Annotated in this window: 97 protein-coding genes and 1 other RNA gene (1 of these 98 running past the window's edge); 46 read left to right on the forward strand and 52 right to left on the reverse strand. The window is 55.6% G+C overall.

The features are described from left to right. Positions 1 to 121: 121 nt before the first annotated feature. The 6 genes from queF to CSC3H3_RS14285 form a co-directional block, all read right to left on the reverse strand. Positions 122 to 589, reverse strand: coding sequence for a preQ(1) synthase (queF, locus tag CSC3H3_RS14260; RefSeq protein WP_101264735.1), 468 nt, complete (start codon positions 587 to 589; stop codon positions 122 to 124). Positions 590 to 614: 25 nt separating this feature from the next. Next, positions 615 to 1,757 carry a tRNA guanosine(34) transglycosylase Tgt gene (gene tgt, locus CSC3H3_RS14265; protein ID WP_101264736.1) on the reverse strand — a complete coding sequence of 381 codons (1,143 nt, stop codon included), beginning with the start codon at positions 1,755 to 1,757 and terminating at the stop codon, positions 615 to 617. Continuing rightward, entirely contained in the window at positions 1,754 to 2,812 is a 1,059-nt protein-coding gene (gene queA / locus CSC3H3_RS14270) for a tRNA preQ1(34) S-adenosylmethionine ribosyltransferase-isomerase QueA (RefSeq protein ID WP_101285247.1), read from the reverse strand. Before queA ends, tgt begins: the two co-directional genes overlap by 4 nt. 48 nt (positions 2,813 to 2,860) lie before the next feature. Continuing rightward, on the reverse strand, positions 2,861 to 3,421 hold the full coding sequence (locus tag CSC3H3_RS14275; protein ID WP_101285248.1) for a queuosine precursor transporter: 561 nt from the start codon (positions 3,419 to 3,421) through the stop codon (positions 2,861 to 2,863). A 233-nt stretch (positions 3,422 to 3,654) separates the two neighbouring features. Then, a complete protein-coding gene (locus CSC3H3_RS14280) occupies positions 3,655 to 5,193 on the reverse strand; it encodes an inorganic phosphate transporter (RefSeq protein WP_101286248.1) in 1,539 nt (512 codons plus the stop codon). Between the two features lie 186 nt (positions 5,194 to 5,379). Then, entirely contained in the window at positions 5,380 to 8,934 is a 3,555-nt protein-coding gene (locus tag CSC3H3_RS14285; protein ID WP_101285249.1) for an AsmA family protein, read from the reverse strand. Between the two features lie 406 nt (positions 8,935 to 9,340). Between CSC3H3_RS14285 and CSC3H3_RS14290 the strand changes: the two genes are divergently transcribed. Next, entirely contained in the window at positions 9,341 to 10,207 is an 867-nt protein-coding gene (locus tag CSC3H3_RS14290) for a DUF2189 domain-containing protein (protein ID WP_101285250.1), read from the forward strand. Between the two features lie 211 nt (positions 10,208 to 10,418). Here CSC3H3_RS14290 and CSC3H3_RS14295 read toward each other — a convergent pair whose 3' ends face one another. After that, complete coding sequence (locus CSC3H3_RS14295; protein WP_101285251.1) at positions 10,419 to 11,150, reverse strand: SDR family NAD(P)-dependent oxidoreductase; 732 nt, start codon at positions 11,148 to 11,150, stop codon at positions 10,419 to 10,421. A gap of 102 nt (positions 11,151 to 11,252) precedes the next feature. On the opposite strand from CSC3H3_RS14295, the gene CSC3H3_RS14300 reads away from it, so the two are divergent. From CSC3H3_RS14300 to CSC3H3_RS14310, 3 genes are all read left to right on the forward strand, one after another. After that, entirely contained in the window at positions 11,253 to 11,633 is a 381-nt protein-coding gene (locus tag CSC3H3_RS14300) for a winged helix-turn-helix transcriptional regulator (protein ID WP_101285252.1), read from the forward strand. A 122-nt stretch (positions 11,634 to 11,755) separates the two neighbouring features. Then, on the forward strand, positions 11,756 to 12,418 hold the full coding sequence (locus CSC3H3_RS14305) for an HAD-IA family hydrolase (RefSeq protein WP_101286249.1): 663 nt from the start codon (positions 11,756 to 11,758) through the stop codon (positions 12,416 to 12,418). A 60-nt stretch (positions 12,419 to 12,478) separates the two neighbouring features. Then, positions 12,479 to 13,435, forward strand: a complete 957-nt coding sequence (locus tag CSC3H3_RS14310; protein ID WP_101285253.1) for an agmatinase — start codon at positions 12,479 to 12,481, stop codon at positions 13,433 to 13,435. A gap of 69 nt (positions 13,436 to 13,504) precedes the next feature. Here CSC3H3_RS14310 and CSC3H3_RS14315 read toward each other — a convergent pair whose 3' ends face one another. Next, positions 13,505 to 14,404, reverse strand: a complete 900-nt coding sequence (locus CSC3H3_RS14315; protein ID WP_172963428.1) for a DMT family transporter — start codon at positions 14,402 to 14,404, stop codon at positions 13,505 to 13,507. A 248-nt stretch (positions 14,405 to 14,652) separates the two neighbouring features. Here CSC3H3_RS14315 and CSC3H3_RS14320 point away from each other — a divergent pair, with 248 nt between their 5' ends. From CSC3H3_RS14320 to CSC3H3_RS24850, 4 genes are all read left to right on the forward strand, one after another. Next, the gene (locus tag CSC3H3_RS14320) at positions 14,653 to 15,573 is read left to right on the forward strand and encodes a LysR family transcriptional regulator (RefSeq protein ID WP_101285255.1); all 921 of its coding nucleotides are present in this window, start codon (positions 14,653 to 14,655) and stop codon (positions 15,571 to 15,573) included. Beyond that, complete coding sequence (locus CSC3H3_RS14325; RefSeq protein WP_101285256.1) at positions 15,557 to 16,654, forward strand: lipid A deacylase LpxR family protein; 1,098 nt, start codon at positions 15,557 to 15,559, stop codon at positions 16,652 to 16,654. The genes CSC3H3_RS14320 and CSC3H3_RS14325 overlap by 17 nt, the downstream gene beginning before the upstream one ends. Before the next feature lie 92 nt (positions 16,655 to 16,746). After that, positions 16,747 to 17,298 (forward strand): MerR family transcriptional regulator, encoded by a 552-nt coding sequence (locus tag CSC3H3_RS14330; RefSeq protein WP_215907508.1) that lies wholly within the window; start codon positions 16,747 to 16,749, stop codon positions 17,296 to 17,298. A 40-nt stretch (positions 17,299 to 17,338) separates the two neighbouring features. Further along, positions 17,339 to 17,647: a carboxymuconolactone decarboxylase family protein gene (locus tag CSC3H3_RS24850; protein ID WP_281262545.1), complete on the forward strand. Its 309-nt coding sequence runs from the start codon at positions 17,339 to 17,341 to the stop codon at positions 17,645 to 17,647. Positions 17,648 to 17,746: 99 nt separating this feature from the next. On the opposite strand, the gene CSC3H3_RS24425 is transcribed toward CSC3H3_RS24850, so the two are convergent. From CSC3H3_RS24425 to betC, 5 genes are all read right to left on the reverse strand, one after another. Beyond that, positions 17,747 to 18,742, reverse strand: coding sequence for a hypothetical protein (locus tag CSC3H3_RS24425; RefSeq protein ID WP_157831902.1), 996 nt, complete (start codon positions 18,740 to 18,742; stop codon positions 17,747 to 17,749). Positions 18,743 to 19,096: 354 nt separating this feature from the next. After that, positions 19,097 to 19,882 (reverse strand): hypothetical protein, encoded by a 786-nt coding sequence (locus tag CSC3H3_RS14345; RefSeq protein WP_133125775.1) that lies wholly within the window; start codon positions 19,880 to 19,882, stop codon positions 19,097 to 19,099. Between the two features lie 47 nt (positions 19,883 to 19,929). Further along, positions 19,930 to 20,190 (reverse strand): hypothetical protein, encoded by a 261-nt coding sequence (locus tag CSC3H3_RS24855; RefSeq protein ID WP_157831903.1) that lies wholly within the window; start codon positions 20,188 to 20,190, stop codon positions 19,930 to 19,932. Between the two features lie 476 nt (positions 20,191 to 20,666). Beyond that, positions 20,667 to 22,070, reverse strand: a complete 1,404-nt coding sequence (locus tag CSC3H3_RS14350; RefSeq protein ID WP_101264749.1) for an FAD-binding oxidoreductase — start codon at positions 22,068 to 22,070, stop codon at positions 20,667 to 20,669. A gap of 193 nt (positions 22,071 to 22,263) precedes the next feature. After that, positions 22,264 to 23,814 carry a choline-sulfatase gene (betC, locus tag CSC3H3_RS14355; protein ID WP_101265004.1) on the reverse strand — a complete coding sequence of 517 codons (1,551 nt, stop codon included), beginning with the start codon at positions 23,812 to 23,814 and terminating at the stop codon, positions 22,264 to 22,266. Between the two features lie 168 nt (positions 23,815 to 23,982). On the opposite strand from betC, the gene CSC3H3_RS14360 reads away from it, so the two are divergent. After that, entirely contained in the window at positions 23,983 to 24,936 is a 954-nt protein-coding gene (locus CSC3H3_RS14360) for a LysR substrate-binding domain-containing protein (RefSeq protein WP_101285258.1), read from the forward strand. 107 nt (positions 24,937 to 25,043) lie between these two features. On the opposite strand, the gene CSC3H3_RS14365 is transcribed toward CSC3H3_RS14360, so the two are convergent. After that, a complete protein-coding gene (locus CSC3H3_RS14365; RefSeq protein ID WP_101285259.1) occupies positions 25,044 to 25,466 on the reverse strand; it encodes a VOC family protein in 423 nt (140 codons plus the stop codon). 72 nt (positions 25,467 to 25,538) lie between these two features. Here CSC3H3_RS14365 and CSC3H3_RS14370 point away from each other — a divergent pair, with 72 nt between their 5' ends. Further along, the gene (locus tag CSC3H3_RS14370) at positions 25,539 to 26,234 is read left to right on the forward strand and encodes a helix-turn-helix transcriptional regulator (RefSeq protein ID WP_101285260.1); all 696 of its coding nucleotides are present in this window, start codon (positions 25,539 to 25,541) and stop codon (positions 26,232 to 26,234) included. An 88-nt stretch (positions 26,235 to 26,322) separates the two neighbouring features. Here the strand turns inward: CSC3H3_RS14370 and CSC3H3_RS14375 are convergent, their stop codons facing one another. After that, positions 26,323 to 27,030: a TIGR00266 family protein gene (locus CSC3H3_RS14375; protein WP_101264753.1), complete on the reverse strand. Its 708-nt coding sequence runs from the start codon at positions 27,028 to 27,030 to the stop codon at positions 26,323 to 26,325. A 266-nt stretch (positions 27,031 to 27,296) separates the two neighbouring features. Between CSC3H3_RS14375 and CSC3H3_RS14380 the strand changes: the two genes are divergently transcribed. Continuing rightward, positions 27,297 to 28,706 carry a branched-chain amino acid ABC transporter permease gene (locus CSC3H3_RS14380; protein ID WP_157831904.1) on the forward strand — a complete coding sequence of 470 codons (1,410 nt, stop codon included), beginning with the start codon at positions 27,297 to 27,299 and terminating at the stop codon, positions 28,704 to 28,706. A gap of 92 nt (positions 28,707 to 28,798) precedes the next feature. Here CSC3H3_RS14380 and CSC3H3_RS14385 read toward each other — a convergent pair whose 3' ends face one another. The 9 genes from CSC3H3_RS14385 to CSC3H3_RS14425 form a co-directional block, all read right to left on the reverse strand. After that, complete coding sequence (locus tag CSC3H3_RS14385; RefSeq protein ID WP_215907509.1) at positions 28,799 to 30,460, reverse strand: FMN-binding glutamate synthase family protein; 1,662 nt, start codon at positions 30,458 to 30,460, stop codon at positions 28,799 to 28,801. Between the two features lie 209 nt (positions 30,461 to 30,669). Beyond that, positions 30,670 to 31,155, reverse strand: a complete 486-nt coding sequence (locus CSC3H3_RS14390) for a DUF2442 domain-containing protein (RefSeq protein WP_157831905.1) — start codon at positions 31,153 to 31,155, stop codon at positions 30,670 to 30,672. Between the two features lie 11 nt (positions 31,156 to 31,166). Further along, positions 31,167 to 31,394, reverse strand: coding sequence for a DUF4160 domain-containing protein (locus CSC3H3_RS14395; RefSeq protein WP_101285263.1), 228 nt, complete (start codon positions 31,392 to 31,394; stop codon positions 31,167 to 31,169). Between the two features lie 193 nt (positions 31,395 to 31,587). Then, positions 31,588 to 35,226 carry a hydantoinase B/oxoprolinase family protein gene (locus CSC3H3_RS14400; RefSeq protein ID WP_101285264.1) on the reverse strand — a complete coding sequence of 1,213 codons (3,639 nt, stop codon included), beginning with the start codon at positions 35,224 to 35,226 and terminating at the stop codon, positions 31,588 to 31,590. A gap of 74 nt (positions 35,227 to 35,300) precedes the next feature. After that, positions 35,301 to 36,599 (reverse strand): TRAP transporter large permease, encoded by a 1,299-nt coding sequence (locus CSC3H3_RS14405; RefSeq protein ID WP_101264758.1) that lies wholly within the window; start codon positions 36,597 to 36,599, stop codon positions 35,301 to 35,303. Between the two features lie 13 nt (positions 36,600 to 36,612). Further along, positions 36,613 to 37,125 carry a TRAP transporter small permease gene (locus CSC3H3_RS14410; RefSeq protein WP_101264759.1) on the reverse strand — a complete coding sequence of 171 codons (513 nt, stop codon included), beginning with the start codon at positions 37,123 to 37,125 and terminating at the stop codon, positions 36,613 to 36,615. A 121-nt stretch (positions 37,126 to 37,246) separates the two neighbouring features. Beyond that, positions 37,247 to 38,221 carry a TRAP transporter substrate-binding protein gene (locus tag CSC3H3_RS14415; protein WP_101264760.1) on the reverse strand — a complete coding sequence of 325 codons (975 nt, stop codon included), beginning with the start codon at positions 38,219 to 38,221 and terminating at the stop codon, positions 37,247 to 37,249. 348 nt (positions 38,222 to 38,569) lie between these two features. Further along, positions 38,570 to 39,079, reverse strand: coding sequence for a winged helix DNA-binding protein (locus CSC3H3_RS14420; protein WP_101264761.1), 510 nt, complete (start codon positions 39,077 to 39,079; stop codon positions 38,570 to 38,572). A 156-nt stretch (positions 39,080 to 39,235) separates the two neighbouring features. Next, the gene (locus CSC3H3_RS14425; RefSeq protein ID WP_101285265.1) at positions 39,236 to 41,200 is read right to left on the reverse strand and encodes a methyl-accepting chemotaxis protein; all 1,965 of its coding nucleotides are present in this window, start codon (positions 41,198 to 41,200) and stop codon (positions 39,236 to 39,238) included. Positions 41,201 to 41,421: 221 nt separating this feature from the next. Between CSC3H3_RS14425 and CSC3H3_RS14430 the strand changes: the two genes are divergently transcribed. The 4 genes from CSC3H3_RS14430 (at position 41,422) to CSC3H3_RS25140 (ending at position 46,401) form a co-directional block, all read left to right on the forward strand. Then, entirely contained in the window at positions 41,422 to 42,243 is an 822-nt protein-coding gene (locus CSC3H3_RS14430) for a TerB family tellurite resistance protein (RefSeq protein ID WP_101285266.1), read from the forward strand. Positions 42,244 to 42,482: 239 nt separating this feature from the next. Next, positions 42,483 to 44,321, forward strand: coding sequence for an ATP-binding cassette domain-containing protein (locus tag CSC3H3_RS14435; RefSeq protein ID WP_101285267.1), 1,839 nt, complete (start codon positions 42,483 to 42,485; stop codon positions 44,319 to 44,321). 302 nt (positions 44,322 to 44,623) lie between these two features. Beyond that, complete coding sequence (locus CSC3H3_RS14440) at positions 44,624 to 45,496, forward strand: DMT family transporter (protein WP_101285268.1); 873 nt, start codon at positions 44,624 to 44,626, stop codon at positions 45,494 to 45,496. Between the two features lie 5 nt (positions 45,497 to 45,501). Beyond that, on the forward strand, positions 45,502 to 46,401 hold the full coding sequence (locus CSC3H3_RS25140) for an N-acetylmuramoyl-L-alanine amidase (protein WP_101285269.1): 900 nt from the start codon (positions 45,502 to 45,504) through the stop codon (positions 46,399 to 46,401). A 17-nt stretch (positions 46,402 to 46,418) separates the two neighbouring features. Here CSC3H3_RS25140 and CSC3H3_RS14450 read toward each other — a convergent pair whose 3' ends face one another. After that, the gene (locus CSC3H3_RS14450) at positions 46,419 to 47,228 is read right to left on the reverse strand and encodes a substrate-binding periplasmic protein (RefSeq protein WP_157831906.1); all 810 of its coding nucleotides are present in this window, start codon (positions 47,226 to 47,228) and stop codon (positions 46,419 to 46,421) included. A gap of 197 nt (positions 47,229 to 47,425) precedes the next feature. On the opposite strand from CSC3H3_RS14450, the gene rnpB reads away from it, so the two are divergent. Beyond that, an RNA gene (gene rnpB, locus CSC3H3_RS14455) (RNase P RNA component class A) lies at positions 47,426 to 47,824 on the forward strand. Between the two features lie 223 nt (positions 47,825 to 48,047). Here rnpB and CSC3H3_RS14460 read toward each other — a convergent pair. Both CSC3H3_RS14460 and CSC3H3_RS14465 read right to left on the reverse strand, forming a co-directional pair. Then, a complete protein-coding gene (locus CSC3H3_RS14460; protein ID WP_101285271.1) occupies positions 48,048 to 48,671 on the reverse strand; it encodes a pyridoxamine 5'-phosphate oxidase family protein in 624 nt (207 codons plus the stop codon). 76 nt (positions 48,672 to 48,747) lie between these two features. Beyond that, positions 48,748 to 49,338, reverse strand: coding sequence for a cysteine hydrolase family protein (locus CSC3H3_RS14465; RefSeq protein WP_101285272.1), 591 nt, complete (start codon positions 49,336 to 49,338; stop codon positions 48,748 to 48,750). 187 nt (positions 49,339 to 49,525) lie between these two features. Here CSC3H3_RS14465 and CSC3H3_RS14470 point away from each other — a divergent pair, with 187 nt between their 5' ends. Further along, complete coding sequence (locus tag CSC3H3_RS14470; RefSeq protein ID WP_101286250.1) at positions 49,526 to 50,566, forward strand: GlxA family transcriptional regulator; 1,041 nt, start codon at positions 49,526 to 49,528, stop codon at positions 50,564 to 50,566. A 40-nt stretch (positions 50,567 to 50,606) separates the two neighbouring features. On the opposite strand, the gene corA is transcribed toward CSC3H3_RS14470, so the two are convergent. Further along, positions 50,607 to 51,776 (reverse strand): magnesium/cobalt transporter CorA, encoded by a 1,170-nt coding sequence (gene corA / locus CSC3H3_RS14475; RefSeq protein ID WP_101285273.1) that lies wholly within the window; start codon positions 51,774 to 51,776, stop codon positions 50,607 to 50,609. A 147-nt stretch (positions 51,777 to 51,923) separates the two neighbouring features. Next, complete coding sequence (locus CSC3H3_RS14480) at positions 51,924 to 52,796, reverse strand: EF-hand domain-containing protein (protein ID WP_101285274.1); 873 nt, start codon at positions 52,794 to 52,796, stop codon at positions 51,924 to 51,926. 403 nt (positions 52,797 to 53,199) lie between these two features. Here CSC3H3_RS14480 and CSC3H3_RS14490 point away from each other — a divergent pair, with 403 nt between their 5' ends. The 15 genes from CSC3H3_RS14490 (at position 53,200) to CSC3H3_RS14560 (ending at position 70,351) form a co-directional block, all read left to right on the forward strand. Beyond that, positions 53,200 to 53,718: a division/cell wall cluster transcriptional repressor MraZ gene (locus CSC3H3_RS14490; RefSeq protein WP_101285276.1), complete on the forward strand. Its 519-nt coding sequence runs from the start codon at positions 53,200 to 53,202 to the stop codon at positions 53,716 to 53,718. After that, positions 53,718 to 54,710, forward strand: coding sequence for a 16S rRNA (cytosine(1402)-N(4))-methyltransferase RsmH (gene rsmH, locus CSC3H3_RS14495; protein WP_101286251.1), 993 nt, complete (start codon positions 53,718 to 53,720; stop codon positions 54,708 to 54,710). Before CSC3H3_RS14490 ends, rsmH begins: the two co-directional genes overlap by 1 nt. Then, the gene (ftsL, locus tag CSC3H3_RS14500; RefSeq protein ID WP_101264775.1) at positions 54,707 to 55,150 is read left to right on the forward strand and encodes a cell division protein FtsL; all 444 of its coding nucleotides are present in this window, start codon (positions 54,707 to 54,709) and stop codon (positions 55,148 to 55,150) included. Before rsmH ends, ftsL begins: the two co-directional genes overlap by 4 nt. After that, complete coding sequence (locus CSC3H3_RS14505; RefSeq protein WP_101264776.1) at positions 55,147 to 56,865, forward strand: peptidoglycan D,D-transpeptidase FtsI family protein; 1,719 nt, start codon at positions 55,147 to 55,149, stop codon at positions 56,863 to 56,865. The genes ftsL and CSC3H3_RS14505 overlap by 4 nt, the downstream gene beginning before the upstream one ends. Beyond that, positions 56,852 to 58,312: a UDP-N-acetylmuramoyl-L-alanyl-D-glutamate--2,6-diaminopimelate ligase gene (locus CSC3H3_RS14510; protein WP_101285277.1), complete on the forward strand. Its 1,461-nt coding sequence runs from the start codon at positions 56,852 to 56,854 to the stop codon at positions 58,310 to 58,312. Before CSC3H3_RS14505 ends, CSC3H3_RS14510 begins: the two co-directional genes overlap by 14 nt. A gap of 108 nt (positions 58,313 to 58,420) precedes the next feature. Further along, complete coding sequence (locus CSC3H3_RS14515; RefSeq protein ID WP_101285278.1) at positions 58,421 to 59,857, forward strand: UDP-N-acetylmuramoyl-tripeptide--D-alanyl-D-alanine ligase; 1,437 nt, start codon at positions 58,421 to 58,423, stop codon at positions 59,855 to 59,857. A 22-nt stretch (positions 59,858 to 59,879) separates the two neighbouring features. Beyond that, entirely contained in the window at positions 59,880 to 60,968 is a 1,089-nt protein-coding gene (gene mraY, locus CSC3H3_RS14520; RefSeq protein ID WP_101285279.1) for a phospho-N-acetylmuramoyl-pentapeptide-transferase, read from the forward strand. Between the two features lie 27 nt (positions 60,969 to 60,995). After that, entirely contained in the window at positions 60,996 to 62,450 is a 1,455-nt protein-coding gene (gene murD / locus CSC3H3_RS14525; RefSeq protein ID WP_101285280.1) for a UDP-N-acetylmuramoyl-L-alanine--D-glutamate ligase, read from the forward strand. Further along, positions 62,450 to 63,592, forward strand: coding sequence for a putative lipid II flippase FtsW (ftsW, locus tag CSC3H3_RS14530; protein WP_101264781.1), 1,143 nt, complete (start codon positions 62,450 to 62,452; stop codon positions 63,590 to 63,592). Before murD ends, ftsW begins: the two co-directional genes overlap by 1 nt. Positions 63,593 to 63,696: 104 nt before the next feature. Beyond that, positions 63,697 to 64,893, forward strand: a complete 1,197-nt coding sequence (gene murG / locus CSC3H3_RS14535) for an undecaprenyldiphospho-muramoylpentapeptide beta-N-acetylglucosaminyltransferase (RefSeq protein ID WP_172963430.1) — start codon at positions 63,697 to 63,699, stop codon at positions 64,891 to 64,893. Next, positions 64,890 to 66,302, forward strand: coding sequence for a UDP-N-acetylmuramate--L-alanine ligase (gene murC, locus CSC3H3_RS14540; protein WP_101264783.1), 1,413 nt, complete (start codon positions 64,890 to 64,892; stop codon positions 66,300 to 66,302). Before murG ends, murC begins: the two co-directional genes overlap by 4 nt. Beyond that, positions 66,299 to 67,240, forward strand: coding sequence for a UDP-N-acetylmuramate dehydrogenase (gene murB, locus CSC3H3_RS14545; RefSeq protein ID WP_101285282.1), 942 nt, complete (start codon positions 66,299 to 66,301; stop codon positions 67,238 to 67,240). The genes murC and murB overlap by 4 nt, the downstream gene beginning before the upstream one ends. Further along, positions 67,237 to 68,151, forward strand: coding sequence for a D-alanine--D-alanine ligase (locus CSC3H3_RS14550; RefSeq protein WP_101285283.1), 915 nt, complete (start codon positions 67,237 to 67,239; stop codon positions 68,149 to 68,151). Before murB ends, CSC3H3_RS14550 begins: the two co-directional genes overlap by 4 nt. Beyond that, the gene (locus CSC3H3_RS14555) at positions 68,139 to 69,002 is read left to right on the forward strand and encodes a cell division protein FtsQ/DivIB (RefSeq protein WP_101264786.1); all 864 of its coding nucleotides are present in this window, start codon (positions 68,139 to 68,141) and stop codon (positions 69,000 to 69,002) included. The genes CSC3H3_RS14550 and CSC3H3_RS14555 overlap by 13 nt, the downstream gene beginning before the upstream one ends. 176 nt (positions 69,003 to 69,178) lie before the next feature. Further along, positions 69,179 to 70,351 carry an SGNH/GDSL hydrolase family protein gene (locus CSC3H3_RS14560; RefSeq protein WP_101285284.1) on the forward strand — a complete coding sequence of 391 codons (1,173 nt, stop codon included), beginning with the start codon at positions 69,179 to 69,181 and terminating at the stop codon, positions 70,349 to 70,351. A 57-nt stretch (positions 70,352 to 70,408) separates the two neighbouring features. Here the strand turns inward: CSC3H3_RS14560 and CSC3H3_RS14565 are convergent, their stop codons facing one another. The 5 genes from CSC3H3_RS14565 to CSC3H3_RS14585 all read right to left on the reverse strand — a co-directional run bounded on the left by CSC3H3_RS14565 (position 70,409) and on the right by CSC3H3_RS14585 (position 75,792). Next, positions 70,409 to 71,536 carry a LacI family transcriptional regulator gene (locus tag CSC3H3_RS14565; protein WP_215907510.1) on the reverse strand — a complete coding sequence of 376 codons (1,128 nt, stop codon included), beginning with the start codon at positions 71,534 to 71,536 and terminating at the stop codon, positions 70,409 to 70,411. 11 nt (positions 71,537 to 71,547) lie between these two features. Then, entirely contained in the window at positions 71,548 to 72,660 is a 1,113-nt protein-coding gene (locus CSC3H3_RS14570; RefSeq protein WP_101285286.1) for an ABC transporter ATP-binding protein, read from the reverse strand. Positions 72,661 to 72,692: 32 nt separating this feature from the next. After that, positions 72,693 to 73,574 (reverse strand): carbohydrate ABC transporter permease, encoded by an 882-nt coding sequence (locus CSC3H3_RS14575; RefSeq protein ID WP_101285287.1) that lies wholly within the window; start codon positions 73,572 to 73,574, stop codon positions 72,693 to 72,695. Further along, on the reverse strand, positions 73,574 to 74,467 hold the full coding sequence (locus CSC3H3_RS14580) for a carbohydrate ABC transporter permease (RefSeq protein ID WP_165791782.1): 894 nt from the start codon (positions 74,465 to 74,467) through the stop codon (positions 73,574 to 73,576). Before CSC3H3_RS14580 ends, CSC3H3_RS14575 begins: the two co-directional genes overlap by 1 nt. Positions 74,468 to 74,532: 65 nt before the next feature. Further along, positions 74,533 to 75,792, reverse strand: coding sequence for an ABC transporter substrate-binding protein (locus CSC3H3_RS14585; RefSeq protein WP_101264791.1), 1,260 nt, complete (start codon positions 75,790 to 75,792; stop codon positions 74,533 to 74,535). 304 nt (positions 75,793 to 76,096) lie between these two features. Here CSC3H3_RS14585 and ftsA point away from each other — a divergent pair, with 304 nt between their 5' ends. Further along, the gene (gene ftsA / locus CSC3H3_RS14590; RefSeq protein WP_101265008.1) at positions 76,097 to 77,347 is read left to right on the forward strand and encodes a cell division protein FtsA; all 1,251 of its coding nucleotides are present in this window, start codon (positions 76,097 to 76,099) and stop codon (positions 77,345 to 77,347) included. A gap of 42 nt (positions 77,348 to 77,389) precedes the next feature. Here the strand turns inward: ftsA and CSC3H3_RS14595 are convergent, their stop codons facing one another. Together CSC3H3_RS14595 and CSC3H3_RS14600 are read right to left on the reverse strand one after the other, a co-directional pair. Then, positions 77,390 to 78,352: an ornithine cyclodeaminase family protein gene (locus tag CSC3H3_RS14595; protein WP_101285288.1), complete on the reverse strand. Its 963-nt coding sequence runs from the start codon at positions 78,350 to 78,352 to the stop codon at positions 77,390 to 77,392. Between the two features lie 10 nt (positions 78,353 to 78,362). Further along, positions 78,363 to 79,520, reverse strand: coding sequence for a DSD1 family PLP-dependent enzyme (locus CSC3H3_RS14600; protein ID WP_101285289.1), 1,158 nt, complete (start codon positions 79,518 to 79,520; stop codon positions 78,363 to 78,365). A 113-nt stretch (positions 79,521 to 79,633) separates the two neighbouring features. On the opposite strand from CSC3H3_RS14600, the gene CSC3H3_RS14605 reads away from it, so the two are divergent. The 3 genes from CSC3H3_RS14605 (at position 79,634) to lpxC (ending at position 83,998) form a co-directional block, all read left to right on the forward strand. After that, positions 79,634 to 80,551, forward strand: a complete 918-nt coding sequence (locus CSC3H3_RS14605) for a LysR family transcriptional regulator (protein WP_101285290.1) — start codon at positions 79,634 to 79,636, stop codon at positions 80,549 to 80,551. 459 nt (positions 80,552 to 81,010) lie between these two features. Then, positions 81,011 to 82,726, forward strand: coding sequence for a cell division protein FtsZ (ftsZ, locus tag CSC3H3_RS14610; RefSeq protein ID WP_101264794.1), 1,716 nt, complete (start codon positions 81,011 to 81,013; stop codon positions 82,724 to 82,726). A 306-nt stretch (positions 82,727 to 83,032) separates the two neighbouring features. After that, positions 83,033 to 83,998, forward strand: coding sequence for a UDP-3-O-acyl-N-acetylglucosamine deacetylase (gene lpxC, locus CSC3H3_RS14615; RefSeq protein ID WP_101285291.1), 966 nt, complete (start codon positions 83,033 to 83,035; stop codon positions 83,996 to 83,998). A gap of 132 nt (positions 83,999 to 84,130) precedes the next feature. Here lpxC and CSC3H3_RS14620 read toward each other — a convergent pair whose 3' ends face one another. Then, a complete protein-coding gene (locus CSC3H3_RS14620; protein WP_101285292.1) occupies positions 84,131 to 85,306 on the reverse strand; it encodes an MFS transporter in 1,176 nt (391 codons plus the stop codon). Beyond that, positions 85,303 to 85,827, reverse strand: coding sequence for a TetR/AcrR family transcriptional regulator (locus CSC3H3_RS14625; RefSeq protein ID WP_101286252.1), 525 nt, complete (start codon positions 85,825 to 85,827; stop codon positions 85,303 to 85,305). The genes CSC3H3_RS14620 and CSC3H3_RS14625 overlap by 4 nt, the downstream gene beginning before the upstream one ends. A gap of 491 nt (positions 85,828 to 86,318) precedes the next feature. Here CSC3H3_RS14625 and CSC3H3_RS14630 point away from each other — a divergent pair, with 491 nt between their 5' ends. The 5 genes from CSC3H3_RS14630 to CSC3H3_RS14650 all read left to right on the forward strand — a co-directional run bounded on the left by CSC3H3_RS14630 (position 86,319) and on the right by CSC3H3_RS14650 (position 92,517). Then, positions 86,319 to 87,143: an outer membrane protein assembly factor BamD gene (locus CSC3H3_RS14630; protein ID WP_101285293.1), complete on the forward strand. Its 825-nt coding sequence runs from the start codon at positions 86,319 to 86,321 to the stop codon at positions 87,141 to 87,143. A gap of 162 nt (positions 87,144 to 87,305) precedes the next feature. Beyond that, positions 87,306 to 88,976 (forward strand): DNA repair protein RecN, encoded by a 1,671-nt coding sequence (gene recN / locus CSC3H3_RS14635; protein WP_101285294.1) that lies wholly within the window; start codon positions 87,306 to 87,308, stop codon positions 88,974 to 88,976. A 316-nt stretch (positions 88,977 to 89,292) separates the two neighbouring features. Beyond that, a complete protein-coding gene (gene ligA, locus CSC3H3_RS14640) occupies positions 89,293 to 91,362 on the forward strand; it encodes an NAD-dependent DNA ligase LigA (protein WP_425444983.1) in 2,070 nt (689 codons plus the stop codon). A gap of 41 nt (positions 91,363 to 91,403) precedes the next feature. Continuing rightward, positions 91,404 to 91,796 carry a hypothetical protein gene (locus CSC3H3_RS14645; RefSeq protein WP_101285295.1) on the forward strand — a complete coding sequence of 131 codons (393 nt, stop codon included), beginning with the start codon at positions 91,404 to 91,406 and terminating at the stop codon, positions 91,794 to 91,796. Positions 91,797 to 91,887: 91 nt separating this feature from the next. Then, the gene (locus CSC3H3_RS14650; RefSeq protein ID WP_245881132.1) at positions 91,888 to 92,517 is read left to right on the forward strand and encodes a thermonuclease family protein; all 630 of its coding nucleotides are present in this window, start codon (positions 91,888 to 91,890) and stop codon (positions 92,515 to 92,517) included. 118 nt (positions 92,518 to 92,635) lie between these two features. Here the strand turns inward: CSC3H3_RS14650 and CSC3H3_RS14655 are convergent, their stop codons facing one another. Beyond that, complete coding sequence (locus tag CSC3H3_RS14655; protein WP_101285296.1) at positions 92,636 to 93,715, reverse strand: DMT family transporter; 1,080 nt, start codon at positions 93,713 to 93,715, stop codon at positions 92,636 to 92,638. Positions 93,716 to 93,850: 135 nt separating this feature from the next. Between CSC3H3_RS14655 and CSC3H3_RS14660 the strand changes: the two genes are divergently transcribed. Beyond that, on the forward strand, positions 93,851 to 94,753 hold the full coding sequence (locus tag CSC3H3_RS14660) for a LysR family transcriptional regulator (protein ID WP_101285297.1): 903 nt from the start codon (positions 93,851 to 93,853) through the stop codon (positions 94,751 to 94,753). Between the two features lie 106 nt (positions 94,754 to 94,859). On the opposite strand, the gene mgrA is transcribed toward CSC3H3_RS14660, so the two are convergent. Next, positions 94,860 to 95,906 (reverse strand): L-glyceraldehyde 3-phosphate reductase, encoded by a 1,047-nt coding sequence (gene mgrA, locus CSC3H3_RS14665; protein WP_101285298.1) that lies wholly within the window; start codon positions 95,904 to 95,906, stop codon positions 94,860 to 94,862. A 308-nt stretch (positions 95,907 to 96,214) separates the two neighbouring features. Here mgrA and CSC3H3_RS14670 point away from each other — a divergent pair, with 308 nt between their 5' ends. Next, the gene (locus tag CSC3H3_RS14670; RefSeq protein ID WP_165791783.1) at positions 96,215 to 97,114 is read left to right on the forward strand and encodes a LysR family transcriptional regulator; all 900 of its coding nucleotides are present in this window, start codon (positions 96,215 to 96,217) and stop codon (positions 97,112 to 97,114) included. Positions 97,115 to 97,210: 96 nt separating this feature from the next. Here CSC3H3_RS14670 and CSC3H3_RS14675 read toward each other — a convergent pair whose 3' ends face one another. The 7 genes from CSC3H3_RS14675 to CSC3H3_RS14705 all read right to left on the reverse strand — a co-directional run bounded on the left by CSC3H3_RS14675 (position 97,211) and on the right by CSC3H3_RS14705 (position 105,245). Further along, the gene (locus CSC3H3_RS14675) at positions 97,211 to 98,230 is read right to left on the reverse strand and encodes a TRAP transporter substrate-binding protein (RefSeq protein WP_101264805.1); all 1,020 of its coding nucleotides are present in this window, start codon (positions 98,228 to 98,230) and stop codon (positions 97,211 to 97,213) included. Positions 98,231 to 98,294: 64 nt separating this feature from the next. Further along, the gene (locus tag CSC3H3_RS14680; protein ID WP_101264806.1) at positions 98,295 to 99,614 is read right to left on the reverse strand and encodes a TRAP transporter large permease; all 1,320 of its coding nucleotides are present in this window, start codon (positions 99,612 to 99,614) and stop codon (positions 98,295 to 98,297) included. Then, complete coding sequence (locus CSC3H3_RS14685) at positions 99,611 to 100,147, reverse strand: TRAP transporter small permease (RefSeq protein ID WP_101285300.1); 537 nt, start codon at positions 100,145 to 100,147, stop codon at positions 99,611 to 99,613. The genes CSC3H3_RS14680 and CSC3H3_RS14685 overlap by 4 nt, the downstream gene beginning before the upstream one ends. Positions 100,148 to 100,190: 43 nt before the next feature. After that, entirely contained in the window at positions 100,191 to 101,570 is a 1,380-nt protein-coding gene (locus CSC3H3_RS14690) for an MmgE/PrpD family protein (RefSeq protein ID WP_101285301.1), read from the reverse strand. A 22-nt stretch (positions 101,571 to 101,592) separates the two neighbouring features. Beyond that, positions 101,593 to 102,477 carry an amidohydrolase family protein gene (locus CSC3H3_RS14695; RefSeq protein WP_101285302.1) on the reverse strand — a complete coding sequence of 295 codons (885 nt, stop codon included), beginning with the start codon at positions 102,475 to 102,477 and terminating at the stop codon, positions 101,593 to 101,595. A gap of 518 nt (positions 102,478 to 102,995) precedes the next feature. Then, on the reverse strand, positions 102,996 to 104,240 hold the full coding sequence (locus CSC3H3_RS14700) for an MFS transporter (RefSeq protein ID WP_342751341.1): 1,245 nt from the start codon (positions 104,238 to 104,240) through the stop codon (positions 102,996 to 102,998). Positions 104,241 to 104,243: 3 nt separating this feature from the next. Then, on the reverse strand, positions 104,244 to 105,245 hold the full coding sequence (locus CSC3H3_RS14705; RefSeq protein WP_101285303.1) for an alpha/beta hydrolase: 1,002 nt from the start codon (positions 105,243 to 105,245) through the stop codon (positions 104,244 to 104,246). A 201-nt stretch (positions 105,246 to 105,446) separates the two neighbouring features. Between CSC3H3_RS14705 and CSC3H3_RS14710 the strand changes: the two genes are divergently transcribed. Further along, on the forward strand, positions 105,447 to 106,340 hold the full coding sequence (locus tag CSC3H3_RS14710) for a LysR family transcriptional regulator (RefSeq protein WP_101285304.1): 894 nt from the start codon (positions 105,447 to 105,449) through the stop codon (positions 106,338 to 106,340). A 118-nt stretch (positions 106,341 to 106,458) separates the two neighbouring features. On the opposite strand, the gene CSC3H3_RS14715 is transcribed toward CSC3H3_RS14710, so the two are convergent. Then, positions 106,459 to 108,474: an aminopeptidase P family protein gene (locus CSC3H3_RS14715; protein WP_101285305.1), complete on the reverse strand. Its 2,016-nt coding sequence runs from the start codon at positions 108,472 to 108,474 to the stop codon at positions 106,459 to 106,461. 259 nt (positions 108,475 to 108,733) lie between these two features. On the opposite strand from CSC3H3_RS14715, the gene CSC3H3_RS24435 reads away from it, so the two are divergent. After that, positions 108,734 to 108,931 carry a hypothetical protein gene (locus tag CSC3H3_RS24435; RefSeq protein ID WP_157831907.1) on the forward strand — a complete coding sequence of 66 codons (198 nt, stop codon included), beginning with the start codon at positions 108,734 to 108,736 and terminating at the stop codon, positions 108,929 to 108,931. A 296-nt stretch (positions 108,932 to 109,227) separates the two neighbouring features. Then, positions 109,228 to 109,974 (forward strand): SDR family oxidoreductase, encoded by a 747-nt coding sequence (locus tag CSC3H3_RS14725; protein WP_101264813.1) that lies wholly within the window; start codon positions 109,228 to 109,230, stop codon positions 109,972 to 109,974. Between the two features lie 88 nt (positions 109,975 to 110,062). Here CSC3H3_RS14725 and CSC3H3_RS14730 read toward each other — a convergent pair whose 3' ends face one another. From CSC3H3_RS14730 to CSC3H3_RS14745, 4 genes are all read right to left on the reverse strand, one after another. Further along, positions 110,063 to 110,944 (reverse strand): 50S ribosomal protein L11 methyltransferase, encoded by an 882-nt coding sequence (locus CSC3H3_RS14730; protein WP_101264814.1) that lies wholly within the window; start codon positions 110,942 to 110,944, stop codon positions 110,063 to 110,065. 90 nt (positions 110,945 to 111,034) lie between these two features. Next, complete coding sequence (locus CSC3H3_RS14735; protein ID WP_101286255.1) at positions 111,035 to 113,407, reverse strand: ATP-dependent helicase; 2,373 nt, start codon at positions 113,405 to 113,407, stop codon at positions 111,035 to 111,037. A 184-nt stretch (positions 113,408 to 113,591) separates the two neighbouring features. Further along, positions 113,592 to 114,575 carry a Csu type fimbrial protein gene (locus CSC3H3_RS14740; protein ID WP_172963431.1) on the reverse strand — a complete coding sequence of 328 codons (984 nt, stop codon included), beginning with the start codon at positions 114,573 to 114,575 and terminating at the stop codon, positions 113,592 to 113,594. An 8-nt stretch (positions 114,576 to 114,583) separates the two neighbouring features. Continuing rightward, positions 114,584 to 115,343: the end of a fimbria/pilus outer membrane usher protein gene (locus tag CSC3H3_RS14745; RefSeq protein ID WP_157831908.1), read on the reverse strand. The gene runs 1,721 nt beyond the window's last position; only the last 760 of its 2,481 coding nucleotides appear in the window; its start codon lies off the right edge, out of view; it ends in the stop codon at positions 114,584 to 114,586.

Below are 115,343 nucleotides of genomic sequence, written 5' to 3' on the forward strand. Positions count from 1 at the left end.
GACCGAAACCTTCCTGCTGTAGGGTTATTCAATTTTGTATCAGTCTGCGATCAAAAATGAATAATGGCCAAGGGCGTATTGCTGCGGATCAAACCGCGCAAAACGCCCTGCCTTTTCAAATTCAACCGCGCCCGCGATAGGGGGCGACACCCTGATCAGGGATCCAGACACCTTCGGGTGCCGGGCCGGTCTGGTAAAACACATCAATTGGAATGCCGCCGCGCGGATACCAGTAACCGCCAATACGCAGCCATTTCGGGTCCAGCGTTTCGACAATGCGTTTGCCAACCTTGATCGTGCAATCTTCATGGAATGACCCATGATTACGAAACGAGGTTAAAAACAGCTTCAGCGACTTGCTTTCGACCAGCCAGTCTGCCGGGACATAATCAATCACCAGATGGGCAAAGTCGGGTTGGCCTGTGATCGGGCACAGAGACGTAAATTCGGGTGCGACAAAGCGCACGCAATAATCGGTTCCGGCCTGCGGGTTTTGCACCCGTTCCAGTACGGCTTCTTCCGGGCTTGCGGGCTGCTTGGTATCGCCGCCCAGCATCGTCAGGTTCTGGTAAATGCTTTCATCAGCCATGATCAATTCCTTGTTAGGGCCTGGCTTAATCCTGGATCATCGGCACAGGATCAATATCCCCGCCTTCCTGACCGGCATAAAAATCCCTGGCAAACGCTTCCATCCGGCCTTCATCGATGGCATCGCGCATGCCCTTCATCAGGTCCTGGTAATATTGCAAATTATGCCAGGTCAGCAGCATTGCGCCCAAAATCTCGTTCGCCTTGATCAGATGATGCAGATAGGCGCGCGAATATTGCGAACAGGCCGGGCATGAACATTGATCATCAAGCGGGCGGTCATCATCGCGGTGACGGCCATTTTTAAGGTTCACCGTCCCCCGGCGGGTAAAGGCCTGGGCATTACGGCCCGAACGGGTGGGCAATACGCAATCAAACTGGTCAATCCCGCGCATGACAGCCCCGACCAGATCGGACGGTTTGCCAACGCCCATCAAATAACGCGGTTTGTTGGCGGGTAGCATATCAACGCAGAAATCCAGCGTTTCAAACATTACCTGCTGGCCTTCACCAACGGCAAGCCCGCCAACCGAATGGCCCGGAAGGTCCAGTTCGGCCAGCTTTTCGGAACTTTCACGGCGCAAATGTTCAAACACACTGCCCTGCTGAATGCCATAAAGGGCATAACCCTCACGTTCGACAAAGGCATCGCGCGACCGTTTGGCCCAGCGCATTGACATACGCATGCTTTCGGCCGCCACTTCCTCGGTTGCGGGGAAAGGCGTGCATTCATCAAAGGCCATGGTGATGGTCGACCCCAGCAAATGCTGAATTTCCATCGAACGTTCCGGCGAAAGCGAAAATTTGCGTCCGTCGATATGGCTTTTGAAGGTTACACCTTCTTCGGTGATTTTGCGCAAACCTGCCAGCGACATCACCTGATACCCGCCACTATCGGTCAGGATCGGTTTGTCCCAATTCATGAATTTGTGCAAACCGCCAAGGCGGGCAATGCGTTCGGCACCGGGGCGCAACATTAGATGATAGGTATTACCCAGCAAAATCTGTGCGCCAGTGGCCGCGACGCTTTCAGGCATCATGCCCTTGACGGTGGCAGCCGTCCCCACCGGCATAAAAGCCGGGGTTTCAATAACGCCATGCGCGGTGTGAATGCGCCCGCGCCGTGCCTTGCCATCCTGTGCCAGCAATTCGTATCGAAATTCGGTCATGACTTTTTCAGTGCTTCAACTTTGTTGGCGCATTCCAGAAGCGAACAGTCGCCATAGGAATAGAAACGGTATTTCTGCGCAATTGCATGGTCATAGGCCGCCTTCATGCGCTCAAACCCGGCAAAGGCCGATACCAGCATGAACAGGGTCGAACGCGGCAGATGAAAATTCGTCAGCAGCAGGTCAACACCGCGGAATTTGTAACCCGGCGTAATAAAGATACTGGTTTCGTTTTCAAACGGTTGAACAATACCATCTTCATTGGCCGCACTTTCCAGCAGGCGCAGCGACGTTGTGCCCACAGCCACAACACGCCCTCCTTTGGCCCGTGTTTCATTGACCAGTGCGGCAATTTCCGGCGAAATGCTGCCCCATTCGGCATGCATTTTATGATCATCCGTATCGTCAACCTTGACCGGCAAAAATGTGCCCGCCCCCACATGCAGTGTAATGGTCCGGCGGAGAACACCGCGCGCATCCAGATTTGCCAGCAATTCGGGGGTGAAATGCAAACCTGCGGTCGGCGCGGCAACGGCACCGTCATGCTGGGCAAAGATCGTCTGGTAATCGTGACGGTCCTTGTCATCGCCCCCGGCCTCACGGCGGATATAGGGCGGCAGGGGCATAACGCCGTATTTTTCCAGCGCGGCAATCAGGTCAGCACCGGCAACATTGAAGCGCAACAGCACTTCGCCGCCGTCTTTTTTGTCCATGACTTCGGCTCCGAAGCTGTCATTGACCTTGAATATCTCACCCACGCGCAGCTTTTTCGCCGGTTTGGCAAAGGCGCGCCATTGTGCCAGGCCTTCCTGTTTGTGCAGGGTGACTTCGATTTTGGCATCGCCGCGTTTGCCAAACAGGCGCGCGGGGATCACGCGGGTATCATTTGAAATCAGCAAATCGCCGGTGCGCAAAATATCGGGCAGTTCGCGCACGATACGGTCATTCATCTGACCGGCGCTAAGGTCCAGCATACGGGCGGAATCACGAGGGTCAGCCGGATGTTCGGCAATGCATTCACGGGGCAGTTCAAAATCGAACAGATCGACTTTCATTGTTTTTCCATCTTGGCAGTGTCAGGACACCACAATCAACAGGCGGGATCAGGCGTTGGCGGACTGGGCAGCCATGCCGCCATTGCGGCCCACCGGACGAATGACCGACATCAGCATGCGGAAAGGTGCAAGGCAGGTCATCGCCATAATCATCTTGGCCGAAAAATCACCCAGCGCCCATGTATGCCACGGCAGGCCGGTCCCGGCAAATGCGATCGAGAAAAACAGGGCGGTATCGAGCATCGAGCCCACGGTGGAGGAAACCAGCGGCGCCTTCCACCAGCTTGCCTGACGCAGGCGGTCAAACACGGTAACATCCATCAATTGCGCCACCAGAAATGCCGTGCCCGATGCCAGGGCAATGCGGGTATCGGCAAAAACCAGTGACAGCACAACCGCAATGGCAAAGCCCGACAAAACCACCATGCGTGCCGCCTTTGCGCCACGGGCACGGTTGGTAAGGTCCGTCACCAGAAAGGCGACAGGATAGGTAAAGGCGCCAAAGGTCAGCCAATCGGCCAGAACGCCGGGCAACGGATATTCGACCAGGATGTTCGAGGCGACAACCGTTGCGGCCATTGCCAGAATGCCTGCAATGATGGCTTTCATGTTTTTTGAACCTTTTGGTAAAACCCGCGCATAACAAATCTCGCGGTGCCGAAATTCGGAACGACGATGCGCAAAATGGGTCGCAAAAATAGTGCGCGCTGTTTACGCCCCGCACCCTGGCGGGTCAAGCGAAAAAACAATGGCCGGGGCATTCAAAGAATGCCCCGGCCATTGCCGCAGATCGCGCGTTTGCTCCGGGGATTATGGAGAAACGCTGCGAAAGGTAACGCTGATCACATCATCATGCCGCGAATGGTAAAGTACAGAAGTGCGCCCAGAAACGCCCCGGCAGGAACCGTCACCACCCAGGCGGTTGCAATCGTCAGGGCATAACGGCGACGCACCAAAAGGCGTTTGCGCAATTTGCGTTCTGCCCGCTCGGCCAGGCCGGGGTCAAGCTGGCGCAGGGCTTCGATATCCTGGCTTTGCGCATCCATGCCTTCAGTGCCCCCAATCAGCATGGGCGGCGGCGGTGCATCGTTAAGGCGGCGACGGTGGCTTAGGCTTTCACGCAGGAAGCCAACTCCAAAAACCGCGCCCACCGCAATGTGTGTGGAACTGACCGGAAGACCCAGTGCAGAGGCAACAATCACCGTAAGTGCTGCCGACAGCGCCACGGTATAGGCACGGATCGGGTCAAGCTTGGTGATTTTGCTGCCCACGGTTTTGATCAGCTTGGGACCAAACAGCAGCAAACCAGCCGAAATACCCAGCGCACCAATGATCATGACCCACATGGGAATGGGGGCGGAGGTAACAATTTCGCCCTTGTCCACGCCCGACACAATCGCGGCAAGCGGGCCAATGGCATTGGCCACATCATTGGAACCATGGGCAAAGGACAGAAGGGCTGCCGATACCACCAGCGGAATACGAAACAGCGAGGCAATTTCCTTGCGACGCCCGGTCATATCCATCGAGGCGCGATAAACCGCCTTGCGAACCGGCCACAGGGTAAGGGCAAAGGCGGCAATGCCGATCATGATGATGGTTACGGTATCGGCCTTCCAGACCTTTTTGATCCCCTTCATCATCAAATAAACCGTGAAGGCCGCGACCATGAAACTGACCAATAATGGCACCCATTTGCGCGCCGCGGCAACGCGGTCCTCGACAAACAGCACCTTGAATTTGATAAAGGCAAGGAAGCCTGCGGCAATAAGCCCGCCCAGAATTGGCGAAATCACCCAGCTTGCGGCAATGGCGCCCATATTGGACCAATGCACGGCATGGGTGCCAACAGCGGCCATCCCCGCCCCCATCACACCGCCCACAATGGAATGCGTGGTGGAAACCGGTGCGCCAAGATAGGTGGCAAGATTTAGCCACAGGGCGGCAGCCAGCAAAGCCGCCGTCATCACCCAGATAAAGGTTTGGGCATCGGGCATTTGCGACGGGTCGATAATACCGTTTTTAATGGTACTGACCACATCGCCCCCGGCCAGGATGGCCCCGGCAGCCTCGAAAATGGCGGCAACAAAAAGGGCGCCAACCATTGTCAGCGCCTTGGAGCCGACAGCCGGCCCGACATTGTTCGCCACGTCATTGGCGCCAATATTAAGGGCCATATAGCCCCCGATAACGGCAGCCGAAATCAGAAAGCCACTTCGCGGGAGCCCCCCCATGTGGAAAGCTACAAATGCGCTGCACGCCAGCAGGAAAACAAGCGACAGACCAAGTTTCGCACTTAGCGACGCCGTAGCACCTACACCGGCGTCCATCCGCCGCTGCCATTTCAGGTCCTTATCGAGCGCCGTTTTTTTCGCGACCATATCAACCATAACCTTTGCAGGGGAATCGACGGGCGGATCATGTCGAAGCAATCATGATTTGTTAAGGTTTTTTTGCAGATTTGTGTCAATCAGCTGTATTCCATGCCCTTTCAAACAAAAACGGCCCCGGAAAACCGGGACCGTTTGCAAGATCATCAAGACTGTGAACCCAGGATTTAACCGGATTTAGCGACCGAACTGGTTTAACAGCCCTTTAAGCACACCCTTTGCCGCATCCTTGGCCTTGTCGCCATCGGACTGGGGCTCGCTGCTGTCAGACGATTTACCGCCCAATGCTTTGCCCAGCAGGTTTTCCAGGGTCTTCACCGCGACCTTGTCCATACGGCCGCTAATGGCGGGATCATCGATTTTGCCTTTGGCGTAAACGCTAAAGGGTGGCAGATCGTTGATTTTTTCGGAAAAATCAAAATCGGCCTGGGTATCCATAATCCAGTTGGGAAGGTCGAGGGTCGCATCGGCATCAGCCGTACCCACGCGCGATGTGGCATCAACACGGGTGGTTTTTGCAACACCATTGGTAATCTGCAAATCGGCATCAAGGGTGCGCAGCAGGTCGTTATTGCCAACACCTTCAACCACCATCGCCGCTGGCCCCTGACGCAGCAGCGCCTGCAGGTCCAGTTTGGGGTCGGCGGAACGTTTATCAGCGTTGCTAAAGCGGATGTCTTTGAGGTTGAAGTTTGCCGTACCATTCAATGCCTTTACCAGCGCACGCGAGCTTTTGCCCGTGGCGGTAACGGTAAATTTAGTCCCGGCGATCCCGGTTACGTCATCATTGGCAACCCGGATCGGGAAGACCTTGGCAACATTGGCGTTATCAAGGTTACCGGTCAGGTCCAGCTTGGGAACATCCTTGCTGGCATCAAAGGTGCCCGAAACTTTAAGCGGGCCATCGCCAAGCTTGCCGGTCAAATGATCAATGGTAATAAGGCCCTTGTTCATTTTCACAGACAGGTCCGGGTTCACCAGCGAGAAATGGTCGTAATCAAGCTGGTCCATGACAATGGAAATGGTGCCATCGATCAGGCGCAGGGCCGAAACATCGATAACATTATCATCCCAGGGCGTGCCATCACGGGCATCAACACGGGTCAGCATGTCATTGTCAAAGGATGGCAGTGCCGCCCGGCGCATACCGGTGCGCGGCGTTTCAAGGGCGGCACGCTTGGCCGCAGGCAGGAACGGATCCACCCGGAGCTTGCCACCTTTAAGGTTAACATCAAGATTTGTCCGCTCGCCCGAGGCATCCATTTTAACAGCGCCTGCGGTTTCAAACGTACCTACCGCCAGTTTGGCAATGGTAATGGCAACGTTTTTGGCATTACCATCCACCTTGCCCTGCAGGGCAAAACGGCCAAGATCACCCGATGGCTCATAGGTCGGTGCGATCAGCGGCAGGGCACGGTTAAGACTACCGGCCTGGGCATTGATATCGCCCGTTAAGCCCGGCGCATCGCCCAGCAAGCCAGAAACCTTGCCTTTCAGGGAAACCTGCAGGGTGGAATTCGACAGGCTGGCATCAATATCCGGGCCGCTCATGGCGCCATTAAGGGCAACATCGGCCTTCATCGATTTATAATTGGTTGCCGGGGCTGGCAGGGTAATCCCCGTCAACTTCACCAGCGGTTCCAGGTTTTTCGCCGTGACACCCAGTTTCAGGTTTTTGAATTCGGGAACGTCCTTTTGGCCCAGAAACGCACCACTGCCCTGAACCGACATGCCCGCAGCATCGGCCACGGCAAGGTTTTTAAGGGTAATGTCACCGCCACGCAGGCTGCCTTCAACCGAAATACCGCGAATGGCCACACCCGATGAAATGACTTCATCAGCGCCAATGCGGTAATTCGCCGCAAGGCCATTTAACGGTGCCAACGCATCGTGAATGGTTTTAACCAGGTCTTTTTTGGCACCGTCTTTGGCAGCTGTGTCGGCTTTTGTTGCATCGGCCTTGGCCGCGTCACCACCTTTGGCGGCATCGCCACTGCTGGCAGCGGGTGCGGGCGATACATATTGATCAAGATTGATTTTATCGAGCTTCAAACCAATGCCAAGGGCAGGCAGGCCTTCGCTATCAAGGTTGGCAACAATGGCACCGCGAATGGCGGTATCATCCAGGCGCATGTCGACATTGTTGATATTGATCTGGTCAGCGCTACCTTTAAGCCCGCCCGTCAGCGAGAAACGGCGCAAACGGTCCGCGCGGACACCTTCAACATCCACACCCAGCCAGCGCATGACAGCACGGATATTTTCCGATGCAATTTCATAACGCAGATCGGCACTTGCCTGCGGCTTGGCCCCGGAAATGGAACCAAAAACCTGCAAATCCGTACCGCCGGGAAGGCCCGCAGAAACTTCGTTTAATGTGATTTTGCTATTCGCAATGCCTGCATTGATCCGTGCATTATGAACCGGCGTCTGATTATAGATCAGCGATTCAACTTCCAGATCAATTGATCCGGTCAGATCAGCGGGGATCAGTGGTGCATTGGCCGAGGCCGACGCATTTTTACGCCCTTGCGAGGGAATGGACTGTCCGCCTGATTTACCCTGTGCGTCCGCCGCCGGGGCATCCGCCGGTTTTGCTGCCGGTGCAGCACCGTCCTTATGCCCGCCCGATGCATTGGCCAGCGCCATGATGGCATCAAGGTCAAGCTGGTTGAAACGAAGGGCCAGATCGGCCTTCATTTTGGGTTCGGTATTGACCGAAAGCGCACCTGAACCACGGGTATCACCAAAACGAACGGCAAGGTCATTAACCGTTACCGCCTTGGCATTGGCAGCAAGTTTACCGGAAAGGTCAAATTCCTTGGCGGCAACATCGGGAATTTCGGCGTCATCGCCCGCAATACGCAGGGCCGCCTTGCGCAGATCCTCGAATTTGCCATTGATTTCGCCGTTGAAATCGGGCGCATCACCTGAAAGATCCACCTGCCCGCCAACATCAATGCCGCCATCGACCTCGTCAATACCAAGGCGAACCGAAACCGGGAAAGCGCGCGTCTGGCTGATTTCACCAACATTCAGCTTAAAAGTCAGCGGGATGCCGCGATAAAAAACATACCCTTCGCCGGTGGCCGGGCCATTCAGGCTGTCGGCTTCCACACTCAGGGTCAGGCCTTCAATGCGTTCTTCGGTACCGGGCGCACGGTAAATGATGGTGGCATTTTCGATCGACAGGCTATCCACCCGGACCGAGCTTGCAAGCGAGCTTTCGCCACCGTTATCCGCCGGGGCAGCCGCCTTGCCATCTGTGGCGGGGGCCGTTTGTGCCGGCTGGTCTTCGGGGTTGTTGATGGTGCCGGCATCGGGGCCGTGGCTTTTGGCATCGTTGGGATCAAACACCAGGTTATTGGTGCCATCCTCGAAACTTTCAATGGAAACAACCGGGTCGATCAGGCGGACCTGTGTGACCTGGATTTTGCCAGTCAGAAGCGGCATCAGGGCAACAGAAACCTGGACTTCCTTGACTGTGACCATATTTTCATCGGTTGCGTCTTCGACGTTGCCCAAAACGGCATCTTCAACCGACAGGGCCGGGAAAGGCAGCAATGAAAGGGACAGATCACCACGCAGTTCAAGATTGCGGCCGGTGGCTTCGCTTACGGCTGTTGTGACATCGGACTTGTAACTGTTCCAGTCAATCAGCGAGGGAATAACCAGCAGGGCAGCGATAATCACCACCACCAAAGCGCCAATTACAGCGAGTATCTTTTTCAAAGTTTCGGCTCCGCTTTCTTTTTGCGCGCAATCTGTTGGGACGGCCCAATCAGAAATTTTCCATAGAAACCATTATCATACAGGCCCTGATTTGCATTGCAGCAGAAAATGGCAATCTTTTGGTTGTAGGGCATCACTTTGCCCAATGCCCGCCGGACTGTGACGTGGGGCACACAAGCCCATATCAATCAAAACGTTCATTGCCCTTTTAAACGATCATCCCTGTTACGTGTTCCGCCTATCATTGGTTTATAATGATGCACTGGAAAAACCATCAATAGGTGCTAATATACCTGTTGAATAAAAAACAAAATACCCACCCGGGCCACCACCCGCATGGTCCGGCAGGACAATCAGGGTTGTATCTGCTGTCGCGTGAACCGCTTCGGCGCAGGGAGGATATATAATGACTGATACCACAGCTCCGAATGTAACGCCCCCGACCGACACCATCGGCGATGAAACCAGCCAGGCCCTGCATGGACAGCGTGGCATTTTCATTCGTGAAGTTACCAGTGACCAGTCCGGCAAATGGCTTGAGGCTGGCTGGCGCGATTTCAAACGCACACCTGCCATCGGCCTGACCTATGGGGCGTTTTGTGTATTGGCGGGCTATGTCATTTTGCTTAGCCTTTTTCAATCCGGTCAGCCGTATTTGACGCTGCCCCTTGGTGCGGGCTTTATGCTGATTGCACCGCTGATTGCCGTGGGCCTTTATGAAACCAGCCGCCGCCTTGAAATGGGCGAAAATGTTACGCTTTGGCACAGCCTGAACGGCTTTCGCCGCAATCCCGGCCAGCTAGGCGCGATTGGCGTGATTTTGATGCTGTTTTTCCTGTTATGGTCCCGGGTGGCGATGCTGTTATTCGCGCTGTTTTACAATGGCGATGTGCCCCCGCTTGATACCCTTATCTGGCAGACGTTTTTTTCACGGGATGCCATGGCATTTCTCATTACCGGGTCCATCATTGGCGGCGGATTTGCAATTGTCGTTTTCGCCATTTCGCTGATTTCCATTCCGCTGCTTGTTGATCGCGATATTGATGTCATCACGGCATTATCGCTTAGCGTAATGGCCTTTCGCCGTAACTGGCGGGTACTTACGGGCTGGGGGGCGGCCATTGCCGTGCTGGCGGCCTGCGGCATGTTTGTTCTGCTGCTGGGGCTGGCGGTTGTAATGCCGCTTTTGGGGCATGCAAGCTGGCATGCCTATCGCGGGCTGATCGACACATCCCAAGCCGATGCCCCGCGCCTGCGCCGCGCCGTTCCGTAATAAAAATCGAATAGCAAAAACCAAAACAGGCCGGGGCATTCACTGTCCCGGCCTGTTTGGTGCTGCTCAACGCGGCACGGCGCTGGTGCTAGGCTACCTGCCTGAACCCACGGCCTTTTATCCGACAAACGAATGCCCAAAACAGAGGGTTACAGGCAGGCAGCGATATGGTGCCTGTTGCGATCAGAACCGCATCGCCGGATATGGCGCGTCAGACCTGCGCCATACCGCCATCAATGCACAGCTCGGCCCCAACGACAAAGGTGGCTTCGTCACTGGCAAGGTACAGGGCCGCACTGGCGACTTCTTCCGGGCGGCCAAGGCGGCCAGCGGGGATCTGGGCGGTCAGGCTTTGGCGCATTTCATCGGAAACGGCATCAAACATGGCCGTATCAATGGGGCCCGGGCTGACGACATTGACGCGAATGCCTTTGGGGGCCAGTTCAGCCGCCCAACTGCGCGCAAAGGACCGGATCGCGGCCTTGCTGGCCCCATAGGTGCCATAACCCTTGATGCCGACCATCCCGGCGATGGAACCAATCAGCACAATTGATCCCCCCTGCGACATTAACGGCACCGCCGCCTGCGCGGCAAACACCGGTGCACGCACATTCAGGCCAAAGATGCTGTCAAAATGATCGGTATCAAGGCTTTCAAGCGCGCCATAGCCCGACATACCGGCATTGATGACAAGGATATCAAGGCGACCATGATCCTTTGCAACCATGCCCATCACGCCAGCAAAGGCTGCCGGGTCCGAGGCATCGGCCAGGATCGCGTGGCAGTTATCGCCAATAGCCCGGCAGGCATCATCCAGGCTTTGCTGTTTACGGCCGGTGATGATGACAGTGGCATCCTCGGCGGCAAAGCGTGTGGCAATTGCCAGGCCAATGCCGCTGGCTCCCCCAATGATCAGGGCGGTTTTTTGCGTCAGTCGTTTCATCGGAATAATCCTTATGCTGTGAATTTGACGCAAAGATATAATTTGTATATTTACGGTCAATAATGCACTTAATATAGCGTAGATATACAGGATGATATCGCCATGCCCGCCAATAGCGATGAAGCGCTGGTCAATGTTTATCAAACCCGACCGATTTTGGATCAGATCGCCAATAAATGGTCGATCCTGATTTTAACCGTGCTGTGCTATCGCCCGGCCCGTTTTAATGAATTGATGCGCCGCCTTGATGGCATCACACATAAAGCCCTGGCCGATGCGTTAAAAAGGCTGGAACGTAACGGCCTGGTAAACCGGCGTATTTTGGCAACCACCCCCATCGGGGTAGAATATTCCATTACGCCACTGGGCAATTCCCTGAAGGGGCCGTTTGAAGCCCTGTATGACTGGGCCACCACACATGGCCCCGCCCTGAGCGAAGCACAACGCCAATATGACGACGCCATCGAAGCCGTCAAAGAATAGGCAGGTCTGCGACGCACCAATTGCTTGTCACCTAGCCATCGGATAGTACTTGCAGGCAGGCATCGTGATGCAACCTGAACGGCCACAAGGTGCGGTCAGGACACATAAATTTGGGGAAAACCATGCGCGGGCAACGTTTTGCGGCCTTTCTGTTTGATATGGACGGCACCATTGTTAACAGCATCGAAATTGCCGAAAACGCCTGGGGTGACTGGGCACGCCGCCATGGCCTGAATGTTGCCGAGGTCACACATGCCATGCACGGCGTGCGGGCCGCAGAAACCATTGCCCGCTTTGCCCCGCCTGGCACCGATATTGACCAGGAGGTTGACCTTCTGACCGAGGCGGAATTTCAGGCGATTGATAAAATTCGCCAGATTGGCGATGCAGCGCGATTTTTATCATCCCTGCCCCGCGACCGCTGGGCCATTGTCACATCCGCCCCGCACCGCCTTGCCAGCCAGCGCATCACGGCCGCAGGCCTGCCCATGCCCGATATTCTGATCACTGCCGAAGACGTAACAGCAGGCAAACCGGCACCGGACTGCTTTTTAGCTGCGGCCAAACGTCTGGGTTTTGATGCCAGCGATTGCCTGGTGTGGGAAGATGCCCCGGCAGGCATTGCCGCCGGAAAAGCCGCAGGCGCAAAGGTGATGATTGTAACCGAAACCCACAAAGCACCAGCCGATGTGCCGGGCCAAAGCATTATCAATTACAGTAACCTTGCCTGCGACCAGGATGCAGATGGCAGCCTGATTTTACGCGACATGACCGTTTCGGGATAATCGCCACCACCATCACGAACCAGTCCCCACACGCCCACGCCCCACATGCAGGAACGCCCCATGTCCGAAGCCCCATCATCACATCACGCGCAAAATGCCCCGGCAGCCGCCCCCGGCCTGACCTTTTTGGGGCTGCCGGCACAATTGGCAAATAGCACAAAACCAAAGGCCGTTATTTTTGGTGCCGGGCATGGCAGCACCTATCCTGGCAAGGACAGCAGCGGTTATGCCAGCGCCGCCGATGCCATTCGTGTAGCCAGCCAGGAAGATGCAGCGCTGATCACGCATTGGGATTTTGATTTGGGCGGGCCGTTATTTAACGGCGGCGATGTTAGCTGCACCGATATTGGCAACCTTGCCACGGCAATGGGAAATAATGCGCAGAACCGGGATTTGGTAACCACCACCACCCGGAATATTCTGGCGCAATCGGCCGTTCCCATATTACTGGGCGGTGATGATTCCCTGCCGATCCCGTTTTTTGAAGGTTTTGCCAGCCACGGGCCGATCTGGATTGTACAGATTGATGCCCATATTGACTGGCGTGATGAATTGCACGGCGAAAAATATGGCTATTCCAGCCCCATGCGCCGTGCCAGCGAAATGCCCCACATTGCCGGCATGGTGCAAATTGGCCTGCGCAGTGTGGGCAGCGCCCGCCACGAAGAAATTTCTGCGGCACAAAATTTTGGCAGCCGGTTTGTTACCGCGCGCGATATTCACCACCACGGGATCGAGCCCGCACTTGCCCATATCCCCGAAGGTGCCAATGTCATTATTACGCTGGATTGTGACGGGCTGGACCCGGCCATCATGCCCGGCGTTGCTGCCCGCACACCGGGGGGATTAACCTATATGCAGGTGATCGACCTGATCGCAAGCATTGGCAAACGCGCCCGCATTGCCGGTTTTGACCTGGTGGAGTTTTATCCCCCCAACGATATCGATGGCATGTCGGCCCTGGTGGCATCGCGCCTGCTGGTCAATGCAATTGGCGCAATTGTGCGGCAGGATTAACAAGCTGCCCAAACCGGTTTACGGCATTGCAGGATTTCATCCGCAATGCCGTAAACATTTGATTGATAATTAGTCGGCTTTGGCAGATGCAAGTGCGGCCTTTTTCCCGCCGGGACGCACCAGAAATGTGCCCAGCACCACGCAGCCCAGTGTGACCAGCAATTCGGGGCGCAAAGTTTCACCAAACAGGGCAACCCCGCCCACCAGTGTCGTCAGCGCCATCAGATAGCCAATCTGGCTTAGATAAACCGGGCCAGCAACACGTTGCAGTTCAAAGTGGCACATATACATCAGGGCGGCGACCACCACCTGCAGGGCAATAATCGCCACCAGATAGGTGTGGTTAAAATCAGGCACCAGCAATTGGTCACGCCCCAGTTCAAAGAACAGGCAGTAAACCGCACTTGCCAGCAACATGCCCGCCGCCAGCGGTACCGGGCGTGCGCCCACCGGCCAATCTGCCGTGCGATAGACATTGCCAATGGCCAGACTGACCGGAATAACCGCCGCGGCCAGCAAATACCCCAGAATGGTGCTATCCGGTGCAGTTAATTGCGGCACATACAAAAACAGCACGCCAACAAACCCCGCCATCAAACCCAGCATCCGCGCCAGGCGGGCACGTTCCAGCCCAATGCACATCGACAGCAGATAGGTGATCAAGGGCGGCATCGCTGTAAAGATACCCGCAAGCGCGGCACCAAGATGGGGCACCATGAAATAGCCAACCCCCATCGGCAAAGCGAGACTCACCAGCCCCGCAATGAAGTAATAGCGCAAATATCGTGGCGCGAAGGACGGTACATCACCACGCAGTGCCGATATCACCAGCAAAACAAGCCCCGCACCCAGACATTGCCAGAACAGATAGGAAAGCGGTGTCATCCCCGCGCCCACCGCCAGCTTTGCCAGCAAAATGGATGTTCCGCCCAATATGCCGGCACCCAGCAGCAATAATAATGCTTTCATCTTCGCAACTTTCCAGCTTGTCAGAAGGCCGGTTCGCCCTGTGCCATGGCCCGGCACCTCGTACGGGGATTTGGCACATATGTCGCAGGCATTTTTTTCGTGTAAAACCGCCTGCATGCGGGAACCATTGCCTGTGTTGATCCTTTTCATAACGGGCAGACTAGCACAGCGGTTTTTGCGGATCGTGCCGTGTTTTCGCCCCAATTTATTTCCATTATGGAAATAATAACGGGGACTTTAGGGACCAGATGGACAGATTACGCGGACTGGAATGTTTTCGCAAAATTGCCGAGAGGGGCAGCTTTGCCGCCGCAGCGCGCGACCTTAACATGTCGCCCGGCGCAATCACCAAACAGATCAACGCCCTTGAAGACATGCTGGGCGTGCAGCTTATTTCGCGCACCACCCGGCGGCTGAGCCTGACCGAGGCGGGTGAAACGTATCTGGGGCGGGTCAGCCTTATTCTTGATGATATGGATGATGCCAATGAAACCGTGCGCGACCTGGGCCAGGGCCCACGCGGCTGCGTGCGTATTGCAGCACCAACATCCTTTGGGGTGCTTAAACTTGCCCCGGTGATTGGCAAACTGCTAAATGCCCACCCCGATCTTTCAATTGATCTGGTCCTTGATGACAAATTCACCGACATCATTGATGAAGGCTTTGATATAGCGCTTCGGGTTAGTGAAACGCTGGCGGATTCATCGCTGATGTCACGGCGGATCTGCAGTTATTCCCGTGTTCTGGTCGCAAGCCCGGATTACCTTGCCAGCCACCCGCCCATCACCTGCCCGCATGACCTGCTTGATCATGACTGCATCCTGTTTAGCAGCGCGCAACGCACCGGCCTTTGGCATTTTACCAGCCCCGATGATGGTGCAGAAATGGCAATCGAGGTTTCCGGGCGTTACCGGGTTAACAGCAGCCTTGCCATGCGTGATGTTTTAACCGCTGGCAGCGGCATTACCTTGACACCATGGCTGGTTGTGGAAGACCTTGTTGCCCGGGGGGAACTGGTTTGTCTGCTGACTGAATATCTGCCGCGCAGCCTTAATCTTTATGCATTAAGTGCACCGCACCGGCACAAGCTTCGTAAAATTCGCACTGTTACCGATTTTCTGGCTAAAGAGCTTCGTTTGGAAAACCGCGATCATGCCCCAACAGAATAACATCCGTGCCCGCCTGCCGCTGGCGGCATTTTTTTGTGCCTCAACCCTTTTGGCCGGCCTTGTCGCCCTGCCCGCAAGTGCGCAGGAAAACACCGCCAAAGGCCCGCAATCCCAACGCACCCCCGATGAAAAATGGGGTGTTTCGCTGTCTGTGGAAAATGACCTGTTTGTCGAAAACAACCAGGACCGGCATTTTACCAATGGTGTACGCTTGGCCTTTATCTCGCCCGAGGATAGCGCCCCGGCCGATTTTCTGAATGTCGCCAAGGAAGTTCCGTTTTTTGCTTCCAACGGGCGCATTCGCACCAGTTATGCGCTGGGGCAAAGCATGTTCACGCCAAGCGACATCGAAATTGCCGATAACCAGCCCAATGACCGCCCGTGGGCCGGGTATCTTTATGGCAGTGTCGGCCTGCTTTCCGATACCGGCCTGGGTTATGAAGGCCACGAAGATTACGCCCGTATCGACACCCTGGAACTGACCCTGGGTGTGGTTGGCCCCGCATCCCTTGCCGAACAAAGCCAGAAATTCGTCCATAAGCTGATCGACAGCCCCGAACCCAAGGGCTGGGATAACCAGATCAAGAATGAACCGGTGATCGGCATCAGCTATGAACGCAAATATCGCGGCTGGGCCAAGCAGGAATTGCTGGGCGTTGAGGCAGATTTGACACCAAGTGCGGGCTTCACCCTGGGCAATGGTTTTACCAATGCCGAAGTGGGTGCCATGGCCCGCATTGGCGTGGACCTGCCTGCCGATTACGGCCCCCCGCGCATTCGCCCCAGCCTGCCGGGATCGGACTTTTTTAAACCCGACACCGAAGGCTTCCCGCTCAGCGGGTATCTGTTTGCCGGGGTGGTGGGGCGTGCGGTTGCCCGCGATATCACGCTGGATGGCAATACCTTTGCCGACAGCAATTCGGTCGATAAAAAGCCGTTGGTGGGCGATTTGCAGGTGGGTTTTGCCGTTATTGTCGGCGAGGCACGCATTACCTACACCCATGTCTACCGCACCAAGGAATTTTATGGCCAGAACGGCACGGACCAGTTTGGTGCCATCTCGCTTTCGATGCGGTTTTAACAAATACCAGCAGAAAACCGCTTGACCTGGAGCGCGCTCTAACCCCTAGCCTTCTTTGCGTTCCGACGAGAAGGCAAAGGAAACAGCCAAAAATGAAGATTGGTGATCTGGCAAAACGCAGTGGCCTGTCTGCCCATACGCTTCGTTATTACGAGCGTATCGGGCTGCTGCCCTATGCCGATCGCGATGCATCAGGCCAGCGCGATTATGATGAAACCATCCTGATCTGGATCGAATTTCTAGGCCGGTTAAAAGAAACCGGCATGCCGATCCGCGATATGCTGGCCTATGCAAGTTTGCGCAATGGTGGCCCCGCCACCGAACAGGCCCGCCACGATATTCTGCTGGCCCATCGCCGCCAGGTGCAGGCAACCATCACCAGTCTTCAGGCAAACCTTCTCGTCCTTGATCAAAAAATCGCGGGTTACGCCGCGACAATGCCAAGGACGCATGATGATGACACCACACAAAACACACCAGCAACCAACACCAAACACATCCCTCAGCCCGGCCAACAGCGCAACGCCTGCTCCAACTCCGGCGCAAGCGCCACAGACTTCTCAGGCACAAATTCAGACGGCCGAGGCATTAGCGACCACCGAAACCCGATACCAGCGCGGCCAGCGCGCACTCGCGGAAATTGACGGTGAAGCTGGCCAGAAGGTAATTGATGCCCTTGCCGATATCGCCCCGGATTTTGCCCGGTATGTTATCGAATTTCCCTTTGGCGATATTTATACCCGCCCCGGCCTGTCCTTGCGCGAACGTGAAATTGCCACCATCGCCGCACTTTGCGCATTGGGCAATGCAACGCCGCAGCTCAAGGTGCATATCCATGCCAGCCTTAATGTCGGCCTGACGCGCGCGGAAATCACCGAAACCCTGATGCAAATAGCGGTCTATGCCGGCTTCCCCGCCGCACTGAACGGCCTGTTTGCCGCAAAGGAAGTTTTTGCCAGCCACAACGAAACAAAGGCACAATCCAAGGCGTAATAAATCCCCTTTGCCCGAACAAACAAAAAGCCCCGCTGAAAATAATCCAGCGGGGCCGTTCTTTAGACTGCGATCTTACGATATCAGACTGCCTGCACCTTATGATTTAGGTGTCGTCGGGCTGGCCTCGTTATCCTGTGCGGCACTTGTCGCCACTGGTTCAACATCATCAAACCCGTCATTGGTGGTATCAACCGAGTCTGCGGTTGTTGTATTTGCCGCCGTTTGAACGTCCTGGGAATTCACCCCCTGAACCGTAGAAACCTGGGTTGTAATGTTTGCCGCCTGCGACGGTGCTGCCGCAACTGCCGCTGTAGTGATCGCGGCTGCCTGCTGGGGGGCTGCCGTTGCCGCAGCCTTTGCCACCACCGCCGCCCGAGACGGATCAAACCGGACCGCAGCAGTTGTAATGTCAGCCGCACGGTCTGGTGCCGCCGTCACGGCAGCCTGTGTAATCTCTGCCACAAATTCAGGCCTTACCGTTGCGGCTGCGATCGTGATTTCTCCTGCTTTGTCTGGGACACTTGCCACTGCAGAAGCGACAATAGTGACAACAACCAGACCATTTTCCTCTTTCACCTCAACACTGCCGCCTCCCGCAACGGCGACTGCTGTTGACGTAATCGTCGCAGCAGCATTCGGATTACGCTTGATTGCATATGAAGTGACAAGTCCCGCGATATTGGGCGAAAGGCCATCTTGAGTTTTTTGACGACCCTGCAGAACCTGCTGAACGACCTGTGCCAGAGAAACAGGGTCCGTTGACGCATCATCGATCGCTGTCTTTTCAGCATCACTAAGTGACGCGGCGTTATTATTTGAGGCAACAGCAACAGCCACACCAGCCGCCGCTGCCGCTGCGACACCGACCGCCAGCGCACCGGCTGTAATACCACCTGCAGCAGCACCGCCGGCCGCACCAGCACCGGCAGCAACGGCTCCAGCTCCAGCCCCAGCCCCAGCTCCACCACCACCTTGTGCAGCTGCGCCCGCTGCCGCGGCACCTGCAGCCTGTGCCCAAACGGATGAGGCATTTACCGCAACCAGACTACCGGAAAGCGCGGCAATCGCAGCAAGTTTGAATACCCGGTTCATAAGCCAAGCCCCCAATTGAACGACAAAAAATAAGCTTAAAAACAAATTTAAAATTCAAACAATATTACCTTTAATTGCAAGAAATATCAATCGCACAATTATAAAACTGCATTTGTTGTACCAATCATGGCTGCTGCATTCAGGGACGCCCAAAGTAGCGATACATATCCGCACCAGTTTTAATGCCAGCCTGTTGCGCGATAAAATCACCGCGCCAGCCAGGCTCAAAACGCGATACAAGAAGGGATAATTCATTGTCCCCTTGCAATCGGAACCAACAAAAAGCCCCGCTGAAAATGATCCAGCGGGGCTGTTCTTTAGACTGCGTTCATACGATAGCAGACTGCCTGCACCTTATGATTTAGGTGTCGTCGGGCTGGCCTCGTTATCCTGCGCGGCACTTGTCGCCACTGGTTCAACATCATCAAACCCATCATTGGTGGTATCAACCGAGTCTGGGGTTGTTGTATTTGCCGCCGTTTGAACGTCCTGGGAATTCACCCCCTGAACCGTAGAAACCTGGGTTGTAATGTTTGCCGCCTGCGACGGTGCTGCCGCAACTGCCGCTGTAGTGATCGCGGCTGCCTGCTGTGGTGCAGCCCTTGCCGCGGCTTGTGCAACGGCTGCGGCCTGGCTCGGGTTATTTTTAACAGCGGCTGCCGTAATATCGGCCGCCCGGTCCGGCGCGCCCTGGACTGCCGCATTGGTAATCGCAGCCAACAGCTCCGGCGCCAAACTGGCGGCTGCCGTCGTTACTGCGCCAGATTGATCGGGTGCTGTATTTGCGGCAACGGCCACAACCGTCACCACAATCTGACCGGTTTTTTCATCCACAACAACACTGTTCCCCTTGGTAACAGCGATGGCAGTAGTTACAATCGTGGCAGCGGCATTCTTATTGCGGCTGATGGCCAGTTTTGCCAGTTGAGCCGCTACCGAAGTCGTATATGAAGCACCGGCCCCCGTCTGCTGTTGCCGGGCTTGAATAATCTGCTGCACAACGGCTGCAAGCGATGCCGGATCCGTGTTGGCATTATTGACAAGCTGTATTTCTGCGGCACTAAGAACTACTGGCGCTGTAGAACTCGAGCTCGGACGCTGACTATTATCAACCGCAACAGCACCAACCGTCGCAGCCAAAGCGGCGGAAGCAACCGCCCCAAGCGTCCCGGCTGCGGCTGATGCCGCTACGCCCGCCCCTGCTGCACCGGCACCTGCAGCGCCTGCGCCAGCCGCAGCACCAAAAGCAGCTCCTGCTCCAGCTCCTGCTCCAGCTCCTGCTCCTGCTCCTGCTCCTGCTCCTGCTCCTGCTCCTGCTCCTGCTCCTGCTCCCGCAGCACTAGCTCCGGCTCCGGCTCCGGCTCCGGCTCCCGCAGCACCGGCTCCTGCACCAGCACCTGCACCACCAGTCTGAATGGCCGCCCCACCAGCACCAGAAGCCCCCGCATCCTGCGCCCAGACGGGTAACGTATTTACCGCAACCAGACTGCCAGAAACCGCTGCAATCGCAGCAAATCTCAATACCCGTTTCATTGATCGTGTCCCCATTTAAAAATAAAAATCGCGACAGCGCGAAAAACTCTTCCCTTATTAAATTTACCGTAAAAGGCTAAAACAGCAACCGAATAAAACCACCGGAAAACACCTCAAAAATTGGGTCCGCTTGTTGCATTTATTTATCAATAAAACATTTTCTCATATGCGTGACAAAATGGATGAATATGCATATGTCCCCATGAGCAAAAGACGGAACGGCAATGGTTTGCGTGTCTCAGCCGCGCAATGCCACAATGGGGAATTACAGCGTTCAAAAGCGCTACGGTGCTGGTATTGTCCCCACGCAGCAATCTTCTGACTTCGCCCATAAAAAACGCCACCAGATGGGATATCTGGCAGCGTTTTGCATCTTCAGTAAGATGTTTTATCAGGCACCGGGCACGAGCTTGCCCGGGTTCATCAGGCCTTTGGGGTCGATGGCATGTTTAATCGCCTGCATGATGGCGATGGTATCGGGGCCGTGTTCGGCCTCCATAAATGCCAGTTTGCCATAACCGATGCCATGTTCACCCGTACAGGTACCGCCCAGGCGGAGCGAGCGCATCACCATGCGTTCGTGCAAACGATGCGCTTCGGCGACTTCTTCAGGTTTTTCCGGGTCCAGCAGAATGAGGGTATGGAAGTTGCCATCACCCACATGTCCAACCATCGTACAGGTCAGGATCGAGGCATCGCAATCTTCGCGAGTTTCCATGATGGCTTCGGCCAGGCGAGAAATCGGCACGCATACATCAGTCGACATGCCGCGTTTGCCCGGTTCCAGCTGCAACGAGGCATAATAGGCCTTGTGCCGGGCGGCCCACAATTTGGTGCGGTCTTCAGCACGGGTTGCCCACTGGAAACCTTCGCCGCCAAATTCTTCGGCCACCGATTGCACAAATTCCGCCTGTTCCTTCACCCCGGCTTCGGTGCCGTGGAATTCAAAAAACAGGGTCGGTTTTTCTTCGTAACCGGTTTTGGAATAATTATTCACCGCACGAATTTGCAGGGCATCAAGCAGTTCGATGCGGGCAACGGGGATGCCTGCCTGAATGGTCATGATCGTGGTGTTTACCGCGGCCTCGACCGATGGGAAGGCACAAACGGCGGCGGACATGGCCTCGGGGATACCATAAAGCTTCAGGCCGATTTCGGTAATCACGCCAAGAGTACCTTCGGAGCCGACAAAAAGACGCGTCAGGTCATAGCCAGCTGATGATTTACGCGCACGATGGGCAGTTTTGATGACTTTGCCTTCGGGGGTTACGACGGTCAGCGACAGAACGTTATCGCGCATGGTGCCATAACGCACCGCATTGGTGCCCGAGGCACGGGTAGCCGTCATCCCACCGATGGAAGCATTTGCCCCCGGATCGATCGGGAAGAAAAGGCCGGTATCACGCAGATGTTCGTTAAGCTGTTCGCGCGTGACGCCGGCCTGAACCCGGCAATCAAGATCGTCATTGTTGATTTCAAGGATCTTGTCCATGCGCGACACATCAATACAAATGCCACCGCGCAAGGCCGCGACATGCCCCTCCAGCGACGAGCCAGTGCCAAAAGGCACGATGGGCACATTATGGGCTGCACACAGCTTGACCGTTTCGGCAACGTCTTCGGTCGAGGTTGCGAAAACCACGGCATCAGGCGGTGATGCATCGTGCCAGCCTTCATCCTTGCCATGCTGATCAAGAACGGCCTGTGCCGTTGAAACGCGATCCCCGAATTTTTCGCGCAGGGTTTCAATCAGGCTGGCCGGTACCACGACCCGTTCATAATGATGATCCGACATGACGTTCCTCGTATAGGTGACTTGGGGCAGGCTGATCTGCCCGGCATTTTGCCCACCCTACGACGTCACATTGCAAATTGGTATTACCTTTTCGCACCCCGGCGCAAAAAACCGCCCACGCGAACGCAGGCGGTTTATTTGCAACGCCCCAATTCAAATGACGGGCGAGGTTACGTGCGAACGGCCAGACGGTTTATTCCGCTGCATCGGTTTTGTAAAAACCCGGCACATTCAGGCGGGCATCGGCCTCGACATCGTCAAGGTCCTTATGATTGCGCATATACATGTTGGATGTATCGCGGGTCGGCTGGTGATCCCAACTGGTGATGCGTCCCTGGGTCAGGGCCTCGTAAACCAGTTTGCGGCGTTTCTGGCTGTCGATCACTTTTTTGCGGAAAGTATCCATATCCCAGTTCGCGGCAAGTTCGGCACGGAAGGCATCACGAATATCGCCATGTTTGGGATCATCGATCAGATCGTGAATTTCCTCGGGATCACTGGCAAGGTCAAACAGCATGTCCGGGTCGGTTTGCGAGGCGATATATTTATAGTCCCCACGGCGGATCATGATGATGGGAGAAAGCGCGCCTTCGCCACAATATTCGCCAATCACTTCATCATGCCCGCCCTTGCCGGTGATATGGGGCATCAGGCTGCGGCCATCAATTGGGCCAGCGGGGTCTGGCATGGTTTCATCACCAACGATATCGCGAAGGGTTGGCAGAATATCGATCAGCGATACCGACTGCGAAACGCGTTTTTGCCCCTGTGCGCCGGGAAAGGCAAAAAACAGCGGCACACGTGCTGATGGTTCATACCACGACATTTTATACCACATGCCGCGTTCGCCCAGCATATCGCCATGGTCGCCACTGAAAATAACCAGCGTATTATCGGCCATGCCGGTTTCGCGCAGGGTGCGCATCAATGACCCCACAAGGCAATCCACATAGCTGATCGAGGCATAATAGGCACGGCGCGCCTTAAGCACGTCTTCATCCGTTACCGGCTCCTGATCCAGGTTATAAACATGGCGCAGGCGGCGGGAATGGGGGTCAAGGTCTTCGGGTTTCAGGGTGACATGGGGCGGGTCAATGGCGACACCGTCATACATGTTCCAGAATTCCGGGCGCGCATTATAGGGATCGTGCGGGTGGGTAAAGGAAACCGTCAGGAAAAACGGGCGGTTATCGTGTTTCTGATCGCGCGCGACATCATAAAGGTAACGCCGCGCCTCAAACACGGTTTCATCATCAAAATCTAGCTGGTTGGAACGGTAAACCGGCCCGGCCTGTGTGACCGACCCCATATTGTGATACCAGCTTGGCCGGGTTTCAAAATTATCCCAATCGCAATACCAGCCATAATCGGCGGGGTAGATATCGGCCGTTAACCGGTCTTCATATCCATGAAGCTGATCAGCGCCACAAAAATGCATTTTACCTGCCAAAGCAGTGCGATAACCGGCATGGCGCACATAATGCGCCAGAGTTGGAATATCCGATGCGAGGTCAGAAGCATTGTCATAGGCCTCGATCCGGCCGGGGAGCTGGCCGGTCATCAGGCAAAAGCGCGATGGGGCGCAAAGCGGGCTGTTGGTATAGGCGGAATCAAATACCACGGCGTTTTCCGCCAGGGCATCAAGGTTGGGGGTCTTGACCACCTTATGCCCGTAAAGCGGCATGCAGCGCGCGGCGAGCTGATCGGCCATGACAAACAGAATATTCATCGGCTTTGACGACATGGTAGCGTATATCCCCCTGATTTTATGAATGATAACCATGGCAGCGCTTAAAGGCATCCAATCGGTGCAAATACCCTGCGCGCCTTGCATTATCATTGCTATTTAACATTTGAATGATTCTTGTGAAGACCGCTTGTATTCATCCCTGCCATCAATAATATTGATGGGATGAGATATGGAAACATCCCCTCGCCCCATGCCCTGATCGCGTTTGAAGCCGCAGCACGCTGCGGCAGCTTTACCCGTGCGGCACAGGAACTTGGTATTGGCCAGCCCGCCGTCAGCCATCAGGTGACACTGCTGGAAGACCAGTTAAACCAGCCCTTATTTCGGCGCTTACATCGTGGTGTGGCACTGACCGGTGCCGGGCAGGAATTATATGACAGTGTCAGCGCGGCCTTTGGCCAGATCGACCAGACGGTGGAAACCATCCGCACACGGCGCAGCACCCGCATCAGCGTGGGGACGGATTTTGCCTTTGCATCCTTTATCCTGATGCCGCATCTGGCGGATTTCACCGCCCGTTTCCCCGATATCGAGGTTAATGTTGTGACCAACCAGACCGGGCGGTTTGGCGCGGATGCCAATATCGATATCGAACTTTCATTCGGCCATTGCGGACCGCACGGGATATTGCTGCTGGCAGAACGGGTAACACCGGTTTGCAGCCCGGCCCTGCTGGCACGGTATGGGCAGGCCCGAACACCGGCCGATCTGTGCACAATGCCGCTTTTGCACCTGGATAGCGAAATTGAAAATCGCTGGTTCAATTGGGAAAGCTGGCTGCGCACTGCCGGGCATAATCCCGGCGGGCCGCTTAGCGGGCATCGGTTTAATACCTATTTGCTGGTGTTATCGGCAGCCCTTTCCGGGCAGGGTGTTGCCCTGGGCTGGACGGCCTTATTACAGCAGCATTTGCAAAGCGGCCAACTGGTGCAGGCCAGCACCATTACCCTGTCATCCGAACGTGGCTATGTCCTGACATCACGCGCCGCCCCGCGCCGGCAAAGCCAGGTCACCGCCTTTGCCAACTGGGCCCGCGAAATTATCGCCGATGACAATGTCACGACCTTTGGCACCAGCACCGAAGCCCCGGCCGCAGATAGCGCTGGCACTTTATAGCCCCCAGCAACACCATCCCAGCAAAGCAAAACCGCCCCGCTGCTGCATCATCAGCAGCAACCGGGCGGTTAATTGGCGATCGGGTTAACAGGCGCGACTATGCCCGCTTACCCGCCATAGGCAACTTCGATATCAAGAACCCAGGTAACGCCAAATCGGTCACGGACCATGCCATACAGCGGTGACCAGCCCGAAGGTGCCAGATCAGCAACCACCACGCCCCCATCACAAAGGCCATTCCAGTAACCTTTTAATTCGGCCTGGTCGGTAACACGGACGGAAACAAAAAAGGGAATAACGCCCTGATCATGGGGCAGACTTGCGGGGACATCATACGCCATGATGCGAAAGCCTTCGCTGCTGGCGACCTGGCCCCACAGGATCTGGTCTGCTTCGGCTTCGAGCTGCACGGCATGGGCATCGCGATAGGTGACCAGCGCGATATCCCCGCCGAACACCGATTGATAAAAGCCCAGCGCCTGTTTGGCCTGGCCGCGAAAATTAAGGTGAGTGGTGGTTTTCAGGCTCATTGACTTGTCCTTTGCACATTCAAATGCCGGGAGTATAAGAACCGCCAACTGACAAATTCCGGCAGTAGCAACATGGCCAAATCAGAAAGACTTTTGCAATTGATGCAGGCCTTGCGCGTTTTACCATCCCCGGTAACGGCCCACCGCCTGGCCGAGGAAATGGATGTTTCCCTGCGCACCATTTACCGCGATATCGACAGCCTGCGTGTAGCAGGTGCGCGGATTGAGGGGGAACGTGGTTTTGGCTACCAGTTAACCGAAGATTACGCCCTGCCACCCCAAACCCTTACCCGGATCGAGATCGAGGCACTGGCATTGGGGTTAGGCGAAATCAAATGCATTGGTGATCCGATGCTGGCCGATGCGGCAGCATCCGTTCTGGCAAAGGTGGCAGCAACCCTGCCCAGCGAACGTGAACAGCAGTTGTTTCACGCGATTTCAAAAATCTACCGCCCGCAGCCGCGCTTTACCTTTGCCATCGATATCGCCCCCATTCGCACGGCGTGCTGGAACGAACAGGCAGTAAAGATCGATTATCAGGACCATAATAATGATGTCAGCACGCGGGTTATTTACCCGCTTTCGCTGATGTATACCGAACGCAAGCTGACGATCTTGTCCTGGTGTTGCAAACGCGAGGATTTCCGCATGTTTCGTACTGACCGCATTTTAGCAGTTGAAATAACCGATATCAGCTTTCGCCCGAAACGGGTGAGCCTGTTAAACCAGTATCTGGCAAAACTGACCGCGCGCGAAACAGAAGATTAAAAACAACATTTCCTGCAATGCCACGCAAAAAACCGCCGCCCGGATTTGCGCCAGGCAGCGGTTTGGATGCATGATCGGATCGGGTGGATCAGCCCTTGTTACGGTCCTTGGGCAGGGCTGCGGCAATGCGGTCTGCCAGACGGGAAAATGGCAGGCTTTGCAGCCAGACGGTTCCCGGCCCTTCAAGGGTGGTAACAAAAAGCCCCTCGCCACCAAACAGCGCGTTGCGAAAACCACCAACAAAATCGACGGAATAATCGACACTGTCAGTCAGCGCGACAAGCGCGCCCGTATCAACGCGCAGGCGCTGGCCCGGCTGCAAATCCTTGCGGATAATGGTGCCACCGGCATGCACAAAGGCCATGCCATCGCCGCTTAGACGCTGCAAAATAAAACCTTCGCCGCCAAACAGGCCCGCGCCCAGGCGTTTGGAAAAGGCGATATCAATATCGATCCCGGCCGCTGCACACAGAAAACCATCTTTCTGGCATAAAACAGTGCCGCCAAAATCACGCAGATTAATATCAATCACCTTGCCCGGATAGGGGGCAGCAAAGGCAACGTGCCCTTTGCCCGTGCCTTCATGAACAAAACTTGTGATAAAAAAGCTTTCGCCGGTCAGCATGCGTTTGAAACCGGAAAACAGGCCACCACCGGTATTAGTCTGCATGGAAATGCCCTGGCCCATATACATCATCGCCCCGGCTTCGGCGCGCACACCCTCGCCCGGGTCCAGTTCGATTTCGACCAGCTGCATTTCATTGCCGATGATTTCATAGTCGATGACGTCTGCCACGCAATATCCTTTGCTTTTTGGGTGTCGAGGCAGGCGATACCGCCTTTGGCGAAACGTACCTGCCTTTGTCCTGCATATTTGACAGGGCCAGTATAACCGGATTTGACCGGCAAAGCAGGGCAATATTGTGACAGATGCACGGCGCTGACGGCTTATCCCTTTGACAATTCTCGCAAAACTTGCACTATATCCTATCCTAACATACAGGAAGAAATATGGGGCGGGGATGGCCGATCAGGGGCTGGCAAATACTGCTGGGGCTTTTGGTGCCTCTGCTTCTTGCTGGCTGCGAAAAGCAGGACCTTTATAAATTCAATGTTTGCCGCCTTGCCCTTCCGGGCGTTGAAAATGCTGGGCTGCGCTTTCATCTTCTTACCCGGCCCGACATTGACGCAAACGCCGATCGCATCACCCTGATCTATCAGATCCTGCCCGATAGTGTGCCCTATCGCAGTAATGATGAAGGTGTTCTTTCCGATAATGTACCGATATCGGGCGAAGGCCCCCCTGCCTTTGCGCATAGGATTACCTGCCAGTTTGCCCGGGCACAAACACCCGGTGCGCGTGTACCCCTGACCGGGATTGAAACATCACGATTTGGCGTTTTACCGGCAAGCCAGCTTGCCCTTTTAGACCGCTTCTGGATCAACCGGGTCGGCCGTACTGCCCTTAATTCCTTTGATGATCAAAGCCGTAGCGCCACACTACCCGATGTACCCAATATTGGTGCCAAGGCGGCATTTGGCCTGCAATTGCTGCTTGCGGGTGTTTCGCGCGGGGCGGTTTATGCCCTGCTTGCCCTGCCCTTTACCCTGATTTACGGGCTGATCGGGCGGATCAATCTGGCATTCGGGGAAATGCTGATGGTGGGTGGGGTTGCCGCAATGGTAGCAAGCCAGGCTGTCATTGGCGGCATTGGCTGGCATATTACTTTGATCGTCATATCAGCGCTGCTTGCGGCCATAATTTACGGGGCGGGGTTGGGCCGCCTTTCCTGGAAATGGGTATTTGGGCCTTTAGGCCGGGCCAATACCGGTGGCCAGGGTATGATTGTTGCCTCGCTGGGATGTGTGCTGGCCATTCAGGAATTTGTTCGCCTGGCCTATTCCGCGCGCAATTTCAATTTACCGCCAATCTGGCAATTTGCCCTGCCTTTGGTGCGCGGCGGGCATTTTATCGTCACTATCGACGGGTTTGACATTCTGGCCGTAACACTCGCCGTTATCATGGCCATGATCCTGCATCGATTAATGCATCAAACCGCCTTTGGCCGTGCCTGGCACGCCATCAGCCAGGACCGGTTTGCCGCCGCGCTGTGCGGCGTGCGCCTGCATCATGTCGAAGGACTGACCTTTACCCTTGCGGGCCTTTTATGCGGTATTGCCGGGGCCATTCTGGCCTTGCGATATGGGGTGATCAATTTTCATTCCGGCACCATGTTCGGCTTCAAGGCGCTTACGGCAGCCATTCTTGGTGGCATCGGCATTGTTCGCGGTGCGTGGCTGGGCGGCATATTACTGGGCCTTCTGGAATCCCTCTGGACCGGTTATTTCGGCGATCCTTACCGCGATGCTGCCGTGTTCGTCCTGCTGGCTGCCGTGCTGATTTTAAAACCACAGGGGCTTTTGGGTATCAATAACAGCCACGATAGCCTTGCAACCGGGCGAGCGGGCTAAATTTGCGTTGAAGGGCATATTCCCGGCCAGAACAACGAACGGGGCGAGCATCGCGGCCCGCCCCGTTTGAACAAACAACAAGCACAGATCTATCAGGTGCTATGAACCATATCGCGGCGTTTGAACGGGCCAAACGGGATTTCGGATGGGGCAAAGGTTTCGGCCGATGCGCGGTCCCAGCGGCTGTGCCAGTCTGACAGTTCGGGAATTTCAGGGCCGGAAACCAGAAAACCCTCTGGCAGGTAGGGATACATTTCATTGCCATCAAGGAATTCATTATCCTTCTGGCGGAACATGAAATGATAGGGCATGAAATTGCGCGGGTCGCTTAGCCCGGCTGCCCCGGTAATTTCGGCCAGGGCATGCAATGTATTGTGGTGGAAGCGTGCGACACGGTCGCTTTTATCGCCCACATCAACGGCGCGCTGGCGGACCGGGTCCTGCGTGGCGATACCTACCGGGCATTTATTGGTGTGGCAGGATTGCGCCTGGATGCAGCCCAGGGCAAACATGAAACCCCGCGCCGCATTGCACCAGTCCGCCCCCAGTGCCAGAACCTGGGCAATATCAAAGGCCGAAACGATTTTACCCGCCGCACCAATTTTGATTTCATTCCGGATGCCAGCCCCACGCAGGGCATTATGCACAAAGGTCAGGCCTTCATGCATCGGCATACCCACACGGTTGGCAAACTCCACCGGGGCCGCACCGGTGCCGCCTTCCTTGCCATCGACCACAATAAAATCAGGCAGAATACCCGTGCTTAGCATCGCCTTGACGATGCACATGAATTCACGGCGATGGCCAATACACAATTTAAAACCAACCGGCTTACCCCCCGAAAGGTCGCGCAGCTGGGCGATAAATTCCATCAGGCCTTTGGGTGTTGAAAATGTGCGATGGGCCGATGGCGAAACGCAGTCAATTCCCATCGGAATGCCGCGTGCCTCGGCGATTTCCTCGGTAATTTTGGCGGCTGGCAACATGCCGCCATGACCGGGCTTTGCCCCCTGGCTCAGCTTGACCTCGATCATTTTGACCTGCGGGTCAGCAGCCGTTTCGGCAAATTTTTCTGGCGAGAACGTGCCATCATCATTGCGGCAGCCAAAATAACCCGATGCCACCTGGTAAATCAGATCCCCTCCGCCCTGGCGATGGTAACGGCTGATGCTACCTTCGCCGGTATCATGGGCAAAGCCACCTTTTTTCGCCCCTTTATTCAACGCCAGAATGGCATTGCCCGACAGGGAGCCAAAGCTCATGGCGGAAATATTGTAAAGGCTGGCATCGTAGGGCTGTTTGCATTGTGAACTGCCGACGCGCACACGAAAATCCTTGTCCGGAATCACGGTGGGTGCCACCGAATGGGTCAGCCAGGCATAGCCAGATGCATAAACATTTTCAATGGTGCCAAAGGGGCGTTTATCCTCGACACCTTTGGCGCGCTGATAGACCAGCCCGCGGGACTGGCGACTGAACGGCAGCTCGTCATGATCGCTTTCGATCATGTATTGGCGGATTTCCGGGCGGAAACTTTCCAGAATAAACCGGATATGCCCGCTTACGGGATAGTTGCGCAGGATGGAATGGCGGGTCTGGCGCAAATCGTGAATGCCGACCAGCACCAGCGCCCCGAATATCACGGCAGGAACCCAGAACCAGACACTGAATGGCAGGCAGCACACCGACACAATGGCTAAAACCGTTACAGCAGCAAGAACCGCGTAACGCTGATACTCGATTAAAGATTTCAAAAGAGCCAGTCCTGTTGAATGAAGCGGGAAAGTGATGGCGCAACAGGTTGCAGCAGCCCTGAAAAACATAACCTTTTCAACGCCCGCCGCAAGCCCTGCCAATCTTCGTTTATTTCGCCGGATGCCTCAACGGGTATATGGCATTTAAAGACATTGGAGGCAAAATTAAACGCAGCTCACGGCCCCCAGCGAAAACGTGGGACGTCAAATCACGCTGATGTTTTTAAACGATCTGATTTGAGAGCGTTCTTCATACGCGCATATAAAACCGCTGGCTCATGCTCCATCGTATGAATCGCGATCCGAACAGCCGGCGCCACAGCAGTATGACCGGATTTGAAATTCTTGATCTGGCTAACCCGGTATCCCAATGCCTGCCCAACCTGTTCATTCGTCAGCTTGAAACGCTTTTGGAAACCCTCGATCAAAACACGTCCATCCTCTTCAGCTTGCTCATCTGCGATACGCCCAAGATTTTCAGCACTAAAGTCCAGCCCGTTTTCCCATTCAATACCATGGCCCCAGTTGATGACACGAACCTTCGCAAAAGCTTCGGGATCATTGGCAAATACGGAAAAATGCCGCGACAACGCAATCAGACCAGATAGATCCGCATTTTGCCGTACCCCGGTCTGCCACTGCAACACCAGCGTAAAGGGCTGTTCTGAAACGGTTATACTTTCAAGACGTTTCATGTTTTCACCTGTCATCCATTATAATCCTGCCAGATCGCCATCAGACGATCCTTATGGGTAATAACGTAAGCACATGCCTGCTTGCCGATCTTTCCTGGCAATTTCCCGGCGAAAACCTCAGCATCGAGTATCCTTATTTTAGCAGCAAAATCAGCGCCAATAACGTGTATGTGCGGCGGATTATGATCACCGAAATACATGTAAATTTTAAAGCTGCCAAAATCCTCGATCGTTGGCATATCACCGCCAGATCATATACAGGCCAACAATAGGCCAATAATTGGCCACCCGCAAGTATGATCGCGCCCAAACAAAAAGCCGCCCGGTTTCCCGGGCGGCAGGTGGTATTAAGGGAGCATCTTGTGATGCCGGGCTGCTGAAGGGAGCAGCCCTGTTGTCGGGTGCTGGTTATCAAAGTCCGAGATGGGGGTCTCAGGCTTTGCCGTAGCCACCACCACCCGGGGTCTCGATGATGAAAACATCACCGGGATTCATTTCGGCACCGTCGGTACCTTTGAGTTCGGTAATCGTGCCATCGGTGCGTTCGACCGCATTACGGCCCAGTTTGCCTGGCTGACCGCCAGCAACGGCCTGCCCCGGCACGCGACGATGATTCGAAAGGATCGATGCCGTCATTTTTTCAAGGAAGCGAATGCGGCGCACGGTGCCGTCCCCGCCCTTGAATTCGCCGTCCCCGCCCGAGCCGGTACGGATACCAAAGCTTTCAAGCAGGACCGGGAAGCGCCATTCCAGCACTTCGGGGTCGGTCAGGCGCGAGTTGGTCATATGGGTGTGAACACCCGACGTGCCGTTATAGCCCGGACCCGCACCGGTACCACCGCAGATGGTTTCGTAATACTGGTGTTCATCATTGCCATAGGTGAAGTTGTTCATGGTGCCCTGGGCACCAGACATCACCCCAAGGGCGGCATAAAGGGCATCGGTGACATGCTGGCTGGTTTCAACGTTACCGGCCACCACGGCTGCCGGATGAACGGGGTTGAGCATCGAGCCTTCCGGCACAATCAGATCAACCGGTTTCAGGCAACCCGCATTCAGCGGAATGTCATCATCAACCAGTGTTCGGAACACATAAAGCACAGCCGCGCGGGTGACCGCCGAAGGGGCATTGAAGTTGTTATCAAGCTGGCTGGACGTGCCGGTGAAATCAACCGTGGCGGAACGGTTGGCCTTATCAATGCTGACCTTGACGCGGACAACGGCACCGTTATCCATTTCATAGGCAAATTCACCATCATTGAGCCCAACCAGAACACGGCGCACACTTTCTTCGGCATTGTCCTGAACGTGTTTCATATAGGCATGAACCACTTCCAGACCGAAATGCTCAACCATCCGGCGCAGTTCCTGAACGCCCTTTTCGTTAGCTGCGATCTGGGCCTGCAGGTCGGCAATGTTCTGATAGGGGTTACGTGCCGGATAGGTCGCCCCTTCCAGAAGGGCGGTCAGCCCGGCTTCATCGAATTTGCCCTGATCAACCAGTTTGAAATTGTCGATCAGAACGCCTTCTTCTTCGAGCACGCGGGAATTGGGCGGCATCGAACCCGGTGTGATCCCGCCAACATCGGCATGATGGCCGCGCGATGCGACATAGAACAGGATGTCTTTGCCAGCATCATCAAAAACCGGGGTAATCGCGGTAATATCGGGCAGATGGGTTCCGCCATTATACGGGTCGTTCAGGATGTAAACGTCACCCGGCTTCATTTTACCGGCATTTTTGGTCATCACCGCCTGAACGGATTCACCCATTGACCCCAGATGCACCGGCATATGCGGGGCATTGGCAATCAAAAGTCCCTGCTGGTCAAACAGCGCGCAGGAGAAATCAAGCCGTTCCTTGATATTGACCGAATAGGACGTATTGGCGAGCGTCACCCCCATCTGTTCGGCAATATTCATGAACAGATTGTTGAAAACTTCCAGCATCACCGGGTCGGCTTCGGTGCCAATAGCTTCGGTGCGTTTAAGCGCAACAACGCGGGTAAGAACGAGGTGATCGCGGCCATTGACCTTGGCTTCCCAGCCCGGATCAATCACGGTGGTACCCACCGGTTCAACAACCACGGCAGGGCCGGTCACAACCGCACCGGGCTTCATGTCTTCGCGTTTATAGAACGGCGTATTATGAGCAACCCCGCCAAACACCACTCGACGGGTGGCAAGTGCGCTGACAGATGCGCTGCTGTCATCAACAGCTTCGGCATCGGGCAGGCTTTCGGTTTCACCAATGGCTTCAACGGCGACGGCCTCGACCACCAGGGGCTTTTCTTCCATCACAAAGCCATAACGCTGTTTGTGCTGGTCTTCAAACTGGGCCTTGATGGCATCGGCGGTACCGAAATCAACGATCAGCGGATTATCGGTGCCGTCATAACGCAGATGCAGTTTTTTCAGCAGGCTGATCTTGTCATCGCCAATGCCCTGTTCGTGCAGTTCGGCACGGGCTTCAGCGCCCAGTTTGTCAAGCTGCTGGTCGAGACTTGCCAACTCGTCAGTTTCAAGGCGGGCTTCTACCGCCTGTTCACGCATGGCACGAATATCGGCCAGGCCCATACCATAGGCCGAGAGAACACCGGCAAAAGGATGAACAAATACGCGGGTCATGCCCAGCGTATCGGCCACCTGGCAGGCATGCTGCCCGCCTGCCCCGCCAAAGCATTGCAGGATATAATCCGATACATCATAGCCGCGCTGCACCGAAATCTGCTTGATCGCATTGGCCATGTTTTCAACGGCAATACGCAGGAAGCCTTCGGCGACTTCTTCGCTGGTCATGTCATTGCCGGTATCGGCCTTGATTTTGGCCGCCATTTCGGCAAAGCGGGTTTTAACGGCTTCATCGTCAAGCGGTTCGTTGCCTTCGGGACCAAAAACCGGCGGGAAGAAATCCGGCTGGACCTTGCCGAGCATGACGTTGATATCGGTCACCGCAAGCTGACCACCACGGCGATAGGCCGCCGGACCGGGGTTGGCACCGGCACTGTCCGGGCCAACGCGGAAACGGGCACCATCAAAATGCAGAATGGAACCGCCACCTGCCGCAACAGTATGGATTTTCATCATCGGGGCGCGCATGCGCACACCGGCAACCTGCGTTTCAAAGTCACGTTCATATTCGCCGTCATAATGCGAAACGTCGGTCGAGGTGCCGCCCATATCGAACCCGATGACCTTGGTGAAGCCATCCATTTCGGCGGTACGCACCATGCCGACAACACCACCCGCCGGGCCGGAAAGAATGGCGTCTTTGCCCTGGAATTTGGAAGCATCGGTCAGACCACCATTGGACTGCATGAACATCAGCTTCACGCCGCCCAGTTCGCCTGCCACCTGGTCAACATAACGGCGCAGAATGGGTGAAAGATACGCATCAACCACCGTGGTATCGCCACGCGACACCAGCTTCATCAGCGGGCTGACTTCGTGGCTGACGGAAACCTGGGTAAAGCCGATATCACGGGCAATTTCGGCAGCGGCAAGTTCATGTGCGCTGTAACGATAGCCATGCATAAAGACAATCGCACAGGCGCGAATGCCATCATCAAAGGCGGTTTGCAGGTCGTAACGCAGCTGGTCGCGGTCCAGCGCGGTAATTTCTTCGCCCTGGGCGTTGAAACGTTCGGATGCCTCGACGACCAGTTCATACAGGCTTTCGGGCAGTTTGATATTACGATCAAACAGACGCGGGCGGTTCTGATAGGCAATGCGCAATGCATCGCGGAAGCCCTTGGTCGTGACCAGAACCGTGCGGTCGCCCTTGCGTTCAAGCAGGGCATTGGTGGCAACGGTGGTGCCCATTTTGACCGCTTCGATTTTTTCGGCCGGGATGGTTTCACCTGCAGCAACGCCCAGAAGGTCGCGGATACCCTGAATGGCAGCATCTTTGTAGCGTTCCGGGTTTTCCGACAGCAGCTTGTGGGTTACCAGCGATCCATCGGGTTTGCGGGCAACGATATCGGTAAAGGTGCCGCCACGGTCCACCCAGAACTGCCATTTGGCGGTATCGACATTGGTGGTTTGGGTCGTATTTTGGTCAAGCGAAGCCATGATGCTTACTCCTTCAGCATCGGAAATTCAGAAATAGCGGGAAAGCGGGACCGGCCGTGCCGGTCGCACAATGCCTAGTTCATTTGCGTCGGCAGCCAGGTGGCAATACCGGGGAAAATCGTGATCAGGGCAACTGCCGCCATCAGCAGGAAGAAAAACGGCAAGGCAGCAACGGCGATATTGAAAAGGTTCTTGCCTGTCAGCCCCTGCAAAACAAACAGGTTAAAGCCAACCGGCGGGGTGATTTGCGACATTTCCACCACCAGCACCAGATAGATGCCAAACCACAGCGCATCGATATTGGCGGCCTGAACCATCGGCAGGATCACCGAGGTCGTCAGCACCACAACCGAAATGCCGTCAAGGAAACAACCCATGACAATGAAAAACAGGGTCAGCATCGCCAGCAGGGCATAAGGCGACAGGTTCATATCCGAGATCAGGCCAGCCAGTTCGCGGGGAATGCCGGTAAAGCCCATTGCGACCGTCAGGATCGAGGCACCCGCCAGAATAAAGCAGATCATGCAGGATGTGCGGGTTGCGCCCATCAGGCCATCAACGAAGCTGGCCCAGTTCAGCGTGCGGCTGAAAGCCGAAAGCACAAGGGCACCAACCACGCCAAAGGCTGCGGCCTCGGTCGGGGTGGCGATACCGCCATAGATTGACCCGATAACGGCCGAGATCAGCAAAATAACCGGAATAAGACGGCCCGATGCACGAACCTTGTCAAGGAACGGAATGCTGGGGGCTGCGGGGGGCATTTTGTCCTTGTGGATGGTGGCCCACACCATGACAAACCCCATAAAAAGCACGATCAGCATGATACCGGGCAAAACACCGGCAATGAACAGGCGCGCAATCGAAAGCTCGGCCGAAACACCATAAACAATCAGAATGATCGACGGCGGAATAAGCAGACCCAGCGTGCCGGACCCGGCAAGGGTGCCAAGGATGAGTTTATCCGCATAACCCTGTTTGCGCAGTTCCGGGATCGACATGCGCCCAATGGTTGCCGCCGTTGCCGCTGATGAACCCGAGACAGCAGCAAAAATACCGCAGCCCAAAATATTGACATGCAACAGACGACCGGGAAGACGGTTCAGCCACGGGGCCAGCCCGGTGAACATGTCTTCGGACAGACGGGAGCGAAACAGGATTTCACCCATCCAGATGAAAAGCGGCAAAGGTGCCAGCGACCAGGTGGCAATGCTGCTCCAGGCGGTGGTTGCCATAACCGGGCCGGTTTGGGCCCCCGAAAAGAATTCAAGACCAATAATGCCAATGGCAAACAGCGACAGTGCAACCCAAAGACCCGCGCCCAGAAACAGGAACAGCAGCGCCATCAGGAAAAGACCGATTTCAAGAACTTCCATGTGACCTACTCCCCTATTCGGTCATGTCGCTGGTTTCGCGATCGGCAAAGACGGTTGCCTGGCCGCGAAGCGTGTCGATCAGCCCTTCAACAAGGGCAAGGGTCAGCATGGCCAGACCAAAGGTCATGGCTGCCTGCGGGATCCAAAGCGGGAAAGCCAGAACACCGGCCGAGGCATCGCCATAGGAAAAGCTTTCTTCGGCCAGAACACCCATCCACCAGGTGAAATAGCCCGCAAGGAACACGGCAAAACCCAGCGTGATCAGATCCATGATCCGGCGCGGCACACCGGAAATATGCCCGACCACCAACAACACCCGAATATGCGAGCCCTGACGCAAAGACGGGCCAAGAGCTAGAAACATGCCCGCGGCAAGCGAAAAGCCTGCCAGTTCATTTGCATCGGGAATAACATGGCCCAGCAGGCGCCCGATGGATTGCGAGAGTATCAGCAGTGCGATCATCACCAGAAACACAGCTGCCAAAATCGACGTTATTCCAAAAAGAATATCCAGTGATTTACGCACAACGATCCCCTTTCCGCCCGGCAGACCCGGTGGTTGACATTAAGAAACAGAATATCATTTTGACGGATGATTGTCCGGGGCGGGGAAAACCCACTGTCCCCGGACAATCCAAGGGAGGATGTTATTTCTTGTAGGCGTCGATGATGGCCTGGCCGGCATCGCCGGTTTCCTTGAGCCAGTCAGCAACCATCTGGTCGCCAGCTTTGGCAAGGCCATCTTTCAGTTCTGCACTCGGTGCCGCAACATTCATGCCGTTTTCTTTGAGGATGGCTTTCTTGGCTTCGGCTTCATCCATGCTCATTTTCCAGCCGCGTTCTTCGGCCTTGGCTGCAGCATCCATCACGGCTTTCTGGGCATCGGCCGAAAGTTTGCCAAAGGATTTGGCATTCACGATGACCATGTTTTTGGGCAACCATGCCTGCACGTCATAGAAATTATCAACAAAGTCCCAGGCCTTGGAATTGGCGCCGGTCGAAGGTGACGTGATCATGGCTTCGACAATACCGGTTGCAAAGGCCGTCGGAATTTCAGGAACTTCAACCTGGGTTGCAACCATGCCGGTCAGCTGGGCAAGCTGCGAGGTGGTGGTGTTATAGGCACGGAATTTCAGACCTTTAAGATCTTCAACCGAATTGACTTCCTTGGCGGTGTAAAGGCCCTGTGCCGGCCACGGAACAGCATAAAGAACTTTAAGACCGTCTTTTTCCAGTTTGGCTTCGATGGCGCTGCGCGAAACATCCCACAGTTTCTTCGCATCGTCATAGCTGGTTGCCAGGAACGGAATGGCATCGACGGTGTAGATCGGGTCTTCGTTAGCCAGCAGCGAAATCAGAACTTCCCCAATCGGAACCAGACCACGCTGGACCGAACGTTTGATTTCAGCGTGTTTGAACAGCGAACCACCGGAATGAACGGTCAGTGCCAGTTCGCCATTGGTGGCAGCTTCAACATCCTTGGCAAATTCCATGATGTTCTGGGTGTGGAAAGTCGCATCAGGATACGGAGTTGCCATATCCCACTTTTCAGCGGCCATTGCGGCCCCGGCCGAAAAGGTCATCGCAGCGACGGCAACAGCCGAAAGCGCCTTTTTAAACATTTTATCAGTCTCCCATTTTTTGGTTTTCAGATCAGCCTTCCAACAAAACGGTTACATTTTATCGTTATTTTGTCAACGTGATTTCATAACAGTCATGCAAAAAGCTGGATGCTCATTTTTTAATCAGCTTTAAGCGTCCTTAACCTGCTGAAACAAAAGATTCATTCGACTATTCTGATAGAAAACAGGCAATTCGCGCCAACGCAAAACGGCAGCCTTCCACCCGGAAAACTGCCGTTTCAAATGCCAATTTTGAATTGGAAAAGACTCGGTCTGCGTCACCGCCCACCACCCTCCGGCCTGTTGATCAGGACACGGACGAAGGTTGGCAGATGGCAGATGGCAGACTTACATCGCACTTGCCGCACGCGATGCCTGGTCATAAACGCCGGAAATAGCGCGCAGGGTTTTGGCAACGTCGCCCACTTCCTCGCGGTTAACGCCAAGGCGTTCAAAGGTTTCAATCAGGCAGGCCTCGCGGACTTCACGGTAACGCTGGCACAGTTCGCGCCCTTCCTTGGAGGTGGCGTAATGCACTTCCTTGCCACGTTTGATGCCATCAACCAGTCCCAGCTTGCGCAGCTTTTTAAGGGCATAGTTCACCAGGTGGCTATCTTCGACATTCAGGATAAAACAGACTTCCGAAAGGCTTTTTTCCCGTTCGCGCGAATTGACATTGTGCAGAACCAGAATGTCGAGAATGGACAGGTCTGGCACGCCAGCCGCACGCATGCAGCGCACCACCCAGCGATTGAAAGCATTGCCCGACAGGATCAGGGCAAATTCCAGTTCGGAGAGTTCCGCAGCACGGTCGGAAACCAGATGTGAGGAAGAAACAATTCGCTGTTTTTCGGCCATGTTCGACGTTCCAGTTATTTTTATCATGTAATTAACCGAAACATAGCCCGGATAGCACCCTATCTGGAACAATAAGATAACGGTTTACCGTTACTTTATTGCAGAAATCACATCCTTCACAAGCATAGATCCCCGACCATTGCTAACGTTTTGTCGTCAAAGCGCCCGCATCCTATCGAGGAAACGATTTACTTCCTGCTGCAAATTGCCGTTCTGGGTGCCAAGATCAGTGGCGGATCGGCTGACATCGCTTGCGGCACTGTTGGTATCGGTGACAGCGCCGCTCAGCCCGGCCATCGCAGCCGAGATTTCTTCGGTCCCGGCGGCGGCCTGTTCGACATTCTGGGAAATTTCGCTGGTGGCGGCGGTTTGTTCCTCGATTGCGGCGGCAACGGCCGATGCACGCTGGCTGATTTCGGCGATCATGCCGACAATTTCCTCGATCGCGGCGACGGCCTCACGGGTGGCCCCCTGAATGCCGGTAACCTGGCTGGTAATTTCCTGGGTGGCTTTGCCGGTTTGCGTAGCAAGGTTTTTTACCTCGCTGGCGACCACGGCAAAACCTTTGCCTGCATCACCGGCGCGCGCGGCCTCGATCGTGGCGTTAAGTGCCAGAAGGTTGGTTTGCGAGGCAATATCGCTGATCAGGCCAATGACTTCACCAATGCGCACGGCGGCATCATCCAGGCTTTGGATATTGCTGCTTGTGGCGCGTGCACGGTCCGATGCAGTGATGGCCATGTTTGATGTATCGGTCACCTGCATCGAAATTTCATTGATCGATGCCGAAAGTTCGGTTGCGGCCGTGGCAACAAGCTGCACATTGGCCGATGCTTCCTCGGCCCCCGAAGAAACCGCGACCGACTGGCGGGTCGAGGTTTCGGCACTACCGCGCAAAAGATCGGATGACCCGTGCAGGCGCTGTACCGCGTTTTCGACCGTTGCCATAACCTTGACGACAACTTCGTCAAATTCGCGAATATTCTGTTCCTGTTTTTCCATGCGAATACGGCGTTCTTCCTGCTGGCGGGCCTGTTCGGCTTCCAGCTTGCGGCGTTCAATACCGTTTTCACGAAACACCATAACAGCACGGCCCATCTGGCCGATTTCATCCTTACGGGCGGCTTCGGACAGATCGACGTCAAAATCATTATCGGCAAGGCGTGTCATTTTGCCGGTAAGGGCGGTAATGGCCGATACAATCCCGCGGGAAAGCACAACCGACATGACCAGTAACACAATCGCGCCAATGACAAAGGCAAGGCTGCTGAGCCACAGGCTGCTTTTGGCAATGGCCTCGGCTTCGTCGCGCTGGCTGTCGGCATAGGCATCGATCTTGGTCGCAAGGGCGGCCAAAAGCGGTTCGGCGGCGGCAAAATTATCGCTAAGGACCTGCAGTTTTTCTTCGCGTTTCAGGATGGCATCGGCAACGTTTTTGAAATCCGCCACATAGGATTTCATCAGTTTCAGCAGGCGGGTTTTATCTGCGGCGGGAATATCGCCATTTGCCGACAGGGCCGGTTCAAATTCGGCCAGACGTTTTTCGATGTCACCAATATATTTCGGGTCCAAACGCGCTAGAAAATCCTTTTCATGGCGGCGCATCATCAGCATCACAACGGTCAGTTTATCGGCGTTATACTGTTTCAGATCATCTTCAACATCATGAACAGAATTGCGCAACTTGCCCATCAGGCCAGCTTTTTCATCCAGGCCAATTTCACGTTGCAGGGCGACAACTTCGCCAAAAGCTGCTGCGTAATTTTTAAAAAGGTCGCTGATTTGCGAAATGGTGGCAACATCGCCCGTCAGTTCCGGCCGAGCCTGCAAATAATCCAGGCCATCAAACACGCGGGAAACAGTTTGCCCATGCAGATCGACATATTTTTCATCACGCCGCAGCAGGAAATCTTTTTCCCGGCGGCGGGCATTTAAAAATTCCAGCGATACCTTGCTGATTTCCTGGCGATCGGCTGTCGCAACAAGGGCGGCCTGTTCCGCGCTTTGGCGCGACTGGTTGGAAACAAACTGCCCGATTGCAACAAACGCAAAGACAATAAGTGCCGTCGCCCCGATCAGCGAAATTTGATAGATAAGCCGGAATTTTGACAGGAACTGCATAGGATCACCGCTGAAACATATTCGAAAGGATAGTAACCATACTTTAGGTGGTGACGCTGCCTCGCCATTCAATGCCAGCGGTTGGAAAAAACTGGCTCACAATCGACATTCGCCCCGCCCCTTGCCGATAGGGGGTGATTGTCCTATTTCTGGGGCAGTTTTGAACTTTCCGGCGCCGTGTTTCATTGCACCGCCTTTTTGACAATCGGAGCATTGGAACCATGAGCATCTGGGGCAAAATTATTGGTGGCGCGGCGGGTTTTGCCCTGGGCGGCCCGCTGGGTGCCATTTTGGGGGCCACGGCGGGCCATATGGTTGATAAGGCCAATAATGGCGGCTTTAGCCAGGAACGCATTTCATCGCAGGGTGGTCCGTGGGGCCAAACCCGGGGTGGCAACCCATGGGGGCAGCGCACCGGGCAATATGGCGGCCAGTTTGGCGGCGCCGATCCGCGCCAGGTGGCCTTTGCCACCGGGGTTATTGTACTTTCGGCCAAAATGGCCAAGGCCGATGGCACCGTTACCCGCGAAGAAATCAATGCTTTCAAGCGCCTGTTTCGCGTAAGCGGCCCCGATGCCGCCCAGGTCGGCCAGATTTTTGATGCAGCACGCCGTTCATCTGACGGGTATGAACCCTATGCCCGGCAGATTGCGCAAATGTTTGCCGGTGAACGTGCCGTTCTTGAAAGCATCCTTGAGGCCCTGCACCAGATCGCCCTTTCTGACGGGTCGCTACACCCGGCGGAAAAGGAATATCTGCGCAAGGTTGCGATGATTTTCGGCTTTGAAGATGTTGATTTTGACCGCGTCCATCAGGGCAGCACCGCCCCGCGCAGCGAACAGGACCCTTATAAACAGCTGGGCCTGACCCGATCTGCCAGCAATGAAGAACTGAAGGCGGCCCATCGCAAACTTTCGCGCGAAAACCACCCGGACCTTCTGATGGCAAAGGGCATGCCCGAAGAGTTTGTTGAACAAGCCAACGAAAAAATGGCCCGCATCAACGCCGCCTGGGACCAGATTTGCAAGGAACGCAATATCTGATCCCCCTGCCCACACCAAACAGGGCATTTGCGGGGCCAGTTGGCCCCACCCTGCCCCGGTGTTTGTTTCACACACGCAACCGCGCGCTGTTCGCAACCAATTTGGCGTGGGCACACCGTGTCATATGCGCTGTGAAACCGGGCCAGTCAGATAGAACAGATGATTTCACTTGCACCGCAGCGCGTTTTGCGGTTTGCAGGGGGCATTGAATATTACCGTTTTCGGGGTTTTGGGTTTTCATGGCGCCACCGCTGATCAATATTAACGACATCCGCCTGACCTTTGGCGGCAATGACCTGTTTTCCGACGTGTCGGTTGCCATTGGCGAACGCGACCGTTTGTGCCTGGTTGGTCGCAATGGCGGGGGGAAATCCACGCTTTTGAAAATCATCGCCGGTGAGATCGAGGCCGATGGTGGCGAACGTTTTGTTCAGCCCGGCTGCAAGGTGGCGTATCTGGCGCAGGAACCGCGCTTTGGCGATTGTGCAACAGTCGAAGGTTATGTTCTCGGTGCGCTTGAAGACCACGAACAGGATTATGCCTATCGCGCAGACATGCTGCTCGATGCTGTTAAAATCGACCCGAAAGCCGACCCCAACACCCTTTCGGGCGGGGAAGGTCGCCGGGCGGCCATTGCACGCGCATTGATTGCCGACCCGCAGGTTTTGCTGCTGGACGAACCCACCAACCACCTGGACCTGCCAACAATTGAATGGCTGGAAAGCGAAATAAAGGCGTTTCGCGGGGCTGTTGTGGTGATTTCGCACGACCGCGCCTTTTTGAATGCGATTTCCAATGGCGTTTTGTGGCTGGATCGCGGGGTTTTGCGCCGTAACGATCAAAGCTTTGCGCTGTTTGATGAATGGTCGGAAGAAGTTTACCGCAAGGAATCCGAGGAACGCGCCAAACTCGATAAACTGATTGCCCAGGAATCCGTTTGGGCCGTGCAAGGCATTACCGCCCGGCGGAAACGTAACCAGGGCCGCCTGCGCCGCCTTTATGAAATGCGGCACGAACGCTCGCAACAGGTGGGTCGGATTGGCAATGTCTCGCTGGCGTCCGAAACCGGCAGCACATCGGGCAAGGTGGTGATCGAGGCCACCGATATTGGTAAATCCTGGGAAGACAAACATATCATTTCAGGTTTTTCGACCCGCATTTTGCGCGGCGACAAGGTAGGGATTATCGGCCCGAACGGCGCGGGTAAAACCACACTTCTGAAAATCCTGACCGGGCAGCTCGAAGCGGACGAAGGAACGGTTAAAATCGGCACCAACCTGACGCCGACCTATTTTGACCAGAAACGTGCTGCCCTGGATGATACGAAGACATTGTGGGATACCCTGTGCGATGTCGGTGGTGACCAGATTATGGTGCGCGGCAACCCGCGCCATGTGGTCAGTTATCTGCGCGATTTTCTGTTTGATGAAAAACAGGCACGCAGCCCGGTTGGTGCGCTTTCCGGGGGCGAACGCAACCGGTTGCTTCTGGCAAAGGAACTGGCAAAGCCGACCAACCTTCTGATCATGGACGAACCGACCAACGATCTCGATATGGATACGCTGGATCTGTTGCAGGAAATGCTGTCGGAATATGAAGGCACGCTGCTTCTGGTCAGCCACGACCGTGATTTTCTTGATCGCGTTGTGACATCATCCATCGTGATGGAAGGTAACGGCACGGCAGTTGAATATCCTGGTGGCTATTCGGATTATGTGCATATGCGCAAGCTGTCAGCCCAGGCCGATAACAGCACCATTCAGACCAGCACCAAAATCGGTAAAAAGCAGCCCAACACCAAAACCGAAGTGGCCAGCCCGGCAAAACCCAAGGCCAAGGGCAAGCTGAGCTACAAGGACCAGCGCGATTACGACATGCTGCCTGCCAGCATCGAAAAACTGGAAGGCGAGATTGCCAAACTGGAAGCAGACCTTACTGATGGCAGCCTGTTCACATCCGACCCGGCAGCCTTCCAGAAGAAGGTAGACCGCATGGAAGCCGCACGCGCCGAAGTTGCCGAAGCCGAAGAACGCTGGCTCGAACTTGAAATGCTGCGCGAGGAACTGGGCATCGAATAACCTGCCCTGTTACTTGCGCTGGTCGGCATAGACCAGAAATATCAAAGGAAGCCGGCATATCCGCGGCTTCCTTTTTTATTGCTGCACGCGCCAACGGGCCGATTACGGGCACGCCAGGGCCACCGCACGTAAAAACCCCGCCCCAAAACCGGCATGGCGACCTGCAGTTTTTGCAGGGGTTAGCGCGCGCAATAAGCTTGAGTCATTCCAGACAAACACGTAACCATGACGATGACAAACAACGTCAAAGCCACCCTTTGCCGTTATTTAACGCCCCCAATATTGCATTTTCAGGTTGTATCATGCCCCTAAAAGCAGCGCTGCTTTCGCTTTCTGTCGCCATTATCTGGGGCATTAACATGCTGACCGTCAAAGGTGCGGTCAGTGAAATTCCACCTGTGATGTTAACGGCAATGCGTTTTGCCGCGGTTGCCATTTTGCTGGTGCCTTTCACCAAAATCCCGCGTGATAAACTGCCCAAGCTGGCATTGCTTTCGGTGGTGTTTGGCACGGGGCATTTTGGGGTGCTGTTTTTTGCCCTGTCCATGCTTGATGCCGGGCCGGTTGCCATTATCATTTTGCTCGGTGTGCCGTTTTCATCGATGCTGGCGACCTATTTTTTCAATGACCGGCTGGGCTGGAAACGCCTGCTGGGCATGACGCTGGCATTTATTGGCGTGACCCTGATGTTCTGGGACCCGTCCATGACCCATCTGCAGGGGCCGTTATTGCTGGTGGTGTTTGCCGCCCTGATGTGGGCGGCTGCCAATGTCCTGATCAAGAAACTGGGCGATATTGACACCTTTGAGCTGAATGGCTGGATGGGCCTGATGGCGGCACCGCAATTGCTGGTTTTGTCATTTATTCTGGAACCCGGCGCGATTGACGCCGTTATGAATGCAAGCTGGGTGGCCTGGGCGAATTTAAGCTTCACCGTGATCATGTCATCCATCGTGGCTTACGGGTCGTGGTATTATCTGCTGAAGACCTATGATGTGAACCAGGTTGTGCCCTGGTCGCTGCTCGCCCCTGTGATTAGTGTCAGCGGGTCGATCCTGGTCTTTGGTGAAGCGATCAGCACGTTTAAAATCATCGGCGGGTTAACCGTTTTGGCCGGTGTTGCTGTTATCATGTTTCGCAAGCCCCCGCAGAATCAGGAACAGGGAATGGATTAACCATCATGCCGGGACAGCAGGGACCAAACGCACAGCCCATTATCTGGCAGCCTTCGCCAAACTTTGGCGACCGGCCTGCTGATTGCGCCATCGACATGCTGGTTTTGCACTATACCGGCATGCCCAGTGGCGAAGCGGCCCTTGCGCGCATGTGCGACCCGGCATCACAGGTTTCCGCCCATTACATGGTCGAAGAAGATGGCTGTATCTATCAACTGGTGACAGAGGCCAAACGCGCCTGGCATGCCGGGCGCGGCCAGTGGCGGGGCTGCACGGATGTCAATTCACGGTCGATCGGCATTGAAATCGTCAATCCCGGGCATGAATTTGGGTATCGCCCGTTTGCCGTACGCCAGATGGACGCGGTAATTGCCCTGTGCAAAGCCATTTTAGGCCGCCACACCATTCCGGCGCATAACATTATCGCGCATTCGGACATGGCACCGGAACGCAAAGAGGACCCCGGCGAGCTTTTCCCGTGGGAACAGTTTGCCGTCGAAGGTATTGGCCTGTGGCCCCGCATTGATGCCAGCGACCATTCGCCACAAAACACTGCCGAAATCATCACCCCGAAAGATGGCCTTTCTGGCAGCCAAAGCCCCTATCACGATGACAAAGTCGCATCCGCCATCGCCGCAGAGGAACAGACCAGCCCGCAAAATGCAGCCGCCCTGATGGATGGCATTGCCGCAAATGGCAATGACAACACCCAAAATGGCAGCGAGGATTGCGAAGCCCTGTTTGACCGGCTGTTATTGCAGTTTGGCTACGGCCCGGGCGACCCGGTTTATAACCGCATCGCATTTCAGCGACACTGGCGCCCGCACTGCCTGGATGGCCGGGCCGATGCCCAAAGCATCGCCATCCTTAAAGACCTGATTGATCAGTGCCCGCCACTTTCCTAAAGCCCTTTGCATGCCTTTCAAGGCATTAACCGGTCCTGCGGCAGGGTTGGCTGGCTGCTGCCGGAAAAATACCTGTTAAAGGCGATCTGGCTGAAACCAAGATGCTTGTAATAAAGGCGGTCAATGCTGCCATCGGCAAGCATTTTGGTAATGGCTTGATCATAATCTGCCGTTACCCGGGCAAATTTTGATTCCATACATAAATAAAACGGTTCGATATCAACGGCCGGGAGCAAGGTTTTCAAACCGGCGGGTTCATGCACCGCATCGGACCCGAAATGCAAACTTGCCAGATCACGGAAAACCACATCAACGTAATTCCGGCGCAGCATCAGTAGCCCATGCGCATTTTCGCCCACGTCAACCGGATACATTTGGGTGCTGTTAAGGATTTTGGCAGGGTAATCCTCGTCCACCACATGCAGCCAGTTTGCCCCTTCAAAGGTTTGCAAACCTTCATAAGCGGTTTGCGGATAACTTTCGCGCACCACCGCCACCAGAACGCGGTTCACCAGAGCAAAGCGCGAAGCAGAAAGGCTTTCAACTGTTTCGCCTGGGCGGCTTTCAAACAGGATGCCATCGTAAATGCCATAGCGAATGCCAAAATGGCAGCGTGAATGGGGCATTTGCGTAAAAGTGGCATCATGACCGGAAATTTCAAAGGCACGCTTGGCGATATCAATGGCAAGGCCGGTGGCCCCATTGCCATCGTCATAGGCATATGGTTCCCAGCGGCTGAAACACAGACGTACTTCGTCTGCCATCGCATGGGACAGCGGAACAAAAATACCGGTCAGAACCACAAGAATGCATCCTATGCGGCGCAATGAAATCTCCAGCTTGGTGAAATGGGGAACGATTCAACGTTCCGATTTTGTACTACCCTTAAGTAGTGGTCATCAAACTGCAATTTTTCAAGGCACCCTTGCATCCTAATCATGCAAAAGGATAATCCCTCTCCAACCCAAGGTATATATTGCGCTTTTTCTTGACCTTAGCCGCGCGCTGGCGTAAACCGCGCCCACCAGATGGCTGGATGGTCGCCCTTTTCTGCTTTGCAGAAAGGGGAGGAAAGTCCGGGCTCCACGGAAACACGGTGCCAGATAATGTCTGGCGGGGGCGACCCTAGGGAAAGTGCCACAGAAAGCAAACCGCCTGATCGCGCAAGCCATCAGGCAAGGGTGAAAGGGTGCGGTAAGAGCGCACCGGTCCTTCGGCAACGCGGGACGCATGGTAAACCCCACCGGGAGCAAAACCTAATAGGAATGGTCGGCCGGGCGGTTCGCCGCTGGCGGCAGGTCAGTTTTCGGGCCACCATTCGGGTTGGTTGCAGGAGGCGTCCGGCGACGGACGTCCCAGATGAATGGCCATACAGTGCGGTTCGCCGCATGGACAGAACCCGGCTTACAGGCCATCTGGTATTTCTTTTTTCAGAAAACGCGTTACAGCACGGCATAATTCTTGGTGCGGCGTCTTTCTGCCCGGCATCGCACCTGCCCCAATCGCGCCCATCCTAGCGATCCCATCGTAAAGATCAGAACCATTACAGGCTCATCACGTCCCGCAATTTCCCTGCCATCATGACGCAAAAAAACCCGGCACCTGATGGCACCGGGTTTTGAATGTCGCAGCGAGAAAGCCCTGTATCAGCCGTTATCGGCAATCGATTTGGCGAAATGGGCGTCGGTTTCTTCCTGCGTTGCCACCGGGCCACCTTCCAGCGACAGCTGATCCTTGATAATCGCGCCCAGCGTCGGAAAGGACTTGCGTTCGATCTGGGCATCAACCTGCCACAGGCGCGAACGCATCAACGATTTGGCGCAATGCAGGAAGGCTTCCTGAACCGTGATTTTGATCACCGAAATCGGCAGTTTGCCGGTATCGCCAAACATATCAAGCAGATCGGCATCGTCATGCAGTTCGGCTGTGCCATTGATGCGCAGGGTTTCGTTCATCCCCGGTACAAAAAACAGCAAACCCACCTGCGGATTGACCAGAATGTTGGTTAGCGTATCAAGGCGGCGGTTGCCGGGGCGATCGGGCATCAGGATGGTTTTTTCATCAAGAACACGCACAAAACCCGGCCCGTCCCCGCGCGGGCTGACATCGGCTTCGCCGTTTTCATCAGCCGATGAAATAACGGCAAAAGGCGACAGTTCGATGAAACGACGGCAATGCTTGTCCAGCACAGAAAGCTGCTTTTGAATGGCAATTTCCAGCGGGTCCCCATAAATGCCACGCAACTGGTCCATGGTTTCGATTTTCGCCATGTCGGCCTCCTGTGTTGAATTCTGGCACAAACTGCGTCAATCCCAGTTGCAAGTCAATTGCAATAAAGAACAGTTCCTAGGCAAAAGCCGACAGGATGTTAGCCGTGGTAAGTACCCGCGCAAATTCGCCCGACAGGCTGGCTAGATGCACATCATGAATGGTTTGCGCTGCCATCACGCGGCCATCGGGATGGGTGCGATCAAAACAGAAACAGGCATCGCCCGCCAATATCACATCAAACCCCAAATTGCCTGCCATCCGGGTGGATGTATTAACGCAGTGATCCGTGCTGATGCCGCAAATCACGAGTTTATCAATGCCATCCGCGCGCAAATCGCGTTCCAGGGTCGTTCCGATAAAGGCCGAATTGACGTTTTTGCCATAGGATGTTTCACCTGCCAGCGGCTGGGCGAATTCTTCAAAGGCGTGGCTGTCCTTGCCAGGAAAAAGCGGTGATACAGGATTTTGAGAATCATGATGCACATGGATCACACGCCCACCCTTTTCCCGCCAGAATGACAGCAGGCTTTGGGCATTACCTTCGGCATCCTGGTTATTGCGCTGCCCCCAATATGCAAGGTCGCGAAACCCCTTTTGCCAATCAATCAGGATCAGGGCGGGAAGGCTGTTATCTGCGGGCGCTACATCAATCTGGTTCTGGTTCATCTTCGGTTCCGTGGTGTGCTGTGGTGACGGGTGGTGATCGGTGGCAAACAGGCTGTTTTCCTGCCCCTCACCCTACGCCATCGCGCTTTGGCATAAATGACAATCATCCCTTATTTTATGCCAACACAAATCAAAGCACGCTATGATAGGCGCAACCAACCCCACCAACCCCGGCGAAAGCAGGCCAATGGCACAGCGACGGATCGTATTTGTGATGACACCCCATTCGGTATTGCTGGATGTGACAGGGCCGCTACAGGCTTTTCACGATGCCAACCTGCTGGTGCGCGACATGGCAAATTGCGATACCGCGCCAGCGGCACAAACCACCATACCATCTGCCCAGACAGATCAACCGCCCATACCACCGCTGCCCTATGAAATCATCCTGGCATCGCAACAGGGTGGCGCCGTCATCACCGATACCGGCATTGCCCTGCCCACCATTGCCCTTGCAACATTGGATGACCAGCCGATTGACACCCTGATCATTGCCGGAACGGACGAACCGTTAAATGCCCTGCACGATCAGGGGTTATTGGGCTGGCTGATGGCACAGCAGGGCCGCGTTCGGCGCGTGGCATCCATTTGCATCGGGGCATTTTTGCTGGGGGAAGCCGGTTATCTTGACGGGCGCGACGCGGTGACGCATTGGCGCTGGTGCGACAGGTTACAGGCCCGTTTTCCCAAGGCACAGGTTAAAACCGACCCGATTTATGTGCGTGATGGCCCCGTCTGGACATCGGCCGGGGTTACCACCGGGATAGACATGGCAATTGCCATGATCGAGGAAGATTTGGGCCGCCAGCAGGCATTGGCAGTTGCGCGCGGCCTGATCATGTTTATCAAGCGGCCCGGCGGACAATCGCAGTTCAGCCAACCCCTGATCCAGCAGGGTGGCGACAAAACCGGCCGGTTTGATGAATTGCATGTCTGGATGCGTAAAAACCTGCAACACCGCCTGACGGTCGATGACCTAGCCCAGCAGGCCAATATGAGCCCGCGCAATTTTTCGCGCATTTATGCACGCGAAACCGGGATTGGTCCGGCACATGCGGTGGAAAGTATGCGCATGGATGCCGCACGCCAATACCTTGAAAACAGCGACCAGCCCATTGGCCGCATTGCCGATTTATGCGGTTTTGGCGATGACGAACGCATGCGCCGCGCCTTTGTCAAAAATATTGGCGTGGCACCCAGCGATTATCGCGCACGTTTTCGGAATTGACGTACGGGGTAAAAGCAGCAGTTAAGCCCTGCAACGCAGATTACAGCCAGCCCTTGCGTTTGAAATACCAAAGCGGGCCGACCGCAGACAAAACCATCAGAGCGATGGCAAGAGGATAGCCATATTCCCAATGCAGTTCGGGCATGAACTGGAAATTCATGCCATAGATGCTGGCGATCAGGGTTGGCGGCAGGAAAGCCGCCGCCGCGACCGAGAAAATCTTGATGATATTGTTCTGTTCCAGATTGATCATGCCCAATGTTGCATCAAGCAGGAACGTTACCTTGTTGGCGACGAAATTGGCATGTTCGGTAATCGACACAATGTCGCGAGACAGGGTTTTCAGGCGTGCCTTGGTATCCTTTTTAAACCGGGCCTGGGTGTTTAAAAACAGGGCCATGCGGTTAAGGTTCAAAAGGCTGTCCTTTGCCTTGCTGGCAAGGTTACCTGCCCGGCCGATCCGGCGCAGGTTTTCATGGTGGTCCTGGTCGGACCCGTTGCCTTCCTTGGAAAATACCGCGTTCGAGATTTTTTCCAGATCGGCGACCGAAATTTCCATGATATCGGCCAAACGATCCACGATCTGTTCCAGCAAGCCCAGCAACACCGCATCGGACGAACTCGCCAGCCCCGGCGAACGTTTAACCCGGCGGGTGAAGGTTTTAAACGGGATCGGATCGGCATAACGCAGCGTGATCAGCGTTTTTTTGACTAGGATAAAGGTTACCGCCGTTGCTTCCGGGTCATCGGTAGCGGCACGGTTAAGGATGGTTACCGTCATGAACAGTGCGCCTTCTTCGTCATAAAGGCGCGACGACAGTTCAATTTCCTGCATTTCTTCGCGGGTTGGCACCTCGATACCGAAACGTGCCTCAATCGCGCGCAATTCGCTGGCATTGGGTTCCAGAAGGTCAATCCAGACAGGGGCAGCCTTTGGTGCCTTGCCTGCTGCGGCAATCTTGGTGCCGACAATGGCGGCAGGTTCACCGGCCAGCCCGTCTTCTTCCACATCATGGAGGGCGTCGGCATCACAATGGATATCGTCCTCGCCTTCGCTGGCAAGGTTGGCCTCGACATGACGTTCGCTTACCTCGATATCGGTACGCGGGTCCTTTTGGGCATCTGACAGGGTGACATCGCCTTCGCTGTTTTCCGGCAGGTCAGCATCGGTTGATGTGCGAAGCGGGGCGTAGATTTCGTTGCTTTCCATGTACGTTCTCCGTCATGTCGTGCCGGATGATTTCGGCCATGTATGACCTGCAAGACACGGTTTGTCACCTTTTCTGTCGTGACATTTCCTTAACATATGCCCATCAACGCCAATTGCCAAATTACGGCAAACCGCCCGAATCAACCTTTAAAACGGCAATACCGTCTGAAACACAAACGGACTGATATCCTTTGCCGCACCGCGCTTTTCATCGAAATTGGCGGCAATTTTTTCCATGAATTCGGCCTTATCGATCATTTGATCGTGGTTGGTATCATATTGGGGAAACAGCAATTCCAGGCGCCGGGCTTCGGTGCGCAGACGGTTGCGGTTGGCATCGGCCGACCCCGGCAGGGCTTCGACCGCGGAAAATTCACGGATCAGTAAAACATTATCGCCGTTTATATCATGGCGGCGAAACATCCAGGCGGCGTAACTGGCGGCTTCGTCGGCATCAATGCGGCCATCCTGGTTAATGTCGGATGGATGATACTGCCCACGATAAATGGTGACCTGCTCGGGCACCGGCAAGGGTGGCACCACTAGGCCGCCCTTGCGTGCGGCTTCGGCCACCGCATTGTTTTTGGTCGCACCTGTTCCGTTTTGAACGCCCGGAACATTAGGTGCATTCACACCGGGAACGGCCGGCAGGGGCAGGCCCATACCACCAATGCCACCAGCACCATAATCATTGTCACCATCGCCATTTCCCTGCCCCAGCGCAGTACCGGCAAGGCCGTTAAGACCACCAATCCCCCCCAGACCAAACTGTTCAAGCAGGGCGGGGTTATTTTGCAATTGCTGCATCAGGGCGGGCAGCATCTGGCGCATTTGCGGGGAAATTGCACTGTATCCCCCCTGCGACTGTGTTTGGGTTTTGCCATGGTTACTGGTGCCCGAACTGCTTTGGCTGCCACTGGAAGTACCACCCGAACTGCCCGACATATTTCCCTGCGCAAAAACAGGGGCCGCAACCAGCATAGCCAGCACGGCAACATGGCCCGCAATTAACCTGATCATAGTCTTTGTCTGCAAAACTGACTCCGGTTCGCAAAATGGCAGACAGGCAAATCCGGTTCACCGGAAACGTCCTTTATCCCATCAAACTCCATTGTGCCGAAAAAACCAATCCCTGATGGGCTGGCATGGTCAAATTTGGGATTTCATGGGTCAAAAGGCAAAAACACACTGAAATTGCACCTTTTACGCCCATTTTGTCACCCGGAAAAAAGGCTGAAAAAGGGCAGAATTGCCCACAAATAACACAGTCAGCCCCATCAAATCCCATTGACCCCCATGTGATCCCATGGTACCCCATTAATCAGGCATTTTGGCAGTGCCAAGTGGGGCACAGACGTCTGGTTGGCGATGTCTTTTTCCAAACTTCGTTATCCAGTGGTCGATCAGCAGGGGATTAAGGCGGGTGCTGTTCACAGGGACGCACATTCACAAACTGGACCGGAAAGGGCGCGTATCCGTGCCCAAAAGGTTCCGTGCCGCCCTGGAAGCTGATGGCTTTGCCGGTATCTATGTCTATGAATCCCCCAAGGAACCGACGATCGAAGGCTGCTCTGAAAGCCATATGGAGCGCATTGCCGCATCGCTTGATGACATGGAACTGTTTTCAGACGAAGCCGAAGACCTTGCAGACACCATTCTTGGCGCATCCCATGCCCTTCCTTTTGACGGCGAAGGCCGTATCATTCTGCCGCCAGAACTGATCGAATATGCCGGTATTACCGACCAGGTGGCCTTTGTTGGCCGTGGCCGGACCTTCCGTATCTGGAACCCCGATGCCTTTGCCGACCGCAAAACCGCCAGCCGCACCCGCCTGGTCAATCGTGGTTCGACCCTGAAGCTGAAACCAGCTTTATCCATGCCCGCACGTGCCGCCAGCGTTGCCGCATCCTCAGATGATGACCTGCCGGAGGATGACGCATGATGACCAGCACCCTGCCGTTTGACCCGTCATCTGCCAGCCCGCACAAACCCGTTCTTCTGCGCGAGGTTCTGGAACATCTGAACCCGGCCGAAGGCGAAATCATGGTAGATGGCACCTTTGGTGCCGGTGGCTATAGCCGTGCGATCCTTGATCACGCCCCCTGCACCCTTTACGGCATCGACCGCGACCCAAGTGCCGTTGAAACCGGCGGCAAAATGGAAGCCGACTATGAAGGCCGCTTCCATATGGTCGAAGGCTGCTTTGGCGACATGGCCACCCTGCTGCCTGCACGCGGCGTTGAACAGGTTGATGGCATCGTTCTTGATATCGGTGTTTCATCGATGCAGCTTGACCAGGCTGATCGCGGTTTTTCATTCCGCACCGATGGGCCGCTGGATATGCGCATGTCGATGTCCGGTCCCAGTGCAGCCGATTTCGTCAATACTGCCGAAGAAGAAGACATTGCCAATGTCATTTACCGGTTTGGCGAAGAACGCGCATCGCGCAAGGTTGCCCGCAAGATTGTGGAAATGCGCGGTGAAACGCCCTTTACCACCACTGGCCAGCTTGCCAGTGCGGTGCGTTCGGTCGTGCGCAAATCCAAAGACGGTATTGATCCGGCAACCCGCACCTTCCAGGGCCTGCGTATTCATGTAAATGACGAACTGGGCGAACTGGACCGCGCATTGAATGCCGCCGAAGCCATGCTAAAGCCCGGCGGCCGTCTGGTTGTTGTGACTTTCCATTCGCTGGAAGACCGGCTGGTTAAAACATTTTTCAAGGAACGCTGCGGCGACCCGAACAAACAGTCCCGCCGCCTGCCTGGTGAACCCGAAGTGGCAAAACCGACTTTCGCCAATCTGAGCCGCAAGGCAGTGACCGCACAGAAGGACGAATTGCGCGCCAACCCGCGTGCACGTTCGGCCAAACTGCGCGCCGCCGAACGCAATGATGTTCCGTCAACCGCCCGCAACACCGGAGGCAACGCATGACCAAGATCATGACAGGTTTCTGGTTTTTAATGACGGTTCTGATCGGTGTTGGCACCTATTGGGTTTCCCACGAGGTTGAACGCCTTGAACGCCGCTATGCTTCCATCCAGTCGGAAATCCTTGATGAACAGGAAAGCATCCATGTTTTTCAGGCAGAATGGAGCTATCTGAATTCTCCGGGCCGCATTGAACGGCTGGCAAAGGAATATCTGAAGCTCGAACAGATCCAGCCTTTGCAAATGGCAAGCATCGACAATATTCCGACCGACACCGACGCAAAACGTTATCGCCTGGATAAATTTGGCGAGGCAGTTGCCTATATGCCGGCCCCGCGTGACCGCCCGGCAGACAGCGCCTATGACGAAGCGGCTGAAAACATGATCATTGACGGCCCCAGTGTCGGCATCCCTGCCCCTTCTGATACCGGGGGGCAGCAATGAACCTGTTGCGTTTTTCATACTGGTTGCGCGGTGATCGCCCCGAACTGGGCCCGGAACAACGTGAAAAGCACGCGCTGGAAACAGCGCGTAACCGCATTTTTATTACCGGCATCATGTTTGGCATCGGCTTTTTGTGGATTGCCGGTGGCCTGTTTAATGCGACCGTCCTGAAACAGGGCAACGAACCGGACCTGACCGCAGGCACAGACAGCCGCGAGCTCAAGACCGAGCGCGCCGATATCGTTGACCGCAACGGCATCCTTCTGGCGACCGATCTTCCAACCAGCTCGCTTTATGCCGATGCCCGCGTGATCAAGGACCCGGTCGGTGCGGCAGACCATTTGATGACCGTTCTGCCCGGTCTGGATCGTGATACGCTGATCCGCCATCTTGGGTCACAAAAGGCATTCGTGTGGCTGCGCCGCAACCTGACGCCGGACCAGCAATACAAGGTCAATGCGCTTGGCATTCCGGGCCTGAATTTCCAGCGTGAAGAACGCCGTGTTTATCCGCAGGGTCGCCTGTTTGCACATGTGCTGGGCTTTACCGATATCGACAATAACGGTATCGCCGGTGCCGAACGCGAATTTGACAATGACCTTCGCAGCAATTCCGGCCCGCTGCGCCTGTCGGTCGATATTCGTGTGCAGCATGCCCTGCGCGCCGAAGTCGCCAGTGCGATGCAAACCTATAGCGCGGCGGGTGCGACCGGCCTGGTAATGGATATTTATACCGGCGAAGTTCTGGGCATGGTTTCCCTGCCCGACTTTGACCCGCACCGCCCCGGCCAGGGCCCGGCTGATGCCCGCTTTAACCGCGCCACACTGGGTGTTTACGAACAGGGGTCGGTATTTAAGCTGTTTAATGCCGCCATTGCGTTAGATACCGGTACCGCGACAATCAACAGCTCCTATGACGCGACCAAGCCAATGCGTGTTGCGCGTTTTACCATTCATGATTTCCACGGTGAAAACCGCTGGCTGACCGTCCCGGAAATTCTAACCTATAGTTCGAATATCGGGTCGGCGCGGATGGCGATGGACTTTGGCATCGAGACCCAGAAAAAATACTTGAAGGCTTTTGGCTTTCTCGACACATCCGATATTGAACTGCCCGAAGTTGGTGCGCCACTGCTGCCTAATCCGTGGCGCGAAATCAACCTGATGACGATTTCCTACGGGCATGGCATCGCGGTGACCCCCATTCAGCTGGTTAATGGCATTTCGACCATTTCCAATGGCGGCATCCGCCGCCCCAGCACCATCCTGAAACAGGATGGTGCACCGGCTGGTGTGCGGGTTATTTCAAAAAAGACTTCTGACGAAATGCGCCGCCTTATGCGCCTTGTCGTCACCGAAGGATCTGGCAAAAAAGCCGACGTACCGGGTTACTTCCTTGGGGGTAAAACCGGCACAGCGGACAAGCTGGTTAACGGGCGCTACGTCAAGAATGCCCGAATGTCTACCTTTGTGGCTGCCTTCCCGATGCAGGACCCGCGCTATGTGGTTCTTGTGACGCTCGACGGGCCGCAAGGAACAAAAGAAACGTATGGTTATGCCACGGCCGGCTGGGTAGCAGCACCGGCAGTTGGCAAGGTTGTGACACGCATTGCTCCCCTACTGGGGATCGAACCGGCGTACGCGAAGGCGCCGGAAATAGAGCAGGCGTTGCGGTTGGATCTTCGCAAAGAGGAACGCAAACTTGCGTCTTTCTGAGCTCATGGCAGGAGATCACGCGGCATTAAAACATGCCGAAGGACAGGACCCCGATATCAAGGGCCTGACAGCAGATTCACGCGCTGTGCGTGATGGATATATGTTCGCTGCCCTTCCGGGGGCGCGAGAAGACGGAGCCAAATATATTGACGATGCTATCCGCCTGGGGGCGTCGGCAATTCTGGCGAAAACAGATACGCCTAAAACACCGGCCATTACTGTGCCGCTGATTCCGGTTGAAAACCCGCGTCAGCGCTATGCACAGCTTGCCGCGCGCTTTTATGGCAAACAGCCCGAAACCATTGCCGCCATTACCGGCACCAATGGCAAAACATCGACGGCTGTGTTTACCGAACAGCTCTGGACGCTTCTGGGCAAAACATCGGGTTCGATTGGCACACTTGGCATTCGTGCCGCCGGCGCAAAAATCCCCGGTTCGCTGACCACGCCAGACCCGGTCGCCCTGCATCAGTCACTTGCCGAAATGAGCGAGATTGGCGTCACCCATGTCGCGATGGAAGCAAGCTCGCACGGGCTTGACCAGCATCGCCTTGATGGGGTGAAAGTAAAGGTTGCCGCCTTTACCAACCTGTCGCGCGACCATCTTGATTACCACGGTGACTTCGCAAAATATTTCACCGCCAAGGCACGCCTGTTCAAGGATTTGCTGGCAACCGATGGGACCGCTGTCATCAATGCCGATATCGCCCAGTACGATATGCTGCTTCGCATCTGCCAGGATCGCGGCATTAACGTGCTTTCCTATGGCGTAAAAGGCGATGGCATCAAGCTGCTTTCGGCCAAACCCGATGCAACCGGCACCAAAATCCGCATTGCCATTGGCGGAAATGAATATGCCGTGCATCTGCCATTGATGGGCACCTTCCAGATCATGAATGCCATGGCCGCCCTTGGCATTGTTGTTTCATCGGGTGCCGATATTGACGCCGCCGTTAATGCGCTTGAAAAGCTGGACGGTGTGCGTGGTCGCCTGGAACTGGTTGGCAAAACCAAGTTTGGCGCACCGGTTTTTGTGGATTACGCCCACACACCCGACGCCCTTGAAACCGTGATCAAGGCGGTCCGCCCGCATTGCAAGGGCCGGGTTATTTGCGTATTTGGCGCAGGCGGTGATCGTGATACTGGCAAACGCCCGGAAATGGGGCGTGTGGTTAAGGAAAATGCCGATATCGCCATCATCACCGATGATAACCCGCGCAGCGAAGACCCCGCCACCATCCGCGCGTCCATCAAGGCGGCCTGCGAAGGGGCAGTTGAAATTGGTGACCGCGCCGAAGCCATCAAGCGCGGCATTGGCATCTTGCAACGCAATGACATTCTGATTATTGCAGGCAAGGGCCATGAACGCGGCCAGATCGTGAAGGGAACGGTATTGCCGTTCGACGATGCTGCCGTTGCCCGCAATATCTTGCTGGGCGGAAACTGACACCTGACATTCCCGGTTAATCCGCCTGCAAAGCGGGCCGATTAACCGGCAGGGTGCGGATGCGATCTGCCAGACAGACAGAACAGACCAACAGAAAGAAGAAACGCGATGAGTGATGCTGTTTTATGGACGGCCGAAGATGCAGTATCCGCCACCGGCGGCATCGTCGCAGGGGACTGGCAGGTTACCGGTATTTCGATCGACAGCCGCAAAACCCGGCCCGGTGATTTGTTCATCGCACTGAAAGGCCCGAATTTCGACGGCCATCAGTTTGTCGAAAAGGCCTTTGAGGCTGGCTGTGCCGCTGCCCTGGTTTCGGACCATTCCGTTCTGCCCAAAGATGCCCCTGCCCTGATTGTTGATGATACCCTGGACGCCATGGTGCGCCTTGGCCTGGCCGGGCGTGCGCGCAGCAAGGCCAAAATCATCGCCATTACCGGCAGTGTCGGCAAAACCGGCACCAAGGAAGCATTGAAATATGTGCTGGGCGAACAGGCCAAAACCCATGCCAGCCCGGCCAGTTTCAATAACCATTGGGGTGTGCCGCTAAGCCTGGCGACCCTACCGGCCGATGCGCAATATGGCGTGTTTGAGATTGGCATGAACCACCCTGGCGAAATCACCCCGCTGGTGCAAATGGTGAAACCTTCGGTCGCCCTGATTACCACGGTGGTTGGCGCCCATACCGAATATTTCAAGGATGAAGGCGAAATTGCCAAGGCCAAGGCCGAGATTTTTGAAGGGCTGGATAAGGATGGCGCGGCCATTTTGAACCGCGACAACATCCATTATTTTGCCCTGGCACGCCGGGCAAAGGAACTGGGCATTGCCAGCATCAAAGGGTTTGGCACCGATGCCACCGCCGAATACCGCCTGTTTGAGGCCAATATCGTCACTGGCGGCAGCGCCGTTCGCGCCCGTATCGGTGGCCGCGACCTTGAATATTTCATGGGCTGCCCCGGCGAACACTGGGTGATCAATTCGCTGGCAGTTCTGGCCTGCGTGGATCAGATCGGCGCCGATGTTGTGCGCGCCGCACAGGATTTGGCCGACGTTACCCCGCCTGCAGGCCGTGGTGCGCGCCACGCCCTTGCCCTTCATGATGCCAGCGGTGCCGAAACCGGCCACTACATGCTGGTTGACGATGCCTATAACGCGAACCCCACATCCATGATGGCGGGCCTTAAATTGCTGGCCAATGAAAAGCCCGGTGAAAATGGCCGCCGCATTGCCGTGTTGGGCGATATGCGCGAATTGGGCGATGAAGCAGAAAAAATGCATCGCGACCTGGCCCATCCGCTGGACCATTTGGGAATCGACGGTGTGTTTACCGTCGGCCCGATGATGGCATTACTGGCCGAAGAACTGCCCAAAGACCGTCATCTGGGCCATTTTGACAGCGCAGAAGACGCAATTGACCCCATTTCGGCTGCAATTGGCGATGGTGACGTGGTTTTGGTCAAGGGATCGCTTGGCATTTACGTTTCTAAAATTGTTTCGGCCTTAAAATCGGGCCATGCGGGCAAAGCCCCGGCATCCAACTGACGCATAAGGAACCCAAGGGGCAATGCTCTATAACCTGCTATATCCGCTGGCTGACCAGTTTCCGCTGTTCAATCTGTTCCGGTACATTACATTTCGTACCGGCGGCGCTGTCTTTACATCGCTGGTGCTGGCGTTTGTGCTGGGTCCCTGGCTGATCAATCTGCTGCGCGCCCGGCAAAGCGAAGGGCAGCCCATTCGCGAAGACGGCCCCGAAAGCCACCTTCTGACCAAAAAAGGCACGCCAACCATGGGCGGCCTTTTGCTTCTGATCTCGACCTGTATTGCCACGCTGTTGTGGGCGGACCTTAAAAACCCCTATGTCTGGGCGGTTCTGCTGGTCACCATCGGTTACGGCTTTTTGGGCTTCATGGATGACTTCCTGAAGGTTTCCAAACGCAATACCAAGGGCCTGCCGGGCAAGGTAAAACTGGTCGGCCAGTTTTCCATTGCTGCCATTGCCGCCTGGTGGATTTCGTATAACACCGACCCGGCACTGGCAACCCAACTGGCTTTTCCGTTTTTCAAAAACCTGCTGCTTGATCTGAGCTGGTTTTTTGTGCCCTTTGCCATGTTCGTCATGGTTGGGGCCTCAAACGCTGTTAACCTGACCGACGGTCTTGATGGCCTTGCCATTGTCCCGGTGATGATCGCTGCCGCCAGCTTTGCCCTGATCACCTATTTGATTGGCAACGTGCAATTCGCCGATTACCTGCAGGTTCATTACATTGCCGGTTCGGGTGAACTGACCGTGCTTTTGGGCGCACTTGTGGGTGCCGGGCTGGGCTTTTTGTGGTTCAACGCTCCGCCTGCCATGGTGTTTATGGGCGATACCGGTTCGCTCGCCCTTGGCGGTGCACTGGGTGCTGTTGCCGTTGTCACCAAGCATGAACTGGTTCTGGCCATTATCGGCGGGCTTTTTGTGCTGGAAACCGTATCGGTAATTATCCAGGTTGGTTCCTTCAAACTGACGGGCAAGCGCGTGTTTCGCATGGCGCCGCTGCACCATCACTTTGAAAAGAAGGGCTGGCACGAACCCACCATCGTTATCCGTTTCTGGATCATTTCGGTCATTCTGGCATTGATCGGTCTGGCAACCCTGAAACTGCGCTGATATCCCTATTTTGATCGGAACACGAAATTGATCGACCTTTCACATTTTCGCGGAAAAACCGTGGCGGTTCTGGGCCTTGGAAAATCAGGGCTGGCCAGTGTGAAGGCGTTGGTCAATTCGGGGGCCATTGTATGGGCCTGGGATGACAATGAAGAAAGCCGCCACCAGCTTGACGATCTGAATGTCGCGCCGGTCAATCTGGTGGAATGCGACTGGAATGTGCCAGAAATGCTGGTGATCAGCCCCGGCATTCCATCAACCTTCCCCACCCCGCATGCAGCCGCCGAAAAGGCCCGCCGGGCAGGCAAGGCGATTGTGTGTGATGTTGAACTGCTGTGTACGACGGTTGCACAAACACCAATGCTGGCCATTACCGGCACCAATGGCAAATCAACCACCACGGCGCTAACGGCCCATATCATTTCGCAATCGGGCATCAAAACCCAGGTGGGTGGTAATCTGGGTTATCCGGTGCTGGGGTTTGATGCGCTGGGGGCGGATGACTGTTACGTACTGGAACTTTCCAGCTATCAGCTTGACCTGATTGATCAAGCCGCCTTTGATGCCAGCGCGCTACTTAACATTACACCCGACCATTTGGACCGCCATGGCGGCATGACCGGCTATATCGGTGCGAAACGTAATATTTTTGCCCGCCAGAAAGGCCCGCAATGGACCATCATTTCCATTGATGATGAGCATTGCGCCAAAATGGCAACCGAACTGGCCCGCGAAGGCGGCCACCGCATGGTTGAAATTTCGGTCAATGGCCCTGCCCCACACGGCGTTTATGTCAATGATCACTGGCTGGTCGATGACCTTGAAAATGCGCAGGACCCGATACTGGATCTTGCCACCGTTACCCACATGCCCGGCCGCCATAACTGGCAGAATATCGCCTTTGCCTATGCCCTGTGCCGGGCACGTAATGTCGCAACCAGCGATATCATCACTGGTATCATGTCCTTTCCGGGGCTGGCACATCGCCAGGAACAGCTAGGTGCGATTGAAGGCATCACCTTTGTCAATGACAGCAAGGCCACCAATGCCGAGGCCACGGCAAAGGCGCTTTCAGCCTATGACAATATCTACTGGATATTGGGTGGCAAACCCAAGGAAGGCGGCATTGACGGGCTTGAAACCTTTTATGGCCGTATCAAAAAGGCATTCCTGATTGGCAGTGCCGCCCAGGCATTTGCGCAAACCCTTGATGGTCAGGTGCCCTATGAGATGTGTGGCACACTTGATGTTGCCACGCGCCGCGCCCTTGAAACGGCCAAGGCTGACCAGGCCAAGACCGACAATGCAACCGGCCAGACCGATGCGATATCACCCGCCCCGGTGATTTTGCTGTCGCCAGCCTGCGCATCGTTTGACCAGTTCAAAAGTTTTGAAGCCCGCGGCGATGCCTTTCGCAGCCTGTTTAACGACCTGTCCGCGACCACCAGCGACATCGCACCCCGAACCAACCAGGAGGCATGATGAAATCCCTGTTTGGCGACAAAAACGGTAATATTGCTTTTTCCCGGGCCGATACTTCAGTTCTGAGTGTCTGGTGGTGGACGGTTGACCGCTGGCTGTTGGCAGCAACCATCCTGTTAATGGGGATTGGCGCGCTTCTGGTGATGTCAGCCAGCCCGCCCGTGGCTGACCGTATTGGCGTGGACAGTTTCCACTTTGTCCGTCGGCAGTTTTTCTTTTTGACCCTGGCGGCCCTGTGTGCCGGTGGCATTTCGATGCTGTCGATCAAATGGGTGCGCCGTGTGGCATCGGTTATGTTTTTGGGAATTATCGGCCTTTTGATCATCACGCCCTTTGTCGGGCCAGAGATCAAAGGTGCGGTTCGCTGGATCAATTTTGGTGGCATCACCATTCAGCCGTCGGAATTTTTAAAACCGGCCTTTGCGGTTGTTGCGGCTTGGATGTTTTCCGAAGGACGCCTGAACCCCAATTTCCCTGGCTATATCGTTAGCTGCATGTTGCTGGCGACCTGCATCATTTTGCTGATGATCCAGCCGGATTTCGGGCAAACCGTGGTGGTCACGGCCATCTGGTCCTCACAAATCTTTCTGGCAGGTCTGCCGATTGTGCTGGTTTTTGGCCTGGGTATGAGTGTGGTTGGCTTGGCGGCTTCGGCCTATCTGATTTTGCCGCACGTTCAGTCCCGCGTGGACCGCTTCCTTGACCCGGCAACGGGCGATAACTATCAGATCCAGCGGTCGATGGAAGCCTTCATGAATGGCGGCATCATGGGCCAGGGGCCGGGCGAAGGCACGGTTAAAAATTACCTGCCCGATGCGCATTCCGACTTTATTTTTGCCGTTGCTGGCGAAGAATTCGGCCTTCTGTTTTGCATGCTGGTGATTGGTGTTTTCACCTTTATCATCATGCGGGGCCTGTCGCGTATGATGGGCGAACGCAACATGTTTGTCGTGCTGGCAGTTACCGGCCTTCTGGTTCAGTTTGGGTTGCAGGCCATGATCAATATGGCATCGACCCTGCAACTTGTCCCGCCCAAAGGCATGACCCTGCCGTTTGTTTCCTATGGTGGCTCTTCGACCGTGGCGATTGCAATCAGCATGGGCTTTATTCTGGCGCTGACACGAAAAAGAAGCTCGAACTAAGCCGATTTTTAACCTGCGTTTGAAAGGATATTAACCTTTCTCGGTTTCTCTTGAAGCATCCGGCACCATAGCCATCCGAGTTTCGCGCAGGTTACATGTCCACAATGACGACAGACGAATTCACCATTACCGACACCCCGCTTGAAGGGCAATGCATTGCCCTGACATCCGGCGGCACGGGCGGTCATATGTTTCCTGCGGTTTCGCTGGCGCGCGCCCTTGTACGGCGCGGGGCAAAGGTTGTGTTTTTTACCGATGCACGTGCCGCGCGCTATACCGAAAACCTTGAAGGTGTCACCACTATTCTGCTGCCCGCTGGCGGCATTGCGGGCAAGGGACTCCGCGGTCGCATCAGCGGTATGATCCGCCTGGCGCTGGGCACATGGCAGGCCCGCCGCCATCTTAAAAAAATTCGCCCTGCCGCAGTTATTGGTTTTGGTGGTTATGCATCCATCCCGGCAACGGTTGCGGCCAAGGGCATTGGCATCCCCCTTGCCATTCACGAACAGAACGCCGTTTTGGGCCGGGCCAACCGCGTGGTGGCCGGTGCAGCAGCAAGGATTGCCACATCCTTTGCCGAAGTCCGCCTGATCAGCGATAGTGACAAAGCCCGCGTTGTCTGGACGGGCAACCCTGTGCGCCACGAAATTGCCGCCCTTGCCAGCGCGCCCTATCAGGCCCCCGAAGGCAACGACCCCGTCAACCTACTGATCACGGGTGGCAGCCAGGGCGCACGCATTCTTTCCGAAATATTGCCCGAAGCCATCATACGCCTGCCTGCCGACCTTAAAGCGCGCCTGCATGTTACCCAGCAGGCCCGCGCCGAGGACCTGGACCAGGTTGCCAAAACCTATGAAGGGTCGGGCATTGATGTCACGCTAAAGCCGTTTTTTGACGATATCCCGCAACGACTGCGCGATGCCCATCTGGTGATTGCGCGTTCGGGGGCCTCAACCGTTGCCGAACTGACCGTTGCGGGCCGCCCGTCACTTCTGGTGCCGCTGCCCCACGCCATTGATGACCACCAGCGTTACAACGCTGAACAGGTCGAACAGGCAGGTGGCGCATGGATGCTGTCGCAGGAACGCTTTACCGTTGAAATCGTTAGTGAACGACTGGCGAAACTTTTAACCGGATCATCGGCACTGGCCCGTGCAGCCGAAGGGGCCCGCAAGGCTGCACGCAGCAATGCCGCCGAACGGCTGGCCGACATGGTTGTCGATATGCTGGGCCTTGACCCGGCCGGTGCCCCGGTAGATTTGAAACAAAAAACGACACACGTCCAAGGAGACCTAGCATGAAAACCCTGCCACTTGGCATCGGAAACATCCATTTTGTCGGGATTGGCGGGATCGGCATGTCTGGTATTGCCGAGATTTTGCATAACCTGGGCTATCAGGTGCAGGGTTCGGACATGGCCGATAACGCCAATGTGCAGCGCCTGCGCGAAAAAGGCATTCGCGTTTTTATCGGCCATGACGCCGCCAACGTTGCCGACGCCAAGGTTGTCGTGATTTCAACCGCTGTTAAACCCGATAACCCCGAGGTTGTTGCCGCAAGGGCCAATATGGTGCCCGTTGTGCGCCGGTCCGAAATGCTGGCCGAACTGATGCGCCTGAAAGCGGCCATTGCGGTTGGCGGCACACATGGCAAAACCACCACCACATCACTTGTTGCCACCATGCTGGATGCAGCCGGCCTTGATCCCACCGTGATCAACGGCGGCATCATCAATTCCTATGGCACCAATGCGCGCCTGGGCGATGGCGAATGGATGGTGGTTGAAGCCGATGAGTCCGACGGGACCTTTATCAAGGTGCCTTCAACCATTGCCGTGGTCACCAATATCGACCCCGAACATCTGGACCACTGGAAGAATTTTGACCAGTTGCGCGAAGCCTTCAAAAACTTCGTTCAGAACATTCCTTTTTACGGCTTTGCCGTTCTGTGCATTGATCACCCCGAAGTCCAGGCCCTGATTGGCCGGGTGACCGACCGCCGCATTTTCACATTCGGGTTTTCACCGCAGGCCGATGTGCGCGCAACCAATGTGCGCACCGAAATTGGCCAAAGCACGTTTGACGTGGTGATCCGCGAACGGGTTGATAGTGCTGAACGTACCATTCACAATGTTCGCCTGCCGATGGTGGGTGACCATAACGTTTCCAATTCCCTTGCGGCCATTACGGTGGCGCTGGAACTGGGTATTGATGACGATAAAATCGTTTCAGCCTTTGATGGTTTCACCGGTGTCAAACGCCGTTTCACCAAAACCGGCGAAGTCGATGGTGTGACTATCATTGACGATTACGGCCACCACCCGGTTGAAATCCGCGCGGTGCTGAAGGCCGCCCGCTCAGCCACCCAAAACAACGTGATCGCCGTGGTCCAGCCGCATCGTTATTCGCGCCTGCATGACCTGTTCGAGGAATTCTGCACCTGCTTTAACGATGCCGACACCGTCATCGTTGCCGATGTTTACACCGCTGGCGAAAGCCCGATTGAAGGGGCATCGCGCGATGCGCTGGTCGAAGGGCTGCGCAACCGTGGCCATCGCAAGGTACTGGCATTAAACGGGCCGGAAGAACTGGCCAATGTGGTTTCGGGCATTGCCAAAAGCGGCGATCTTGTCGTGTGCCTTGGCGCAGGTTCCATCAGCGCCTGGGCCAATGCCCTGCCCGCCCAGATGGAGGCCCTTAAATCGTCATGACCCAGGCAGCCCATACCCCGACCATTGACCGTTTACCAAAGGTTCGCGGCAAATTGCGCGAAGGCGCATCGCTGGCAAAGGTCACCTGGTTTCAGGTGGGCGGCCCGGCCGATGTGATGTTCCGCCCTGCCGATAGCCAGGACCTGGCCGCGTTTTTGCGCGACAAGCCCACCGACATACCGGTAACCGTGGTTGGCGTGGGATCGAACCTTCTGGTGCGTGACGGGGGTTTGCGCGGTGTTGTGGTCCGTTTGGGTCGGCCCTTTACCGACGTGACGGTGACGGGCGATGAAATCCATGCCGGTGCAGGTGCGCTGGATGGCAATGTCGCGCAGGTCGCACAGGAAGCAGGCCTTGCCGGGCTTGAATTTTTGTCGGGCATTCCTGGCACCATTGGCGGCGCATTACGCATGAATGCCGGTGCCTATGGTCGGGAAATGCACGATATCCTGATCAGCGCCGAGGCGATTGACAGCAAAGGCAATATTCACACCCTTGCCGTCAATGAAATGGGCCTGACTTACCGCCATTGCAATATTCCCGATGACTGGATTTTCACCAAGGCGGTACTGCGTGGCACCCCTGGTGATCGCGATGAAATCGCAGGCAAAATTGCCGAAATTCAGGAAGCCCGCAATGCCAGCCAGCCGGTGCGCGCCCGCACGGGTGGTTCCACCTTTGCCAACCCCATGCCCAAACGGGCATGGGAGGTGATTGATGCGGCAGGTTGCCGGGGCCTGACCATTGGCGGGGCGCAAATTTCGCCGCAGCATTGCAACTTCATGATCAATCTGGGCGATGCCAGTGCCGCCGACCTGGAAGAACTGGGCGAAGAAGTACGTCGCCGCGTGCGCGAAGATTCCGGTATTGATCTGCGCTGGGAAATTCGCCGCATTGGTGAACGTTTGGGACAATCGATTGTGGGAAAAGACGCATGAGCAAGCATGTCGCGGTAATTTACGGGGGCTGGTCAGCCGAACGCGATGTTTCGCTGTCTTCGGGGCGCGAAGTGTCCAAGGCATTGCGTGAAAAAGGCTATCGCGTATCAGAAATTGATGCCACCCGCGACCTTGCCCGCCAAATCACCGATCTGTCACCCCGGCCGGATGTAATTTTCAATGCCCTGCATGGCCGCTGGGGCGAAGATGGCACGGTACAGGGCCTTCTGGAAATTCTGGATATTCCCTATACCCATTCGGGTGTGCGGGCATCGGCCATTGCCATGGATAAAATCAGCGCCAAGGCCATGTTCCACGAAAAGGGCCTGCCCTGCGCAAAGCATATTTATGTTACCCGCGATGACATTGAAAACGGCATCGCCCTGCCCCCGCCCTATGTGCTGAAACCCAATAACGAAGGGTCTTCTGTCGGGGTGGAAATTATCCTGAATGACGAAGAACAACAGAACATGCTGGCCCGCGAATGGGTGCATGGCGATGGCGTGATGCAGGAACAATATGTTGCCGGGCGCGAAATGACCGTTGCCATCAAGGATGGGCAGGCAATGGAAGTGATTGAAATCCTGACAGGCAACCATGCCTTTTATGATTACCAGTCCAAATATGCCAATGGCGGGTCGCAGCACATTATTCCGGCCGATATCCCCGCTGCCCTGCGCACCCGCATGCGCGATTGCGCCGAACAGGCCTATCATGCGCTGGGTTGCAAGGGCGTTGCCCGTGCCGATTTCCGCTATGACCCGGAACATGACCAGCTTGCTATTCTTGAAATCAATACCCAGCCGGGGCTGACACCGACATCCCTGGTACCCGATGCAGCCCGCCATGACGGCATGAGCTTTGCCGACATTGTTGCATGGATGGTCGAGGACGCCTCATGCGCACGATAGCCGAACAGGCGCGCGAGCGCCGGGAAAAGGTTCAGCGTGAATATGGCTGGTCGGCGGTGCTGCGCAAAACCGCGCGCGTGTGCCGCTGGATCAGCGCGACCGCCATTATTGTGGGCGGGCCCGTTGCCCTGTGGCAAAGCGGCAAAACCGACCAGTGGCTGGAAACTGCGCGCAGCCAGGCCATTGATGCCTCTGCACGGTTTGGCATGGTGATCAATACCATCGACGTTGCCGGGCGCCACCGCACTGACCCCAACGCCCTTCTGGCCGCCATTGGCCAAAAGCCGGGATCGCCGATTATTACCTTTGACGCCGATGCCGCGCGCGAACGCATCGAACAGCTTTCATGGGTGCGCAAGGCCAGCGTTGAACGCCGCCTGCCCGACACCATCATCATCCATGTCGAGGAACGCCAGCCCCTGGCCCTGTGGCAGCATGGCGATAACCATATCCTGATCGATGCCGATGGCGTGCAGCTGCAGGATTACGAACTGGGTGATTATCTGAACCTGCCGGTACTGGTGGGCGAAGATGCCCCCGAACATGCGGCTGCCATGATGGCGACCCTTAAAACCGTGCCGCGCCTGTTTGACATGGTCACGGGCGCGCAGCGTATTGGCCATCGCCGCTGGAATGTGCAGCTTTCAAACGGCATGTTCATTCGCCTGCCCGAACATGACATGGACAAGGCCTGGACCCGGCTGGACCAGCTTGACCAGGCCCATAACCTGCTTGAAAGCGATGTGCTGGTGGTTGACCTGCGCCTTGCCGATCGCACCTTTGTCCGCCTGACACCGGGTGCCGCCGAACTGCGCCGCAACCCGCCCAAGGAAAAGAAAGGGTCGGTCTGATCCTTTCTGTTTTCCTGCGCGCGTCACGGTCACAACAACATCCCAATAAAGCAGCACCACCAAAATCGCGGTTCGCACATACTTAATCCCTACCTTAACATCCTTGCCCTGCAGGTGCGCCATCGCTATTTGATCCCTGTTCCTTTGCTCTGATTTGCCCCAAAAGCCAGTTTCCCATGACATTGCCCTGCATTACCCCCATCACCACCGAATATATGCGTGGTGTGGTCGAAACCGAAAACACCCCTACCGGCCTGATCCTTCATCGCCTGCCAGCATGGGCGCGCGCGCAAACCAGCGACCCGCAATTAACGATGGCCGAGGCCCAGCCATCGGGCATCCGGCTGGTATTTACCACCGAGGCAACCGAAATTGCCCTGCAGGCCCTGCCAACCAAACGGGTCTATACCGGTTTGCCCGCCCGGCCGGATGGTGTTTTTGAACTAGTGGTAAATGGCAAAGTGCAGCAGCAGGCCAGCATTCCCAACGGCGATATCCTGCATATCGATATGGCAAAAGGCACAGCAACACAGGAAACCGGCACAGCAGGCTTCGCCAGTTTTGCAGGCCTTGAAGCCGGGATCAAAAGCATTGAAATCTGGCTGCCGCATAACGAAACATTGCGCCTGGTTGCCCTGCACAGCAACGCGCCAATTGCCCCGATTGCCGCACCCACGGCACAGCAGCGTCGCTGGGTTCATTATGGCAGTTCGATCAGCCAGGGGTCGAACGCGGCCGCGCCAACCGGCATCTGGCCTGCCATTGCGGCCATGGCAGGCAATTTAGACCTGACCAATCTGGGATTTGGGGGTGGTGCAATGCTTGACCCGTTTATCGCCCGCATCCTGCGTGATCGTGACGCCGATCTGATCAGCCTTAAAGTTGGTATCAATATCGTCAATGGCGATATCATGCGCCGGCGCGCCTTTGGCCCGGCCTTGCACGGATTTATCGATACCATCCGCGAGAAACACTCCAACACACCCTTATTGCTGATATCGCCGATCCATTGCCCGATCCACGAAACTACCCCCGGCCCAACCAGCTTTGATTTCGCCGCCCTGGCAAAAGGCGAAACCAGGTTTGTCGCAACCGGCAACCCCGATGACGTTACCCAGGGCAAATTAAGCCTTCAGATAATTCGTGATGACATGTCGGCCATTGTAAAAGGCCGCCAGCAAACGGATACAAACCTGCACTATCTTGATGGCACCATGCTGTATGGCGCGCGGGATTTTGCAATGCATCCCCTGCCCGATCATTTGCACCCCGATGGCACCAGCCACCGCCTGATGGGTGAACGCTTTGCGGAATTAGTATTGGCTAAAAATGGGGCCTTTGCCAGTTAACGGCTATATGCATACAACAGCTGATCTGCCCCGCAGATACCGCGAAAGGCCGGTTCGTTACTGACCGGCCTGATCGCGGTGATCCGATGTGCGCCAAACCGGTTCGGGCTGGCCAAGGCTGTGAATTTCGTCAACCGGGCGGCCTTCAATCGCGTCGATCAAATGCCGGGCAAGTTCCTGCCCGGCCAAAATCAGATCTTCCCGCAGGCTATCAATACGCGGGCGGGTGAAATTCAACAGATCCGACGTTTCCTTGGCGATAACGTCAATATCCTGCCCCACCGTCAGGCCCGACTGGGTAATGCCATCAATCAGGGCCAGTGCACATATTTCACTGCCGCAAATAATGCCATCAGGCACGTAATCCTGATGGCGCAGGGCCATACCGGCCTGGCGCAAAACTTCACTGCCGGAATCAAGGTCAACACCGGGTAAAACCTCGAACGGGACACCGGCCTTTTTGGCAATTGTTGCCAACCCCGACAGGCTTTCACGATAATAGGTAAATTCGGACGGCGGGGATAACATTGCCAGCCGTTTGCGCCCGCGCGCCAGCAGCCGTTCGGCTGCCATCATGCAAAAGGCGCGGTTATCAAAATCGTGATAGGCATGTTGTTGCCCGCCATCGCACCGCCCATGGGTTACAAAAGGCAGGCCACTATTGATCAGGGCGCTGACACGGGCGTCTTCGGGCTTGATATGGGTGATAATCACGCCATCCGCAGCGCGGGTATCAAGGATGTAGCGGATCGGCGTCATCGGGTCGTCGCTGCGCGATTGCGGCGTTACCACAAGGTGATAGGGCGTTTCGCGGATAACATCGGAAATGCCGACAATCAGGCGGCGGGCAAATTCGGGAATTTTATCTGTCTGATCAAGAACCAGGCTGATGACATTGGTTTTACCCGTGCGCAGGCGCACCCCGGCGCGGTCTGGCCGGTATCCAATTGCATCGGCCACCTGACGGACGCGCTGTTTGGTTTTGGCGCTAATGTCGTGGGCGTCTTTCAAGGCCCGTGACACCGTTGTCACGCCCAGGCCCGTCATCTCGGCAATGGTTTTTAAGGTCGGTCGCGCGCGCGGGCCAAAGCTCCCGTCTGCGCGACCGCTTATTTCATGATCGGACAGCGTCCGTTCCTCCTTGTGTGGTCCGGCAATGGCTGGCATTTGCCTTGCTATTGCCATGCGGCCCGCTGCTAACGCAAGCGTTCCCCGCTTTGGGCATCAAAAAACACAACTTTATCAAGGTTGAAAACCAATTCATGGCTTTGCCCGGCCTGCCCGGTCCAATCCTGATGCAGGCGGGTTACCACTTCTTTGCCGCCCAATGTGGTAATGGCGTAAATGTCGGCCCCGGCCGGTTCGATCACGTCAATACGGCAGGATGCAGAAACAGTGCGCTGGGTGGTGGTGCGTGTTGCCGCACCACCCTGGGCATCGGTAATGGCTTCGGGGCGAATGCCCATAATCACCTTGCCACTGCTTGGCTGCCCGATGCCCGATGGCAACTGGTCAAAATCCAGCACCAGTGCATCCAGCCCGTCGCGGGACAGGCGCACGCTTGACCCTTCAATATCCACGGGGATCAGGTTCATTGCCGGTGACCCCATGAAATCGGCGACAAACAGGTTCGACGGGTCATTATAGATTTCAGCAGGCGTACCATATTGTTGAACAATACCGCCCTTTAACACCGCAATTTTGGTGCCAAGGGTCATCGCCTCGATCTGGTCATGGGTGACATAAACAATGGTTGTGCCAAATGTCTGGTGCATGCGTTTGATTTCGGTACGCATATCGACACGCAGCTTTGCGTCCAGGTTTGACAGCGGTTCATCAAACAAAAACAGCTTGGGATTACGCACCAGCGCCCGGCCCATTGCCACACGCTGGCGCTGCCCGCCCGAAAGCTGGCCAGGCCTGCGTTCAAGAAGGGCTTCTATTTGCAGGGTTTTGGCAACGTCACGCACCTTGGCATCACGTTCGGCCTTGGGCATGCCGCGCATTTCCAGGCCAAAGGCGATGTTTTGCGCCACATTCATATTGGGATAAAGCGCATAGCTTTGAAACACCATGGCAATGTTGCGTTCTGCCGGGGGCAGTTCGTCGATCACATCACCATCAATGCGGATTTGCCCGGTTGTCAGGTTTTCCAGCCCGGCAATGGTATTTAGCAGCGTGGATTTGCCACAGCCCGAAGGCCCGACCAGCACCAGAAAGCCACCTTCCTCGACATCCAGTTTGATGTTTTTCAAAACATCGACCGGGCCGAAACTTTTGCAAACGTTGTCAATTTCCAGAAATGCCATTCTGTTTAGACCTTTATTTCTTTTCTCGTCTGTTAACCCTTGACCGCGCCCGCCATCAGCCCGCGTACGAAATACCGCCCGGAAACGATATAAACGACCAGTGTGGGCAGGGCGGCCAGAATCGCCCCGGCAAAATGCACGTTATATTCCTTCACCCCGGTCGAGGATGACACCAGGTTGTTCAGTGCAACCGTCATGGGCATGGAATCAAAATCGGCAAAGGAGGCCCCAAAAAGGAAGTCGTTCCAGATATTGGTAAACTGCCAGATCACGGTAACCACAATGATCGGCCCGGAACTGGGCAGCAGGATGCGCGTAAAGGTGCGCACAAAACCGGCCCCGTCCATTTTGGCTGCCTTGATCAGCTCGTCGGGGAAGGCTGCATAATAGTTGCGGAAAAACAGGGTGGTAAAACCAAGCCCATAAACCACATGCACCAGCACAAGGCCGCTTGTGGTGCCCGCAAGCCCGATCATGCCTAAAATGCGCGCCATCGGGATCAGCACAATCTGAAACGGGATAAAGCAGGCAAACAGCATCAGCCCGAAAACAAGTTTATCGCCGGGAAACCGCCATTTCGTCAGCACATAGCCATTAAGCGCGCCAAGCGTGGTGGAAATGGCAACAGCAGGCACCACCATCAATAGCGAATTGATGAAATAGGGCCGAAGCCCCGTTGGCTCCACCCCGATTTGCGAGGATGACCACGCCTTTGCCCAGGGTTCGAGGGTAAAGACCTGCGGCAGGGACATCATATTGCCACCGCGAATTTCATCAAGCGTCTTTACCGAGTTCACCAGCATCACAAAAAGCGGCAGCAGGTAATAAACGGCAAATAGAATCAATATCATATACAGGGCCGCACGAATGATTTTACCCGTGCCAATCGCCGATTTCTGACTTGAATGGGACATTACCGGCGCTCCCGCAATTCGGAATAAAGATAGGGCACAATGATCGATGCAATCATTGCCAGCATGATCACCGCCGAAGACGCGCCAACCGCCATCTGGTTACGGGTAAAGGTGTAGGAATACATAAAGGTTGCCGGTAATTCGGTGGCACGGCCCGGCCCGCCATTGGTCAATGCAACAACAAGGTCATAGGCCTTGATCGCAAGATGTGCCAGCACCACAAAGGCCGACAGAAACACCGGGCGAAGCTGGGGAATGATGATGCGGGTATAGAGGCTCCAGTTACTGGCACCATCCATTTGTGCTGCCTTGAGGATTTCCCCGTCAATGCCGCGCAGGCCCGCCAGAAACATCGCCATGACAAACCCGGAGGACTGCCAGACAGCGGCAATCACCACAGTGTAGATCGCCATATTGCGATCCTTGATCCAATTGAAAGTGAAGCTTTCCCACCCCCACAGATGCATGGTGTTTTCAAGACCAAGCCCCGGATCAAGAAACCATTTCCACGCCGTTCCGGTCACAATGAAAGACAGCGCCATCGGATAAAGATAGATCGGGCGCAAAATGCCTTCGCCGCGAATTTTCTGGTCAAGCAGAATGGCAAGAACAAGGCCCAGCAGACTGCAGATCGCGATATAGAGAATACCGAAAATAGCCAGGTTTTGCAGGGCGGTAATCCAGTTTCGCTGCCCCCACAAATTGCTGTAATTGGCAAATCCCACCAGATCGAATGACGGCAGCATCCGGCTATCGGTAAAGGACAGATAACCGGTAAACAGGATAAATCCATAAACGAAAACAAGGATCAGAAACAGACTGGGGCTCAGCACCAGCCGGGGCAAGACTTCACGCAGCATGGACTGCGCCTTGCCAGGCATGCTTGAGGACATGACGATGCTCCGCACTTCGTTCTGATGGCCGGGAATATCCCGGCCATCAGGGCTGTTATTGATTTTTACTGCGCAGATTCAACAGCATTGACCAGTTCTTCGGCCGCTGTTTTGGAGTCATATTCACCGTTGAAATGGGCGGTGATGACGTCATACATCGCGTTTTTCACAGCGCTGGGCACTGCGTGACCATGCGCCATGGATCCAAACAGCGTGCCTTTTTCGTTGGCTTCGGCAAGCTGTTTCATGCCTTTCTGACCGCAGGCATCAAAGGCTTCGGGTGAAACGTCAGTACGTGCCGGGACAGACCCCTTAACAACGTTAAATGCCGACTGGAAGCTGGGCGACATCACCGCTGCTGCCAGCTTGTTCTGAGCATCACGGCGGTCTTCACCCACCTTGAACATCACAAACTGGTCGGAGTTGAACGTCACCGTGCCCTGGGTGCCCGGGAAACGGAAGCACATGAAATCCTGGTCCGGCACTTTGCCAGCATTCAGGAATTCACCCTTGGCCCAGTCCCCCATGAACTGCACACCGGCTTCCTTGTTGATCACCATTGCCGTTGCCAGGTTCCAGTCCCGACCCGAGAAATTGTCATCAACATAGCTGCGAAGCTGGGTCATGCGGTCAAATACCTTGACCATGGTATCGGAATTCAGGGCATCGGGATCAGTATCGATCATTGCCTTTTTATAGAATTCCGGCCCGCCCGTAGACATCAGCACGGCTTCAAACATGGTGGCGTCCTGCCAGGCCTGACCACCATGGGCAATTGCCGTGTAACCGGCACCCTTGATTTTATCAAGATCGGCAATCAGTTCATCCCAGCTGGTGGGCTGTTTCAGGCCAAGTTCATCAAAGATCGCCTTGTTCGCCCATACCCAGTTGGTGGAATGGACGTTGACCGGCGCGGCAATCCAGTGGCCGTCATATTTGGAAAATTCCTTAAGGGCATCGGGAACAACCTTGTCCCAGCCTTCCTTGCCAGCCAGGTCATCAAGGTTCGCCAGAACCCCTTCCTTTGCCCAGTCCTTGATATCGAAGCCAAGCATCTGGACCGCGGTCGGCGCGTTTCCCGAGGTGACACGTGCGCGCAGCACGGTCATGGCCTGTTCGCCACCACCGCCGGCAACCGGCATGTCGTTCCAGGTAACACCCTGTTCTTCAAGGTCCTTTTTCAGAACCTGAAGCGCCTTTGCTTCGCCGCCTGCGGTCCACCAATGCAGGACTTCAACGCTTTCATCAGCCCTGGCGATGGCCGTGGACATTGCCAATGCCGCCGCAACACCGATTCCTGCACGGGCAAACTTGCCGATAAACATGTGGTCTCCTCCCTGTAGGTTTTAATTAGCGGCTAATTACTGCAACGTTACAGTTGAGTGTCAAGCAAGACCTGTAACGTTGCAGTACAACACGGAAGAATTTCGGCCAAAACCGGCAGTTGCACAGCGGCGTTTACTGCATCGCAAAAAGACATTAAACCGTCAGTTGGGCAATAAAATGCAAAAGACTCCACCCTGCCTTAACCAATTTGCAACTGCTTTTGACCGAAAACCGGGATAAGGGGTGTTGACTATGCGGGCGACCTTCACCCCAGACATCAAGAAGCAAACTCAGAGCAAACAATTGGCACGCAGCAAAACGAGATCAGGGCTGATCGCAGCCCTGGATATCGGCACATCGAAGGTCTGCTGTTTTATTGCGCGACCCGACAGGTCGGGCCAGCCGAAAATTATCGGCATTGGTCACAACATGTCCAAGGGTCTGCAAAGCGGATCGATCGCAAATCTGGACGCGGCACAAGAAGTGGTGCTCGCGGCGGTTAATGCTGCCGAAAAAATGGCGGGCCAGACCATTGAGGCCGTGATCGTCAATCTGTCTGGCGGCAGGCTTGTTTCTGAAACCCACACCATCGAACTGCCACTGGGCTCCCGCCCGATTGGCAATCTGGAAATCCGCAAGCTTAATGACCAGAAAGACGCGCTGTTGCGTCAGGCTGGGGACGAGCTGATCCACACCGTTCCGCTGGGCTTTCGCGTTGACCAGTCCGTTGGGCTGGGCGACCCGCGCGGCATGTATGGATCGGTTGTCGGGCTGGATTTGCATTTCGTGCGCACGCAGATTGCTGCTTTGCGCAATCTCGAAACGCTGCTGGCACGCTGCCACCTTGAAATCGAGGAAACGGTTGTCACCCCGCTGGCATCGGGCCTTTCTGCCTTAACGCAGGACCAGCGCGAACTGGGTGCCACCGTGATCGATATGGGGGCAGGCACCACCAGCGTTGCCGTTTTCCATGGCGGGCAGGTTATTTATACCGCCAGCTTCCCCGTGGGTGGCGCCCATGTCACACGCGATATCGCCTATGGGCTGAACACATCGCTTTCCCATGCTGAACGGTTAAAAACCCTGCATGGCAGCGCACTAACTTCGCCATCCGATGACCAGGAAATTCTGGCCGTGCCGGTTATTGGCGACGAAGACGAAGCCAATGTGAACCATGTGCCGCGTTCGATGCTGATCAACATCATCAAGCCGCGCCTGGAAGAAACGTTTGAGCTGATCCGCGATCAGCTTGAAGCCAACGGCCTGTCGCAGATCGGTGGCCGTTCCATCATGTTAACCGGCGGTGCCAGCCAGTTGAACGCCATTGCCGAACTGGCAGGCCAGATGTTTGAACGCCCGGCAACCGTTGCATCGCCGCATGGTGTAACCGGTATGGCCCAGGCCACATCCGGCCCGGCCTTTTCGGCCTGTGCCGGGCTGTTGCTGCGTGCGGTTGAACAGCAAAACGACCCGCTAAGCGAAGCCATGAGCCACATTCGCCAGTCAGGCGGCCGCTGGGGCCGCCTGGGGGCGTGGCTTAAGGAAAATTTCTGATTCATCAGGCATTGAGCATCAGGCATCGGGGATTGGCCGGTTCTAAAGCTGAACCGCCAATCCCGCCGTGATCGCCGCCTGCAAGGCAAATTCACCAATCGCCAAATCCTGCAGGGCCATGCCCGAACTGTCATAAACCGTTACTTGCGCGTTTGATGACCTGCCATCACGGGTGCCATTTAACACATCGCCAATTGCCGTGATGTTTTCGCGCCCGATAAGACCCTGCCCGAACGCCACTTCATATTCCCCGATACTGACCGACTGTTCGATCACATCGGCAAACAGCGATGCCTTTGCCACCAGTTCGGGGGCCAATTCAAATTTACCAGGTCCATCTGCCCCCATCGCGGAAATATGCGTTCCCGGCGGCACCCATTCAAGCTGGATCAGGCCTTCGCGCGCCGCCGTTGCGGTAATGATGATATCGGCCTGTTGCACGGCATCAGGAATGGGGGCAGCCACGGCCTCCAGCCCAAGGTCTTTGGCAAGCTGTGCTGCGAATGATTTGGCCTTGTCAGCGGAACGGCCAGCGACAAACACCTTCCTGATCGGGCGGACTTCGTAGGCAGCGGCAACCTCGTACCAGGCCTGTTTACCGGTGCCGATAATGGCAAGCGCCGCCGCATCCTTGCGGGCCAGCGCCCGAATGGCAACCGCATCGGATGCGGCCGTGCGCAATGCCGTTAAATAGGATGCTGCAACCACGGCCCGGGGAAGGCCGGTATCGGGTTCAAGAAAAAAGGTGGTTGATCCATGTGCAGGAATACCGGCTTGCGGGTTTTGCGGCCAGTAACTGCCAATTTTAACGCCTGCCAGCCTGCGGGCATCAAACATGCCGCTTTTGATGCTGAAACGTGTTTGCGGGTCTGGCCCCTGCCCGGTCACCACGGGAAATGTCATTGCCTCGCCCCGGGCATAATCCCGAAACATCTGGTCAATTGTCGCAATCGCATCCTTGATGGTGACAATGCGATGCGCGGTTTCTTCGGATACGTAATACATATTGGTTTCCTTACCAGCCCGCAAAGCGCGACCATGTTGTATGGGTGAAATCCTCGCCGCTGCGGCACACATGATAGGCACCGTGCTGGGCGGCTGTTGCGCAGGCATGATTTGGCAAAATGCGTAGTTTGCTGCCTACGGCCAAATCCGGCAGGCGCGCATCCGCGCCCGGACGAATGGCCAGAATGCCATGTTCCTGATTGGCACCAACCATGATCAGGTCATCCATCGGTGTGCCATCGAGGGTGCAGGCAATACCATACCCCTGATCAACGGCCTGGCCCGCCGTGCCCCGGTCACGCGACATTGCCATCCAGCCAGCATCAACAATGATCCAGCCCTTTTCACGCTGATGACCAATCACCGTGGTCAAGACCGACAGGGCAATATCATCAATGCGGCACACATTAATGCCCGCCTGAAACAGGTCGAAAAACACAAAAACACCAGCCCGGACCTCGGTTACACCATCATAGCTTTTGGCGAAATGCGCCGTGGGGCTGGAACCGACACTTACCACTTCACATGCATGCCCCGCCCCCCGCAGGATGGTTGCAGCAAGCACGGCAGCAACCCGTTCCTGTTCGGCGGCGGCTTCCAGATCGGCAATGGATTTGGCGCTGTAACTTTCCCCGGCATGGGTCAAGACCCCGGCCAGATGGGAATTTGGCACCAGAATATCGGCAATGGCGCATAAAAGCGCGGCATCATCCGGCTTTACCCCTGATCGGTGACCATCACAGTCAATTTCAATTAAAACCGGGATCGGGTTTGTTGGGTCCGACAGCGCGGCAATGGCACGTGCCTGATCGATGTTATCAATTACGATTGTGATATTGGCCCCATCCGCGCGCAGTTTTTGCACACGCGCCAGTTTGTCGGGTGCGATGCCAACAGCATAGGTAATGTCGCGCACGCCATGGTCAAAAAACTGTTCAGCTTCGCGAAGGGTCGAAACGGTTGCCGGGCCGGTTGGCCGGGGCATTACGCGGCGGGCAACATCAATGGATTTGGGTGTTTTCAAATGCGGACGAAACCCGACGCCTGCTGTTGCCAGCCGTTCTGTCAGGCGCGCAATATTCCGGTTCATGCGCGTTTCATCCAAAATAAGGCACGGTGTCTGTAACGTGCTTAGCGCAACGGGTGTCGTCTCTGCCGGGTCCGTCATGGTCATCCCCTGTCATTCTGTGCCGGTTCTATCGGTGTGGAGGACCAGAATAAAGGTCGGTGCCCTTTCGCCCCAATTTACAGATTCTAAATTCTGCATTAAGTTTAAACTTAATGATTAACAGCATCGACCTTCAGTTTTTTATGGTGATTGCCAGGGCTTCGTCGCTTGCGGCGGCGGCACGCCTTCTTAATGTCACCCCGCCTGCCGTGACCCAGCGCCTCGCCGCCCTTGAGGCCCGGCTGGGTGTTAACCTGATTGACCGGCGCGGCAGGCATTTAACCCTGACCGATGAAGGCGAATTGCTCCTTGAACGATCCGAACGGATTTTGGCGGAACTGGGCGATATCACCGACCGCATCAATGATCGCCGCGGACTGATCGCCGGGCATTTGCGCATTGCAGCGCCCATCGGCTTTGGGCGCGAATATATTGCCCCGGCCGTTCGCACCTTCAAACACGCGCACCCCGATATCAGTGTGTCGCTGGACCTGTCCGACAATCCGATCGGGCAGCAACCGGAAAACCGCGACGTCATCATTCATATCGGGGAATTGCGCAACCAGCCCTTCCAGATGCAGCATATCGCGCCCAACCGGCGCATTTTATGTGCCGCACCGGCCTATATCGCCCGGTTTGGCCCCCCGGCCACCATTACCGACCTTGCCCACCATCAATGCCTGATCCTGCGTGAAAATGACGAAGACGTCTCCCTGTGGCGTTTTCACGCCGCAGCAAAACCCAAAACGAAGGAAACCGTGCGGGTAAACGGCGATATGACATCAAATGATGGCAATGTGATCCGCGACTGGGCATTGGCGGGCATGGGCATTGCCCTGCGATCGGAATGGGATGTTGCTCAACATATTCGCAAAGGCAGGCTGGTTGAAATCCTGCCGGACTGGCAGGTCGATGATGCGCCAATCGTTGCCCTGCTGGGACCACGCCATTTTCGTGCCGCGCGCATTCGTCATTTCATTAACCATCTGCGCACCTGCCTGACGCCTGTTCCCTGGAACGCGATGCCATAACTATCCCCATCGGATACGGCAGGATTCCCGAATGCCCGTTTCCGTTCATTTCCTAACGTCTAGCCCGTTCAGGCCATCGTTAACAAGCGGGCTGGCGGAGTAAAAATCGGCGTCGAATTGGAAAAATTTATAAAATGGGCGGCAACTGGCAGGTTTTGTTAAGGAAACTACGCCACTGTGGTTGCGAGCAAACGATATAACACGCGCAAATTACGGCCCTTTCGCATGGCTGACATGAAAAAGGGAATGTCAAAAACCTTTAAAAGCCGCCGACGTGACCGTGCTACAGTGCCGAAAATCGAAAACAGTGAAAAAAATTGAAAATTTTTCGCCGGTTAACGATGTCATTAACACCGCACTAACTCTTTCGCCTGTAAAAGATCAGCACGGGTCTAATTTCGGCAAAGGGAAGGCCGTTTTTGGATTCAGACTCCTAAGCGCGGAGAAGGAAGAGCAAACATGCCAACAATCAATTTTTCCGTACCTGAAGCGGAAGAAAACCTGAAACCAAAGATTACCGTTATCGGCGTCGGTGGCGCCGGTGGCAACGCGGTCAACAATATGATCGCATCCGAACTTGAAGGCTGCGACTTTGTCGTTGCCAATACCGATTCACAGGCACTGAGCCAAAGCAAGTCCAGCCGCAAGCTGCAGCTTGGCCGCCAGATCACACAGGGTCTGGGTGCAGGCGCACGGCCCGATGCCGGCAGTGCCGCTGCCGAAGAATCGATTGAAGAAATCCAGGCCCAGCTTGAAGGCAGCCACATGGTTTTCATCACCGCCGGTATGGGCGGTGGTACCGGCACAGGTGCCGCACCGGTTATTGCCCGTGCAGCCAAGGAAGCCGGCATCCTGACCGTTGGTGTGGTGACCAAGCCGTTCCATTTTGAAGGCACGCGCCGCATGCGCACTGCCGAACAGGGCATTGAACAGCTTCAGCAATATGTTGATACCCTGATCATCATTCCGAACCAGAACCTGTTCCGGGTCGCGAATGAAAAAACCACCTTCGCAGATGCCTTCCAGATGGCGGACGATGTTCTGCGCAACGGTGTGCGGTCCATTACCGACCTTATGATGGTTCCGGGTCTTGTGAACCTTGACTTTGCCGACATCCGCACCGTCATGAGCGAGATGGGCAAAGCCATGATGGGCACCGGCGAAGCATCGGGTGAAAAACGTGCGCTCGAAGCAGCCGAAGCAGCCATTGCCAACCCGCTGCTTGAAGATGCATCGATGAAGGGTGCGCGCGCCGTTCTCATCAACATCACCGGCGGCATGGACATGGCGCTGTATGAAGTTGACGAAGCAGCCAACCGTATCCGTGAAGAAGTCGATCCCGAAGCCAACATCATCTTCGGTTCGACCTTCGATCCGAGCATCGAGGGTGGTCTGCGCGTTTCCGTGGTGGCAACCGGCATCGACGCAGAAGAAGTCCGCCGCCCGAAACCGACCACCATTCCGCTGACCAATGCTCGCGCTGACAAACCGGTTGCCGCAAAACCGGCAGCAGGTTTTGGTGCCCAGGCCCCGCAGCAGCAGCCCGCCGTTGCCGAACACGCACCGGCAGCCGCAGCAGCCTTTAATGGCCAGGACGATTATGCAGGCGGTTCTTCGGTTGAAGATATGCCGACCGAACGTTTTGCCGCCACCGGCAATGCCCAGCAGCCCGGCCTGTCCAACCCGGCAGGTGAAGCCGCCCAGACCGGTTCGATCGAACTGGGCCAGACCGTGCTGAAACCGAACCCGGCCCTGCGCCAGGCCCCGCGTGCCCAGCAGCCACAGCCCAGCGTACCGCGCCAGCAGGTTGCCGATGACAATGGCGACATGCCGTTCATTCCGCCGCGTGCCGCACGCCCGACCGACAATGCGCCGGCCCGTGGTGAACCCGACGTTTATGATGCCGCCGATAGCGGCCATAACAACCGTCCGCGTTTTGGCGGCATTCGCAACCTGTTTGGCAAAAGCCAGCATCAGGCAGATGCCGATGCCGCCCCGCGCCAGCAGGCCGCTGCCCCGCAGGCACAGGCACCGACACCGCGCCAGACCGAACTCTCGCTTGGTGACGATGCACGGCCCCAATTGAAAGCCGATCCAGCTTCCCGGGTCAAAACGTCTTCGGCGTCTGACGACCTTCTGGAAATTCCGGCTTTCCTTCGTCGCCAGGCCAACTGACGACGATTCTCCGCGCGAAAAGGGGAAGGTTTCGACCTTCCCCTTTTTTAGTATCCGATCGCCGGGGCATCCGTAAAAATACGCAAAATCGCCGCATTGCTGCGCTGCAACGATTTTCTATATTGCATTGCGAATTTTTCTGATAAATCATTGATTTCACGTTTAATTTTAAACGTTACAAAGCGTAACAAAGAGTGATTTGCCGCATTGCGGTCTGGTCTGTAGTTTGTGATCCTAGCAAACGGGCCAACACGCAGCCCGATCAAAAGTTTCCGAAATACAACCTGATTTGTCTGGGGGTTCCCCGTGAATAATATTGCCGATATCAGCACCGCCTTTAATGACCAGCGCGCCGCAGTTTCGTCTGTCGTTTCGCAGCGCAGTCTGAAAAGCTCGATCGGTTGTGCCGGTGTCGGCCTGCATTCCGGTCAGAAAATCCAGATCACGCTGCACCCGGCACCGGTTGATCATGGCGTTGTTTTCCGCCGTGTCGATTTGCCCGGCAAGCCGACCTTCGCAGCCCTTTACAACGAAGTCATCGATACCCGTCTTTGCACCTGCCTTGGCGACCTTGAAGCTGGTATCAAGATTGGCACGATCGAACATCTGATGGCCGCCCTTGCCGGTCAGCGTATCGACAATATCCTGATCGATATTGATGCCGATGAAGTCCCGGTCATGGATGGCAGCTCTGCCCCGTTCACCTTCCTGATCGATTGTGTCGGGATCGAAGAACAGAATGCCCCGCGCATGGTGGTCGAGGTTTTGAAAACCGTTGAAGTCGAACATAACGGTTGCCGCGCCAAAATAGAGCCTGCCGAAGGCTTCCATATCGATTTTGAAATCGATTTCGCCAGCAAGGCCATTGCCAACCAGCGACTGGCAGTCACCTTTGATGATGGGGTATTTGTTAATTCCATCGCCCGCGCCCGTACTTTTGGCTTCCTGCACGAAGTCGAAGCCATGCGCAATGCTGGCCTCGCCCTTGGCGGTTCGCTGGAAAATGCTGTGGTGCTGTCGGGTGATTCGGTGATGAACGAAGAAGGCCTTCGTTACGAAAACGAATTCGTCCGTCACAAAATTCTGGATGCGCTGGGCGACCTTTATGCCGCTGGCCGCCAGTTGCAGGGCAAGGTTACGGCATATAAATCCGGCCATATGGTGAATAACATGCTGCTGAAAGCCCTGTTTGCTGATGACAGCGCATGGCGTTTGGTCCCGATGCGCACCGCCGCGCTCAATGCCAGCGAACCGGTACGTGTTTCCGCCTGAAGACCATGATGCAGGCAGATTGGCAGGCGCCTTCCCATAAGGGAGCGCCTGCTTTTTTTTGCCTGGAGCAGAAGCCAGCCTGATCTGGCCAAGGCTTAATATCAGGGCACAACCTGCCCAACCAGCCTGCCCTCAAGCAGGCTGAAAATTGCGTTTTCCGGCCTGCAAGGCACCGGCCACCATCGCAAGAATGGCAAATACCAGCACCGCGCAATCGGCACTGATATAATCCATCAGAAGCCCGAATATTGGTGCCCCTGCTGTTTGCCCCACCGCAAGGGTTAAAAAACCGGTCATAAGCCCGGTTGCCGGGCGATCGGGCAAAGCCCGGATTCCCCAAACCAGATAAACCCCGGTCAGCATGATATAGGCCGCACCAAACAGCACCCCGCCTGCCACAGCCAGTACCGGCACGGTAAAGCTGGCCCCAACCAGCACAATACCCAAGGCAATTGCGGCCAGAAACAGCCGGTGAATGCGATCCAGCCCAAAGCGCGCAACCAGTGTTCCCGCCAGTGCCCCGGCAATGCCTGCCGCGCCAATGGCAATCCACAGCATCCCCGCGCCACTATGCCCCCAATCAAGGCGCAGTTTCACAAGCTTGCTGCCAAAGGACCAGATCGCGGTGCTGGCCGCCCCTGTCAGGAAGGTTGCAGCGATCAACCGCATTAAATCGCCGTTTAACCGTGGCAGGCCGCTGGCCCCGTCGGTGGAAGCATCAGCAGGGGTGCTTTCACAGGCATGATTGCCACCATCACCATGCCCCGGCAAGGTCACCAGCGCGGCAAAAACCAGAAACAGCGCGCATATGGCAAAACCGGCAAAGGCAAACCGCCATTCGCCGCCCAATGCCAGCGCAACCGGACCAGACAGCACAACACCGGCACTGGTCCCGGCATTGATAATAGTGTTCATCGCGCCTTGCCGGGCAGGACGGATAATTTTGGCAACGGCGGCGGCCATCGGCGGCGATGCCAGCCCGGTGCTGGAACCCGCCAGTAAAACTGATACCGCCAGCCAAACCGGCGACGGCGCAAGGGCAATGCCCGCCATGCCCAGCGCGGCAACAATGGCCGCCGCCATCGCCACCCTGCGCGGCCCGAATTTTTCGGTCGCAAAGGCCGATATGATAATGGCGATGCAATAACCCAGAAATGACCCACCCGAAATCAAACCGCTTAAACTTGCGGAAAGGGAAAGGTCGGCATCGATTTGTGGTAAAAACAGGCCAAAGGCAAAACGGGCAAAGCCGTAACAAACGGCAATCAGCGCAAAACCCGTTGCGCCGAGCATGAAGGCGGGTGTCATGACCGTGCCAGCCCCATCAGTGCACCAGCGGCCCTACGCGCCACCACCACGGCATCTGACCCACGATAAACGGCTGTTGCCGTCGCCCCTTCAAATAAAACCAGAATCTGATCTGCAAGGTTTGCATCGTCATGGCCCAGATCCTGCGCAACGATAGCGCGCACCCGTTCGCCAAAGCGTTCCTTATGCGCAGCAACCACCGCCGCAATTTCGGGAACATCCCCGCCGGTTTCACCCAATGCCCGCAAAAACAGGCACCCCCGGCTACCTTCCGTTTCAAGCCAGTCATGCAGGGCAGCAAACAGTGCATCGACGCTATCAACGCTTGCATATTCCATAAACCGCTGTTCGCGCGCGGCAAGAACGGCGGCCATCAGCGCAGCCTTGCTACCGGCATGTTTATATAAAGTCCGGCTCGACATGTCGGCAGCCGCGGTTAACCGGTCCATGCCCGTAGCCATAAAACCGTGCGTATCAAACAGCTTTTCTGCTGCAGAAATAATTTTCGATCTGTTATCCATATCCAAGTGTAAAACGATCGTTTTACACTTGTCAACCAACCCGGCGTTCTGGCCCCTCCTTCATCTGGTGCCCACACAGGGCATGACGATTCGCCCGCCGATCCTGATCCCAGCCCCCACAGCATCCCAACCGATTAACAGCGCGAAATTGGCAAGGCGCGCCAACGGCCCCATCCTGATTGGAAACTCCGCACCACCGGGTTGGGGTGATATTTGCAACCATTTACAGTGATCGGAACCGTTACGGCACACAGCCAAGATCACAAAGCCAGCCGCGGCTATCCGCACCGGAAAACACTCGATTTTTGAGGGCGAATTACCACGCCGGATGCGTAGATTTGCGGGCTGTTTTGGGGAAAAGCGTCGAAAAAGCCATTTTCATTGATTCAACCACTTGCCCACAGGCGGTATTGGCGTGATATAGTCCGCCCCACACCAGCGAAATCCGATGGGTTTCAGTACGACCGCAGACAGAATTAAGGATTCCAACCTTGCCTCGTTCGGCTCACGCGAAACATCTGATTGCCGTTTGCGGCCTTGCTCTTATGCTGGCTGCGTGTTCAAGCACCAAAGAACCGGAATATGTCGAAAGACCGGTTGCGGAGCTTTACAACACTGCCCAGGATCTGCTGGACCAGAAAGAATACCAGAAAGCTGCCAAAGCCTTTGACGAGGTGGAACGCCAGCACCCCTATTCGGTCTGGGCGACCAAGGCGACGCTGATGTCGGCCTATTCCTATTACCAGGACAACAAATATGACGACGCGATCAGCGCGCTGGATCGTTTTATTTCGTTGCACCCTGCCAATGCTGATGCCGCCTATGCCTATTACCTCAAGGCACTCAGCTATTACGAACAGATTTCCGATGTGCGGCGTGACCAGCAGATGACCGAAAAGGCAATGCAAAGCCTTGATGACGTTATCCGCCGTTTCCCCGACAGCAAATATGCCCGCGATGCCAAGCTGAAAAAAGACCTGACGGTTGACCATATGGCCGGCAAGGAAATGAGCGTTGGCCGCTATTACCAGGATCGGGGCGACTTTTTGCCGGCAATCAACCGGTTTAAAAAGGTAATCACCGATTACCAGACCACAACGCATGTTCCCGAGGCGCTGTCGCGCCTGACGGAATGCTACCTCGCGCTGGGCCTGACAGGCGAAGCCAAAAAGACCGCATCGGTCCTTGGCTATAACTTCCCGGGCAGCGAATGGTACAAGGATTCCTATGACCTTGTGCTCGACAAGCAGACGGAAAACAACGAAGACGAAAGCTGGTGGGATTCCACAACCAGCGCCCTTTCCAACCTGTTCTGATTGCCCAAGCGCCTTTAGCGACGAAAACAGCCAGATTTTAACGCCCTACGCACATAATTTGTGCGCAGGGCTTGCAAGCACGACAATGTTTCGGCACTCTGCAATCGACGCTATGTTCCCGTCCTGTTCTGCGTCTATCTGTAACAACGCCAGTATGCCAACATGCTTCGACGCCTCAGCATTCGCAATGTTGTCCTGATCGATAAACTGGACCTGGATTTCCACGAAGGACTTAGTGTTCTGACCGGGGAAACCGGTGCCGGTAAATCCATCCTGCTTGATTCATTGGGTCTGGCACTTGGTGCGCGCGCCGATAGCGGCCTGGTCCGCCATGGCAATGACAAGGCCAGCGTTACCGCCACCTTCCAGCTTCCTGCCGGTCACCCGGTCTTTGGCCTGTTGCATGAACAGGATATCGACATCGAGGATGACGAACTGGTTGTACGCCGCGTTGTCACCGCCGATGGCCGGTCACGCGCCTATATCAATGATCAGTCGGTATCCATTGGCATTTTGCGCGATGTCGGCAATTACTGTGTCGAAATTCAGGGCCAGTTTGACCAGCACGGCCTGTTGGACCCGACAACGCACCGCGCCACCCTGGATGCCCACGGCAACCTGACCCAGGCCGCCCTGAAGGTGCGGGATCACTGGCGCAACTGGCGTGAAACCCAAAAAGAACTGGCAAGTGCGCAGGCCCGCATCACCAAAGCCCGCGAAGAAGAAGAATGGCTGCGCCATGCGGTAGACGAGCTTGACAAGCTGGCCCCCGTGGAAGGCGAAGAAGAACAGCTTGCCGAGGAACGCCAGTTCCTGATGCATGGCGAAAAGCTGGTTGCCGCCCTGGGCGACGCCGAAAATGACCTGTCGCGCGGCAAGGGGGCGGAAAGTGCTATCCGTTCGGCCCAGCGCCACCTTGAGCGCGAGCTTGAAAAGGCCGATGGCCGGTTTGAACCGATCATCGAGGCACTGGACCGTGCCGCCATCGAACTTGAAGAAGCCATGCGCGCCATTTCGGCAGCACAGGCCGATTTGAACCTTGACTCAGGGCATCAGGAAAATGTTGAAGAACGTTTATTTGCCCTGCGCGCAGCCGCACGCAAATATAATGTTCCCGCCGATGGCCTTCATAACCTGATGAAGGATTTCCGCCGCCAGATCGAACAGCTTGAATTTGGTGAACAGGAACTGGAACGCCTGAAGGAAGCCGGGGCGAAATACCGCCAATCCTTTATCGAGTCTGCCGAAAAACTGCATGAAGCGCGCAAAAAAGCCGCAGCCAAAATGGATGGCGCCATTAATGCCGAATTGCCGCCGCTGCGCATGGACAAGGCCCGCTTCATTACCGAAATCATCGCCCTTGAAGAAAACGAATGGGGGCCAGACGGGCTGGACCGTGTGCAATTCACCGTTTCCACCAACCCCGGAAGCCCCGCCGGGCCGCTGAACAAAATCGCATCAGGCGGCGAACTTTCGCGCTTTCTGCTGGCCCTGAAGGTGGTTCTGGCCCGTGTATCGGCTGTACCCAGCCTGGTATTTGACGAAGTTGACAGCGGTGTTGGTGGTGCCACAGCAGCTGCCATTGGCGAACGCCTGCATCTGCTGGCACAGGAACGGCAAATTTTGGTCATTACGCACAGCCCGCAGGTGGCTGCACGTGGCAGAACCCACCTTAACATCGCCAAACGCGAAGATGCCGGGGCCATGGTGACACGGGTAAACGAACTGGTGCAGGATGCACGGCGCGAGGAAATCGCCCGCATGCTGGCAGGGCATTCCATCACCGCCGAGGCACGCGCCGCCGCCGACAGCCTGCTGGGCCTGCCTGCCTGACGAAACGATGGCTGCGGGCAACTGACCCGCCCTTGCAGCAGGGTTGAATTTGCCCGCATTACAGGTTGGCATGATTAACCATTCCAACCTGCCAGCCCCTGTCAGGAAGATGGCGGGTGGGGAAACTAATCCTCGCCAGCAACGGCACCGTATTTTAAAAGACCCGAACCAACGGCCCGCAATCTGGAACGGAAAACAAAACGACATGAGCGCCGATAAAACAGCGTCTGAAACCGCGAGCGAAACCCCGGTTACCGATATTGAAGCCGAAGCCGCAGCACTGGTCGAACCAGCACCGGCCCCGGCCAGCGATGGCATTGTCCCGCCAATGCCCGAAAGCCGCAGTGACGCCACACGCCAGCACGCGGAAATCGCCGAAAAAATCCGCAGCTTCAATACCGCCTATTACGTCAATGACGAACCGCTGGTGCCTGATGCGGAATATGACGCACTGTTTGGCCGCCTGATCGAACTTGAAAGCCGTTATCCGACGCTCAAGAAAAACAGCCCGACGCAGGAAGTGGGCGCATCCCCCGCCGAAGGCTTTGCCAAAGTGCGCCATGCGCGGCCGATGCTGTCCCTTGCCAATGCGTTTTCGCGCGAAGATATCGTCGATTTTCTTGCCCGTATCCGCCGCTTTTTGAACCTAACGGCGCATAGCCCGGTTGAACTGGTTGGCGAACCGAAAATTGATGGCCTGTCGCTGTCGCTGCGTTATGAAAACCGCACATTGGTAAGTGCTGCAACACGCGGTGATGGCACCGAAGGCGAAGATGTGACCGCCAACGTCGCCCATATTGACGATATTCCCCGCACCCTGCCCGATGATGCACCAGAGGCCGTGGTGGAAATTCGCGGCGAAGTTTACATGTCACGGTCCGATTTCCAGAAGCTGAACGAAACACAGGCCGAAGCCGGCAACAAAACATTTGCCAACCCGCGCAATGCCGCGGCCGGTTCGCTGCGCCAGTTGGACCCGTCGGTTAGTGCCAAGCGGCCATTGCGCTTTTTTGCCTACAGCTTTGGCGAACTGTCCGAAAGCCTGGCTGAAACGCACTGGAATTTCATTGAAAAGATCAAGGGCTGGGGCTTTGTCACCAATCCCTATACCCGCATGCTACATAATGCCGATGAAATCATGGCGTTCTACGAAGAACTGAGCAACCAGCGCGCCGAGCTTGATTACGACATTGATGGCATCGTTTACAAAATCAACGATTTTGAACTGCAACTGCGCCTTGGCTTTGTCAGCCGTTCGCCGCGCTGGGCCATTGCCCATAAATTCCCGGCGGAAAAGGCAAAAACCCGGTTAAATACCATTGAAATCCAGGTCGGCCGCACGGGCGCGCTAACCCCGGTTGCGCATCTGGAACCAGTAACGGTTGGTGGTGTTGTGGTATCGCGCGCCACCCTGCATAACCGCGACGAAATTGAACGCCTGGGTGTCCGCATTGGTGACCTTGTAACGGTGCAGCGCGCGGGTGACGTTATTCCGCAGATTTTGGGTTACGTGCCGGAAGAACGGCCCAACGACAGTGTTGAATTCCACTTCCCCGATACCTGCCCCAAATGCGGCAGCCACGCCATGCGCGAAGAAGGCGAGGTTGTCACTCGGTGCAGCGGCGGACTGATCTGCCCGGCACAGGCTGTCGAGCGGCTGAAACATTTTGTGTCGCGCAATGCCTTTGATATCGAAGGCATGGGCGGCAAACATATCGAAGCCTTCCATGAATTGGGCTGGGTCAAGCAGCCGGGCGATATTTTCCGTCTGGAAAATGATCACGGCGATGAACTGCGCAAACTGGAAGGCTGGGGCCCGAAATCGGCCGAAAACCTGTTTGCCAGCATCAATGAACGCCGCAGCATCGGGCTGGATCGTTTCATTTACGCCCTTGGCATCCGCCAGATCGGCCAGGCCACGGCAAAATTGCTGGCCCGCCATTATGGCAACGTCGCCGCCTGGCGCCAGGCCATGGTCGATGCCCAGCAGGCCGACAGCGATGCGCTGCGCGATCTGATCAATATTGACCAGATCGGCCCCGGCGTTGCCCACGACCTGCTGGAATTTGCCGCCGAAAGCCATAACCGTGAGGTTCTCGATGACCTGCAATCCCTGCTGACCATCACCGATGTCGAGGCCCCGGCCAATGTCGATAGCCCGGTCAGCGGTAAAACCGTGGTCTTTACCGGCAAGCTGGAACTGTTTTCACGCAACGAGGCCAAGGCCAAGGCGGAAAGCCTGGGCGCAAAAGTTGCCGGGTCGGTTTCAGCAAAAACCGATTATCTGGTTGCAGGACCGGGTGCGGGTTCCAAACTAAAGAAGGCAGAGGAAGCCGGGGTCACTGTTCTGGATGAACAGGGCTGGCTGGACCTGATCGCCACATAACAATCTTTACGGGCATCGATTGCGGATTAAAGGAAATAACCATGGAAGACCTGACCAGTTTTTTTCACCGCTATGGCGATGCCCATTTGAAACTGTCTGGGGATGCGCTGGCACCGTTTTTCCATATTCCCGGCCTGATCAACGATTTGGGCGGCGTGCATGCCATTTCATCCCATGATGATCTGGCCACCTATCACGCCCCCTTCATTGCCGAACTGACCAAGGCGCGCCTTGCCATTTGCAAGGCGATGCTAACCGAACAGCAATCCGCCCTGCCCGGTGGTGCGCGCGCAGTTGTTTCCTTCCGGTTCGGGAACGAGACAAACGACCTGATCTTTGATTGCGATTATGCCTTTGCCCTGATGCGCGTCGAGCAGGACTGGAAAATTGTTTTCGCCCAGCTCGGCGAAATTCGATATAGCGACCTATATTAGTATAAAGTCCGGTGTCGTCCGTGCCATCGCCGGTCGAAGTCTGCGTACAGCACCCACCCGGCCTGCCATCGCCTTGCCAAGGGAAATATCCATGACCCAACCCCTTGCCCAGCCGCCATTACCCACAACAACCGCTGCCCGGCCTGTTACTGCGGTGATGGGAACAGCACAGGGCCACGTCGTGTCCAGCCCATGGCGTAATTTGGCACTAGGGGTGCTCGCTGCCTTTATGGCATTCGCAGCAGGCCCGGTAACACCGGCACAGGCCGATAACTGGTTTGAACCACTATCGGGCAAGCCCCGCGCGGTTGATGGCGATACGCTGGAATACGGCTTCAAGCGGGTTGACCTGTATGGCGCCGACAGCTTGGAACGTTTTCAGAAATGCGTTGTTAGCGGACAAAGTACCGCATGTGGTGCCGATGCCTGGCAGGCCATCACCAACCTGATCGCAAAGACCCCGGTTCGGTGTGAAACCAAGGCCATCAACCGCTATAAGCGCAACATGGCCATTTGCCGCAATGCCAATGGTGTTGATATCGGCCAGCAGCTTGTCGCAATGGGATGGGCCGTTGCCCGCCCTGATGAAATGCCGACTTATGCCGCTGCCGAAAAATCGGCCAAGGCCGCGCGCCGCGGTGCATGGGCGGGCAAATTCATCGACCCGCTTCAATGGCGGCGGGGCGAGCGCCTGCCGGAACATAAAATCAGCATTTACTGACTGTTTGGGATGGCGTGGAACGGTTGCCATTAATGTTTCCCATCAGGCCCGAACGTAAAAAAGGCTGGCGCAGCACGCACCAGCCTTTTGTCTTTATTTCGATCATTCACAGCCCAGCCTAGGCCGCAGGCCCCTGAAAGGGGCGCGCCAGCAGTCGGCCAAGCCCGGCCAGGGTCATTTTGTTTTTAAGCGAGGCTACGCCCACAATAACCACAACAAAACCAGCCATTTGTGTGGGGCTTAGGGTTTCGCCCAATAACAGCCAGGCAGCAAAAAATGTCAGCGCCGGGCCGGAAAGCGAAATTAACGAGGCCTGGGTCGCGCCGATACGCCGGATACCTTCGAACAGCAGGAAAAACGGGATCACGGTGCAGAAAATCGAAATGCCCGTCGTCCATAGCACCCCTGCCAGATTAAGGTGCAGCGGCTTTTCAACAACCAGTTCATAAAGAACCATGGCAATACCGGCCACTGTATTGATCAGGGCAGAAAAATGCATGGAACCAATGACATTGATTTTGCGCTGGCTGAAATAAAGGTAGCAGGCATAGGTCAGCGCCGACGAAAATGCCCAAAACACCCCCTGCCAGACATGGTCTGACACCAGCGATACCCCATTGGGGGCCACCACCAAAATCAACCCGCAATAGGTGATCAGAAAACATATGATCTGCCGGGGCGGCGGCAGGCGCCAGCGATGCACTGCTTCCAAGATCATGACAATGGCGGGGAAGCTGAACAGCACGATGCGCGATACCGTGACATCAATGATGGAAACGGCGGTAAAATCGCACAGCGAGGCGGCAAAAAACAGCCCACCAAATGCCCCACCCCAGATCATGTCTGCCGGTCGCATGGCCCGTTCACCGGGGCGGTTTTTGCCAAACATCCACACGCCAAACCAGAAAAACGGCATCGCGATTAAAAACCGCAACAGCAAAAGCCCATCCACCGTCATGCCGGTTGCATAAACAAACTTCGCCAAAAGCCCCTTCATCGCCAGCGCGCAAGTGGCAAGCAGCACCAAAATCAGTGCAGAACGTGCCGTTTTGGCCTGGGCTGCCTCGGCGGCCGCAGTTTTTGCTGTATCGGCCGAATTGGCCGCACTCGCGGCATGTGCAGATGTCGCATCATCTGGCGACGGGGTGGCATCATTGGCTGGCGCATTGCCAGTCAATGTTGATGAACTGGGGGGCATTGGGAACTCCGATCTCTCTATCCCCATATCCTACGCCGCCACAGACATTATTCAATTCGAATAAAATATTACCAGCTATCAGCTTTGCTGATAACATAAGCAAACCCGCATCAACCACGATCAAAAGCCGCCATCATGGATATCAAACAGCTTCGCAGTTTTATTCACATTGCCGAACTGGGAAGCCTGTCGCGCGCGGCCGACCGGTTAAACCTGTCGCAACCCGCACTAAGCCGCCAGCTTAACCTGCTGGAAGAAAACCTGAATACCCAGCTTCTGGAACGTACCGGACGCGGCGTGAAACTGACCGAAGCAGGCCGTATTCTGGCCGAACGGGCGCGTGTCATTTTGGGCGACCTTGCCCGGCTGGAAGCCGATCTTAGCGAACGGCGCGATCACGTGACCGGCCATGTCAATATTGGCCTGCCCCCCAGTGCCGGCATTGTCATAACCGGCGCGCTGGTGGAAGCCGTGCGCGACCGCTACCCGGAGCTTAGCCTGTCCATCGCCGAAGATTTAACTGGCGATATTCAGGAAGGGCTGCTTTCGGGGCGGCTGGATGTTGGTGCACTTCATGATGGCATGATATCGCGCAGCCTGCATTCCGAACCCCTATGGCGCGAAGACCTGTTTTTGATTTCGCATCCATCCTTGGTGCCTGAAAATGCCACCGCAATTGCCTTTGAAGATGTGGTGCGCCTGCCCCTGATCATGCCAACGCCCAAACATGGCCTGCGCGCCAAAATGCAGGAAGCCGCCTTTCGTGCCGGACGCCCGCTGATGCCTGTGGTCGAAGCCGATGCCCTGCGTGTGCTGGTTGACCTGGTCCATCGCGGTTTGGGGCATACGGTTTTACCACGGTCCTCCCTGGTGGCCGAACTTTCCACCGGGCGGCTAAAGGCACGGCGCATTACCCAGCCTGGCATGGCGCGTACCGTCATGCTGTCCTGGTTGCAGGACCGCCCGCTAAGTGCCGGGACAAAGGCGGTGATTGATACCCTGCGTGAACTGGCTGGCACCGTACCAATGGGCGACTAAGCCCCTGCCAGTCAGGCGTTTGTGCCGACATCCTTGCAAAACAAAACCGGCATTCACGGAGAATGCCGGTTTTTATTCAGATCCCCAAACGGATCATCTGGTGCAATCAGGCGTCGGCTGATGAATCAGATGAACGTTTCCACAAATTCAGGCCGCCATCGGTGGCGTATTTGTCAATTTCCACCAGTTCTTCGGTGCTGAATTCAAGATTGTTCAGGGCATCAAGGCTGTTATCAAGCTGCGCAACATGGCGCGCACCAATCAGGGCGGATGTAATTTCCGGGCGACGCAGCACCCAGGCAATCGCCATCTGCGCCAGTGACTGGCCGCGACGCTGGGCAATCTCGTTAAGGGCTTTAACGCGATTGATGTTTTCTTCAGTCAGCATCGAAGACTGGAACGAACCACCTTCTGCTGCGCGCGAATTATCGGGCACACCATTAAGGTATTTATTGGTCAGAAGGCCCTGCGCCATCGGCGAAAAGGCAATGCAGCCAATACCCAGTTCAGTCAGGGTATCAAGCAGGCCTTCTTCCTCGACCCAGCGGTTCAGCATCGAATAGCTGGGCTGATGGATCACGCAAGGCGTGCCCAGTTCCGTCAGAATTTCCTGTGCCTTGCGGGTCATTTCCGCCGAATAGGACGAAATACCGACATAAAGCGCCTTGCCCTGGCGAACAACCTGGTCAAGCGCGCTCATGGTTTCATAAAGCGGCGTGTCCGGGTCCACACGGTGCGAATAGAAAATGTCAACATAATCCAGCCCCATACGTTTCAGGCTCTGATCCAGGCTGGAAATAAGATATTTGCGTGATCCCCATTCGCCATAGGGACCAGGCCACATGCGATAGCCCGCCTTGGTCGAAATGATCAATTCATCACGATGGGCGCGCAAATCCTGATCAAGGATGCGGCCAAAGTTTTCTTCGGCCGAACCGGGCGGCGGGCCATAGTTATTGGCAAGGTCAAAATGGGTAACACCGCGATCAAAGGCACGGCGGATCATGGCACGCTGGGTTTCGTAAACGTCAACGCCACCAAAATTGTGCCAAAGACCAAGGGTAATTTGCGGTAATTGAAGGCCGCTATGGCCACTGCGGCGATAGGTCATCTGTTCGTAACGCGATGCGTCGGGCATCCAGTCCGATGACATGGTCTTCCTCCTGATTATTTTTGTTTTGGGTTTTCCCAAAATTTGAATCGATCCAATGCGCGAGAGAATACGTTATTTCCCCTCGCCCTGTCAGGTGCGAATTGCAAAAACCCGAACATAACCAATCACGAACAATCAAAAATTCAGGCAGGCAACCATGCGCCACTTAACCCGTCCCCACATTCATCCACACAGCCATGGCGGCAACAAAAGCATTTTGCCGATTGGTTCTTCGAACAAAGCGTTTATTGGGTGTATACAGGGAAACAAAGCAGACAGACGGGCACAACAGCAGGATAGAAAAACAGATGAAAGCGAGCATCCGCGGACTGGAACTGTTTCGATCGATCATGCTGACCGGGTCGATCAGCAAATCGTCGGTCGAACTGAACATTTCCCAGCCCACCGCCAGCGGTCTTTTGAAACGGCTGGAGGATTCACTGGGGCTGATCCTGTTTGAACGCAGTGCCTTTGGCCTGTCGCCCACGCCCGAAGCAATCAAGCTGCTGCCCGAAGTTGACCGGATGTTTCAGCATCTGGACCATGTGCAAACCAAAATCGCCAATATTGCCGAGGGGGATTCAGCATTTCTATCGGTGCAGTCCCTGCCATCCATGTCGCAGCACTTTGTCGCCCCAACGATTAAAATCCTGTGCGAACATTTCCCCAAGGCCACCATTTCCATCCATTCCGGACAATCATCCCAGGTGGTCAACAGCATCCGCATGGGGGCCTTTGATGTTGGCTTTGTTTATGGGGCGCGGGAAAATTCGACGCTAGAATATATCCCGCTCAAGAAAATCAAATTCGAATGCGTGGTGCGCGCCGATCACAGGCTGGCGCAAAAATCCCATGTCGAACCATCGGACCTTTTAAACGAAGATCTGATTTTAAACCGGTCAGGCACCTATTTGCGCAATGCGCTAAACCGTGCGCTGCGCCAGCATGATATTCCCGTTTCGCCCAAGGTCGAAACCGGCACGCTGCAGGCCTATGACCTGATCAATTCGGGGATTGGTATTGGAATCCTTGATACGTCGCTGCTTTCCGATAACCATTATCCCGACCTGGTCGCTGTACCGACCTTCATGAATATCGAGGTCGAGGCCTGCGCCATTTTCAACAAGACCACGCCGCTTTCCCGTGTTGCCCACCAATATCTGACCATCGTGCAGGATTTCTTCAATTCGGCAGGCAAAGCGGATTAAGGCCGACATCCCCAAACGCAAAACGACCCGGCTATACCGGGTCGCTGCGTAAAAATATCCTGCATGTCAGACAAGGCTGACCGGCTGACGAACCGGTTATTCGGCTGCGCCTGCAATTTCTTTCAGACGGGTCATGACCTCGGCACCGACCAGCGGTTCACCCAGTTCTTTCCAGACCGGCTTCATCTTGGCGACCCAGGCGGCGTGCTGTTCATCATTCAGGGTGTGAATTTTAACGCCGCTCTGACGGATGGCTTCAACATCGTCATTGTTCATCTTAAGGCCGTTTTCGATGTTCCAGTCGGTTGCGGCTTTCAGCGCATCGGCAATACCGGAACGGACATCATCGGGCAGGCCATCCCACCAGTTCTTGCTGGTTCCAACCATGTAGTAGGAATACATGTGGTTGGTCAGGGTCAGATGATTGATCATTTCATACATGCCTGAACCCTTCCAGGCATTCGGGGTAACTTCGGCACCGTCGATAACACCGGTCTGAAGGGCGGTCGGGGCTTCACCCCAATTCACGCTAACCGGGTTGGCATCAACCGCTTCAAAGGTTTTGACATATACCGGGGCAGACTGAACACGGATTTTCATGCCGGCAATATCCGCCGGGGTCAGCACATCCTTGGAGCCGGTATAACCCAGAACACGCGGGCCATTGATCCAGAAAGCAACCGGTTCAATGTTTTTCGAGCGCAGCTGCGGCACAAAAATGCTGCGAACCGTTTCGTCCTTCATCGCGGCCGAGAATTTTTCCGGCGTATCGAGAAGAAACGGCAGGTTAAATGCATTCATGCCCTTGGCAAGGGTGGCATAGGTGCCGGTTGTCGGTGCAATGAAGTTAACCGCACCAAGCTGAAGGCCCTGGACCTGGTCGCTCTGGTCAAACAGGGTGCTGGAATGGTGCAGTTCAATCTCGACCTTGTCACCCAGGCGTTTTTTGACTTCTTCGGCGAATTTTTCAAAGGTCTGGCCCTTCAGGCTGACTTTGGCCGAATCATCGGACATCACGATTTTGATCGGGGCAGCATTGGCAATCGATGCACCAAGGGCAACCCCGGCCATCAGAATACCAGCCAGCGTCAAACGCAGTTTCCCGGTATATTTCATCTGTTTTCTCCACTGTTTATCATTTTATTGGTCACCCCATTCCGTCCCCGGAAATCGGTGTTGATCACTTCATCAAAGCCGGCAGATAAAGCGAAATTTGCGGTATAAAGGTCACAAGAAGCAGGGCCGTCAGGGTCGCGGCGATCCAGGGCAAGGCAGCCCGGAACACATTCAAAACCGACATGCCCGAAATGCTGCTGGCGACAAAAAGGTTCATGCCAACTGGCGGGGTGATCAGGCCCAGTTCGATATTCACCACCATGATGATGGCGAAATGGATCGGATCGATGCCAAGCGACCGGGCCGCAGGCTCCAGCAGCGGTGCAAAGATCAGGATGGTCGGGACCCCTTCAAGGAAGAAACCGACAATCACCAACAGCACATTGACGCATAACAGGAACTGAACCGGCGACAGCCCGGCATCGAGAACCAGTTGGGCCAGTTTGGCCGGCACACCGATTTTGGTAATGAAATAGCCAAACATCAGGGCATTCGCCGTGACCCAGAAAATCATGCCAACGCGTGGCACCGTTGCGGCAACAACGTTAAAGACATCCCGAACCTTCAGTTCGCGGTAAATCAGCATGCCGACAATAACCGCAAGCGCGATGGCCACCAGGGCGGCCTCGGTCGGGGTGAAGATGGCCCCGCCATCGACCTGCATGCCAAACAGTTCAAACCCCGGAAAACCGTAAATCCCGACGATAATCACGATGGGCAACAGCAATGCCGGAAAGCTGACGCGAAATGCTCGGCCCATTTCCCCAACGGCTGCCCGCTGGCGGACTTCAACCCCTTCGCGGGTTGCAAGGAAGCGTGCGGTAAACAGCAGCAGCAGGCCATAAATCACACCCGGCACCACACCGGCCAAAAACAGCTTGGGGATCGATGTTTCAGTGACAAAGCCATAAAGGATCAGCGGAATGCTGGGTGGCAGCAAAATACCGATCGAACCCGATGTGCAAATCGCCCCGATCGAGAATTTTTTGGAATAACCTTCCTTTAGCAGCGCGGGATAAAGAATGTTGCCCACCGCCGCAACCGTGGCCGGGCTGGAACCAGAAATCGCTGCAAAGAATATGCAGGTCAAAACCGTTGCCATGCCAAGGCCAGCCTTGAAATGCCCCAAAAGTGCCGTTGCCAGATCGACCAGGCGACGCACCAGCCCGCCATTTTCCATCAGGGCCGCAGCCAGAAAGAAAAACGGCACAGCCATCAGGGTGAAATGTTCAAGATTGGTCAGCAGTTTCTGGCCAAGAATCCCGGTGGGAATCGGCGAGAAAATGATCGAGGACAACACCGCCGCACCGCCCAGTGCAACGGCAATCGGCGCACCAATAACGATCAGGGCGAAGAAAACAATGGCCAGAAAAGCAACGGTCATTTGCCCTGCCCTTTATTCGAAGCGAGTTTGGAAAGATAGGTTTCTTCGGGCTTCAGCGCGCCCAGATCGCGGCCCAGCGTCAAAAGCAGCAGCACATAGCGCAAGCTGAAAAACACCATCGTCACAGGCACAACGAGGAAGAAATACAGTTCGGGAATGTCGGTTTCCTGATTGACCGCACCGATCATGTCCAGGAAATTGGCATAGAAAATCGCGTCATAGGCGTAATACAGGCACAAGGCCAGGGTTGCGCCATAGGCCAGCAAGTTTAAAACCGCCCGACCACGTGGCCCCAATGCCATCGGCAGCAGGTCCACCCGCGGATGATACCCCTCCCGAATGGCGCGGCTGGCGCCAAACAGCATCGCCCAGACCAGCGAAATCACCAAAACGGTTTCCAGCCAGTGAATACCCGAATTGAACGCATATCGCAGGATGATCTGCAGAAGGCCAAGGCTTACCCCCACCAGGGTCAAACCCACCATCATCAGCTTTTCAAACCCGCATAACAGCAAGTCCAGTCGCCGGATCATTCCATTTCACTCCCACACATATTGTTTTCCCCGTCTTTCGCGTTCAGGCGGCCATGTCGTTTGACGGCGTCCATAAAGTGCGAAGACCGGAAAGATCGGTCAGGGTTTCCAGTGCCATGATGGCATCATGCAGACGCGCCGATGCATCGGCAGACAAAACCCGCCCGGCGCAATCGTCATATTTGGCCCTGATCAGTTCGGCTGGTGCCGGTTCATCGGCATGGCGCCCAAAGGGGCGATCCATCCGTTTGTTAAGCTGGCGACCGTCACGCAGTTTTACATCAACCTCGGTCAGATAATTTCCCGGCCGGGTGAGTGACAGGTCGTCATGCGGTGCTGCATTTACACGCCCCATCAATGAAAGCGCAACCGGATCATGATAGGCAGCCGTGTCAAAACTGCCAAATGTCAGCCCGCCATCCAGAAGGGCGCGTGCCGCGCAATATTGCACGCTGAATTTTGCATCCAGGCTGTTGCGCAATTGCGGCCGGTCCACATGGGTCAGGCGCAGCGGGTGAATGCGGGTATCGATGCTTTCAACATCCCCTGCTTCAAACCCGTGTTCCTTTTGCAGCGAAAACAGCGCATCAACCGTGGCATGGGTGCTGTCACAGCAGGGATAAAGCTTAATGCCAATTCCCGGCTCGACGATATCAAGCGGCGCGGCCCAGTCACGGGTGATCAGTTCGGCCTGATAATTGCCCTTGCCATTATAAACATTCAAAAAGCCCTGCTTGGCTTCAAGCACATCAAGGCTGGCGGTAAAGCCATTTTGCGCCAGTTTGGCCGCCATCAGGCCATGCCGCGCGGCATGGCCAACGTGGTACGGTTTGGTCATGGTGCCAAAATTGGCTTTAACCCCGCTGGCCAGACTGGCCGAAAGCGACAGGGCCAGCGCGGTCTGGTGGGCATCCAGGCCCAAAAGCCTTGCCGATGCAGCAGCAGCGCCAAACACGCCCAGCGTTGCCGTCGGGTGCCAGCCGAGATCATAGTGATGAAAATTCACCGCGCGCGCCATGCGGGTTTCGGTTTCAAAACCGGCAATAAAGGCCAGCATAAAATCCATGCCCGAAACAGACTGACTTTCGGCAATGGCAAACAGGGCTGGCAAAACCGGGGCGGATGGATGCCCGCCCATGGCGATATTCACATCATCAAAATCCAGCGCATGGGATGCAGCACCATTGATCAGGGCGGCACACAACACATCAAGTTTGGTATCACGCCCCAGCAGCGACACCTGGCCTGGCGTTGCCAGTCCTTCGGTCTGCAGCATGGTTTCAACCACCGGCTCGTGGGTGCCAGCAAGGGTGCAGCCCACCGTATCAAGGATAACGGTTTTGGCATTTGCAATGGCAACAGGCATAAGATCAGCGTGTCCCAGCGCATGAATGCGCTCGGCTAGGTCGGTTATCAATGTCATTCTTTTTTCCGAAATCCGGTGGCTAGCGCCAGTAGAGCCGTTCGGGATTATCTACCAGCATGGCTTTGACGATGGCGGGATCGCCAGCCCATTGTGCGACAAGGTTTAAGGCCTGCCCGTTATCTTCGGGCCGGAAATGTTCAATTTTATCAGGCGAACGCACCGTTCCCGGTGCGGGCATTGTATGGGGCCAGTCACTGCCCCACAGCATACGATCAGGGCGGGTGGTAAAAAGCTTTTCAATAAAGGGCTGCACCTCGCCATATCCTGGCTGGCGCGACACCCGGTAAAGGGCCGACAGTTTCAAATAAACATGGCCGCAGGCCAAAAGGCGGCACAGGCTGTCAAACCCGGTCTGGGTCAAATCCCCCGCCGCATCCAGGCAGCACATGTGATCAAGCACCAGATCAACCGGCAGCGCTGCCAGTTTGTCTTCAAGCAAGGCAATATTGCCAAGGGTGGTATAAATCTGAATATGCCAGCCCAGCGCCAAAACCCGCTGTACAGCATGGTCCAGCTGGGCGGCGACACTTTGCGCATCCACATCACCATGAGTTCGCAAATTAAGGCGAATACCACGCACCCCCGCGCCGTGCAGGCGCGCCAGGTCTTCATCACCAAAGCTGTCATCAATCACGGCAACAGCCCGGGCGCGGTCCTGGCCCATGCCTTCGATGGCATCAAGGATGCAGGCATTATCGGTGCCATAAGGGCTGGCCTGCACCAGAATGGCCCGGCGAAATGACAATTGCGCCAAATGTGCTTCAAGCGCTGAAAGCGGCGCATGGTCCGGTGTATAGACACGGTCAGCCGACAGGGGGAAACGCCCTGCATCAAATACGTGAACATGGCAGTCACATGCATTTTCGGGCACGGTAAATGCCATCGCCTGATAGGTCTGGGTCATATTACACTCGGACGTTCCTGTTTTCCGGCCAATACCGGATCACTGTTTAACTTCCTGCCTTCCCTGCCCTTCTTTGCCACAGAAACCAAAGGAAAACGCCAAGGATACCCAAAGGGTGCTGTGTTGCCAGAACGATCAGGCAGGTGTTTCAGATTGATTTGTTCCCCGAAGTATCCGCCAGATTTCAGTGCTTTTTCAAATCGGTTTTCCTGTGACCCCTACAAAGTTTTTTGATACCCCTGAAGCGATCAATAAAAACGATAAAAATCAACAAATTAACAGAACACACAACCACCCAAAAGTGCGCACCCAACCTCTTTTTCGCATCGAATTAGCCTGATGCAATGAAGATTGGTATGGTTCCGACGCATCACAATATGCCCGTTAGGGTCCTGCCATCTGCGTCTTCCAACGGAAAAACACCGCCATAAGATGTTTTGGGGCTACCCCATCCCCATCGCAAAACGCCCCGGCATCAAAAACGATGCCGGGGCGAATTAGCAAAACTTCTGCAACTGTTAATCAAACTTGAGCGCTATTTCCCGATGCCTGGCGAACCGGGTTTGAAACCGTTTCAGGAACACAGCAGCAGCGGCAGCAAAGCACAGGATTATTCCACTAAAAATAAAATCGGGTACAGCACCCAAAGCATCAAAAATGACACCTCCCAAAGTCGCCCCGACGGTGATCGCAACCTGAATGACGGCAACCAGCAAACCGCCTCCGGCTTCGGCATTTTCAGGCACGGTACGCGCCAGCCAGGTCCACCATACGACAGGTGCCGCAGTTGCGGTAAAACCCCATATCGCCAGCAGACAAACGGTAAAAGGTAACGACGCTCCTAACCCGGACAGGGCAAAAGCTGCCACCGCCATCACCAGTGGCAAAATCGCTAGCAATTGAAAGACGCGCCCCGCGACGATGCGACCGACAAGGATTGTGCCAATAAAACCCGAAGCCCCCAAAACCAGCAACAGCGTCGAAAGCCAGGTGATACTTACACCCGTGACCTGTTCCAGAAACGGGCGCAAATAGGTAAAAAGTACAAACTGGCCGATGAATAAAAGTGCTACAGTAACAAGCCCCACCAGAACCGGCGGAAACCGCAGCAAAGCAACCACACCTTTGGCATATTCTTTCCGTTCGGGTGGCATTTGCGGCAATGAACAGAACTGCCATACAACTGCCAGCACGCCCAAAGGTACAAGACACCAGAATGCCCCGCGCCACCCGATCCAACCGCCCAGAAAACTGCCAATCGGTGCGGCCAGCGTCATGGCGATTGCGTTACCCCCATTAACAATTGCCAACGCACGGGGAACATCACGCACAGGCACAAGCCGCATGGCAACAGCCGCAGACATCGACCAGAACCCGCCAATCGCAATCCCCAGAAGTGCCCGCCCTACCATCAACATTGGATAGCTGACTGCAGACGCAACAAGTGAACCCGAAACAACCAGCAGGCAGGTTAACAATAACAGCACATGTTGACGCGGCATTGTCCGTGTCAGACGCCCGATAGACAGACTTGTCAGCACGGCAAGAAATCCCGAAGCTGCAATTGTCCGCCCGGCTTCGCCCTCGCTTAACGCAAGGGACGATGCCATTGGGCTCAGCAGACTGACCGGCATAAACTCCGACGCCACCAATACAAAACTGCAAAGGGACATCGCGTAGATGGCACTCCAGTTTGCAATTTCCAACGGTTTGTCATGACCTGCAGACATTTTTGAAACGGTCGAATTACGCACAGCGACCATTCATCACATTTCCTGTGGAGCCTGCGACAGCGCCTGCCCAAAAAAGCTTTCAAGCTTGTCAAAGGGGATAAGATCAATGCGATCATAAAGATCGACATGCCCTGCACCTTCAACCCAATAAAGTTCCTTTGGTTCACCAGCGCGCTCAAAGGCGTCTTCGCTAAATTCTTTGGAATGGGCTGTCGCCCCTGCAATGAATAGCATCGGGCGCGGACTGATCGTTTCAATATCCTCGAACGGATAGAAATTCATGAACTTGGTATTGCTGCTGAGTGTCGGGTGCGTTGTGGTATCGGCCGTCTGACCCGTCGGGATCACCGCGCCACGCGGCGTGCGATAAAAATCATAGAATTCATCACCAATCGCATTCCCGGTAATTTCGTGGGGGCTGCCGCTGGTATAACGCAATTCGCCACCTTCGGCTTCAACCCAGCGCTGCTGGGCAGCCTCGGCAATTATGGCCTTGCGATCTTCAACACTAACCGATTTGCCAAGTCCATTGCGGTTTGCCTGCCCCATATCGTACATGCTGATTGTTGCAACGGCACGGATACGCGGGTCAATTTTGGCTGCGCTGATCACAAAACTTCCGCTGCCACATATGCCGATAGCACCAATGCTGTCACGGGCGACAAAATCCCGTGTTCCCAGAAAATCGACTGCCGCGTTAAAGGCCTCAGCATACATGTCCGGCGATACCCGGTTTCGCGCCCCCTCGCTATCGCCCCAGAACGGCAGATCAATCGCAAGCGTCACATAACCGCGATCTGCCATTTTCTGCGCATACAGATTGGCACTCTGTTCCTTGACTGCCCCCATTGGATGACCAACAACCAAGGCTGGCAGGCGGCTATTGGCGGCTGCCGCCTTTGGACGAAACAGGTTTCCAGCAACGCTACCACCGTAAATCGTCGGGAAGCTGACGGCCTCTTTCGTTACGGCGTCACTTACATAAAAATTGTCGGCACCGTTTGAAAGATCGGGTGTGTAAGACTGTGTCGTCATGGTCTTTTCTCCTGAAGATGTAGCATTCGCGGCAGCGAAATAGCCTGAAAGGGGAACAATAATTGTCGACGCGATAAGAAATGCACGGGCGATCATCATTCAAACTCTCTTGCTGCAATACAGATCAGCCCAACCATAAATGCCGCTTACAATTAAAATTAGCGGGTATTTTTTTGATTGGTTTGTGAGTAAAATTCAGCAATGGAACGCACAAACCTTTCCGATCTTGCTGCCTTTGTCGCAATAGCGCGCACACGGAGCTTTACCAAAGCTTCCGCGCAACTGGGCGTGACACCATCGGCCCTCAGCCACCGGATGAAACTGCTTGAAGATCGTTTGGGGATACGCCTGCTTAACCGAACAACCCGCAGCGTTGCCCCCACCGAAGCTGGCGAAAGACTTTTAAAACCGCTTGGCGAAAAACTGGACGGGATTGAAGCCGATATTGCCCAACTGGCAGAATTACGCGATCGCCCCGCAGGGCATATCCGGCTGAATTCGGACGAACTTGCCGCCAAACTTGTTCTTTGGCCTGTTATTCGCGATTTCGTTCAGCGTTTTCCGGATATTTCGGTGGAAGTCGTTATTGATAACGGCTTTACCGATATCGTGTCGGGCGGTGTGGATGCAGGTATTCGACTTGGCGGCGTCGTTGAAAAAGACATGATCGCGGTCCCAGTTTCACCGCCGCTGCGTATGTTGGCAGTTTCCGCACCTTCCTATTTTGAGCGCCGGGGCCGCCCGCAAACACCCCATGACCTTGTTAACCACGAATGCCTTAATTATCGCTTCACATCGAATGGCGGCATGTATGCATGGGAATTTGAAGATACAGGTACACCGCTGAATGTGCGGGTAAACGGCCAACTGGCCTTTAACAGCATATTTCCAATCATGGATGCAGCACTTGACGGCACAGGAATTGGTTGCGTGCTCGACATTCACGCAGAAAGCCACATCAAAGACGGCACACTGGAAGCCGTACTTCTTGATTATTCACCGTATTTTGAAGGCTACCAACTGTATTACACCAGCCGCCGACAACCAACACCGGCTTTCTCGGCACTGGTGAAAGCATTACGGTACAAAGGCTGAAGCTGCCCGAAGGTGGTTTATCCAGGCAATATCCACGATACCCCCAAACCCGAAATGCGCCAATCATCCCACGCATTTCAGGTTCGGGTCAAAGTTCAGGCGTAAGGCCGGATCAGAATTATCGCGCTATCGGTGCCGTTGCCTTTTTCAGCCAGTCGCGATGTGCATCATCAAGGTCGTTTTCATACATGGCATAAACTTGTGCATGATAATCGTTCAGCCATTCCAGTTCGCCATCATCAAGCAGGCTGGCATCAATCAGGCGGCGTTCGATGGGCGAAAAGGTCAGGGTTTCAAAACCCAGCACCTGCAATTCTGCCCCGGCGGGGGCGTCAAGCTCGGTCACGGCAATCAGGTTTTCAATGCGAATGCCGTATTCGCCTTCCTTGTAATATCCAGGCTCGTTTGACAGGACCATGCCCGGTTTCAGGGCAATTTTATTTGGCCCCTTGGAAATGCGCTGCGGCCCTTCGTGAACGCCCAGATAGCTGCCCACACCGTGGCCAGTACCATGGTCAAAATCCAGCCCCACATCCCAAAGCGGCTTGCGCGCAAGGGTATCCAACTGCTGGCCTGTAGTGCCTGCCGGGAATTTGGCCGTCGCAAGGGCGATATGCCCTTTGAGCACGCGGGTAAAGCGATCGCGCATTTCGTCGCGGGGTGTTCCGATAATGGTGGTGCGGGTAATGTCGGTGGTGCCATCAATATATTGCCCGCCCGAATCAATCAGGAAAATCTCGCCCGGTTTCAGGGTGCGGTTGGTTTCGGGCGTGCAGCGATAATGGCAAATCGCGCCATTCGGCCCGCTGCCGGGAATGGTGGTAAAGCTGCTGTCGCGAAACAGCGGGTCTTCTTCGCGCAGGGACAAAAGCTTGTCCGCTGCCGTCATTTCATCAAGCGTGCCACCGGCTGCGGCCTTTTCCAGCCAGGCGAAATACCGAATGATCTTTTCGCCGTCACGCTTATGCGCCTTGCGCGATCCTTCCAGTTCCACATCGTTTTTAATCGCCTTGGGAATGGCAATCGGGTCGCGCCCGACCCGCACGGTTGCCCCGGCATTGCCAAGCTGCACACGCAACCAGTCCGATGCGGTTGCTTCATCCAGCCGGACCGAACCATTGCCCAGACCACGCAGGGCATCGGCCAGTTCACCGGGATGGCGCAATGTTGCATCACCTGCGATCCAGTCGCGGGTTTCCGCCGAAAATTTCCGTTCATCGGCAAACAGATCCACCGCCCCATTGCGGTCAATAATCGCATAGCCCAGCATCAGCGGCGTTTGCGGCACATCGCCACCACGAATATTAAGCAGCCAGGCAATACTGTCAGGTGCCGAAATAACCGCTGCTTCGCATTCCAGGGTTTCCAGCGCCTTGGCAATGGCCGCACGTTTGTCGGCACTTGATTGCCCGGCATGTTCCAGCAGATGCGGGCGTGCAGGTGCCAGGGGCTGGGCAGGCTGCTGGTGCCACAGGGCATCAATCGGGTTCGGGTCAATCGCAACCAGTTCGGCCCCGGCGCTGGCACAAGCTTCGCGCAGCTGATCAGCATGGGCAACGGTATGTAACCACGGGTCATAGGCCAGCTTCTGCCCGGCTTCGATATGGTCGTAAATCCAGCCAACGGCCGGTTCATTTACCAGATGGCGATATTCATAAAGCTTGCTATCCACCTGCTGGCGTACCTGGATGGTATAACGGCCATCAACAAAAATTGCCGCACTATCGGCCATAACAACAGCTGCGCCAGCCGACCCGGTAAAGCCGGTCAGCCAGGCCAGGCGTTCGGCGCGCGCCGGAACATATTCGCCCTGATGTTCGTCTGCGCGCGGCACAATAAAACCATCCACGCCCTTGGCAGCCAGATACTGGCGCAACTGGGCAATGCGTTGGGCGGCATCAAAACCATCGGCGGCATTGCAAAATGCGTCTTCACGGGCATCGCGCAGCGCCAGAAGGGCTTCTTTGGTTTCAGGCGACAGGCTGGTTCCAATCAGATCAAACCAGTCAGCCCGGCTATCGCCATTGGCCGCAGCCAAAACCCCGTCTACCAGATCAACAACCGATGTAAGGTCTTTTTCGACGCCATCATTTTTTAACAAAGCAGCCAGATGCGCATCGCCCGAATAGGTCATGGGAAATCCTTTTTGATGGTCCGGTTTGGTGGCCCGGGAAGGGAACAGAGTGGTAAATCTGCGCGAGATTACGGGTTTTTGCCTATTATATACAAGCCTGCATTTTCGCCATTTCGGGCAGGCATTCCCCCCTCACATGCGGATCAGGTATGAAAGACCTGCACACTTCGCAATGCAAAAGTTAACGAAATTTTACTATGACATCTTCATGACAAAAAGATGACCCGCCGGGCCGTCAATTTGCAGGAGACAATAAACGGTGGTCCGTTTTCCATTTACTGCGCAATGTGTTGCCCAGTCACGTCGTCGCCAGACAGCCTATGATGGCCTGGAGCGCCTTTCCCACCAGGAACGTGTGGCGCTCGGTTTTGATACAGGTGGTGCCCAGTCGGGAGACGTAACGCGTCAGGGTGATGCTGGCTTTACTGCCAGCGACATGATCGCAGATCGGGACTGACAGGACCTTCCCGCCCGTTAGCATATTGTCCCTTTGCAAACGGCACGCAGGATTGAGGTTCACTTTCCTTGTGGTTTTCTTTTGTTTTCCCTCAGAAACGGCTCCGCCTCTTCCCCGGCGGGGCCGTTTCGTTTTTCGGGCTGCTTTTCATTTCACCATCGCCCCGGCCCGGTGGTGCGCCACGGCCTAAAGCCAATTTCCGTTCCGCCGCCCCATCCTTGCGCAGATGAATTGCCTGTCTTGTCCCATACTGTTGAAACTGCAATAGTTTCGCCTGACACAAACAGGAAAAGCATATGAGCAAGACAGTTCTGATCACGGGTGGATCGCGTGGTATTGGCCGGGCAACGGCCCTTTTATGCGCCGAACGCGGCTGGAATATCGCCATCAGCTATGTCGGCAACAAGGCCGCCGCCGAACAAACCCGCAGCGACTGCCAGAAGGCAGGCGGCCAGTGCCTGATCAAACGGTGCGATATCGCCCATGAAGAAGACATCATCACCCTGTTTGCCGTTACCCGCGATGCCTTTGGCAGTATTGATGCGGTTGTGAACAATGCCGGCATTGTCGCCCCGGCCATGCGCCTGATGGATATGGATGTTGCCCGCATGCAGCGCATTTTTGACACCAACGTTTTAGGTGCCTATATCGTCGCGCGCGAAGCCGCCCGCAATATGGCGCGATCCCGCGACGGACAAGGCGGCGTTATCGTCAATGTGTCATCGATGGCGGCAAAACTGGGCAGCCCCAATGAATATGTCGATTATGCCGGGTCCAAGGGTGCCATGGACAGCATGACAATTGGCCTTTCCAAAGAGCTGGGACCGGAAGGCATTCGCGTCAATGCCGTGCGCCCCGGCATTATTGAAACGGATATCCACGCGACCAGCGGCCGCCCCAACCGCGCGGCCGAACTGGGGCCAAACTGCCCATTGGGCCGCACCGGCACAGCCGAAGAAGTCGCCGAAAGCATCATCTGGCTGATGGAGGATTCATCATCCTTTGTGACCGGCGCACTGATTGATGTTTCAGGCGGGCGTTAAACCGGCCCCCCAATAAAAAACCCTGCCATTCACCAACGCAAATGGCAGGGTCACAATCCCGAATATCAGCAGGCTGGCGCTTGTCGCCTTAGCCAACGACCAGTGTGGTCCAGTTTTCAACCTTGAAACGGTTCAGAAGCGTCAGGCCAACTTCACGATAGGCCGACAGCACAAACTGTTCCTGATGGGCAAGCAGGCCCGAAAGCACAACAACGCCATCGTCAGACAGGGTATTAACCAGATCATAGGCCATCTTGCGCAGCGGGCGGGCCAGGATGTTGGCGCACACAATGTCGTAATAGCCAGCATTCCGAATGCGGACATCGGCAAAACCGTTGGAATGCAGGGCTGTAACCAGACCGCCAATTTTGTTGATTTTGGCGTTCTCACGGGCCACCCGGACCGACGGTGCATCAATATCGGCCATCATGACCGGGCAGTTCCAGGTTTTGGCACATGCCATGCCCAGAATGCCCGAACCACACCCCATATCCAGTGCATTACGGCGCGGGCCATATTTCGCCAGCCAGTCAATTGCGGCAAGGCAGCCCTTGGTGGTTTGATGTTCGCCCGAACCAAAAGCCAGCCCGGCATCGACCTGCAAGGCAATTTTGGACAGCGGCAAATCGCCATCCCAATGCGACCCATGCACATAAAAACGCCCCACCGAAATCGGCTTGAAGCTGCGCAGGTTATCGCTGACCCAGTCCTTGGGTTCGTAAATGCCAAATTCGACAACCGGGGTTTCCGCCCCCATCGCCGTAGCCATCAGGGAAACTGCGGTTTCAACGGCGGGTTTGTCAATTTCGGTGCCGGAAAAACCTTCGATGCGCCAGTCGGTATCGGGTTCATTGACCAGTTCCGAATGCGACAATGCGTCACAATATTCAGACAGGGCCTCGGCAAAGGCTTCGACATGAACGCCCTTAACGATAAAGGAGAAATTATAGCAGCGCACGGTTTCGGTCATTTTGCTTCTCGTTTTTCGCAGTTGCCCTGGTTTGCAACCGGTTTGAAAGTCGCGCCGATGGTGCGCGCCCCATAAAATTTGTTCCCGGCTTTAACCCGGCAGAATAAAACTGTCGACCACCTTTTTGGTGCCGACCTCGTCGAAATGGATTTCCAGCTTGTTTCCATCCACCGACCGCACGGTACCCGGGCCGAATTTGCGATGACGGACCTTGTCCCCCACCTGATATTTCGACGATCCCTTGCGCGATGTGAAAACTGCTTCGCCGTCCGGGGCAACGTCGATCACGTTTTTACGCACCCGATCCTGCCAGCCGGCACTGGCAAATTTGCGGTCGGAAAAATCGCGGTTTTGCGAACGATACCCGCCGCTGCTGGCATTGCCATCATTGGCCCAGCTTGGCGGTTTCATCCAGTCATCCGCCCCCCAGGCACCGGGCGAAACATTGCCTTTGCCCTGTGACAGGCCGGTATCGCTGATGCGATCAATATGTTCGCCGGGCAATTCATCGACAAAACGCGACGGCAGGGCACTTTGCCACTGGTTATAAATGCGGCGATTGGCGGCATAGGTAACAGTGGCACGTTTGCGCGCCCGGGTAATGCCGACATAGGCCAGCCGACGTTCTTCCTCCAGCCCCTTAACGCCGCTTTCATCCATGGCGCGCTGGTGGGGAAATACCCCTTCTTCCCAGCCGGGTAAAAAGACATAGTCAAATTCCAGCCCCTTGGCGGCGTGCAGGGTCATGATCGTGACCTTTTCACGCTCGTCGGACTGATCATTTTCCATCACCAGCGAAACATGTTCCAAAAACGTCGTCAGGTTTTCAAATTCGCCAATCGCGGAAACAAGTTCCTTCAGGTTTTCCAGACGGCCCGGTGCATCAATTTCCTTGGAAGCCCGCCACATATCTGTATAGCCGCTTTCATCAAGGACGATTTCCAGAACCTCGACATGGCTTTTTTCCGCCAGAAGGGCGCGCCAGCGGTCAAAATCGGCCAGGAATATCGACAAATCCTTGCGCAGCTTTGGTTTCAGTTCTTCGGTATCGATCAGTTCGCGGGTTGCCATGGGCAGCGAAACCGATTGATCACGCGAATATTGATGCAGGGTTTGCAGGGCAACCTTGCCCACCCCACGCTTGGGCACATTGACGATACGTTCAAATGCCAGGCTGTCATCGGGTTGCGCGATCAGGCGGATATAGGCCAGCGCATCGCGAATTTCCTGACGCTCGTAAAACCGTGCGCCCCCCACCACGCGATAGGGAATACCCAGCGTGATCATGCGTTCTTCAAATTCACGGGTCTGGAAACCCGCGCGCACCAGAATGGCGATTTGCGATGCACCGATGCCCCGGCTTTGCAGGGCTTCGATATCTTCGCCAACAAGCCGCGCTTCGGATTCACCATCCCACACGCCTTTGACCTGCACTTTTTCGCCAGCGTCAATTTCAGTCCATAATTCCTTGCCCAAACGGCCGGAATTATGTGCAATCAACTGCGATGCCGCGGCCAGAATATGCGGGGTAGAGCGATAATTCTGCTCCAGCCGGACAACATGGGCGCCGGGAAAATCACTTTCAAAACGCAGGATGTTGCCCACTTCCGCCCCACGCCAGCTATAGATCGCCTGGTCATCATCGCCAACGCAGCAAATATTGCGATGAACCATCGCCATCGCGCGCAACCACAAATACTGGGCGACGTTGGTATCCTGATATTCATCGACCAGAATATAGCGGAAGGTTTGCTGATACTGGCGCAGTACTTCGGGATGCTTTTGGAAAATCGTCAGGCAGTGCAGCAGCAAATCGCCAAAGTCAGCAGCATTCAGCACCGTCAGGCGTTCCTGGTAAATGCGATAAAGCTGCTGGGCGCGGCCATTGGCAAATTCCATGCCCTCGGTGGCGCGGTCCGGGGTCAGGCCTTTGTCTTTCCAGCGCTGAATGATCCCCATCAGTTGCTTGGCCGGCCATTTTTTAGAATCGATCTGTTCGGCATCCATGATCTGCTTGAGCAGGCGGATCTGATCGTCCGTATCAAGGATGGTGAAATTCGATTTCAAACCCACCAGTTCGGCATGGCGGCGCAACAAACGTGCCGCAAGCGAGTGGAACGTCCCCAGCCACCAGCCTTTAACCGGGCGACCAAGGGTGGCTGCCACACGTTCCTGCATTTCACGCGCAGCACGGTTGGTAAAGGTTACGGTCAATATTTGCTGGGGGTGCAGATATTCCGGCGCCCCGCCTTTTGTTTCCAAAAGATGCGCCAGACGCGTGGTCAAAACCCGCGTTTTTCCCGTTCCTGCCCCGGCCAGCACCAATAACGGCCCATCCAGCGTCGCGACCGCGTCGCGCTGTTCGGTATTAAGCGTGGTCAGGTATCCCGGTGTTGGCGCGTCTTCAAGACGCATGTCCGGGGCTGAGCTGTATTCGTCGATTTCAAAGGGATCATCAGTCATGGCAGCATATATAACACGCGAAACAGACAGGGCCAGTATGGCTTTTGCCATTGTGCAACAAAACAGGAACTTCCGACACCTGTTTCCGAATTTTCACGCGGCGTAACACATATTTCCTGCCAATGAAATTATGATTACCGGCACGCGCCAAAACACCCCACCAAGTAACGCAAAACCCGAATAATCAATATGTCACCGTGACCACCACAGTATCCTGATAGGTACCAGGCACCGGCGAAGGCTGGGCCGGGACCCGGCCATAAACCGGGGCAGCAAGCAAACTGCCATCACCAATACCGGCCAGAATGCCCGCACCATCCCCTGTCCAAAGCTGCCCATGCCCGGCGTCCTGAAACAGGTTATATCGAATGGCGTTGGCCCCGTGGCGCATTTGCCGGTCCAGCGGGTTGCCGCTTAGCCCACCTCCCAGCCCGATTTTAAAAGATGTGCCGGGTGTGCAGATCACACCAATTTCGCCCAAAGTTTCCACCGGCTGATCAAGCAGGCCATGCACACCAAAATCCATGTCCTGTGCCTCGACCAGGCAGTTTGCCTCGATTTGTGCAAGGGTTGCAAAAGTTGGCCGGGCGATACCGCCAATTAGCGTGACGGCACAATTCAACACGCTGATATCGCCATATACAAACTGGGTTTCGCTGCCCGAAAATGTTGAAAGATAATTGCCCGTGGCCCGTGGTTCCTGCCCCGGGGCGATGCGCCCATATATGGTGACCGTTTTGGTCGCCGTGCCGGTTATTGGCGTTGCAAACAGGTCGATCGTCGGCGGCAACCCCAAAACGGGATACGCCGCCGAACCCCAAAGGGTGCTGCGCGATGCATCGCGATAAAGCTGGAAATCAAGTGTGCTACCGGTGCCATTGCGCATTTGCCGCCAGCCCCCGCTGCTGCCGCCCGCCCCGGCATTGATATTGGGGCATACCCGCACACTGCCCAGCGCCATGCCGGTACAACTGATCGACAGGGTTGCCGTGCTATCCACCGCCGTCCCGGCAAGTGTATCGACATTGCCAAAATTAAGTTCGGTAATGCCAAATGTGCAGGTTGACGCGCGGGCAGAAGAACCGGAAGCAGCCAGCAACACAAGAATAATGCCCGCCACAACGGCAAAACCTGGACGGAAAATACATACCCCCCAAGAAGCAACCATGTGATTTGTCATGGCGAAGGCACCGTCGGGCTAACGGGCTGGCACACGACATTATCGATTTGCACCTGGCTGTCATAGACAAATTCAAAATCGAAATAGGCCTCGCAGCGGCGCGCTCCCACCGGGCTAATAATGACGTGGTTTTTATCGGCCAACCCCTTGATATAGGCCTGGCCATCATAGCCAACACCAAAGGTTTGATCAGTCCCGACCAGCCGCCCACGCGACCCCGGTGGAATGAAATTACCCTGGGCATCACGCAGGGTGACAAGCGCAGCTGAAATTTGCTGGCGCACATTAAAATCAACACTGGATGCACCATTATCGGTAGGCACCACCACCCGCCGCACGCTGCCAATATCAGCCGTCAGGGGCAGTGAAACAGGATCAATCGAAATGCGGTTGGGTTCCCACGGGCGCAAATTGGGCACCAGCATTTTGCCATTGCCTGCGGTGCGCCCCACCGCCCGGTTTTCCGAACGAATTTCCATATCGGGTGCACCCGCATCAACCACGGCAAAGGCCCCGTTTATGCGGTTTCCCAAAAATGTATCACCGCCAACCATCACGGCACTGCCCTCCATATCCAGTGACATGCGGTAATCGTCTTCTGTTTTTTCCAGATCACCTGATAATTGCATCGCCTGCGCACGATAGGTTGCCGCGACCCTTTTGCGTTCCAGTGCCCCGTGCGATGCCGATGCCCGCCAGCCATAATCCCCGACGGACCGCGAAGCAGGCCTGGCAATATCGACCGAGGTTGAATAA

Origin of the sequence: Thalassospira marina, from assembly GCF_002844375.1 — a bacterium.
Lineage (GTDB): Bacteria > Pseudomonadota > Alphaproteobacteria > Rhodospirillales > Thalassospiraceae > Thalassospira > Thalassospira marina.

Bases quoted from the DNA above. Each gene is read 5' to 3' on its own strand.
- CSC3H3_RS14395 (WP_101285263.1), bottom strand. From the start codon at position 31,394: ATGCCAACGATCGAGGATTTTGGCAGCTTTAAAATTTACATGTATTTC.
- murG (WP_172963430.1), top strand. From the start codon at position 63,697: ATGACGACAGACGAATTCACCATTACCGACACCCCGCTTGAAGGGCAA.
- CSC3H3_RS14400 (WP_101285264.1), bottom strand. From the start codon at position 35,226: ATGGCTTCGCTTGACCAAAATACGACCCAAACCACCAATGTCGATACC.
- CSC3H3_RS14725 (WP_101264813.1), top strand. From the start codon at position 109,228: ATGAGCAAGACAGTTCTGATCACGGGTGGATCGCGTGGTATTGGCCGG.
- mgrA (WP_101285298.1), bottom strand. From the start codon at position 95,906: ATGTCATCGGACTGGATGCCCGACGCATCGCGTTACGAACAGATGACC.
- CSC3H3_RS14435 (WP_101285267.1), top strand. From the start codon at position 42,483: ATGGCGCCACCGCTGATCAATATTAACGACATCCGCCTGACCTTTGGC.
- CSC3H3_RS14365 (WP_101285259.1), bottom strand. From the start codon at position 25,466: ATGAGCCTGAAAACCACCACTCACCTTAATTTTCGCGGCCAGGCCAAA.
- CSC3H3_RS24855 (WP_157831903.1), bottom strand. From the start codon at position 20,190: ATGCGGGGGCTTCTGGTGCTGGTGGGGCGGCCATTCAGACTGGTGGTG.
- CSC3H3_RS14360 (WP_101285258.1), top strand. From the start codon at position 23,983: ATGAGATATGGAAACATCCCCTCGCCCCATGCCCTGATCGCGTTTGAA.
- betC (WP_101265004.1), bottom strand. From the start codon at position 23,814: ATGTCGTCAAAGCCGATGAATATTCTGTTTGTCATGGCCGATCAGCTC.
- corA (WP_101285273.1), bottom strand. From the start codon at position 51,776: ATGGAAAGCAACGAAATCTACGCCCCGCTTCGCACATCAACCGATGCT.
- mraY (WP_101285279.1), top strand. From the start codon at position 59,880: ATGCTCTATAACCTGCTATATCCGCTGGCTGACCAGTTTCCGCTGTTC.
- CSC3H3_RS14700 (WP_342751341.1), bottom strand. From the start codon at position 104,240: ATGGTCGCTGTGCGTAATTCGACCGTTTCAAAAATGTCTGCAGGTCAT.
- CSC3H3_RS14330 (WP_215907508.1), top strand. From the start codon at position 16,747: ATGAAGATTGGTGATCTGGCAAAACGCAGTGGCCTGTCTGCCCATACG.
- CSC3H3_RS14420 (WP_101264761.1), bottom strand. From the start codon at position 39,079: ATGGCCGAAAAACAGCGAATTGTTTCTTCCTCACATCTGGTTTCCGAC.
- CSC3H3_RS14585 (WP_101264791.1), bottom strand. From the start codon at position 75,792: ATGTTTATCGGCAAGTTTGCCCGTGCAGGAATCGGTGTTGCGGCGGCA.
- ftsW (WP_101264781.1), top strand. From the start codon at position 62,450: ATGAAATCCCTGTTTGGCGACAAAAACGGTAATATTGCTTTTTCCCGG.
- CSC3H3_RS25140 (WP_101285269.1), top strand. From the start codon at position 45,502: ATGCCGGGACAGCAGGGACCAAACGCACAGCCCATTATCTGGCAGCCT.
- CSC3H3_RS14595 (WP_101285288.1), bottom strand. From the start codon at position 78,352: ATGTATTACGTATCCGAAGAAACCGCGCATCGCATTGTCACCATCAAG.
- rsmH (WP_101286251.1), top strand. From the start codon at position 53,718: ATGACCAGCACCCTGCCGTTTGACCCGTCATCTGCCAGCCCGCACAAA.
- CSC3H3_RS14705 (WP_101285303.1), bottom strand. From the start codon at position 105,245: ATGACGACACAGTCTTACACACCCGATCTTTCAAACGGTGCCGACAAT.
- CSC3H3_RS14465 (WP_101285272.1), bottom strand. From the start codon at position 49,338: ATGAACCAGAACCAGATTGATGTAGCGCCCGCAGATAACAGCCTTCCC.
- CSC3H3_RS14515 (WP_101285278.1), top strand. From the start codon at position 58,421: ATGAGTGATGCTGTTTTATGGACGGCCGAAGATGCAGTATCCGCCACC.
- CSC3H3_RS14430 (WP_101285266.1), top strand. From the start codon at position 41,422: ATGAGCATCTGGGGCAAAATTATTGGTGGCGCGGCGGGTTTTGCCCTG.
- CSC3H3_RS14280 (WP_101286248.1), bottom strand. From the start codon at position 5,193: ATGGTCGCGAAAAAAACGGCGCTCGATAAGGACCTGAAATGGCAGCGG.
- CSC3H3_RS14305 (WP_101286249.1), top strand. From the start codon at position 11,756: ATGCGCGGGCAACGTTTTGCGGCCTTTCTGTTTGATATGGACGGCACC.
- CSC3H3_RS14715 (WP_101285305.1), bottom strand. From the start codon at position 108,474: ATGACCTATTCGGGCGATGCGCATCTGGCTGCTTTGTTAAAAAATGAT.
- CSC3H3_RS14370 (WP_101285260.1), top strand. From the start codon at position 25,539: ATGGCCAAATCAGAAAGACTTTTGCAATTGATGCAGGCCTTGCGCGTT.
- CSC3H3_RS14680 (WP_101264806.1), bottom strand. From the start codon at position 99,614: ATGACCGTTGCTTTTCTGGCCATTGTTTTCTTCGCCCTGATCGTTATT.
- CSC3H3_RS14600 (WP_101285289.1), bottom strand. From the start codon at position 79,520: ATGACGGACCCGGCAGAGACGACACCCGTTGCGCTAAGCACGTTACAG.
- queF (WP_101264735.1), bottom strand. From the start codon at position 589: ATGGCTGATGAAAGCATTTACCAGAACCTGACGATGCTGGGCGGCGAT.
- CSC3H3_RS14675 (WP_101264805.1), bottom strand. From the start codon at position 98,230: ATGAAATATACCGGGAAACTGCGTTTGACGCTGGCTGGTATTCTGATG.
- CSC3H3_RS14295 (WP_101285251.1), bottom strand. From the start codon at position 11,150: ATGAAACGACTGACGCAAAAAACCGCCCTGATCATTGGGGGAGCCAGC.
- CSC3H3_RS14580 (WP_165791782.1), bottom strand. From the start codon at position 74,467: ATGTCCTCAAGCATGCCTGGCAAGGCGCAGTCCATGCTGCGTGAAGTC.
- CSC3H3_RS14650 (WP_245881132.1), top strand. From the start codon at position 91,888: ATGACCCAACCCCTTGCCCAGCCGCCATTACCCACAACAACCGCTGCC.
- CSC3H3_RS14425 (WP_101285265.1), bottom strand. From the start codon at position 41,200: ATGCAGTTCCTGTCAAAATTCCGGCTTATCTATCAAATTTCGCTGATC.
- CSC3H3_RS14625 (WP_101286252.1), bottom strand. From the start codon at position 85,827: ATGGATAACAGATCGAAAATTATTTCTGCAGCAGAAAAGCTGTTTGAT.
- CSC3H3_RS14405 (WP_101264758.1), bottom strand. From the start codon at position 36,599: ATGGAAGTTCTTGAAATCGGTCTTTTCCTGATGGCGCTGCTGTTCCTG.
- tgt (WP_101264736.1), bottom strand. From the start codon at position 1,757: ATGACCGAATTTCGATACGAATTGCTGGCACAGGATGGCAAGGCACGG.
- CSC3H3_RS14315 (WP_172963428.1), bottom strand. From the start codon at position 14,404: ATGAAAGCATTATTATTGCTGCTGGGTGCCGGCATATTGGGCGGAACA.
- CSC3H3_RS14480 (WP_101285274.1), bottom strand. From the start codon at position 52,796: ATGATCAGGTTAATTGCGGGCCATGTTGCCGTGCTGGCTATGCTGGTT.
- murB (WP_101285282.1), top strand. From the start codon at position 66,299: ATGACCCAGGCAGCCCATACCCCGACCATTGACCGTTTACCAAAGGTT.
- CSC3H3_RS14695 (WP_101285302.1), bottom strand. From the start codon at position 102,477: ATGACCCAGACCTATCAGGCGATGGCATTTACCGTGCCCGAAAATGCA.
- CSC3H3_RS14440 (WP_101285268.1), top strand. From the start codon at position 44,624: ATGCCCCTAAAAGCAGCGCTGCTTTCGCTTTCTGTCGCCATTATCTGG.
- CSC3H3_RS14655 (WP_101285296.1), bottom strand. From the start codon at position 93,715: ATGCCCCCCAGTTCATCAACATTGACTGGCAATGCGCCAGCCAATGAT.
- CSC3H3_RS14470 (WP_101286250.1), top strand. From the start codon at position 49,526: ATGGCACAGCGACGGATCGTATTTGTGATGACACCCCATTCGGTATTG.
- recN (WP_101285294.1), top strand. From the start codon at position 87,306: ATGCTTCGACGCCTCAGCATTCGCAATGTTGTCCTGATCGATAAACTG.
- CSC3H3_RS14690 (WP_101285301.1), bottom strand. From the start codon at position 101,570: ATGACATTGATAACCGACCTAGCCGAGCGCATTCATGCGCTGGGACAC.
- CSC3H3_RS14320 (WP_101285255.1), top strand. From the start codon at position 14,653: ATGGACAGATTACGCGGACTGGAATGTTTTCGCAAAATTGCCGAGAGG.
- CSC3H3_RS14555 (WP_101264786.1), top strand. From the start codon at position 68,139: ATGCGCACGATAGCCGAACAGGCGCGCGAGCGCCGGGAAAAGGTTCAG.
- CSC3H3_RS14605 (WP_101285290.1), top strand. From the start codon at position 79,634: ATGATTAACAGCATCGACCTTCAGTTTTTTATGGTGATTGCCAGGGCT.
- ftsL (WP_101264775.1), top strand. From the start codon at position 54,707: ATGACCAAGATCATGACAGGTTTCTGGTTTTTAATGACGGTTCTGATC.
- CSC3H3_RS14660 (WP_101285297.1), top strand. From the start codon at position 93,851: ATGGATATCAAACAGCTTCGCAGTTTTATTCACATTGCCGAACTGGGA.
- CSC3H3_RS14390 (WP_157831905.1), bottom strand. From the start codon at position 31,155: ATGAAACGTCTTGAAAGTATAACCGTTTCAGAACAGCCCTTTACGCTG.
- CSC3H3_RS14710 (WP_101285304.1), top strand. From the start codon at position 105,447: ATGGAACGCACAAACCTTTCCGATCTTGCTGCCTTTGTCGCAATAGCG.
- CSC3H3_RS14275 (WP_101285248.1), bottom strand. From the start codon at position 3,421: ATGAAAGCCATCATTGCAGGCATTCTGGCAATGGCCGCAACGGTTGTC.
- CSC3H3_RS14560 (WP_101285284.1), top strand. From the start codon at position 69,179: ATGACATTGCCCTGCATTACCCCCATCACCACCGAATATATGCGTGGT.
- CSC3H3_RS14685 (WP_101285300.1), bottom strand. From the start codon at position 100,147: ATGATCCGGCGACTGGACTTGCTGTTATGCGGGTTTGAAAAGCTGATG.
- CSC3H3_RS14415 (WP_101264760.1), bottom strand. From the start codon at position 38,221: ATGTTTAAAAAGGCGCTTTCGGCTGTTGCCGTCGCTGCGATGACCTTT.
- CSC3H3_RS14290 (WP_101285250.1), top strand. From the start codon at position 9,341: ATGACTGATACCACAGCTCCGAATGTAACGCCCCCGACCGACACCATC.
- CSC3H3_RS14645 (WP_101285295.1), top strand. From the start codon at position 91,404: ATGGAAGACCTGACCAGTTTTTTTCACCGCTATGGCGATGCCCATTTG.
- CSC3H3_RS14460 (WP_101285271.1), bottom strand. From the start codon at position 48,671: ATGGCGAAAATCGAAACCATGGACCAGTTGCGTGGCATTTATGGGGAC.
- CSC3H3_RS14550 (WP_101285283.1), top strand. From the start codon at position 67,237: ATGAGCAAGCATGTCGCGGTAATTTACGGGGGCTGGTCAGCCGAACGC.
- CSC3H3_RS14505 (WP_101264776.1), top strand. From the start codon at position 55,147: ATGAACCTGTTGCGTTTTTCATACTGGTTGCGCGGTGATCGCCCCGAA.
- CSC3H3_RS14310 (WP_101285253.1), top strand. From the start codon at position 12,479: ATGTCCGAAGCCCCATCATCACATCACGCGCAAAATGCCCCGGCAGCC.
- queA (WP_101285247.1), bottom strand. From the start codon at position 2,812: ATGAAAGTCGATCTGTTCGATTTTGAACTGCCCCGTGAATGCATTGCC.
- CSC3H3_RS14740 (WP_172963431.1), bottom strand. From the start codon at position 114,575: ATGGTTGCTTCTTGGGGGGTATGTATTTTCCGTCCAGGTTTTGCCGTT.
- CSC3H3_RS14570 (WP_101285286.1), bottom strand. From the start codon at position 72,660: ATGGCATTTCTGGAAATTGACAACGTTTGCAAAAGTTTCGGCCCGGTC.
- CSC3H3_RS14735 (WP_101286255.1), bottom strand. From the start codon at position 113,407: ATGACTGATGATCCCTTTGAAATCGACGAATACAGCTCAGCCCCGGAC.
- CSC3H3_RS14620 (WP_101285292.1), bottom strand. From the start codon at position 85,306: ATGACACCCGCCTTCATGCTCGGCGCAACGGGTTTTGCGCTGATTGCC.
- murC (WP_101264783.1), top strand. From the start codon at position 64,890: ATGAAAACCCTGCCACTTGGCATCGGAAACATCCATTTTGTCGGGATT.
- CSC3H3_RS14350 (WP_101264749.1), bottom strand. From the start codon at position 22,070: ATGTCGGATCATCATTATGAACGGGTCGTGGTACCGGCCAGCCTGATT.
- CSC3H3_RS14575 (WP_101285287.1), bottom strand. From the start codon at position 73,574: ATGTCCCATTCAAGTCAGAAATCGGCGATTGGCACGGGTAAAATCATT.
- CSC3H3_RS14670 (WP_165791783.1), top strand. From the start codon at position 96,215: ATGAAAGCGAGCATCCGCGGACTGGAACTGTTTCGATCGATCATGCTG.
- CSC3H3_RS14300 (WP_101285252.1), top strand. From the start codon at position 11,253: ATGCCCGCCAATAGCGATGAAGCGCTGGTCAATGTTTATCAAACCCGA.
- CSC3H3_RS14325 (WP_101285256.1), top strand. From the start codon at position 15,557: ATGCCCCAACAGAATAACATCCGTGCCCGCCTGCCGCTGGCGGCATTT.
- CSC3H3_RS14565 (WP_215907510.1), bottom strand. From the start codon at position 71,536: ATGGCAATAGCAAGGCAAATGCCAGCCATTGCCGGACCACACAAGGAG.
- CSC3H3_RS14730 (WP_101264814.1), bottom strand. From the start codon at position 110,944: ATGACCGAAACCGTGCGCTGCTATAATTTCTCCTTTATCGTTAAGGGC.
- CSC3H3_RS24425 (WP_157831902.1), bottom strand. From the start codon at position 18,742: ATGAACCGGGTATTCAAACTTGCTGCGATTGCCGCGCTTTCCGGTAGT.
- ftsZ (WP_101264794.1), top strand. From the start codon at position 81,011: ATGCCAACAATCAATTTTTCCGTACCTGAAGCGGAAGAAAACCTGAAA.